Source organism: Litoreibacter roseus (assembly GCF_009811795.1).
GTDB classification, from domain to species: domain Bacteria; phylum Pseudomonadota; class Alphaproteobacteria; order Rhodobacterales; family Rhodobacteraceae; genus Litoreibacter; species Litoreibacter roseus.
Genome location: NZ_BLJE01000002.1, coordinates 1,023,415 through 1,137,016 on the forward strand (window position 1 = coordinate 1,023,415; position 113,602 = coordinate 1,137,016).

The 113,602-nt window shown below is 58.2% G+C and carries 111 protein-coding genes and 1 tRNA gene (2 of these 112 running past the window's edge); 58 read left to right on the forward strand and 54 right to left on the reverse strand.

Translation table 11 applies throughout. The annotated features are described in order from the left end of the window. Window positions 1-1,705 carry the 3' portion of an aminomethyl-transferring glycine dehydrogenase gene (gene gcvP, locus KIN_RS12060; RefSeq protein WP_159807208.1) on the forward strand. It extends 1,139 nt beyond the left edge of the window, so only the last 1,705 of its 2,844 coding nucleotides appear in the window; the start codon falls outside the window, past its left edge; the stop codon is at window positions 1,703-1,705. Between the two features lie 4 nt (window positions 1,706-1,709). Here the strand turns inward: gcvP and KIN_RS12065 are convergent, their stop codons facing one another. Beyond that, entirely contained in the window at window positions 1,710-2,474 is a 765-nt protein-coding gene (locus KIN_RS12065; RefSeq protein ID WP_243144908.1) for a COG3904 family protein, read from the reverse strand. Further along, on the reverse strand, window positions 2,471-3,793 hold the full coding sequence (locus KIN_RS12070; RefSeq protein ID WP_159807210.1) for a hypothetical protein: 1,323 nt from the start codon (window positions 3,791-3,793) through the stop codon (window positions 2,471-2,473). The genes KIN_RS12065 and KIN_RS12070 overlap by 4 nt, the downstream gene beginning before the upstream one ends. 241 nt (window positions 3,794-4,034) lie before the next feature. Between KIN_RS12070 and KIN_RS12075 the strand changes: the two genes are divergently transcribed. The 8 genes from KIN_RS12075 to KIN_RS12110 all read left to right on the forward strand — a co-directional run bounded on the left by KIN_RS12075 (window position 4,035) and on the right by KIN_RS12110 (window position 15,050). Beyond that, window positions 4,035-4,778 carry a leishmanolysin-related zinc metalloendopeptidase gene (locus KIN_RS12075; RefSeq protein WP_159807212.1) on the forward strand — a complete coding sequence of 248 codons (744 nt, stop codon included), beginning with the start codon at window positions 4,035-4,037 and terminating at the stop codon, window positions 4,776-4,778. A gap of 194 nt (window positions 4,779-4,972) precedes the next feature. Next, complete coding sequence (locus tag KIN_RS12080) at window positions 4,973-6,667, forward strand: ribosomal eL19 family protein (protein WP_159807214.1); 1,695 nt, start codon at window positions 4,973-4,975, stop codon at window positions 6,665-6,667. A 119-nt stretch (window positions 6,668-6,786) separates the two neighbouring features. After that, entirely contained in the window at window positions 6,787-7,089 is a 303-nt protein-coding gene (locus KIN_RS12085) for a hypothetical protein (protein ID WP_159807216.1), read from the forward strand. A 4-nt stretch (window positions 7,090-7,093) separates the two neighbouring features. Continuing rightward, window positions 7,094-8,167: a glycosyltransferase family protein gene (locus KIN_RS12090; protein ID WP_159807218.1), complete on the forward strand. Its 1,074-nt coding sequence runs from the start codon at window positions 7,094-7,096 to the stop codon at window positions 8,165-8,167. Further along, a complete protein-coding gene (locus KIN_RS12095) occupies window positions 8,164-10,224 on the forward strand; it encodes a glycosyltransferase (RefSeq protein ID WP_159807220.1) in 2,061 nt (686 codons plus the stop codon). The genes KIN_RS12090 and KIN_RS12095 overlap by 4 nt, the downstream gene beginning before the upstream one ends. Then, on the forward strand, window positions 10,221-10,655 hold the full coding sequence (locus tag KIN_RS12100) for a hypothetical protein (protein ID WP_159807222.1): 435 nt from the start codon (window positions 10,221-10,223) through the stop codon (window positions 10,653-10,655). Before KIN_RS12095 ends, KIN_RS12100 begins: the two co-directional genes overlap by 4 nt. Before the next feature lie 121 nt (window positions 10,656-10,776). Next, on the forward strand, window positions 10,777-11,889 hold the full coding sequence (locus KIN_RS12105) for an efflux RND transporter periplasmic adaptor subunit (RefSeq protein ID WP_243144909.1): 1,113 nt from the start codon (window positions 10,777-10,779) through the stop codon (window positions 11,887-11,889). Beyond that, window positions 11,889-15,050, forward strand: coding sequence for an efflux RND transporter permease subunit (locus tag KIN_RS12110; protein ID WP_159807224.1), 3,162 nt, complete (start codon window positions 11,889-11,891; stop codon window positions 15,048-15,050). Before KIN_RS12105 ends, KIN_RS12110 begins: the two co-directional genes overlap by 1 nt. A 16-nt stretch (window positions 15,051-15,066) precedes the next feature. On the opposite strand, the gene KIN_RS12115 is transcribed toward KIN_RS12110, so the two are convergent. Genes KIN_RS12115 through KIN_RS12125 form a run of 3 tightly spaced genes read right to left on the reverse strand, consistent with a single transcriptional unit; the run spans window position 15,067 to window position 20,562 of the window. Continuing rightward, complete coding sequence (locus KIN_RS12115) at window positions 15,067-18,402, reverse strand: error-prone DNA polymerase (protein ID WP_159807226.1); 3,336 nt, start codon at window positions 18,400-18,402, stop codon at window positions 15,067-15,069. Beyond that, window positions 18,402-19,946 carry a Y-family DNA polymerase gene (locus tag KIN_RS12120; protein WP_243144910.1) on the reverse strand — a complete coding sequence of 515 codons (1,545 nt, stop codon included), beginning with the start codon at window positions 19,944-19,946 and terminating at the stop codon, window positions 18,402-18,404. The genes KIN_RS12115 and KIN_RS12120 overlap by 1 nt, the downstream gene beginning before the upstream one ends. Beyond that, entirely contained in the window at window positions 19,840-20,562 is a 723-nt protein-coding gene (locus tag KIN_RS12125; protein ID WP_243144911.1) for an ImuA family protein, read from the reverse strand. The genes KIN_RS12120 and KIN_RS12125 overlap by 107 nt, the downstream gene beginning before the upstream one ends. A gap of 206 nt (window positions 20,563-20,768) precedes the next feature. Here KIN_RS12125 and KIN_RS12130 point away from each other — a divergent pair, with 206 nt between their 5' ends. Both KIN_RS12130 and KIN_RS12135 read left to right on the forward strand, forming a co-directional pair. Then, the gene (locus KIN_RS12130; protein ID WP_159807230.1) at window positions 20,769-21,641 is read left to right on the forward strand and encodes a 50S ribosomal protein L11 methyltransferase; all 873 of its coding nucleotides are present in this window, start codon (window positions 20,769-20,771) and stop codon (window positions 21,639-21,641) included. A gap of 50 nt (window positions 21,642-21,691) precedes the next feature. Then, on the forward strand, window positions 21,692-22,057 hold the full coding sequence (locus tag KIN_RS12135; RefSeq protein ID WP_159807232.1) for a hypothetical protein: 366 nt from the start codon (window positions 21,692-21,694) through the stop codon (window positions 22,055-22,057). A 58-nt stretch (window positions 22,058-22,115) separates the two neighbouring features. On the opposite strand, the gene KIN_RS12140 is transcribed toward KIN_RS12135, so the two are convergent. Further along, entirely contained in the window at window positions 22,116-22,313 is a 198-nt protein-coding gene (locus tag KIN_RS12140; RefSeq protein ID WP_159807234.1) for a DUF1127 domain-containing protein, read from the reverse strand. A 330-nt stretch (window positions 22,314-22,643) separates the two neighbouring features. Between KIN_RS12140 and ruvC the strand changes: the two genes are divergently transcribed. From ruvC to KIN_RS12160, 4 genes are read left to right on the forward strand one after another with little or no spacing between them, the layout of a single operon-like run. After that, the gene (gene ruvC / locus KIN_RS12145; RefSeq protein WP_159807236.1) at window positions 22,644-23,150 is read left to right on the forward strand and encodes a crossover junction endodeoxyribonuclease RuvC; all 507 of its coding nucleotides are present in this window, start codon (window positions 22,644-22,646) and stop codon (window positions 23,148-23,150) included. Next, window positions 23,147-23,809 carry a Holliday junction branch migration protein RuvA gene (ruvA, locus tag KIN_RS12150; protein ID WP_159807238.1) on the forward strand — a complete coding sequence of 221 codons (663 nt, stop codon included), beginning with the start codon at window positions 23,147-23,149 and terminating at the stop codon, window positions 23,807-23,809. Before ruvC ends, ruvA begins: the two co-directional genes overlap by 4 nt. 57 nt (window positions 23,810-23,866) lie before the next feature. Then, window positions 23,867-24,889, forward strand: coding sequence for a Holliday junction branch migration DNA helicase RuvB (ruvB, locus tag KIN_RS12155; RefSeq protein WP_159807240.1), 1,023 nt, complete (start codon window positions 23,867-23,869; stop codon window positions 24,887-24,889). 13 nt (window positions 24,890-24,902) lie between these two features. After that, entirely contained in the window at window positions 24,903-25,544 is a 642-nt protein-coding gene (locus KIN_RS12160; protein ID WP_159807242.1) for a hypothetical protein, read from the forward strand. 6 nt (window positions 25,545-25,550) lie between these two features. On the opposite strand, the gene KIN_RS12165 is transcribed toward KIN_RS12160, so the two are convergent. Next, on the reverse strand, window positions 25,551-26,129 hold the full coding sequence (locus tag KIN_RS12165; RefSeq protein ID WP_159807244.1) for an exopolysaccharide biosynthesis protein: 579 nt from the start codon (window positions 26,127-26,129) through the stop codon (window positions 25,551-25,553). Window positions 26,130-26,255: 126 nt separating this feature from the next. Between KIN_RS12165 and ybgC the strand changes: the two genes are divergently transcribed. The 13 genes from ybgC to KIN_RS12230 all read left to right on the forward strand — a co-directional run bounded on the left by ybgC (window position 26,256) and on the right by KIN_RS12230 (window position 39,578). Beyond that, entirely contained in the window at window positions 26,256-26,648 is a 393-nt protein-coding gene (gene ybgC, locus KIN_RS12170) for a tol-pal system-associated acyl-CoA thioesterase (protein ID WP_159807246.1), read from the forward strand. A 111-nt stretch (window positions 26,649-26,759) separates the two neighbouring features. Then, complete coding sequence (tolQ, locus tag KIN_RS12175; RefSeq protein WP_159807248.1) at window positions 26,760-27,455, forward strand: protein TolQ; 696 nt, start codon at window positions 26,760-26,762, stop codon at window positions 27,453-27,455. Between the two features lie 3 nt (window positions 27,456-27,458). Beyond that, the gene (gene tolR, locus KIN_RS12180) at window positions 27,459-27,947 is read left to right on the forward strand and encodes a protein TolR (protein ID WP_159807250.1); all 489 of its coding nucleotides are present in this window, start codon (window positions 27,459-27,461) and stop codon (window positions 27,945-27,947) included. A gap of 3 nt (window positions 27,948-27,950) precedes the next feature. Then, window positions 27,951-29,117 (forward strand): cell envelope integrity protein TolA, encoded by a 1,167-nt coding sequence (gene tolA / locus KIN_RS22560; protein WP_279285247.1) that lies wholly within the window; start codon window positions 27,951-27,953, stop codon window positions 29,115-29,117. A 65-nt stretch (window positions 29,118-29,182) separates the two neighbouring features. Continuing rightward, window positions 29,183-30,490, forward strand: coding sequence for a Tol-Pal system beta propeller repeat protein TolB (tolB, locus tag KIN_RS12190; RefSeq protein WP_159807252.1), 1,308 nt, complete (start codon window positions 29,183-29,185; stop codon window positions 30,488-30,490). Window positions 30,491-30,571: 81 nt separating this feature from the next. Further along, window positions 30,572-31,087 (forward strand): peptidoglycan-associated lipoprotein Pal, encoded by a 516-nt coding sequence (gene pal / locus KIN_RS12195; protein ID WP_159807254.1) that lies wholly within the window; start codon window positions 30,572-30,574, stop codon window positions 31,085-31,087. Between the two features lie 4 nt (window positions 31,088-31,091). Then, window positions 31,092-31,907 carry a tol-pal system protein YbgF gene (gene ybgF, locus KIN_RS12200; RefSeq protein WP_159807256.1) on the forward strand — a complete coding sequence of 272 codons (816 nt, stop codon included), beginning with the start codon at window positions 31,092-31,094 and terminating at the stop codon, window positions 31,905-31,907. Further along, window positions 31,904-33,136, forward strand: coding sequence for a tRNA lysidine(34) synthetase TilS (gene tilS / locus KIN_RS12205; protein WP_159807258.1), 1,233 nt, complete (start codon window positions 31,904-31,906; stop codon window positions 33,134-33,136). The genes ybgF and tilS overlap by 4 nt, the downstream gene beginning before the upstream one ends. Window positions 33,137-33,213: 77 nt before the next feature. Then, complete coding sequence (gene ftsH / locus KIN_RS12210; RefSeq protein ID WP_159807260.1) at window positions 33,214-35,130, forward strand: ATP-dependent zinc metalloprotease FtsH; 1,917 nt, start codon at window positions 33,214-33,216, stop codon at window positions 35,128-35,130. 135 nt (window positions 35,131-35,265) lie between these two features. Next, entirely contained in the window at window positions 35,266-35,850 is a 585-nt protein-coding gene (locus tag KIN_RS12215; RefSeq protein ID WP_159807262.1) for an MOSC domain-containing protein, read from the forward strand. Window positions 35,851-35,998: 148 nt separating this feature from the next. After that, window positions 35,999-37,675: a formate--tetrahydrofolate ligase gene (locus KIN_RS12220; RefSeq protein ID WP_159807264.1), complete on the forward strand. Its 1,677-nt coding sequence runs from the start codon at window positions 35,999-36,001 to the stop codon at window positions 37,673-37,675. A gap of 34 nt (window positions 37,676-37,709) precedes the next feature. Then, complete coding sequence (gene folD, locus KIN_RS12225; protein ID WP_159807266.1) at window positions 37,710-38,603, forward strand: bifunctional methylenetetrahydrofolate dehydrogenase/methenyltetrahydrofolate cyclohydrolase FolD; 894 nt, start codon at window positions 37,710-37,712, stop codon at window positions 38,601-38,603. Window positions 38,604-38,795: 192 nt separating this feature from the next. Next, the gene (locus tag KIN_RS12230; RefSeq protein WP_159807268.1) at window positions 38,796-39,578 is read left to right on the forward strand and encodes a LytTR family DNA-binding domain-containing protein; all 783 of its coding nucleotides are present in this window, start codon (window positions 38,796-38,798) and stop codon (window positions 39,576-39,578) included. A 3-nt stretch (window positions 39,579-39,581) separates the two neighbouring features. On the opposite strand, the gene pdeM is transcribed toward KIN_RS12230, so the two are convergent. The 17 genes from pdeM to KIN_RS12315 all read right to left on the reverse strand — a co-directional run bounded on the left by pdeM (window position 39,582) and on the right by KIN_RS12315 (window position 56,231). After that, window positions 39,582-40,244: a ligase-associated DNA damage response endonuclease PdeM gene (pdeM, locus tag KIN_RS12235; RefSeq protein WP_159807270.1), complete on the reverse strand. Its 663-nt coding sequence runs from the start codon at window positions 40,242-40,244 to the stop codon at window positions 39,582-39,584. Between the two features lie 49 nt (window positions 40,245-40,293). Continuing rightward, window positions 40,294-42,735 carry a ligase-associated DNA damage response DEXH box helicase gene (locus KIN_RS12240; RefSeq protein WP_159807272.1) on the reverse strand — a complete coding sequence of 814 codons (2,442 nt, stop codon included), beginning with the start codon at window positions 42,733-42,735 and terminating at the stop codon, window positions 40,294-40,296. 55 nt (window positions 42,736-42,790) lie between these two features. Next, complete coding sequence (locus KIN_RS12245; protein ID WP_159807274.1) at window positions 42,791-43,639, reverse strand: NAD(P)-dependent oxidoreductase; 849 nt, start codon at window positions 43,637-43,639, stop codon at window positions 42,791-42,793. After that, on the reverse strand, window positions 43,597-44,910 hold the full coding sequence (locus tag KIN_RS12250) for an ATP-binding protein (RefSeq protein WP_159807276.1): 1,314 nt from the start codon (window positions 44,908-44,910) through the stop codon (window positions 43,597-43,599). The genes KIN_RS12245 and KIN_RS12250 overlap by 43 nt, the downstream gene beginning before the upstream one ends. Window positions 44,911-45,086: 176 nt before the next feature. Continuing rightward, window positions 45,087-45,578, reverse strand: a complete 492-nt coding sequence (locus KIN_RS12255; protein WP_159807278.1) for an A24 family peptidase — start codon at window positions 45,576-45,578, stop codon at window positions 45,087-45,089. A gap of 2 nt (window positions 45,579-45,580) precedes the next feature. Next, complete coding sequence (locus tag KIN_RS12260; RefSeq protein WP_159807280.1) at window positions 45,581-46,426, reverse strand: tetratricopeptide repeat protein; 846 nt, start codon at window positions 46,424-46,426, stop codon at window positions 45,581-45,583. Between the two features lie 35 nt (window positions 46,427-46,461). Beyond that, window positions 46,462-46,992, reverse strand: a complete 531-nt coding sequence (locus tag KIN_RS12265; RefSeq protein WP_159808045.1) for a tetratricopeptide repeat protein — start codon at window positions 46,990-46,992, stop codon at window positions 46,462-46,464. A gap of 25 nt (window positions 46,993-47,017) precedes the next feature. Further along, on the reverse strand, window positions 47,018-48,004 hold the full coding sequence (locus KIN_RS12270; RefSeq protein ID WP_159807300.1) for a type II secretion system F family protein: 987 nt from the start codon (window positions 48,002-48,004) through the stop codon (window positions 47,018-47,020). Window positions 48,005-48,007: 3 nt separating this feature from the next. Then, a complete protein-coding gene (locus tag KIN_RS12275; protein WP_159807302.1) occupies window positions 48,008-48,976 on the reverse strand; it encodes a type II secretion system F family protein in 969 nt (322 codons plus the stop codon). Between the two features lie 5 nt (window positions 48,977-48,981). Beyond that, window positions 48,982-50,412: a TadA family conjugal transfer-associated ATPase gene (locus tag KIN_RS12280; RefSeq protein WP_159807304.1), complete on the reverse strand. Its 1,431-nt coding sequence runs from the start codon at window positions 50,410-50,412 to the stop codon at window positions 48,982-48,984. Window positions 50,413-50,423: 11 nt separating this feature from the next. After that, window positions 50,424-51,659: a CpaE/TadZ family protein gene (locus tag KIN_RS12285; RefSeq protein ID WP_159808047.1), complete on the reverse strand. Its 1,236-nt coding sequence runs from the start codon at window positions 51,657-51,659 to the stop codon at window positions 50,424-50,426. Between the two features lie 199 nt (window positions 51,660-51,858). Continuing rightward, entirely contained in the window at window positions 51,859-52,506 is a 648-nt protein-coding gene (locus KIN_RS12290) for an OmpA family protein (protein ID WP_159807306.1), read from the reverse strand. Window positions 52,507-52,511: 5 nt separating this feature from the next. Further along, the gene (locus KIN_RS12295) at window positions 52,512-53,933 is read right to left on the reverse strand and encodes a type II and III secretion system protein family protein (protein ID WP_159807308.1); all 1,422 of its coding nucleotides are present in this window, start codon (window positions 53,931-53,933) and stop codon (window positions 52,512-52,514) included. A 237-nt stretch (window positions 53,934-54,170) separates the two neighbouring features. After that, a complete protein-coding gene (gene cpaB / locus KIN_RS12300; RefSeq protein ID WP_159807310.1) occupies window positions 54,171-55,004 on the reverse strand; it encodes a Flp pilus assembly protein CpaB in 834 nt (277 codons plus the stop codon). A gap of 134 nt (window positions 55,005-55,138) precedes the next feature. Further along, window positions 55,139-55,363 carry a hypothetical protein gene (locus tag KIN_RS12305; RefSeq protein WP_159807312.1) on the reverse strand — a complete coding sequence of 75 codons (225 nt, stop codon included), beginning with the start codon at window positions 55,361-55,363 and terminating at the stop codon, window positions 55,139-55,141. A gap of 249 nt (window positions 55,364-55,612) precedes the next feature. Then, entirely contained in the window at window positions 55,613-55,804 is a 192-nt protein-coding gene (locus KIN_RS12310; protein WP_159807314.1) for a hypothetical protein, read from the reverse strand. Between the two features lie 232 nt (window positions 55,805-56,036). Next, a complete protein-coding gene (locus KIN_RS12315) occupies window positions 56,037-56,231 on the reverse strand; it encodes a Flp family type IVb pilin (RefSeq protein ID WP_159807316.1) in 195 nt (64 codons plus the stop codon). Window positions 56,232-56,604: 373 nt separating this feature from the next. On the opposite strand from KIN_RS12315, the gene KIN_RS12320 reads away from it, so the two are divergent. Beyond that, window positions 56,605-57,528, forward strand: coding sequence for a lytic transglycosylase domain-containing protein (locus KIN_RS12320; protein WP_159807318.1), 924 nt, complete (start codon window positions 56,605-56,607; stop codon window positions 57,526-57,528). Here KIN_RS12320 and KIN_RS12325 read toward each other — a convergent pair. Continuing rightward, entirely contained in the window at window positions 57,525-58,217 is a 693-nt protein-coding gene (locus tag KIN_RS12325; protein WP_159807320.1) for an NUDIX hydrolase, read from the reverse strand. The genes KIN_RS12320 and KIN_RS12325 overlap by 4 nt on opposite strands. A 48-nt stretch (window positions 58,218-58,265) precedes the next feature. Next, window positions 58,266-58,661 (reverse strand): DUF983 domain-containing protein, encoded by a 396-nt coding sequence (locus KIN_RS12330; RefSeq protein WP_159807322.1) that lies wholly within the window; start codon window positions 58,659-58,661, stop codon window positions 58,266-58,268. 183 nt (window positions 58,662-58,844) lie between these two features. Here KIN_RS12330 and KIN_RS12335 point away from each other — a divergent pair, with 183 nt between their 5' ends. From KIN_RS12335 to KIN_RS12350, 4 genes are read left to right on the forward strand one after another with little or no spacing between them, the layout of a single operon-like run. After that, window positions 58,845-59,294, forward strand: coding sequence for an EF-hand domain-containing protein (locus KIN_RS12335; RefSeq protein WP_159808049.1), 450 nt, complete (start codon window positions 58,845-58,847; stop codon window positions 59,292-59,294). Window positions 59,295-59,342: 48 nt separating this feature from the next. Then, window positions 59,343-59,927, forward strand: a complete 585-nt coding sequence (locus KIN_RS12340; RefSeq protein WP_159807324.1) for an RNA polymerase sigma factor — start codon at window positions 59,343-59,345, stop codon at window positions 59,925-59,927. Continuing rightward, window positions 59,920-60,276: a hypothetical protein gene (locus KIN_RS12345; RefSeq protein ID WP_159807326.1), complete on the forward strand. Its 357-nt coding sequence runs from the start codon at window positions 59,920-59,922 to the stop codon at window positions 60,274-60,276. Before KIN_RS12340 ends, KIN_RS12345 begins: the two co-directional genes overlap by 8 nt. Continuing rightward, window positions 60,273-60,761: a periplasmic heavy metal sensor gene (locus tag KIN_RS12350; RefSeq protein WP_159807328.1), complete on the forward strand. Its 489-nt coding sequence runs from the start codon at window positions 60,273-60,275 to the stop codon at window positions 60,759-60,761. Before KIN_RS12345 ends, KIN_RS12350 begins: the two co-directional genes overlap by 4 nt. On the opposite strand, the gene KIN_RS12355 is transcribed toward KIN_RS12350, so the two are convergent. After that, window positions 60,758-62,149, reverse strand: a complete 1,392-nt coding sequence (locus tag KIN_RS12355) for a diguanylate cyclase domain-containing protein (RefSeq protein ID WP_159807331.1) — start codon at window positions 62,147-62,149, stop codon at window positions 60,758-60,760. The genes KIN_RS12350 and KIN_RS12355 overlap by 4 nt on opposite strands. A gap of 137 nt (window positions 62,150-62,286) precedes the next feature. Here KIN_RS12355 and KIN_RS12360 point away from each other — a divergent pair, with 137 nt between their 5' ends. After that, complete coding sequence (locus KIN_RS12360) at window positions 62,287-62,565, forward strand: DUF3572 domain-containing protein (protein ID WP_159807333.1); 279 nt, start codon at window positions 62,287-62,289, stop codon at window positions 62,563-62,565. Between the two features lie 9 nt (window positions 62,566-62,574). Here the strand turns inward: KIN_RS12360 and KIN_RS12365 are convergent, their stop codons facing one another. Next, a complete protein-coding gene (locus tag KIN_RS12365; protein ID WP_159807335.1) occupies window positions 62,575-63,033 on the reverse strand; it encodes a MarR family winged helix-turn-helix transcriptional regulator in 459 nt (152 codons plus the stop codon). 52 nt (window positions 63,034-63,085) lie between these two features. Here KIN_RS12365 and KIN_RS12370 point away from each other — a divergent pair, with 52 nt between their 5' ends. The 3 genes from KIN_RS12370 (at window position 63,086) to KIN_RS12380 (ending at window position 66,084) form a co-directional block, all read left to right on the forward strand. Continuing rightward, complete coding sequence (locus KIN_RS12370) at window positions 63,086-63,778, forward strand: HAD family hydrolase (protein WP_159807337.1); 693 nt, start codon at window positions 63,086-63,088, stop codon at window positions 63,776-63,778. A 109-nt stretch (window positions 63,779-63,887) separates the two neighbouring features. Continuing rightward, a complete protein-coding gene (locus KIN_RS12375; RefSeq protein ID WP_159807339.1) occupies window positions 63,888-64,424 on the forward strand; it encodes a peptide-methionine (R)-S-oxide reductase in 537 nt (178 codons plus the stop codon). A gap of 103 nt (window positions 64,425-64,527) precedes the next feature. Beyond that, window positions 64,528-66,084 carry a trimethylamine methyltransferase family protein gene (locus tag KIN_RS12380; RefSeq protein WP_159807341.1) on the forward strand — a complete coding sequence of 519 codons (1,557 nt, stop codon included), beginning with the start codon at window positions 64,528-64,530 and terminating at the stop codon, window positions 66,082-66,084. Here KIN_RS12380 and KIN_RS12385 read toward each other — a convergent pair. Then, on the reverse strand, window positions 66,081-66,932 hold the full coding sequence (locus KIN_RS12385) for a trypsin-like serine peptidase (protein ID WP_159807343.1): 852 nt from the start codon (window positions 66,930-66,932) through the stop codon (window positions 66,081-66,083). The two genes, KIN_RS12380 and KIN_RS12385, sit on opposite strands and share 4 nt — an antisense overlap. A gap of 126 nt (window positions 66,933-67,058) precedes the next feature. On the opposite strand from KIN_RS12385, the gene KIN_RS12390 reads away from it, so the two are divergent. Next, window positions 67,059-67,733 carry a heme NO-binding domain-containing protein gene (locus KIN_RS12390; RefSeq protein WP_159807345.1) on the forward strand — a complete coding sequence of 225 codons (675 nt, stop codon included), beginning with the start codon at window positions 67,059-67,061 and terminating at the stop codon, window positions 67,731-67,733. Further along, window positions 67,730-68,779 carry a GGDEF domain-containing protein gene (locus tag KIN_RS12395; protein WP_159807355.1) on the forward strand — a complete coding sequence of 350 codons (1,050 nt, stop codon included), beginning with the start codon at window positions 67,730-67,732 and terminating at the stop codon, window positions 68,777-68,779. The genes KIN_RS12390 and KIN_RS12395 overlap by 4 nt, the downstream gene beginning before the upstream one ends. A gap of 46 nt (window positions 68,780-68,825) precedes the next feature. Here KIN_RS12395 and KIN_RS12400 read toward each other — a convergent pair. From KIN_RS12400 to KIN_RS12420, 5 genes are all read right to left on the reverse strand, one after another. Continuing rightward, a tRNA-Glu gene (locus KIN_RS12400) sits at window positions 68,826-68,900 on the reverse strand. Window positions 68,901-69,010: 110 nt separating this feature from the next. After that, window positions 69,011-70,765 (reverse strand): single-stranded-DNA-specific exonuclease RecJ, encoded by a 1,755-nt coding sequence (gene recJ, locus KIN_RS12405; protein WP_159807357.1) that lies wholly within the window; start codon window positions 70,763-70,765, stop codon window positions 69,011-69,013. Beyond that, the gene (glpX, locus tag KIN_RS12410) at window positions 70,765-71,733 is read right to left on the reverse strand and encodes a class II fructose-bisphosphatase (RefSeq protein ID WP_159807359.1); all 969 of its coding nucleotides are present in this window, start codon (window positions 71,731-71,733) and stop codon (window positions 70,765-70,767) included. The genes recJ and glpX overlap by 1 nt, the downstream gene beginning before the upstream one ends. 25 nt (window positions 71,734-71,758) lie before the next feature. Continuing rightward, window positions 71,759-73,042, reverse strand: coding sequence for a homoserine dehydrogenase (locus KIN_RS12415; RefSeq protein WP_159807361.1), 1,284 nt, complete (start codon window positions 73,040-73,042; stop codon window positions 71,759-71,761). Between the two features lie 78 nt (window positions 73,043-73,120). Further along, window positions 73,121-73,420, reverse strand: a complete 300-nt coding sequence (locus KIN_RS12420) for a hypothetical protein (RefSeq protein ID WP_159807363.1) — start codon at window positions 73,418-73,420, stop codon at window positions 73,121-73,123. 88 nt (window positions 73,421-73,508) lie between these two features. On the opposite strand from KIN_RS12420, the gene KIN_RS12425 reads away from it, so the two are divergent. Beyond that, window positions 73,509-74,135, forward strand: a complete 627-nt coding sequence (locus KIN_RS12425) for a TetR/AcrR family transcriptional regulator (RefSeq protein WP_159807365.1) — start codon at window positions 73,509-73,511, stop codon at window positions 74,133-74,135. A gap of 261 nt (window positions 74,136-74,396) precedes the next feature. Here the strand turns inward: KIN_RS12425 and glyA are convergent, their stop codons facing one another. Next, a complete protein-coding gene (gene glyA, locus KIN_RS12430) occupies window positions 74,397-75,704 on the reverse strand; it encodes a serine hydroxymethyltransferase (RefSeq protein ID WP_159807367.1) in 1,308 nt (435 codons plus the stop codon). A 171-nt stretch (window positions 75,705-75,875) separates the two neighbouring features. Between glyA and KIN_RS12435 the strand changes: the two genes are divergently transcribed. The 9 genes from KIN_RS12435 (at window position 75,876) to upp (ending at window position 85,856) form a co-directional block, all read left to right on the forward strand. Next, window positions 75,876-76,643, forward strand: coding sequence for an NAD kinase (locus KIN_RS12435; RefSeq protein ID WP_159807369.1), 768 nt, complete (start codon window positions 75,876-75,878; stop codon window positions 76,641-76,643). Between the two features lie 66 nt (window positions 76,644-76,709). Then, window positions 76,710-76,916: a hypothetical protein gene (locus tag KIN_RS12440; RefSeq protein WP_159807371.1), complete on the forward strand. Its 207-nt coding sequence runs from the start codon at window positions 76,710-76,712 to the stop codon at window positions 76,914-76,916. Window positions 76,917-77,011: 95 nt separating this feature from the next. Next, the gene (locus KIN_RS12445; RefSeq protein ID WP_159807373.1) at window positions 77,012-79,291 is read left to right on the forward strand and encodes an NADP-dependent malic enzyme; all 2,280 of its coding nucleotides are present in this window, start codon (window positions 77,012-77,014) and stop codon (window positions 79,289-79,291) included. Window positions 79,292-79,365: 74 nt separating this feature from the next. Next, window positions 79,366-81,258 carry a propionyl-CoA synthetase gene (locus KIN_RS12450; RefSeq protein WP_159807375.1) on the forward strand — a complete coding sequence of 631 codons (1,893 nt, stop codon included), beginning with the start codon at window positions 79,366-79,368 and terminating at the stop codon, window positions 81,256-81,258. Window positions 81,259-81,351: 93 nt separating this feature from the next. Continuing rightward, window positions 81,352-81,741, forward strand: a complete 390-nt coding sequence (locus KIN_RS12455; protein WP_159807377.1) for a cytidine deaminase — start codon at window positions 81,352-81,354, stop codon at window positions 81,739-81,741. After that, window positions 81,741-83,051 carry a thymidine phosphorylase gene (locus KIN_RS12460; protein WP_159807379.1) on the forward strand — a complete coding sequence of 437 codons (1,311 nt, stop codon included), beginning with the start codon at window positions 81,741-81,743 and terminating at the stop codon, window positions 83,049-83,051. The genes KIN_RS12455 and KIN_RS12460 overlap by 1 nt, the downstream gene beginning before the upstream one ends. Beyond that, entirely contained in the window at window positions 83,048-84,244 is a 1,197-nt protein-coding gene (locus tag KIN_RS12465) for a phosphopentomutase (RefSeq protein ID WP_159807381.1), read from the forward strand. The genes KIN_RS12460 and KIN_RS12465 overlap by 4 nt, the downstream gene beginning before the upstream one ends. Further along, window positions 84,241-85,227: an adenosine deaminase gene (locus KIN_RS12470; RefSeq protein ID WP_159807383.1), complete on the forward strand. Its 987-nt coding sequence runs from the start codon at window positions 84,241-84,243 to the stop codon at window positions 85,225-85,227. The genes KIN_RS12465 and KIN_RS12470 overlap by 4 nt, the downstream gene beginning before the upstream one ends. Next, window positions 85,224-85,856: a uracil phosphoribosyltransferase gene (gene upp / locus KIN_RS12475; protein ID WP_159807385.1), complete on the forward strand. Its 633-nt coding sequence runs from the start codon at window positions 85,224-85,226 to the stop codon at window positions 85,854-85,856. The genes KIN_RS12470 and upp overlap by 4 nt, the downstream gene beginning before the upstream one ends. Here the strand turns inward: upp and KIN_RS12480 are convergent, their stop codons facing one another. Together KIN_RS12480 and KIN_RS12485 are read right to left on the reverse strand one after the other, a co-directional pair. Beyond that, the gene (locus KIN_RS12480; RefSeq protein ID WP_159807387.1) at window positions 85,857-86,900 is read right to left on the reverse strand and encodes a hypothetical protein; all 1,044 of its coding nucleotides are present in this window, start codon (window positions 86,898-86,900) and stop codon (window positions 85,857-85,859) included. It lies immediately after the preceding gene. A gap of 91 nt (window positions 86,901-86,991) precedes the next feature. Continuing rightward, entirely contained in the window at window positions 86,992-88,617 is a 1,626-nt protein-coding gene (locus KIN_RS12485; protein ID WP_159807389.1) for an AMP-binding protein, read from the reverse strand. A gap of 135 nt (window positions 88,618-88,752) precedes the next feature. Here KIN_RS12485 and KIN_RS12490 point away from each other — a divergent pair, with 135 nt between their 5' ends. Then, the gene (locus KIN_RS12490) at window positions 88,753-89,397 is read left to right on the forward strand and encodes a sulfotransferase family 2 domain-containing protein (protein WP_159807391.1); all 645 of its coding nucleotides are present in this window, start codon (window positions 88,753-88,755) and stop codon (window positions 89,395-89,397) included. Between the two features lie 134 nt (window positions 89,398-89,531). Then, window positions 89,532-90,149: a Hint domain-containing protein gene (locus KIN_RS12495; protein WP_159807393.1), complete on the forward strand. Its 618-nt coding sequence runs from the start codon at window positions 89,532-89,534 to the stop codon at window positions 90,147-90,149. A gap of 67 nt (window positions 90,150-90,216) precedes the next feature. Here KIN_RS12495 and KIN_RS12500 read toward each other — a convergent pair whose 3' ends face one another. The 8 genes from KIN_RS12500 to KIN_RS12535 all read right to left on the reverse strand — a co-directional run bounded on the left by KIN_RS12500 (window position 90,217) and on the right by KIN_RS12535 (window position 98,048). Beyond that, window positions 90,217-92,403, reverse strand: coding sequence for a 3-hydroxyacyl-CoA dehydrogenase NAD-binding domain-containing protein (locus KIN_RS12500; RefSeq protein ID WP_159807395.1), 2,187 nt, complete (start codon window positions 92,401-92,403; stop codon window positions 90,217-90,219). Window positions 92,404-92,414: 11 nt separating this feature from the next. Beyond that, entirely contained in the window at window positions 92,415-93,626 is a 1,212-nt protein-coding gene (locus KIN_RS12505; protein ID WP_159807397.1) for an acetyl-CoA C-acetyltransferase, read from the reverse strand. Continuing rightward, window positions 93,619-93,963 carry a hypothetical protein gene (locus KIN_RS12510; protein WP_159807399.1) on the reverse strand — a complete coding sequence of 115 codons (345 nt, stop codon included), beginning with the start codon at window positions 93,961-93,963 and terminating at the stop codon, window positions 93,619-93,621. Before KIN_RS12510 ends, KIN_RS12505 begins: the two co-directional genes overlap by 8 nt. Further along, a complete protein-coding gene (locus KIN_RS12515) occupies window positions 93,960-94,586 on the reverse strand; it encodes a glutathione S-transferase family protein (RefSeq protein ID WP_159807401.1) in 627 nt (208 codons plus the stop codon). The genes KIN_RS12510 and KIN_RS12515 overlap by 4 nt, the downstream gene beginning before the upstream one ends. A 297-nt stretch (window positions 94,587-94,883) precedes the next feature. Next, window positions 94,884-95,096, reverse strand: a complete 213-nt coding sequence (locus KIN_RS12520) for a hypothetical protein (RefSeq protein ID WP_159807403.1) — start codon at window positions 95,094-95,096, stop codon at window positions 94,884-94,886. A gap of 53 nt (window positions 95,097-95,149) precedes the next feature. Then, window positions 95,150-96,928 carry an acyl-CoA dehydrogenase C-terminal domain-containing protein gene (locus KIN_RS12525; RefSeq protein ID WP_159807405.1) on the reverse strand — a complete coding sequence of 593 codons (1,779 nt, stop codon included), beginning with the start codon at window positions 96,926-96,928 and terminating at the stop codon, window positions 95,150-95,152. Between the two features lie 26 nt (window positions 96,929-96,954). Beyond that, entirely contained in the window at window positions 96,955-97,356 is a 402-nt protein-coding gene (locus KIN_RS12530) for a MerR family transcriptional regulator (RefSeq protein ID WP_159807407.1), read from the reverse strand. Between the two features lie 323 nt (window positions 97,357-97,679). Continuing rightward, window positions 97,680-98,048, reverse strand: a complete 369-nt coding sequence (locus tag KIN_RS12535; RefSeq protein ID WP_159807409.1) for a MerR family transcriptional regulator — start codon at window positions 98,046-98,048, stop codon at window positions 97,680-97,682. Window positions 98,049-98,249: 201 nt separating this feature from the next. Between KIN_RS12535 and KIN_RS12540 the strand changes: the two genes are divergently transcribed. The 3 genes from KIN_RS12540 to KIN_RS12550 are packed head-to-tail and all read left to right on the forward strand — an operon-like array spanning window position 98,250 to window position 100,499. After that, window positions 98,250-98,684: a PaaI family thioesterase gene (locus tag KIN_RS12540; protein WP_159807411.1), complete on the forward strand. Its 435-nt coding sequence runs from the start codon at window positions 98,250-98,252 to the stop codon at window positions 98,682-98,684. Beyond that, window positions 98,684-99,178 carry a PaaI family thioesterase gene (locus KIN_RS12545; RefSeq protein ID WP_159807413.1) on the forward strand — a complete coding sequence of 165 codons (495 nt, stop codon included), beginning with the start codon at window positions 98,684-98,686 and terminating at the stop codon, window positions 99,176-99,178. Before KIN_RS12540 ends, KIN_RS12545 begins: the two co-directional genes overlap by 1 nt. Then, a complete protein-coding gene (locus tag KIN_RS12550) occupies window positions 99,171-100,499 on the forward strand; it encodes an MATE family efflux transporter (RefSeq protein WP_159807415.1) in 1,329 nt (442 codons plus the stop codon). Before KIN_RS12545 ends, KIN_RS12550 begins: the two co-directional genes overlap by 8 nt. Here the strand turns inward: KIN_RS12550 and KIN_RS12555 are convergent. Then, window positions 100,496-101,548 carry a quinone-dependent dihydroorotate dehydrogenase gene (locus tag KIN_RS12555; RefSeq protein ID WP_159807417.1) on the reverse strand — a complete coding sequence of 351 codons (1,053 nt, stop codon included), beginning with the start codon at window positions 101,546-101,548 and terminating at the stop codon, window positions 100,496-100,498. The two genes, KIN_RS12550 and KIN_RS12555, sit on opposite strands and share 4 nt — an antisense overlap. Next, window positions 101,545-101,883 carry a DUF952 domain-containing protein gene (locus tag KIN_RS12560; RefSeq protein ID WP_159807419.1) on the reverse strand — a complete coding sequence of 113 codons (339 nt, stop codon included), beginning with the start codon at window positions 101,881-101,883 and terminating at the stop codon, window positions 101,545-101,547. The genes KIN_RS12555 and KIN_RS12560 overlap by 4 nt, the downstream gene beginning before the upstream one ends. 107 nt (window positions 101,884-101,990) lie before the next feature. On the opposite strand from KIN_RS12560, the gene KIN_RS12565 reads away from it, so the two are divergent. Beyond that, window positions 101,991-103,571: a bifunctional metallophosphatase/5'-nucleotidase gene (locus KIN_RS12565; RefSeq protein ID WP_159807421.1), complete on the forward strand. Its 1,581-nt coding sequence runs from the start codon at window positions 101,991-101,993 to the stop codon at window positions 103,569-103,571. A 72-nt stretch (window positions 103,572-103,643) separates the two neighbouring features. On the opposite strand, the gene KIN_RS12570 is transcribed toward KIN_RS12565, so the two are convergent. From KIN_RS12570 to KIN_RS12595, 6 genes are all read right to left on the reverse strand, one after another. After that, window positions 103,644-104,216, reverse strand: coding sequence for a LysM peptidoglycan-binding domain-containing protein (locus KIN_RS12570; RefSeq protein WP_159807423.1), 573 nt, complete (start codon window positions 104,214-104,216; stop codon window positions 103,644-103,646). Window positions 104,217-104,270: 54 nt separating this feature from the next. Beyond that, on the reverse strand, window positions 104,271-105,377 hold the full coding sequence (locus tag KIN_RS12575) for a mandelate racemase/muconate lactonizing enzyme family protein (protein ID WP_159807425.1): 1,107 nt from the start codon (window positions 105,375-105,377) through the stop codon (window positions 104,271-104,273). A gap of 3 nt (window positions 105,378-105,380) precedes the next feature. Next, the gene (locus KIN_RS12580) at window positions 105,381-106,331 is read right to left on the reverse strand and encodes a 2-hydroxyacid dehydrogenase (protein WP_159807426.1); all 951 of its coding nucleotides are present in this window, start codon (window positions 106,329-106,331) and stop codon (window positions 105,381-105,383) included. Then, complete coding sequence (locus KIN_RS12585; protein ID WP_159807428.1) at window positions 106,324-107,172, reverse strand: fumarylacetoacetate hydrolase family protein; 849 nt, start codon at window positions 107,170-107,172, stop codon at window positions 106,324-106,326. The genes KIN_RS12580 and KIN_RS12585 overlap by 8 nt, the downstream gene beginning before the upstream one ends. A gap of 12 nt (window positions 107,173-107,184) precedes the next feature. Beyond that, window positions 107,185-108,975 carry an IlvD/Edd family dehydratase gene (locus KIN_RS12590; RefSeq protein WP_159807430.1) on the reverse strand — a complete coding sequence of 597 codons (1,791 nt, stop codon included), beginning with the start codon at window positions 108,973-108,975 and terminating at the stop codon, window positions 107,185-107,187. Window positions 108,976-109,074: 99 nt separating this feature from the next. Then, complete coding sequence (locus KIN_RS12595) at window positions 109,075-109,818, reverse strand: SDR family oxidoreductase (RefSeq protein WP_159807432.1); 744 nt, start codon at window positions 109,816-109,818, stop codon at window positions 109,075-109,077. A 175-nt stretch (window positions 109,819-109,993) separates the two neighbouring features. Here KIN_RS12595 and KIN_RS12600 point away from each other — a divergent pair, with 175 nt between their 5' ends. Together KIN_RS12600 and denD are read left to right on the forward strand one after the other, a co-directional pair. Then, window positions 109,994-110,878: an NAD(P)-dependent oxidoreductase gene (locus KIN_RS12600; RefSeq protein WP_243144914.1), complete on the forward strand. Its 885-nt coding sequence runs from the start codon at window positions 109,994-109,996 to the stop codon at window positions 110,876-110,878. Then, window positions 110,872-111,846 (forward strand): D-erythronate dehydrogenase, encoded by a 975-nt coding sequence (gene denD / locus KIN_RS12605; RefSeq protein WP_207710137.1) that lies wholly within the window; start codon window positions 110,872-110,874, stop codon window positions 111,844-111,846. The genes KIN_RS12600 and denD overlap by 7 nt, the downstream gene beginning before the upstream one ends. On the opposite strand, the gene KIN_RS12610 is transcribed toward denD, so the two are convergent. Beyond that, complete coding sequence (locus tag KIN_RS12610) at window positions 111,843-112,628, reverse strand: GntR family transcriptional regulator (RefSeq protein ID WP_159807436.1); 786 nt, start codon at window positions 112,626-112,628, stop codon at window positions 111,843-111,845. The two genes, denD and KIN_RS12610, sit on opposite strands and share 4 nt — an antisense overlap. 59 nt (window positions 112,629-112,687) lie before the next feature. On the opposite strand from KIN_RS12610, the gene KIN_RS12615 reads away from it, so the two are divergent. After that, window positions 112,688-113,602, forward strand: the 5' portion of a protein-coding gene (locus KIN_RS12615; RefSeq protein WP_159807438.1) for a TRAP transporter substrate-binding protein. 117 nt of this gene lie beyond the right edge of the window; the window shows 915 of its 1,032 coding nt (coding positions 1-915); its start codon is at window positions 112,688-112,690; its stop codon lies off the right edge, out of view.

Here is a 113,602-nt window from a genome sequence, read left to right on the forward strand (position 1 = left end):
CGAGCCAAAAACCTTCTTTGACACGATCACTGTGGACGTTGGGCCGTTACAATCGGCGGTCATGAAGTCTGCTGTCGATGAAGGGATCAACCTTAGAAAAGTCGGACAAACGCAGGTTGGCATCACCCTGGACGAACGGACGCGTCCGGATACCATCATGAAGGTCTGGCGCGCCTTTGGGATCATGGACCGCGATCCGGGCCTGACGGTCGAGTACCGTCTGCCTGAAAAACTGGTTCGGACGTCCGAATATATGACCCACCCTGTGTTCCACATGAACCGGGCCGAAACGGAGATGATGCGCTACATGCGTCGTCTTGCGGATCGTGACCTCGCACTGGACCGCGCGATGATCCCGCTGGGATCTTGCACGATGAAGCTGAACTCGGCCGCTGAGATGATGCCTGTGAGTTGGCCCGAGTTCTCGCTGTTACATCCCTATTGCCCGCAAGATCAGGCCGCGGGGTATCTGGAGATGATCGACGATCTGTCTGACAAGCTCTGTGACGTGACGGGCTATGACGCGATTTCCATGCAGCCCAATTCCGGCGCACAAGGAGAGTATGCAGGGCTTCTGACGATCGCTGGCTATCATCGCGCGAATGGGGAGGGCCATCGCAACATATGTCTGATCCCCATGTCAGCCCACGGGACCAACCCTGCCTCGGCTCAGATGGTTGGCTGGAAGGTCGTCCCGGTGAAGTCCGCACCTAACGGCGACATCGACCTCGATGATTTCAAAGCAAAGGTTGAGCAACACAGCGAGACGCTCGCCGGTTGTATGATCACCTATCCGTCGACCCATGGCGTGTTCGAGGAAACCGTAACTGAAGTTTGCAAGCTGGTGCATGACCACGGCGGGCAAGTCTACATCGACGGCGCGAATATGAACGCCATGGTGGGCCTTTCGCGTCCGGGTGATCTGGGTGGAGATGTCAGCCACCTCAACCTGCACAAGACGTTCTGCATCCCTCATGGCGGTGGCGGCCCCGGGATGGGTCCGATTGGTGTCAAAGATCACCTGATCCCCCATTTGCCCGGCGATCCCAACACCGGCGAGGGTGCCGTTTCGGCGGCTGCTTTCGGCTCCCCGTCGCTTTTGCCGATCTCATGGGCGTACTGCCTCATGATGGGTGGTGAGGGTCTGACACAGGCCACCCGCGTTGCCATTCTGAATGCCAACTACATCGCCAAACGGCTCGAGGGCGCGTTCGACGTCCTTTACAAAGGTCCCACAGGTCGCATTGCGCACGAATGCATCATTGACACGCGGCCCTTTGCCGATAGCGCGCATGTGACCGTTGACGACATCGCCAAACGCCTTGTGGATTGCGGCTTCCATGCACCAACGATGAGTTGGCCCGTCGCGGGCACGTTGATGATTGAACCTACTGAGTCCGAGACCAAGGCAGAACTGGATCGCTTCTGTGATGCCATGCTTGCCATCCGCGCCGAGATTGCACAGATCGAAGCAGGTGATATTGATGCTGAAAACAACCCGCTGAAACACGCGCCTCACACGATGGAAGATTTGGTGAAGGACTGGGATCGGCCTTACACACGCGAAGTGGGATGCTTCCCCCCCGGCGCGTTCCGGGTCGATAAATACTGGCCGCCGGTCAACAGGGTGGACAACGTTTGGGGGGATCGCAATCTACTTTGCACCTGCCCCCCTATGGATGTCTATTCCGAGGCGGCAGAGTAGCGCTTCAGTTGTCGATGATTTCAGTTGCAAGCTCATATTCAAGCAACTGATCGGTGAGCAGGATATAAATCTCGTCGGGCGGCGTTGCGAGCGCGTGGCGCATTAAAAGCGGTCCGACACCCATCTCGTCCAGATAGGTCATGACCTCGCCCTGACCGCGCTGGATGTCTTCGACGGCCAAAAAGGCCGGCAGAACCGTGTTAGTTCCAAAGGAATGCTGATGGACCCCGACCTGCGCGTCTGCATGAACGCGACGCGCTATTCCGCTTGCCAGCACGTAGGGGCAAGCCGACAGGCAGATATCCGTCGCACCTGCAACGACGTCGAATTCCGCGTCACGGATCGCGCGTCCTATGTCCAATGCATCTCGCACAGACCCACCGGGACTATTGAGCCGGATCTGAGTTACGCCGCTCATCCCCTCAAGGGTTTCCGTGAACCGTTCCGCGTCACCTGGACTGATCGCACCGGTTAATGTGAGAACATCGCTTTCCTGCTCAAAGGCGAGCCGTTGGGGCATGTCGCTCGTATTGGTGTAGGGCCGGGCCGGAGCGTCGGGCCGTGTTGGCCCCAGCGGTGTATCCCGCGGCCGGTACCGACGTGTCTGATCACCGGGCAGCACCGGTGTTTGCAGACTGGGTTGCGTCGACGGCCACGCCATATAAGGCAGAGCCGCAGTAAAGTCGCGCGCCATCAAAATCCCCGCCAGCAAGAGTTGAAGGGCAAAGGTGCCCCACAACATACGCCGGACGGTCAGGCCGGACCTCACCCCGCTTTACCCTTCGGGGTAATCGGCTGAACCTCTGCCGTTTTGGGCCTGTCCGTCGCAGCAGGGTCTGGCGATCCATGGGCGATCAGGCGTGCATCATCCATCTCCCGTATCGCCATCAAGGCTGCGCGCAGCTCTGACAAGGTCAGGGTCTCACCGACGCCTGCACGCTCTTTGCCAGAGCGGATCGCGCTTTGTGTTACCGCGAGGATTAGCACCAGAACAGCGGGCAGCAGATCAATCGCAATTGCTCCGGCCCAAGACGGCGCGAAGTTTTCAGCATATTTGATCACGGCATCAGCGGTAGAAATCGGTGTGTACGTGGTGTCATTTGGCGGTGGCATCGCAATCACGGCTTCGGCTGCTGTCCTCAGCGTGTCGGCGCGTTGACCTAGAACCACCAAGACGGATGAGATTGTGCTTTGCTGTTCGCCACGCGCTTCACCGGTTCGCCCATCAAGTTCTGGTAGAACGACAGAGGCGGACAAGTCTTGCGCCGCACGCGCCACAAGCGGGGCCACGGAGAGTTGTCGCAATTGTGTAATGATGCCCGCCAGACGGACAGCTTCTTCGGAAAACTCGATGGACCGGGCTTCGACCGGCCCCGGCTCCACCGTCAGGGCCCGCATCCGCGACAGAATGGCATTACCTTCGGAAAATGCGGCGGTCACAAGCGGTTGTTGCGATGCAATCTGGGCCTCAAGACTGCGAAGCTCATCCGATTTCTGGTTCAGCACGCGGAAAACCGCGCCACGCCCTGCCAGGCCAGACAAATCGCCATTGGCCTCCTGTTCGCCGAGATCTTCAAAAGACTGTCTGACCCGCGCGACATCACGCTCCAGCCCCTGTGCGGACACTGCGATCAGATTGGCCTCCTCCAACGACGACTGATAGCTCTGAACCGTACGAGCAAGATGCTGTTCAACTGCCGCGGCGCCTGCCAAGGCCGCCGCATTCAGCCAAGATGACATCGCAACGATTGCGGCTGATCCGATGGCCATCGAGATCATCAGACCAATCCGCGATCCCATTGTCCGAACCGCGGGCAAAAGCCGCATAAGGTAAGACCAGAAAACGAAAATGCCGACCGACACAGCGACGGAATATGACACCGCCGCGAAAAAGCTCAGCGCACCGTTGTCATCCAGAAGAGAAGATACGCCGAGATAGGTGTAGATACCGGATGCAACGGCCAGAACACCAAGTGCTGCACCGGTAATACTATCGAGCCATTTGACGTGTCCCTCAAGCTCCGTCGCATAGCGCACCCCTTGTGCCTCAGCCTGCGAGAGTGCGGCGTGATCATTACCTGTCTCCAACGCGGATCCTCCGTTTCATTTGGCTTTATATGGATGTCCTGAGGGTTTTGCCAAAGGATTGCGAGGCGCCCCCGCCGTTTAGGTCAGCCATCTGGTAGCCGCATCCAATGGCTTAAACTTGCCGGAACCCTCAGTTCTGGGCGCATTTTTCAGCCAATTCTAGGTTGTACTTGGCGGACTTGGATACAAAGCCACTCCGCCCACGCTATATTTGGAAATGACAGAGATATCAGAGGTTTCCATGATCACAGTAAATTTCACCGGCACGTTCTCGGACCAGCGACGCGAGGTTTTCCTGCGGGCCGCGACGCGGTGGGATACCATCATCGACACATCGTTCGACACGGTTGAAGTTGAAGGCCAGCGGATCAACGGCGTCGCAATTGATGCGTCCATCAATGAGATTGACGGACCCCAAGGCGTATTGGGTCAAGCCGGTCCGACCGTTTTGCTGCCAGATACTGAGTTGCCGGCGAAGGGCATCATGCAATTTGACGACGCGGATTTGACGCGGCTTGAGCAGGAAAACAGTTTTGAAGACGTCATTCTTCACGAAATGGGTCATGTGCTTGGGTTTGGTACGCTTTGGCAACGCAAGGATCTGATCATCGGCAGCAACACGAACAATCCGCAATTCACAGGCCAAGCGGCAGTTCGGGAATATGCCGAACTCGTCGGTGGCTCGGGCACTGGCCCTGTCCCGGTTGCAAACAGCGGTGGCGCGGGAACGCGGGAAGGGCACTGGCGGGAGCTTGTATTCGGGGATGAACTGCTGACCGGGTTCCTGTCGGGGTCGAGCCGACCGATTTCGCGCATGTCGATCGCAGCTTTTGAGGATATCGGCTATACCGTTGATTATAGCGCGGCAGATCCGTTTTTCCTCCCGTCGTTCAGGCAACTTGCTGAGAAAGGCATCACTGAGGCCGTCCGGATCTGCGATCTGTGCAATCTGGATCGTCCGGAGCCGGTGGTGTTGGAGCAATAGTCAGTCCGGTGAAGGTCCGGCAAGAAACCGCGAGCGATGCAAATCTACACCAACGTGTGCCATCAAGCCGATTACATAGCGAGGTTTGCCCGCATCCAACTTTTCAAGTCCGCCCTTCGCATCTAGTATTGAAGACAATTGTCGTAAGATTCGATTTTATAGTTTGTGGGTAAACAGTCTGGGGGCTGTTGTACGTGTCAGAATTGGCAAAGAAAAATAGGGCAGACACGTCATCGAAGCCGGGGAGCAGTGCCCCGGCACCGGATGACAGAAACCCGTTTCCAGCGAATTGGGAAGACAGGCTTGCGGAAGCGCGGGCCGAGCGCGAGAAAGTATTGGCAGCGCGGGCGAAATCAGGTGCCAAACCCGCGCGAAAAAAGCCGACATTTATAGAAGATTCAAGCGTTTTTGACACGCCGGATTTCAAGCCGATAGAGGTGGAAAGCGCACCTAAATCGCAGAAATCGACGCCGCCACCCTCGGCTAAGGCCCCGTCCGAAACCCCGCTTGCACCCTCAAAGCCCCGTTTCGAGCCAATTGCCAAAGTGCCGGAGACACAGACCATCCCAGTCGCCCCGGTCCAATCCAGAACGTCGGTTTCACGGCTGGCAATTGTGGCGTTTGCCTGTTTCTTTGGCTTCGGTCTGGGGGCCGTGCTGAGTTTTGGAATCGTTTTCGGGTCCGGCTGGGTGTCTTTGGCGGACCTCACAGGACCGCGAGGCGGCAGCATATCGCAATCTCAGGAGACCGCGCCCAATGTGGCCGCACATGTCGGCGTTAATCAGTTCTCTGCCGGTCCTGCGGAGCAGGGGCTGAGCTTGCCGGCAAGCACCCCTGTAGACAATGTTTCAATCGAAGTGCCTGCGAAGCCTGCCGTCGTAAGCCCGAAGAAGGCGGCACCAGATTCTGTTTTGCCACTCGCGCCACGGATCGCAGCAACCTCTCCAACGCTGGTCATACCGGTCGAACGCGCCCGTGCTTCTGTCGCGGCGGATGTTTCAGAGTACCGGAGCCCATCAAGCGAGAGCCCAGTCTTGGTCCGGCAAACAAGGATCGCCGGCGATGACTTGCCGGTTCTGCCCGCCGTCAGCAATATCAGGCCTCAAACGCTGGTTTCAGAACTGAGACCACCATCCACCGAGAACCAATCAATCGGCGTTTCGCAAATACCCGTGTCGGCCACCCCTGAGATAGCAACGCCAGATCTATTTGAGACGACGCCCACGGACTTTGCCTTGAAAATCGAGGGCGATGCGTTGGTGCCGATCGTGTTCTCAGATGGTGTCGAGAAGTGGCCAGATCACGATGCACCCAATCGAGACGCGGTGGCCAATTTCCCGGTCATAGACTTGCCCTTGATCAGATCGTTCGGTGGCAGTGGTCTGATTTCGCCCGATACCTTGGACAAACTGCCAACTGTCGGTCCGCCGCCAGAAGGGCCGCGTTCGCTCGCAGCAAAACTTGGTTTCGTTGGCGACGATACGGCGAATGTCAGCCTCGTGACTTACGCGCCTAGGAATGTGACGTCTGAGGTTTTGGGCCAGTACGATACAATTTTGAAAGAGACTGGCTTCCCGACGACTGCGACCAATCGTGTGGACTTCAAAGTGTCCCAAACACATGTGCGCTTTTACAACACCCGTGATGCGCGGGTCGCTCAGGCAATTGCCGGCGAAGTCGGCGGCGACGCGCGCGATTTCAGCAAGGGCAAGAGCGACGGGGCATCCGGGCGTATCGAGGTCTGGCTTGAAGGAAATTCACCGGTCAGGGCTGTAGCCAAGAAGCCGAAGCGCGTGAACAGAACCGCGCAACGAGCTGCCAATGCGAAAGCGCAGTTGCGCAACAGATTGGCCAACACGCTTCGGCGTGGCGAGCATCTTGGGCGGTAATGCCGTCGCCGCATTTGATCTCTGATCCAGCTTCATGGTAAATTTTCCTCCGTGCCGTTGGCGGCGCGGAACGAATCGTGGTGGAAACGTCACGGTTAAGTGGTGGGTCGGATCTTACTGTGCCGAATGATAAACTGTTAGCAATTGTCACCGCGCTGGTGCTCATAGGATCGCCGGGTGCTGCCCAGCAGGATGTGTCGATCCAAGAACTGCGCAACATCGAAGCTTTGATCAATCAGAAAGACTGGACGGCGCTCTACTCCTACGTTGTGTCCAATCCCAAGTTGACGACGGGGCGTGATCCGCTGTCATCGGAGCTGCGTTCTTTCGTCAACGACGTGCAGCGCGGTCGGGTCGATCAATTCAACGCGGCACGCAATGCTTCTGGCGCCCGCGCAGCCGTAGATCCTGACATCTACTGAGCCCATGTTGCAATCTGAGGCGGCAGGGAAACGGCCGCAGATCGCATATGTTCTGGATCCGAGATTTCCCGGCGGCACATCGTCCGCCGTAGCGGCTGAATTGGAGGTGGTGCGCGATTTTGCGGACATCCGCGTTTTTGCCCTGTCCACAGCAATGTTTGAAGATCAGGGTGTCGCCCCCCAGCTTGATGAGGCGCTCAATCGGTTGAAATTGCCGATTGTCTGGGATGCAACTGAAATTGCCGCCGACATTGTCGTGCTGCACAATCCGTCCTGCCTGAAGCACCAAGATGATCTGGGCGTGCGGCTGATTGCCCGTCATTTGATCGTCGTCACGCATGAGAACTTCTTACGTCCGGGCGGAGCAGAGGGTTTTGACGTCGCGAAATGCCTGACCCAGATCCAACGTGACTCCCTTGTTTTGGAACGTCATCTCGCCCCGGTTTCTGCGTGGAATAGGTCAACGGTCACGGGCTGGATCGCGTCCCATCAACTGAGCCAAACTTGGACCGTGCTGCCGATTGATTGGTTCAACATTTGTGAATTTGACTTGGTCCCACCAACCGTGTGCCCTGCAGATCGTCGTGGACGACATTCCCGCTCTGGGTTCGAGAAATTTCCCTCATCCAAGGTGATGGAGTTGTGCTTTTCGCCGAGCGCGGATCGCAACGTGATCCTTGGGGCAGATGCATTTCTGTTAGATGATGATCGCCCGTCCCACTGGACACTTTACCCGTTCCGCGGTCTGACTGTGTCGCAATACTTTGAGATGATTGATTTCATGATCTATTTCACCGCCCCCACATGGCGCGAGAGTTTTGGAAGGGTGATCGCGGAAGCTACCGCCGCAGGCAAGCTTGTGATCACGGATCCAGATGTTGCGCGCACGTTTGACGGTACGGTCGTTGCGGCCGAGCCCGAGAATGTTGATAAGATCGTGCAAGGCTACATTGATGAGCCAGATCGCTATGTTTCGGATGTTCGGTCTGCACAGCGGCAGCTGAAAAAATTCTCGCCGGCAACGTTTAGATCCAACATCGGTGAAATGCTGACCAAGCTAGCAGGAGGGTCAGCATGATCCTTCTGATCAGCGGTCAAAAATCGGCGCGGGCATTCGACGGCCTTTTGTTGTTTGCGACGCAGTTGGACAGACGGGGTCACTCTGTCACGATTGACGCGCGATGTATGCCGGACGAGGTAACCAAACAGCAAAAGTTCGAGGCGGCTCCGTTTCTTGTCGATCACCAAGAGGTCTCACCTGACATCGTTCTCGTCGTCGGAGCGGATGCCATTTCGGACGAAGTGCAGGTCTTCCTGCGCGCTCTTCAACTTGATGCAGATGTCCCAATCTGGACGCTTGGCTACTTTGCGGATCGCCAAGATGAGATCACGGCTCAAAATAAAATTGCCTACACGATAGGGCGCGAACCGAAGCTGCTGAATCTGGCTGGGCCCCAACGACCCGCCTTGCTTGAAGGTTGCAGCGCGCCCCTGACGTTCCAAATCGCGGAAACGCCTGATCAACAGGCCGGAGACCCGGCCCGGCTGATCGTCTACGTGCCCTTCGAGGATCTGGAAGAGCCCGGCGTCCTTCAGGATCTTGCGCGGATCGGCTACAGCGCAAAGATCAAGCTACATGTTCTAACGAACGGAAAAGGCAAGGAGCTCATCCGCCAGTCTCGCTACGGGGTGCTCTCGGTGTTTGGTTACAGCGAACTGCCGCCCGCCGACATCATGAACTATGCGGACATTGTCGCATTTTTCGGCGGCGGCATCGCCGGGGAGCGTATGATGGCCTTGGCTCTTGGGGCGATGGGGGCTGGTAAAGTCGTCATTGATTGTACCGGTCCGGCCGTTCTGACAACAGACGGTGCTCCCGCTCTCAAAGGACCGGAACATGTGCATAGTCTTTCTGCGTATCTTGAAGATGTCGTGTTGGACAACCGCCTTGAGATCGGACGTCGGATCCAGAAAAGCGATTGGCTTCGTCAATTTGATCTGAAGAAGATTGAGCAAGATCTTCGAGTTACGCAGCCTGAGGCACGGCCAGCGGAAACCTCGCGAACGGTCTATTTTCCGACGAACGGAAACGGTCTGGGCCACGCGCAACGCTGCGCGTTGATCGGCGAGGCGATGTCCATGGACAGCAACCTAAGTTTCGCCGCGTTCCCAAGTTGCATCGACATGCTGCAAAGTCGCGGGTTCGCCTGCACGCCGATGGTGTCCCGCAGCGTTGAGCATGACGACCCCTATGCGGCCGATCTGGTAAACCACCTTCGTCTACGAGACCTGTTGTCTCAATCCGATCAGTTGGTTTTTGACGGTGGATATGTGTTCGACTCCGTCTACCGGGTGATCTCGGCGCTTCAGATCCCCGCCATTTGGATCAGACGCGGACTTTGGCAGGCAGGCCAGATACATCCAACAGCCCTTGAGCGAGAGCGCGTGTTTTCCAGAGTCATTGTACCGCAGGAAGCATTTGATGAGTTGAATACGGACTACTCCACCGGCGGTTCAGTCCATCATGTTGGCCCGATCGTGCGGTTGAACGCGTCTAGCGACGCAGATCCGGCGGAACTGCGCGCGCGGCTCAGCGCCCATTTCGGCAAGCCCATAGAGACGTTGGTTGTAACGATGCTTGGGGGCGGCGTTGCATCTGACCGAACCGCACAGACCCAGCTGCTTTGCAGCCTGTTGGAACAGCGAAAGGACTGTCTGCACCTTGTTATAGCCTGGCCAAATGCTGTCATTGCCGACGGACTTCACGGTTGGAACAACACACAGGTCGTTCGGACCTCTCACACACAAGACTTGTGTCGGGCAGCTGACCTCACTGTTTCAGCCGTGGGATACAATTCGTTTCATGAGATTTTGTACGCAAACGTCCCATCCATCCTGATCCCTCAATCTGCACCCTATCTTGACGATCAGGAACGCCGCGCCCGCGCGGCGGCGGATCGCGGTTTGGCAACCCTTGTGCTCGAGAGCGAGTTGCTCACCCTTGAACGTGAAGTCTCGGCTTTTCTGGATGATGGCAAGGCGGATGATATCCGCGCAGCTTTGGCACAAACTGCTCTGCCGGACCCGGGAAACCTTGCGGCGGCGACTTTGATCGAAGAAGGCTTAGGCGCATGAGTTTGGACCAAAGTTATCTCTCCGTTCTCGCCAATCTTTCGGCGGCCCAGCCATTGGATCTTGATGCGTTGGTCTTTGACCCTCCTGCGGATCAGCCCGCCAGCACTTTTCCTGTTGCAACGGTCCCCCCTGCGCCAGCGCTTTGGGGCGATCCATCGGGGCGCCCGTCCCGCATCGGGGTGCGCGTCACCGCAATGCTTGACCGTCCCGACAGGCTTGCCGCGCACTTGGCAGCGGTCTCGATTGAACGAAGCGTGTTTCCTATCGTGCTCAGCCATGTTGGATCAAGCGGGATGGAGCGGTTTGGCTTTCGTGTCGAGCATATTGCGGGCACAAGCGACGCGGACCGTTTTGCCTGTGAAGATCAGCTGAAGCGGTTCTGGAATCTTGCCATCATCATTGACGCGCAAGACGTTGGACGTCTGGGCTAACCGCAAAAACTTCGACCATAGATCCAGCTTTGGCAGATCCACTGACGTAGAAGTGTGAGAGTAGCGTTGTTGAATGGGCTGTTTTCGCGCTATCTGCCCTTACAACAATCGGAGCGCTGTAATGTCCATGTTTCGCCGTCTCGCATATCTCTTTACCGTGTTTTTGCTCTGTATCCCTGCGATGGCCAGCGCACAGGGGCGGGCAACTGCTGTTGGCGTTCAAACCGTCGAACAGCGCAGGCTGGCTGAGACGGTTCCGGTCTTTGCAGAAGTTGTAACCGCGCGCGACGGTGCAGTGGCCAGCCGCGTTGCAGGCAATGTCGAGATGGTTCACGTGCTCGAAGGCACCCGCGTCGAGCGGGGGGATCTTCTGGTTGAATTGAACGAAGAATTGCTTGCCATTCAGGTCGCGCAGGCTGAGGCGCAGTTGAACGAAGCGACCGCCGGTATCGCGACTGCGCGGGCCCGAGTGGGCCGGACGACCACCGCGTTTTCGCGAATTGAAGGCCTGCTCGAGTCAAGCTCCTTCAGCCAAGGACGGTTCGATGAAGCCGAAGCGGATTTGCTGGAAGCGCGATCTCAGCTTGTTGAAGCGCAGGCGCGCGAGAAAAGCAGCGAGGCTCAGTTGGCCGAGGCGCGATACCAGTTGGATCGCAGCAAAATCATCGCACCGTTTACTGGGGTGGTTGTCGAGGTGAACACTATCCCGGGTGCTTTTATTCAGGCAGGCACGCCAGTCGTGCGGCTTTTGGATACGGAAGCGTTCGAGGTCGAGGCCAGTGTGCCATCGCGCTACGTGATGTTTATGGAGCAGGGTCAGACGCTGCAGGCCAGCCTTGAGAATGGCGCGGAGCTTGAGGTTGTCGTGCGCGCCATCGTACCGTTGGAAGACCCGGGAACGCGCACACGGGCCGTTCGCTTTGCCTCGTCTGATCTTGCCAATACGGGCAATGTGGCAGTGGGACAGTCGCTGACTGTTCAGGTTCCCGTAGGGGGGGCGCGGGATGTTCTGTCCGTTCCAAAAGATGCGTTGGTTCAGGCGCGGGGCGGCTGGACGGTATTCCTTGTCGCCGACGGTACGGCTCAACCGCGACCTGTCACCTTGGGTGTCCCACTTGGGGATCGCTACGAAGTTCTGACAGGCCTGAATGACGGCGATCAGGTCGTGGTTCGTGGAAATGAGCGTCTTCGCCCCGGCCAGGAAGTCACCGCAAATCCTGTGGAGACAAACTGATGGATTTTATCCGTTTCGCCATTGATCGCCCCATCGCGGTTATGGCGGCCGTCCTTATGGCCGTTCTTTTTGGCGGCATCGCCTTGTCGCGCATCCCGATCCAGCTTGCGCCGGACGTGCGCAAACCCATTGTCGTGATCGAGACAAACTGGCCTGGTGCGGCCCCGTCCGAGATTGAGCGGGAAATCGTCAACCCGCAGGAAGAGGTTTTGCGCGGCCTTGAAGGCCTCGAGATCATGACGTCAAGATCTCGCACGGGCGAAGCTGAGGTCACGCTTGAATTCGCGATCGGCACGGATATGAGCCAATCGCTGCTGCTTGTATCGAACCGGTTGGACCGCGTCAGCGGTTATCCCGATGAGGCCGATGAGCCCTCTCTGAATACGTCCGGATCAGATGACAGCCCCATTGCGTGGATTTTGTTGACCGCCCAAGAGGGCAACACCCGGGAAATGCCGACTTACGGTGATTTTGTTGAGGATATCATCAAGGACCGTGTCGAGCGGATCGAAGGCGTATCGGCCGTGAATGTATTTGGCGGCGTTACGCGAGAATTGCAGGTGGTGGTCGATCCCCGCAGGCTGTCTCGCTACGGGCTCACGGTGCCGGAGGTCGTGCGCATCCTCAGGGCTGAGAACATCTCGATCTCGGCGGGTGACGTCGATGAAGGCAAGCGCCGCTACGTGGTGCGGACCGAAGGAAATCTGAACACTGAAGAAGCCATCAGAAACGTCGTGCTGCGCTCAGGCCCAGCAACCGGTGGGGTCGGTCGCGTACGTGTGGGCGACATTGCGGATGTGGGTTTTGCGTTTAAGGAACCGACCAGTCGTCTGCGGTTCAAGGGCGAGCCTGGTTTGGCGTTCAACGTCGTGCGGGAGTCCGGGGCCAATGTAATCAGTGTGATGGAAGAACTTAGACTCGTTTTGTCAGAGCTTTCGGCCGGACCCGTTGCGGCGGCCGGGCTGAACCTTGAGCAGGTTTACGACGAAACGATTTATATCGACGGCGCGATTTCTCTGGTGACGCAAAATATCTGGATCGGCGGGGCCTTGGCGGCAATTATCCTGATGCTGTTCCTACGCAGTCCCCGGGCCACACTGGTGGTGTCCCTGTCCATCCCTGTTTCGATCGTTGCGACCTTTGTGGTGATGGCGATCACGGGCCGGACTCTGAACGTCATTTCACTGGCGGGCATCGCCTTTGCTGTTGGCATGATCGTGGATGCCGCAATTGTGGTGCTGGAGAATATCTTCAGATTGCGCGAAGCGGGATACAGCCGCCGCGAGGCTGCCCATAAAGGAGCTCAGCAGGTCTGGGGCGCGATCCTCGTGTCTGCGTTGACCACGGTTCTGGTGTTCGTGCCGATCTTGATCATGCAGCTTGAGGCCGGGCAATTGTTTCGGGATATCGCGGTTGCGATCTCGGTGTCTGTCTTGCTGTCATTGGTTGTGGCCGTGACCGTGATCCCGGCGCTGGCCAGCAGGTTGCTACGCGCGGGCGACCAGAAACCGACGCGGATATGGGGTCTGGATCATTTGGCAGCGGGCTTTCGAAATTTGGTCATGGCCTATGTCCGGATGACTGTACGCTTCAGGTTGATGGGTATTGTCATGGTCGGGATCATCGCGGGAGGGGCTGCCGTCGCCAGCTACACTTTCCTGCCTCGGCTGGAATATCTTCCCGAGGGCAATCGCAATCTGGTTTTCGGCCTGATCATACCGCCACCGGGCTATAACCTCGACACCACGGAAACCATTGCCCAACGGATCGAACAGGTGGCTGAACCGCTTTGGGCAGCCGCGCCGGAAACCGAGACTGAAGATGGAATTCCCACGATTGAGAATTTCTTCTTTGTGGCGACCCCAGGGAACTCGTTCGTTGGCGCAGCCGCGGTGGATGGGCAGCGGGCCGCAGAACTGATCCCCGTGTTGAGCCAACCGATCTTTGCGGAACCTGGCACGTTTGGGTTCATGACTCAGCCCTCACTGTTCGGGCGCGGCGTTGGCGGTGGGCGTGCAATCGAATTGAACGTCTCGGGTCAGGATCTTGATCAGATCTTGAATGTCGCGGGGCAGGCCGCTGGCATTGTGTCCGGGCTGCTCCCCCGATCCGAGGGACATCAGTTCCGGCCTATCCCCGGACTGGAACTTGGTGCGCCAGAGGTACGCCTGATGCCGGATCGATTACGTTTGGCCGATGCGGGTCTCGACAGTTCTGGTCTTGCGGCCACGGTTGATGCGTTCAACGATGGACTTCGGATTGCCGAGATCACCGTCGGCGCAGAGCGGGTCGATCTTGTTTTGAAGGGCGACCCGTCCGTCAGTGATGCTGCGCGTACGCAAGATGTGGGGCACTATCCTGTCGTGACCCCCGGCGGTCAGATCGTACCGGTCTCTGCTTTGGCGGATGTATTGCTGACCGCAGGTCCCACAGAGATCCGTCACCGTGACAGATTGCGAACCGTCACGCTGGAGGTCCGCCCTTCGGACGATCTGCCGCTTGAGCAGGCTGTAGAACTGTTGGAGCGAGAGGTCGTCGCCGTTCTGGAAGAGCAGGGTATCCCCGAAGATATTCGCCTGTCCGTTTCGGGGACGGCAGATCAGCTCAGCCAGACATGGTCTGCAATCCAGATCAATTTGATCGTGGCCTTAATCATCGTTTTCCTCGTCATGGCTATTCTGTTCGAGAGCTTTGTCCTACCGCTTGTCATTCTGATTTCGGTGCCTGTGGCCGCCGCCGGTGGGGTCGGGGGATTGGCTTTGCTGAACACCTATCAGACCCAGCCTTTGGATATGCTGACTCTGCTCGGGTTTATCATTCTGGTGGGCATCGTGGTGAACAACGCGATCCTGATCGTGCACCAGACGCTCTACCATCTCCGCGAAGAAGGGATGGAGCCTGTCGCCGCAATTGAGGAAGCGACGCGCAACCGTATTCGCCCTATCTTCATGTCCACGTTGACCAGCGTGATGGGGATGCTGCCACTAATCATCTTCCCCGGCGCCGGGTCCGAGCTGTATCGCGGTCTTGGTGCGGTCGTTGTGGGTGGTCTGTCGATGTCGGCCTTCCTGACCCTTCTGACGGTGCCGCCACTTCTGCGCCTTTGTGTGCGGAAGCCCGAAGCGACGGAACCTTCAGCCGCGCAAGCACAACAGGCATAGGTCCGGGCGGGCCCTGTCAGTGAAAATCCCGCGATTTGGGTATCACGCGCACATTGCGGGGGTGCCCTCTGATGCCGACCTGCCCAGGGATCGGGTGGGTCGGGTGATCCCCTCTGGTCGTTATTTCAGGCAGGCGCTCGGCAGATAGCCCGTCAAGACGGTCACTGCGGTCCACCAGTTGCTCAGAGACGACATGGATCACCCGGCCGTCTGTCTGGACAATGCCGTGGACCACCAAAAGACGCGCTGACATTATGATAGAGCGATATTTTGCAAAGAGCTTGGGCCAGATCACCAGATTGGCGACACCGGCCTCATCCTCAAGAGTTATGAAACAAACGCCCTTTGCGCTGCCGGGCTTTTGACGAACAAGTACCAGCCCAGCGAGCGATACCCGCTGTCCGTGCCGCATTCGGGGCAAATCGGAGGTCGCCGAAAATCCTTTTTGGCGCAGGCTGCTGCGGTAGAAACTCATCGGGTGCGCCTTAAGCGACAAGCGCAGCGTTTGATAATCTGCCACCACATGTTCTGCCTTGGGCATTGCGGGCAAAGCCACTATAGGCTCTGGGCCAGCGGCATCCGCCTGCACATGATCGAAGATTGGAAGGGCCGGGGCGTCTTTCAGAGCCTGCCCCTGCCACAGGGCCTGCCGCCGGTCGATGCCCATGCTGCGCATCGCATCCGCAGCGGCCAGTTTGCGTAGTGTCCCCGCATCCAGCCGCGTCCGTTTCTTCAGATCCGCAACATTCTCAAAGGCGATTTCACGAGCGGCCATGATACGCTCTGCTGCGTCTTGCCCGACGCCATCGACCTGCCGCATGCCAAGACGCAAGGCAAAACCCGTGCTGCATGGCTCCAATGTTGAGTTCCAGTCAGAGTAATTGACATCCACGGCGCGCACCTCAACGCCATGATCGCGCGCGTCACGCACAATCTGCGCAGGCGCATAGAAGCCCATAGGCTGTGAATTGAGAAGCGCGCAGGCAAAGGCCGTCGGGTAGTGGCATTTCATCCAAGATGAAATGTAGACGAGTTTGGCAAAACTCGCCGCGTGGCTTTCGGGAAATCCGTATTCCCCAAAACCCTTGATCTGATCGAAGCAGCGCTGTGCGAATACCGGATCATATCCACGATCTGTCATCCGGCCGACCATCTTTTCCTGTAGCGTTTCGATGGTACCGCGTGACCGAAACGTGGCCATTGCCCGGCGCAGCTCATTGCTTTCCTCGGGCGTGAAACATGCGGCATCCATCGCGATCTTCATCGCCTGCTCCTGAAAAATCGGAACGCCTTTCGTCCGTCTCAATATCTTTTTCAGCTCATCCTGAGGGTGCTCCGGCCCCGGTCGTGGATACTCCACAGCTTCGACCCCTCTTCGACGGCGCAGATACGGGTGGACCATATCGCCCTGAATGGGCCCCGGCCGCACTATCGCGACCTGAATGACAAGATCATAGAATTTGCGGGGCCGTAGTTTCGGCAGCATGGCCATCTGGGCGCGGCTTTCCACCTGGAACACCCCAAGGCTGTCACCGTTGCACAGCATGTCATATGTCGGGCGATTGCCTGGCTCGTCTGTTAACCGATCCTCGACCGGCACAGTTGCAAGCTCGAGAGGGCGATCATAATGCGCCTTTAACAGATCAAAACACTTGGCGATGCAGGTCAGCATGCCAAGGGCCAGCACATCGACCTTAAATATTTGCAGCGCATCGATGTCGTCCTTGTCCCATTCAATGAAGCTGCGTTCGGGCATGGCCCCGTTGCCAATTGGCACGATCTCTGTCAGTGGGCGTTCGGTCAGGATAAAGCCACCCACATGCTGACTGAGATGGCGCGGCATCCCAATCATCTCTCGGGACAGTTTCAGGACCATGCGCAAATAGGGATCAGACAGGTCAAGACCAGCCTCCCGCGCGCGGTCATCATCCATCTGGCCTTCGAAACTGCCCCACACGGTGCCGGCCAGTTTCGAGGTTACATCCTCGGACAGTCCCATCGCCTTGCCGACCTCTCGGATGGCACTGCGGGGGCGATAGTGAATGACGGTCGCACACAAGCCTGCACGGTCGCGACCGTATTTGTTATACATGTACTGGATGACCTCTTCGCGCCGCTCATGCTCGAAATCGACGTCAATGTCGGGTGGTTCGTCCCGCTCTTCGCTCAGGAAGCGCTCGAACAGAACGTCATGCTCTGCCGGATCGACCGAGGTGATGCCCAGACAGAAGCAGACTGCGGAATTGGCGGCGGACCCGCGCCCCTGACACAGGATCGGCGGCTTGGCGTCTTCGCGGGCGAAGCGGACAATGTCGCGAATGGTCAGAAAATAGCGCGCGATTTTCTTGGAGGTGATCAGCGCGAACTCTTTCTTTATCGTGAGCCGGACCTTTTCAGGCACGCCGTCCGGATAACGCTCTGCCGCGCCCTGCCACGTGAGCCGCTCAAGCTCGTCCTGCGCATCGCGACCTTCCGGCACGATTTCATGGGGGTACTCGTATTGCAGATCCGTCAAGGCAAACTGGATTGCATCGGCCACCTGACGTGTTGCCGCAATCGCATGGGGCCAGTCCGCAAAAAGACGGCACATCTCGTCCGGCGATTTCAGATGACGTTCAGCGTTGGCGTTCAGTAGAAACCCTGCCTTGGGGACCGTCGTGCTTTCCCGGATGCAGATCATCACATCCTGAAGCGGGCGCCGTTCGGGGCTGTGATAGAGTACATCATTGGTGGCCAGAATGGACAGGCCGTTGCGTCGGGCAATGGCATCCAGACGGTTGATCCGTGCCCGATCATTCCCCCGGTAGAGATAGCTGACCGCGATATAGCGCAGTCCGGCCAAGGCGCGCGCAAGCCGCGGCACCCCTGCTTCAAACAGGTCGAGGTTTTCCTGTGGCATCAGGATCAAATGCAAACCCCTTGCATGCGCGGCCAGCATCTCGAGCGTCAGATGCGTTTCCCCCTTTTCCTGCCATGCGCCTGCCGCCGTCTGCATCTTGCCTTTAGACAGAAGCGTAGACAGGCGCGCATAGGCGGCGCGGTCTTTCGGATAGGCAAGCAGTTCGGTACCGCACATCAAAACAAGCCGTGCGCCAATCAGGGGCCGGACACAGGCGGTTTTTGCCTCCGTATGCATACGGACCACCCCGGCAAGTGTGTTTCGGTCCGCGATGCCGACGCAATCGTATCCCAAGAGGTTTGCCGTCGCGCACAGGTCCACCGCATCGGACGCCGCATGGAGGAAGGAAAAGCAACTGGCCAGACCCAGCTCCACATAAGGTGCAGGGGGATGCCACTGAAACACGGTCTGCTCATCAAGGGTGCGCCGTTTATGCCCTTCCTGCAGGGGCATTAGGCAAAAAACCCATGAAGAAACCAGCGCGGGTCCCCACCGCGCCCATCATGTACCACACCATCCCGGTAGAGCCAGAAGCGGCGGCCGTCTTCGATCTCGACCTTGTAGTAATCCCGTAATCTCGTGCCGGGGCGATCTTTCCACCATTCGGGTGCGATCCGTTCAGGGCCGGTGTAGCGGGTCATCCGATATACCACGCGACGCCAGCGAAACTGAGACGGCGGTCCCTCCGGCACGGCATAGAGCACTTGCACTTCTTCTGCAGGCTGCAGCAATCTTATGGGGCGTTCCACCGTCAAAGTCAGAGGCGCGGAGGGCTCTGTCTGCAGGGCCGGGCGCAGTGTCTCCACGTCTTCGGGCTTATGGCTCTCCGACCATGTGGACCATGTAACCTTTTGGGCGCCCAACCGAGCGGTCAGCCGATCCAGCAAAGCGGCCACATCCGCATTGGCATCCCGTGTCCCATCAAGCCGGTCTTGGTGCAGGCACAAAGGCTCCACCCGGCCTGCTTCCAAGGTCAAAAGGTCAAACCCGAAGCCTGGGTCCATGCTGTCGAGCTTGCCGTCAAACAGCTTGACCAGATGGGCTGGATCTCGGCTGGCGCGGGCGGTGGCAGCGTCAACGGTTCGCCATTCCCCGTCGATTCTGTAAATGGTCAACCTGAGGTGCCGTGCGCCCTGTTCCGCCTGTGCCAGATCTCGACACAGACGTTGGGCCAAACCATCCAGATACGGGACGGGATCAATCACAGGTTCGGCCAAGCGTGTACGTGCCATGAAATAGGCCGCGTCCGGTGGTGCGTTAACGGGATCCGCGGCGCGGCCCAGTGTTCGGTCCAGAAGGATCAGGGGGTTGCGATCCGCGGACAGGCCTGAGAACCGACGCATCAACGTGCTGCGGGGAACCGCATTAAGGGCGCCAATGGTTTTCAGGCCCAAGCGATCAAGCAACCGGGCGGTCTCCGCCTCCAGTTGCAGCGCATTGACCGGAAGTGGGTCAAGCTGCGGCGCCATATCAGTGTCATCGCACAGGGTGGACGCGGCTCCATAACGGGCCAGCGCCTGCGCTGCGCCGCGGGTGGGGGCCATGGCCACGCGTGCCGTCAGGCCCTGTATGGCAAATCTCTGGATCATGTCGCGCAGCAGGGCCGTTTCCCCCCCAAACAGATGGGCAGAGCCGGTCGTGTCGAGGATCAGGCCGTTGTCCGCGTCGCTGACCGTCCAAGGACACCATCGTCGCGCCCAATGGGTCAGACGTTCCAGAAAAGCCTGGTCACCCGGAGGATCGGCCTGTTCCACATGCAGGTCGGGATGGATCGCCTGTACGTCCACAACGCGGGCCAATGGTCGAATGCCACGCTCCAGTGCTGTTCCATTGAGTGCGTGGATGATCGGGCCGTGGGGGCCGTCCCGCGTCAGGGCAATGGGTGCGGCCTCATCGGGCGCTGTCCGATATCTGCTGATCATCTGACGCCACCGCTCCATCGCGAGATCTGGAAACCAGACGGAGACGATCCGTTGCGTTCGAGGCGAGCGGGTCATGATGGCCCACCCAGCGTCCGGGCGCCCGACCACGCGCTCGAAACAAGCTTACATCCCATCGCGCGGCACCGGGCGCCTGCGGATCGTGTGGATGTGCCTCCGAGGCCAGCGCCCCGATGCGCCATCGTTCGCGGGCCGCGCTCAAGGTGCCGGGATCGCCGCTTCTGATCAGCCAGACCGGCACGTCCGCAGCTTCGGCCCGCAAAGCCAGCCGCTTGGTTGCCGTAAAGCTCAGCACCGCTGGGGCGCCATGAATTTCGCCGACCACCGCCGAGAGGCCCGCGCAGGCGGCGCCTTCTTCCATCGCCCACAAGACATCGCGGGGATGGCTGACCGTCACGTGCAAGACTGGCTGGGTCAGCCCCATGGCATGCAGACCGGGTGTGTAGAGATGCCCGTTCTCCTGCCGTGAATTTCGATCCTGTACCCAAAGCACCGGGCGCTCTGACGGGGTTAGCCGCGCCAGCACAAACCCCGTCCCAGATGGGTCGAAAGGTGCGCGCGGCAGCACATCGGTCAGGGTCGCATTCCCGCTGTTGGGAACGTTCAGTCGCGCATAGGATTTCTTGCGCTTCGGAAGGTAGATGACCTGCCCGGATGTCGAATCGGATTTCATGCACCAAACCATAAGTTCATGTTTTGTTCTAAATTGGAATATCGGTTTGTACGTGGTTTTGGCAAGTGTTTGTGATGATGCGCCATCTGCGACAGCATGCCTCAAACCTTGCAATAGGTAGGGCAGCAAACCGGGGAGTACGTGATTTGCGTTGACCTGATATGCCCGCACGCCTACCGGGATGTGATCTGATGACGGAGTGTGCAATGACCACCTACACAGCTTTGACAACTCTTCCGGGCGAGCCCGCCGCGCAGGCCTTGGGGGAAGCTTTGGAGGCGCTCGAGCCTGCACCGACAGGCGTCGGTGTCTTCGAGGTAGAGGACGGGTCGGGCCTTTGGGAGGTCGGTGGGTATTTCACCGAAGCGCCCGACGAGATTGCTCTGGATCTTCTGGCAGCAGTTCATGATGCCAAACCCTTTGTCGTCAGCGAGGTGCCGGACAAGGACTGGGTCGCCCATGTGAAACGCGAACTTGCTCCGGTCGAGGCGGGTCGGTTCTTCGTCTATGGCAGCCATGACGCAGACAAGGTGCCCGACGGGCGGACCGCCTTATTGATAGAGGCCGCTATGGCCTTTGGAACAGGCCATCACGGCACGACACAAGGTTGCCTGTTGTCCTTAGAAGATATGCTTGAAGCCGGTGAACAAGCTAAAAACGTGGCCGACATTGGCTGTGGCACGGCGGTTCTGGCAATGGCTGCCGCTGCGGTGTGGGACCGTCCGGTTCTGGCCAGCGACATTGATCCGGTCGCGGTTGAGGTCGCGGAAGCAAATGCCAAGGCCAATAATCTGGAAGCACATATAAAATGCGTTGAGGCTGCCGGGTTCGATCATCCTGTCCTTCAGGATGCTACCCCGTTTGATCTTGTCTTTGCGAACATTCTCAAGGCTCCGCTGATCGCACTTGCCCCTGATATGAAACGTTTTATCGCACCCGGGGGGACAGCCATATTGTCTGGCCTTTTGGTAGAGCAGGCTGACGAGGTGACAGAAACTTATACCAATCTTGGCTTCAAACTGTCGCAAAGACGCGACATTGGTGAATGGAGTGCACTTCGTCTCAAACTTTCCCCGTAAAGTTGTGCGAAAAATGTGGCATTTGTGCTAGATATCCACAGGGGAATGGATTGAGGACTGATTTGCCGGACGTCAACCAACAGCGCTTTAACGAGCGGGTCAAAAAGATTGCGCACAAGGCTGACCCGAACGTGCGTGTTGAGCGTCGCGTGTCCAAAGATGGACTCGTGGTTGAAGTCGCGCGCCGCAAACGCAAGACGCGGCTCATTCCCTATAAAAGCATCCTGATCGCAGCTACACTCTTTGTGACCGTGAAAGGCTTTATTCTGGCTGAGTTGGGTGAGGCGGTTTACGTCAATCGCATTGAGACGATGCGGAGCGGAAGTGCCGGTGAAATCGCTGCGGCGTTTCTTCTGGATATGGATCCGGCCACCAAGGCGATTGCGCAGCTTCTGGATCGGTTCGTCTTTGAATAGCCTTGCCTTAAGGCGATAAGAAACTGCCGCGCGACCGGTGCCGCACGGCAGTCTGATCTTACATGTTTTCGACGTCCGCGACGGTCAGTCCGATGTCATCAAGCTCGGCAGCGGTCAGGCCGGACAAGGCTTTGCGTGTTGCGCGACGTGCATTCCACACGGCAACTGTTTCGCGAAGTGCCGCAAAGCGTGCAGCCACTGCGCTGGAGAGAGAGACGCGGCCATTCAGCGCGCGGGAGGTATCGATGACAGCCATGGCAGTCGCCCTTTTCTTTTCTGCGTAAGTTTTGTGCAATTTGTTTTCTAAAGGGGCATCTAGGGGGGAAGAGGCTGGCCCGCAATTCAAATTTCAGCATGTCCCCCATGCGTTTTTTGCATTGCTCGGAAAGGGTCGCAAACGCTTGGAATTAAGTCGAAAACGGCGACTTTTCTGAGTCTTGATCCGGTCCGCTCAATAACATGGAAACAAATGGTTAAAGCCGTTGCGAAATTGCAGACAATTTGAGCGGGTCTCGAACCGGCATTGGCAAATGTTCATGGTTCGTGCTAATCCATAGAAAAAGCAGACTACAACAGGCAGGCAGCTATGCGCGTTATCGGAATTGATCCCGGCTTGCGAAAGATGGGGTGGGGGATTGTCCAGACCGATGGTGTCCGGCTGCGTCACATCGCCAACGGCACGCTGACCTCAAAAGGTGACACACTGGCGATACGCCTTCTGACGCTTTTTGATGGCCTTCGGGAGATATTCGCAGAGCACACACCTGATGCGGCGGCGGTTGAACAGACCTTCGTCAACAAGGATGGGGCAGGCACACTGAAACTTGGACAAGCCCGCGGAATTGCGATGCTGGTGCCCGCACAGGCGGGTCTTTTGGTGGGCGAATACGCCCCAAATACAGTCAAGAAAACTGTTGTTGGCGTGGGCCATGCGGATAAGCGGCAAGTCGAACATATGGTTCAAATGCAACTGCCCGGCGCGCAGATCAACGGCCCTGACGCTGCGGACGCGCTTGGTATTGCGCTGTGTCATGCCTTCCATCTGAGGTCAGCGCGTACGCTGGATATGGCGCTCAAGCAGGCCTCCGCATGATCGGAAAGCTGACCGGGCGCCTCGATTACCGTGGGGCTGACCATGTTCTGATCGATGTAGGTGGCGTTGGATATGTCGTCTATTGCTCGGACCGGACGCTTGCCGCCCTTCCGGGGCCCGGCGAGGCCATCGCCCTTTATACCGATCTTCTTGTGCGTGAGGACTTGCTGCAGCTTTTCGGCTTCACATCCCTTTTGGAAAAGGAATGGCACCGCCTTTTGATGAGCGTTCAAGGGATCGGCGCGAAAGCGTCGATGGCGATTCTGGGCGCGCTTGGGGCGGATGGCGTCAGCCGGGCGATTGCGTTGGGGGATTGGAACGCGGTGAAAGCGGCCAAGGGTGTTGGGCCGAAAACGGCGCAACGCGTAGTGATTGAGTTGAAAGACAAGGCACCTGCGGTGATGGCTTTGGGTGGCACGCTTCAGCAAACTCTTGGCGATGCGGCCCCGCAAGATACCGACGCTGCCAGCGCTCAGGTGATCGAACCTGTTTCCGCGCCCGCTGGCCAAGCGCAGGCCGAGGCGCTGTCGGCGCTGGTGAACCTTGGCTACGCGCAGGGTGATGCGGCCTCCGCAATTGCCCAAGTCAGCGAGGACGGTGCAATGGCAACGCCCGACTTGATCCGCGCGGCGCTCAAAGCGCTGGCTCCGAAAGAGTAATGAGATCCGCGCTGCCCGAACTGGCACATGGCATCACACTGAGCCATAAGGTGCTCCATGACTGAACCCGATCCAACATTGCGTGCCGAGAAGCAGCCCGAAGACACGGACCGTGCGCTTCGACCGCAAGGATTGTCAGAGTTCATTGGTCAGGCGGAAGCACGTGCCAACCTGCGCGTATTCATCGAAAGCGCCCGGCAGCGAGGCGAAGCGATGGACCATACGCTGTTTCATGGTCCGCCGGGCTTGGGCAAGACAACATTGGCTCAGATCATGGCGCGTGAGCTTGGCGTGAACTTCCGCATGACGTCCGGTCCTGTGCTGGCAAAGGCCGGTGATCTGGCTGCTATCCTGACCAATCTGGAGGCGCGCGACGTTCTCTTCATCGACGAAATTCACCGGCTCAATCCGGTTGTCGAAGAGGTGCTGTATCCCGCGCTTGAGGATTTCGAGCTGGACCTTGTGATTGGCGAAGGTCCAGCAGCGCGCACGGTGCGGATCGAGTTACAGCCCTTCACGCTGGTCGGCGCGACCACCCGTCTGGGGCTTTTGACCACGCCTTTGCGGGATCGGTTCGGTATCCCGACGCGCCTGCAATTTTATACAACAGATGAGCTGTTCGAGATCGTGACCCGGGGTGCCCGCCTGCTTGGCATCCCGACCGAGCCCGAAGGTGCCCGAGAAATTGCGCGCCGCGCCCGAGGCACCCCCCGCATTGCAGGTCGGCTCTTGCGCCGTGTGGTCGATTTCGCATTGGTGGACGGCGACGGAACGATCACCCGCGCGCTTGCCGACAGTGCCTTGACCCGGCTTGGGGTCGATCATCTGGGACTGGACGGCGCCGACCGGCGCTATCTGACATTAATCGCTGAAAACTACGGCGGCGGCCCCGTGGGGATTGAGACCATGGCGGCGGCCCTGTCGGAAAGCCGCGACGCGCTGGAAGAGGTGATCGAACCTTATCTGTTGCAGCAAGGCCTGATCCAGCGGACCCCCCGCGGTCGCATGCTTGCGCAAAAGGCTTGGACCCATCTGGGCCTGCCGATGCCAAAGCCGCAAAGCGATCTCTTTGGCCAATAGGGAGGGGCGGGATTTGTTGTCACCTGAAGTTGTCACCAACTACTTCACGCGCGCCGACGGGACCTATCTGTTCGCTCGGTGGGGGCGACCGATTGCGCCAGTGGCCTTTGGCGTCGAGGATCAGACACTCAGTGTTCTGAAGGGCGCGATTGAGGCGATCGTCACACTGGCAGATCACCAGATGGCGGAGACGGATCCTGAACTGGGCTCCAACCTCATGGTGTTTTTTCTTCGCAACTGGCAGGATCTTCTGGATACGCCCAATCTGGACCGGATGATCCCGGACCTTGAGAAACTGGTCGGGCGCCTGCGCGACGCGGATGCAAACCAGTATCGCATATTCCGGTTCGATCCCGATGGCGGCATCAAGGCCTGTTTCGTCTTTCTCAAAATGGACCAAGTCCTGTCAGATATTCCTGCGGATACCTTGTGTCTGGGGCAGGCTGTGCAATCGATCCTGCTGTGGTCGGATACCGCGTTTCTGGGGACATCCCCTCTTGCGCTAACCGGCAATGACCACGCGATCCTCAAACCCGATGTCGGCGCAATTATACAGGCCGCCTATGATCCGGTACTGCCCGTTTCGGCCGCGGACGCGTCTCACGGGCTGCGATTGGCAGCGCGTGTTCAGGTGTCGATGTCGTTGAAAAACTGAGGGTTGTTAGGTCGCAAACAACGCGACACAGGCTGCGATGCTCAGAAAACATCCGGCCACGACCAAGTAAGCGCCATCCCGAACTATGAGGCCAATGGCGGTCAACGCTGCAATGCCCGCAGGTAGGGCTCGCGGCAGGCTCAGAATCTCGAAGACCGGCATCATGGCACCGGATAGAATAATCAGCAGAACCGGCAGCAGCACAAAAGGCGGCACCATCATCCATGCGCGCCGTGTCGGCTGGGTGTCGGTCAGCCATGCGCCGTATCGGTTGAGAAGACCAAGAAGTCTGCGGCCGACCGTATTGGTCTGAAACCATGTCGCGACCTTTTGTGGCGGATTCAGAGGTCGCTCGCTCACGATCTGCCACGCCAATGCACATAGAATAATGCCACAGACGGAGGGGAACGCAGGGATCAGCCCAATAGGCGACAGTACCAATAAAGACAGGATGCAGATGAGTAGCCCATACACCTTATCGCCAATGAGCCAGAGCGCATCGTCAAGAGAAACCGGAGAGAATTGTACCTCTGGCGCGGCCGTGGCCGTCGTCTCTTGCTCCGTGTTGATGCTCTCGGTAACCATAAAAAAGAGGGTGGCACGTGTTTAAGGGGCATCAAGTGAGAAAACCCAGCTTTGATCCTGTATCGGCGGAAATTCGCCGTAGGCAGCATTTGCGCAGAGTAGGCGTCTGTCGTCGGGGGTATCCTTGTGAGCCATGAATTTACGTGCCGTGTCTATTACGAAGACACGGATCTGGCGGGCATCGTCTACTACGCAAACTACTTTAAGTTCATTGAGCGGGCGCGGTCAGAATGGGTGCGTGCGGCGGGTATAGATCAAAAGCAACTAAAGGATGAAAGTGGGATCGTATTTGCTGTTCGGCAGGTGCATGCGGATTACCTGAAACCTGCCGCATTCGACGATATTTTGCGCGTGGAAACCGCACTCAACACACTCACGCCCGCGCGGATTGTTCTGTCTCAGGCGATCTGGCGAGAGGAAATGCAGCTTTTCGACAGCACTGTCACGCTGGTGTGCCTTGACGAAACGGGGCGTCCCAAGCGGCTTCCGGCGGATATTTGCCGCCGTCTTCAGGCGTAACATGAATATTATCGCCTGACAGAAACGTCTTTCGTAGCCAATCGCTTCAAATCGCGATATGTTGCCCCAAAGAAAGCCGCGCAAAGCGGCACAATGAGGCGAGCGGTAAATATGGAAGCTGAGGTTATTGGCCTCGCAAACGAGGTCGATTTTTCGATTACGGCCTTGTTTTGGCGGGCAACGATTACAGTAAAACTGGTCATGCTGATGCTGATCGCGGCATCAATCTGGGGATGGGCCATCATCATCCAGAAATTTATCAATTACAGGATTGCACGGCGGGAAGCAGCGGAGTTTGACCGCGCCTTCTGGTCCGGTGAACCTCTTGATGAGTTGTACGAGACCATTGGGTCTGATCCGAAAGGCTCTGCCAGACGGATTTTCGCGGCAGGTATGTCGGAATGGCGCAGATCCCACAAGGAAGACGGTCAGCTGATCGCGGGCGCGACCGCGCGTATCGACCGATCCATGGATGTGGCAATCGCCAAGGAAGACGGCAAACTAACCTACGGTCTCGGGTTTTTGGCAACCGTCGGCGCGACGGCTCCGTTTATCGGTCTTTTTGGGACCGTCTGGGGCATCAAGCATGCGTTCGAGGAAATCGCCATTGCGCAGAACACCAACCTTGCGGTCGTTGCGCCCGGTATCGCCGAGGCGCTTGTCGCAACGGCGCTGGGCCTTCTGGCTGCGATTCCGGCGGTGATTTTCTACAACAAGCTTAGCGCGGATGCGGACCGGATCACCAGCGGGTACGAGGCGTTCGCTGACGAGTTTTCCACCATTCTATCGCGCCAACTGGACGCTTGAGCCATGGGGGGAGGAACTCTTCAAGGCGCAGCGAGCGGATCGCGGCGAGGGCGGCGGCGTAAGGCACGCTCCAAGCCAATGTCCGAGATTAACGTCACACCCTTCGTGGATGTGATGCTTGTCTTGCTCATTATCTTCATGGTGGCCGCGCCGCTTTTAACAGTTGGTGTGCCGGTGGAGTTGCCGAAGACCGCGGCCAATGCCCTTCCGACCGAACAGGAAGAGCCGTTAACGATCACCATCGCGGCTGACGGCCAGCTTTCAATCATGAACACAGAGATCGCACCCGACGCGCTCGTCCCACGCTTGCGGGCCATCGCGGCGGAACGGGCAGATGACAAGGTATTCCTCCGTGCCGATGGAGCCATTGCCTATGAAACGGTTGTTCAGGTCATGGGTGCGCTTAATCAAGGGGGCTTCACCAACATTGGTCTGGTGACGGACACAGGCGGCCCGACCTTTGATGGCGCGTCGCCCGCGACGGACGGTTAAGCCGTGGCGCAGCTGGACTCCCATACTGGGTTTGGCACTGGAATGTACGTGTCCGGGATCGGGCACGGATTGCTTTTGCTGTGGATCTTGATAGGCGGTTTTTTCGTCGCACGTGATGATTTCAGTGATCTGGCGGTCAGCGACGTTTCAATTGTTTCGGCAGAAGAATTTGCGGCACTTCAACCCGCCGCGCCCAGCACGCCCGATGCACCGGACGCACCACCGGCCCCTGTTGTACCCGATGCAGCACCCGCGGCCCCAAGTGAGGACACCGCCCGCCCAACGCCCACGCCACCAGAACCGGTAACACCCGCGGTACCCGACGAGGCGCCGGCCCCCGTGTTGTCGCCCGCCCCGGCAGAGATCACGGACACTGCGCCTGTCACGCCAGATGAACCGTCGCTGATCGACGGGGACAATGGCGGATTGACAATTGAGCCGGATGCCACGCCAACCCCGCAACAGGCGCCCCGCGTGGCACAGGAAGCTGCCCCTGCGCCCGATCCCGATGTTCAGATAGTTGACACCGTGCAGGCCCCGACGGCCCCTGATCCAGATGCAACCCCGATTGATGAAGCGCAGGAGGCCACCGCGCCGGAAGAGACCACAACCCAGATCGTAACCGAGGCAGATGAACCCGCAGGCGGCATCACTCGGTCGACCAGACCGGGCCAACGCCCGGCGCCGCCCCCGCAACCGGTTGTTGCCGAGGCTGAGGAGCCCACCCAAGACCCCACGCCCGCGCCGCAGGAGGATGCCAATCCGCTGGGCGACGCGATCAACAGCGCCGTGGCGGAGGCCGCGCAACAAGACAATGCAGCCCCCACATTGTCAGGGGCCAGCGGTCCACCTTTGACATCCGGGGAACGCGATGGGTTTCGCCTTGGCATTCAAAGGTGCTGGAATGTGGGCGCGCTTGGCACCGATGCGTTGCAGGTTGTCGTTGTCGTGGCCTTCGACATGGAACCGGACGGCAAGCCGAATATCGGCTCAATCAATCTGCTGTCCTCCACAGGTGGCTCGGGCGCTGCAGTCAACCGCGCCTACGAGGCCGCGCGGCGTGCCATTATTCGATGTGGCGCGCAGGGCTACGATCTACCATCGGATAAATACGACCAATGGCGTGAGGTCGAAGTGACATTTAATGCTGCAAGAGGTCAGATAAGATGAGTTATGCAAAACGCCGGTCGGCGGCCTCCAAAGACACACCCGATCGCCGTGAAAGGACGCTTGATATGATCCGACTGATCGCGACAGTTTTTGCCATTTGCTTAGGGATGTCCTCGGCCTCGGCCCAGCCCCTGCAACTGGAGCTGGATAACCCGAACATTGAACCGCTGCCCTTTGCAGCACCGTCCTTTATTCCTGAGACAGCTGGCGCCGATCAATATGCGCGTGATTTGGCAGATGTGGTCGCCGCGGATCTATCGGGATCTGGTCTCTTTCGTGAAATTGATGATGCGGCCTATATCAGTCAGATCACCAGCTTCGACAGCCCGGTTCAATACGCCGACTGGAAAGCGATCAATGCGCAGGCGCTTATAACCGGCGCCGTCAGCACAACTGGCGATGGTCAGATTGTTGTAAAGTTCCGGCTTTTTGACATCTTCTCTGAGGATCAGATGGGCGATGGTCTGCAATTCGTCGGCCCGATCGAGGGATGGCGCCGCATGGCTCACAAAGTGTCCGACGCAGTGTACGCCCGGATCACCGGTGAAGGCGGGTATTTCGACAGTCGTGTGGTCTACGTTTCCGAAAGTGGCCCCAAAAATGCGCGGACCAAGCGCGTTGGCATCATGGATTACGACGGTGCGAACCAACAATTTCTGACGGATGGAAGCTCGATTGTGCTTGCACCGCGGTTTTCTCCTGCGGGCGACCGGGTGATCTATACCTCTTACGAAACGGGCTTTCCGCGCATTTACATGCTGGATCTTGCATCCGTACAGCGGCGGGTTTTGCAGGATCAGCCCGGAACGATGAGCTTCGCCCCGCGCTTTGCCCCGAACGGGCAGGAGGCTGTTTTCTCTCTCAACACAGGCTCGAACACGGATATCTACAAGCTAAACCTCGCAACAGGGGCTCGCACGCAATTGACCAACGCGCCGTCCATTGAAACGGCGCCCAGCTATTCGCCGGATGGCCGCCAAATTGTGTTTGAATCCGACCGCTCCGGCACGCAGCAGCTGTACATCATGCCTGCCAGTGGTGGTGAGGCGACGCGTATCTCCTTTGGTCAAGGTCGCTACGGCACCCCTGTCTGGTCCCCGCGCGGAGATCTCATCGCGTTCACCAAACAGAACCGCGGCCGGTTCCATATTGGCGTGATGCGCACAGATGGATCGGGCGAGCGTCTCCTGACGGCCTCGTTCCTCGATGAAGGTCCGACATGGGCACCAAATGGACGGGTGATCATGTTCATGCGGGAAAGTGCAGGGACGGAGGGCGGGTCGAGCCTGTACTCCGTCGACATTTCAGGCCGTAATCTGAAGCAGGTGCTGACAGGTGCATCCGATCCCTCTTGGTCACCGCTGCTGGAGTAAGAAACGTGATGTCACCGGACGCCATTTGCTGATAGGCTCTCAGAAAATCGAGCAAAAGACCTCAAAAGAAGGATCAAACATATGACTTATTTCTCCAAGGCAGCGGTATTCGCAGCTGTTCTGGGCCTCAGTGCTTGCGGCGGCGGGTTCTCTGGCAGCGGCACGGGCGCAGATGGTGCAGGGGCCGGTGGTGCGAATGGTGGTATCCAGACCAGCAATCTTGACCCAAACAGCCCGGCCTATTTCAGCCAAACGATCGGCGATCGCGTATTGTTCGCAGTGGATCAAAGCACGTTGAGCGATGAAGCGCGGACGACCTTGACCCAACAGGCGCAGTGGCTTTTGTCAAACACCACTTATTCGGCGATTGTGGAAGGCCACGCAGACGAACAGGGCACGCGGGAATACAACCTTGCCTTGGGCGCACGTCGCGCGGCTGCGTCCCGTGATTTTCTTGTGAGCCAAGGGGTTGCAGACAATCGCCTGCGCACGGTGACTTACGGTAAGGAACGCCCGATCGAGCTTTGTTCTGACGAGGCTTGCTACGCCCAGAACCGCCGGGCTGTGACGGTGATCTCTGCTGGTGTGGGCAGCTAAACCGATGCGAGGGCTCTTCGTTCTTCTTGCGGTTTCTGTCTTGGGCGGCACAGCTTTCGCCCAGGACAACACGCAGACACTGGCCGATATCCGGCAGGAGCTTGTCATTCTCAATACCGAGATCGCTAAGCTGCGGCGTGAGATGTCCACCACCGGTTCGCCCAATGTGAACATTTCAGGCGATATGCTTCAGCGGCTTGATGCCATCGAGGCGCAGATGGCAGATCTGACAGCGATGACCGAGGGGCTGAAAAACCGCGTTGATCGGGTCGTGGCAGACGGAACGAACCGGATTGGCGATCTTGAGTTTCGACTGGTCGAACTGGAAGGCGGCGATCTCGGGTCTATCGGGGAAACCCCCGTTTTGGGCGGCGAAGCGGGTGCGCCGCTTCCACCCATAGCGGCGCCCGACTCGCCGACAGATGGCGTAGAGCTTGCTGTGGCTGAAAGAGAAGACTTCGAGCGTGCTGAGGCGGCGCTTGAGGCGGGCGATTACCGGGGGGCTGCAGATCAGTTTGCCAGCTTCACGCAAAATTATCCTGGGGGCCCTCTGAGCCCTGACGCACATTTCTTCCGGGGCCAGGCGCATGAGAACCTTGGCGACTGGAATGCAGCCGCGCGCGCGTATCTCGAAAGTTTCTCCGGTGCGCCCAATGCGCCACGGGCACCCGAGGCGCTGTTCAAGCTGGGTGTATCCTTGAACGAGTTGGGGCAGACGGAAGAGGCCTGCCTCATGCTTCAGGAAATCGGGTCGCGCTATCCAAGTTCCGACCAAATTGCTCCGGCGCAGACCGCGCAGCAGAACATGGGCTGTTCATGACATCAAACGAAGGGCCCAGTGCCCTTCGGTGCAAGCTCGCGGCTCTGGAGAACCAGAGCCGCCCCATAGGGGTGGCTGTGTCGGGCGGTTCTGATTCGACGGCTCTTTTGCTTCAGCTTCACGACATTGGTATCAAACCATCCCCACGGGTCGCGACGGTTGATCATGGACTGCGCCCCGAGGCGGCGGCAGAAGCCGACCACGTTGCAAAGCTCTGCAAAAATCTTGGGATACAACACGATACACTGACATGGGACGGCTGGGACAACCAAGGCAACCTGCAGGATCAGGCCCGCAGGGCGCGCTATCGGTTGCTCGCGGGCTGGGCGAAAGAGAACGGCATTGCGGACGTCATGCTTGGCCACACACGGGACGACAATGCCGAGACGTTCCTGATGGGCCTGACGCGCGGCGCTGGGTTGGATGGCTTGTCAGGCATGCGCCTAAAATTCACCCGCGATGGCGTTGTCTTTCACCGCCCGCTTCTGGACCAGACGCGGGCATCCCTTCGCGCATTTCTCGTCGCACGAAATATCCGTTGGATTGACGATCCCAGCAATGACAATGAGCAGTTCGACCGCATCAAAATGCGCCAAGCAAGGGATGTGTTAAGCGAGCTTGGGATCACGCCAGAAAACCTTGCAAAAACAATCACAAACTTGTCTTCGACCCGCCGAGATCTCTCCAAGGAGGTCGCGCGCTGGGCTCATGATCATGTCAGCCTTTCTGGCGGCGATGTCTCTTGCCCAGCCGCGGCGTTTGACGGGCTGACCGACGAATACAAGCGACGGATCCTGAACACGGCCCTGCGCTGGGTCACCGGTGCGGATTACCCTGCGCGGGCGGAAAGCGTCATGCGCGTGATCCAATCAGGGCGCGATTGCACGCTACATGGATGCAACATTATATTTGGCGATACGTTACGCCTCACGCGGGAGTCGGCGCGCGCGGAACGAGCCACCTCAACCTATCAAAACTGGGACAACCGTTGGCGCTTAACCGGCCCCAAAAGCGATGATTTGCATGTCGCAGCTCTGGGCGAAAAGGGGGTCGTGTTGTGCCCGGACTGGCGTGCATCAGCCCTGCCTCGAACGTCGCTTTTGGCCAGTCCTGCGATCTGGTCCGGTGACGCATTAATTGCTGCGCCGCTTGCAAATTTTTCAAATGGTTGGACTGCGACACTGGTGCGCGGTGAAGAACAGTTCTATTCCTCTATCTTATCTCATTGAACCCCAGTCGGTTATCCCTATCTTAAGGAGACGCCGGCGAAATAATCCGGGGCCAAGCTGCAATTAGGAGATTTCTCTTGGGCAACGCGCGCAATATTGCTTTCTGGGTCGTGCTTTTTCTGCTGATCCTGGCGCTCTTTAATCTTTTCAACGGTGGTCAGACGACGATGGCGTCGCGCACGATCCCGTACTCCGATTTCATTGACAGGGTGGAAGGCGGCGATGTGTCCGAGGTGACCTTGGACGGTGAGCGGATCATCATCCGCTCCGGCAATGAACAATACGCAACCGTTAAGCCGGAAGGTGTCGACGTGACACCCGTGCTGTTGGAAAACGACGTTGCCATCAAAGCGGAGCCGCAGGAACAGAACGGTATCTGGTCCTATGTCGGGACGCTGCTGCCCTTCCTGATCATCATTGGTATCTGGATTTTCTTCATGAACCGGATGCAAGGCGGTGGCAAAGGTGGTGCGATGGGCTTTGGCAAGTCGCGCGCCAAGTTGCTGACTGAAAAGCACGGTCGCGTGACGTTTGACGATGTAGCTGGCATTGATGAGGCCAAGGAAGAGCTTGAAGAGATTGTCGAGTTCTTGCGCAACCCCCAGAAGTTCTCTCGCCTTGGTGGCAAGATCCCAAAGGGCGCGCTTCTTGTCGGTCCTCCGGGCACAGGTAAGACCCTTTTGGCGCGCGCAATTGCGGGCGAAGCAGGCGTTCCCTTCTTCACGATCTCGGGCTCCGACTTTGTTGAAATGTTCGTGGGAGTCGGTGCATCCCGCGTTCGGGACATGTTCGAGCAGGCTAAGAAGAACGCGCCCTGCATCGTGTTTATCGACGAGATTGACGCAGTCGGACGTCACCGTGGTGCAGGCTACGGCGGCGGCAATGACGAGCGTGAACAGACGCTCAACCAGCTTCTTGTCGAAATGGATGGCTTTGAAGCCAATGAGGGCGTCATCATCCTTGCGGCGACCAACCGCCGCGACGTGCTTGATCCCGCCCTCTTGCGCCCGGGCCGGTTTGACCGGCAGGTCACCGTTCCAAACCCTGATATCAAGGGGCGTGAAAAGATCCTGCGTGTTCATGCCCGCAAGGTTCCGCTTGGTCCGGATGTTGATCTGCGCATCACGGCACGCGGAACGCCTGGGTTTTCTGGCGCGGACCTCGCAAACCTTGTGAATGAAGCCGCACTTATGGCGGCTCGGGTCGGACGACGGTTTGTCACGATGGAAGATTTCGAAAGCGCGAAGGACAAGGTGATGATGGGCGCTGAACGAAGGTCCATGGTCCTGACCGCCGAGCAAAAAGAAAAGACGGCCTATCATGAGGCGGGACATGCCGTTGTCGGGATGAGCCTTCCGAAATGCGATCCGGTCTATAAAGCAACGATCATTCCACGTGGTGGTGCTCTTGGTATGGTGGTTTCCCTGCCTGAGATAGACCGGCTGAACTGGCACAAATCGGAATGCGAACAGAAACTCGCCATGACCATGGCTGGCAAGGCTGCCGAAATCATCAAATACGGTGAAGAGGAAGTCTCAAACGGTCCTGCAGGGGATATTCAACAGGCCTCTAGTCTGGCCCGTGCGATGGTTCTGCGGTGGGGCATGTCGGATAAGGTCGGTAACATCGACTATCAGCAAGCTCATGAAGGATACATGGGCAACGGGCCCGGCGGCTTCTCGATCTCTTCGGAAACGAAGGAATTGATCGAACAAGAGGTCAAACGGATGATCGACGAAGCTTATGAAACGGCCCGCGGAGTCTTGCTTGATAAGTCGGAAGAGTTCGAACGTCTGGCCCAAGGTCTGCTGGAGTACGAAACGCTGACCGGCGATGATATCAAGAAAGTCATCAAGGGTGATCCTCTTGGGAAAGACGATGACGACGAGGATGAGCAGGACCAAGGCAGCGCGCCATCGGTCACGGCTATCCCGAAAACCAAGCCGAAGGCACCCAAGAACGACGGAAACCTTGAGCCTGAGCCATCAGTTTAAGCGATCTCCAAACAATTCAAGAAGCCCCGGCCAGTGCCGGGGCTTTTTGTTTCAACCGCGTGAGGACCGGACGATTGTGGATGATGGGCCAAGACGTTAGTCATCGGACACATTCTTGACCCGCGAGACGTCTCTATGCCTGCACTTCTCAAAACAGAATACACCGCTGAAATCATCTGGCTCGGTGTCCTGCCTGATAGAGATGAAACGCTTGCCACGAAATCTCAAGACGTTCTGAAATTGAGCTTTGCAGGGGTTGTTGGTGACGACCACGGGGGTGAAACACGACCGTCCTGTGCCCGCGTTGTCAGTCAATATCCACGTGGCACTAAGATCCGGAACACCCGTCAGGTGTGTATCGTTTCTGCAGAAGAGATGGCCGAGGTCGCCGCAGAGATTGGTGTGGAGCAATTTGACCCGCGCTGGTGCGGTGCAAACGTCGTGCTCAAAGGTCTTCCAGATCTGACTCATATCCCGCCATCTTCCCGTTTGCAGTCGCCCGACGGCACGACATTGACTGTCGATATGGAAAACCGGCCATGCCATCTGCCAGCGCCGGTGATCGAAGCGGAGGCACCCGGTCACGGAAGGGCCTTTAAAGCCGCTGCCAAGGGTCGCCGTGGGGTTACGGCATGGGTCGAACGGGAAGGCACGTTGAACTTGGGTGAGACCGTTACGCTGCACATTCCGGATCAACCCGCTTGGCGACCGGAAGGATGACAGGCGTTTCCCATCTGAAACCATAAGCGCAAATCAGGGCGGTTCCGACGTCACAAATGTCGCAATCTGCGCGACAGCCCACTGGACGACGCAGATAGTGAGCGCTGTATATCAACAACGCACAGCCGTAACAGGGACACCGCCGCTCATGAGTTTCAAGACCGATATCGAGATCGCCCGCGAGGCCTCAAAACGCCCTATTCAGGACATCGGCGCTACGTTGGGCATCCCGTCGGAGCACCTTTTGCCCTTCGGTCATGACAAGGCAAAGATCTCTGCTGAATTCATTGCGGCGCAGAAGGACAAGCCATCGGGCAAACTGATCCTCGTCACGGCGATCAACCCGACCCCGGCGGGTGAGGGCAAAACCACAACCACCGTAGGTCTGGGCGATGGTCTCAACGCAATCGGCAAGAAAGCTGCGATTTGTATCCGGGAGGCGTCCTTGGGTCCGTGCTTCGGAATGAAGGGGGGTGCAGCTGGCGGAGGATATGCGCAGGTTGTGCCTATGGAGGAAATGAACCTCCACTTCACCGGCGACTTTCACGCGATCACGAGCGCCCACAACCTTCTGAGCGCGATGATTGACAATCATATCTACTGGGGCAATGAGCTTGAGATTGATGAGCGGCGCGTCACGTGGAAACGGGTCCTCGACATGAATGACCGTGCATTGCGGGATACGGTGACATCCTTGGGTGGGGTGGCGAACGGCTTTCCACGCCAGACTGGCTTTGACATTACCGTGGCGTCCGAGGTCATGGCGATCCTCTGTCTTTCGACGGACCTGGATGATCTTAAAAAGCGTCTTGGCAACATTATCGTCGCGTACCGGCGGGATCGCTCGCCGATCTACGCCCGTGACATCAAGGCCGATGGCGCGATGACGGTTCTGCTTCAACAGGCAATGCAGCCAAACCTCGTTCAGACACTCGAAAACAATCCCGCCTTCGTTCACGGCGGTCCGTTCGCCAATATCGCCCACGGATGCAACTCGGTTATTGCCACGACAACAGCGTTGAAGCTGGCCGACTATGTGGTGACCGAAGCTGGGTTCGGTGCAGACCTTGGGGCCGAGAAGTTCATGAACATCAAATGCCGCAAGGCCGGGCTGGCGCCAGACTGCGTGGTACTGGTCGCGACCGTGCGGGCGATGAAGATGAATGGCGGCATTGCGAAAGCCGATCTTGGTGATGAGAACGTTGAGGCCGTTGAGGCCGGATGCGCGAACTTGGGCCGTCATATTGAGAACGTAAAAAGCTTTGGCGTTCCGGTCATTGTTGCGATCAACCACTTCGCCGGGGATACTGACGCCGAGGTCAACGCGGTCAGCGAGTATGTCGCCACTCAAGGCTCCGAAGCGATATTGTGTAAGCATTGGGCACACGGGTCCGAAGGCACCAAGGAGCTTGCAACACGTGTCGCCGAAATCGCGGAAAGCGGCGCGTCGCAATTCGCGCCGCTCTATGATGACAGCCTGAGCCTGATGGAAAAGATCGAGACGATTGCAAAGCGGATCTACCGTGCTGACGAAGTACTCGCCGATAAGAAAATCCGCGATCAATTGCGTCAATGGGAGGCGGCAGGATATGGTGATCTTCCCGTCTGCATGGCAAAGACGCAGTACAGCTTCTCGACTGACCCAAATCTGCGCGGTGCGCCCGTTGGGCACTCTCTGCCGATCCGCGAAGTTCGCTTGAGTGCGGGGGCCGGGTTCGTGGTTGTTGTTTGCGGTGAGATCATGACCATGCCAGGCCTGCCACGCGTGCCATCCGCCGAGGCAATTATGTTAAACGACGCAGGTCAGATTGAGGGGCTGTTCTAGCTCCTGAGACGCCCCACAAGCCGAAAGAGAGTCCATGACTGCACAGATTATCGACGGAAAGGCCTTCGCGGCCACCGTGCGCGCTAAGGTTGCCACCCATGTGGCCCGTCTCAAGGAAGAGAACAACCTCACACCGGGGCTGGCCGTCGTTCTCGTCGGTGAAGATCCTGCGTCGCAGGTCTATGTGCGGTCAAAAGGAAAACAGACGATTGAGGCCGGCATGAAGTCTGTCGAGCATCGGCTTGATCCCGACACCACAGAGGACGCGCTGCTCACGTTGATTAAGCAGCTCAACGACGACGCCACTATCCACGGTATCCTGGTTCAGCTGCCGCTGCCCGCGCATCTTGATGAAGATCTGGTGATCAATGCCATTGACCCCGCCAAGGATGTAGATGGTTTCCACATTTCGAATGTGGGCCTTCTGGGAACGGGGCAGAAATCGATGGTGCCGTGCACGCCTCTGGGATGCCTCATGATGCTGCGCGACCATCACGGCAGCCTCAGTGGGCTTGATGCCGTTGTCATCGGACGCTCCAATATTGTGGGCAAACCCATGGCGCAATTGCTGCTGGGGGACAGTTGCACGGTCACGATAGCACATAGCAGAACGAAGGATTTACCGGATGTTGTGCGTCGGGCCGATATCGTTGTTGCGGCTGTCGGGCGGCCCCAGATGGTTCCAGGCGATTGGATCAAGCCCGGTGCGACCGTGATCGATGTGGGCATCAATCGGATCGACGCGGAGGGGGGTAAAACCCGCTTGGTGGGCGATGTGGACTACGAAAGCTGCGCAGCGGTTGCAGGTGCGATCACGCCGGTTCCCGGTGGTGTGGGGCCAATGACAATCGCCTGTCTTTTGGCAAATACAGTCACAGCATGTTGCCGGGCCAACGGACTGGCGGAGCCTAAAGACCTGACGGTTTGACCGCCTATTTTAGGAAAAATCAGTAGCCGGGCGACACGGGCACTCAATAAGTCTCCCGCCTCAAAATGTGTCATCCCTTGTAAGCGACGCGGGTTGCCGCTGGGGAAAGATGTGCGGCGATTTGCACGGCGCCACAATTTGGTTTACGTGAACGTCACGTTCTATTCGTGAATTACACGCTGTTTATTTGTTATGCCGATTGCCAAAGAGTTCTTGAGATCCATCCGTCCCGCACCGGTGGTTGCCTCCTGGATTGTTGTGTCCTCCATTCTCGGCATCGTCGGTCCGTTTGGGATGTATGAGACGACAGGGCTCATCGCCCGTCTCCTTTACTGGTTCACAATCGTCGGGTTTTCGATTCCGATCGCTTTCGGATTGCAGGTCGCCCGGCGGGTCTACGTGCCTGAACGGTTCCTGCCTTTGGGCTTTCTTGCAGCAGCGCTGGTGTTTGGCGCTGTGATGACCCCCTTCATTTTTGGACTGAATGCGTTGTTCCTGCCGCACAGACTGGCCGATTTGCTGGCGCCCTTACCAATGTTTGGATTTACAGCGGCGACGTTTCTGGGCGTTAGCGGCATTGTGACCTCTGTCAGATCCAAGCCCGCCGCCGCAAACGACACTGCTGTTGTTGATTCTGACACGGCCTCAGCAATCGGTACGGTTGAGATCGCATTTCTCAAGCGGCTGAACCCCGAAAACAGAACCGGTTTGATGCGACTTGCAATGCAGGATCACTACGTCGAGGCTCATTGCGACGGGGGGCGCCAGATGATTTTGCTAAGGATGTCAGACGCGATCCAAGAATTGCAGGGCTTCAATGGCTTGCAAGTTCATAGGTCACACTGGGTCGCAACCGACGCTGTCGCAGGACATGAGCGGGTGGATGGCAGACTTTATCTGGTGATGCGGGACGGCGCACGGGTACCCGTCAGTCGAACCTACCGCGATGCAATCCGGTCCTCCGGCCTGATCTGATCGTCAGCGTGGCATTGGAACGACGCAGGGGGACGGGCCCGTCAAGATGGCTTTGGCCTGAACGCTCATGAGCCCCGACAGCTCAGGACTGCTGCTGCGCAAGCCGCCTGTATAGGTGCCGAATGCGGGAAGGATCAGCTTGCGCTCGTCGAAGAGAAAGCAGGGCCGCGACAAAAGACGCCCACGCAGCGGAATTTCCGCCTTTGGATGATAGTGGCCGGAAATTTCCGGCTCCGAGCTTTCACTGGCAATATGTCGAAACACAATCTGATCCTGCGTAAAGCTCGCCAGATGCGTCCCGCCAAACTCAAGCGGTCCTGGATCATGATTGCCTTCGATCCATATCCATCGCCGCCCAGCCATCAAACGTGTCACCCACGCTACGTGAGTTTCACTGAGCGTACGTCCAGCCTCCAGATCATCAAAGCTGTCGCCCAGACAAATGACGGTAGTTGGATCCGTCGCATTGATGGCGTCCTCAAGTCTCCCAAGCGTATCGGTCGTCTCATAGGGTGGAAGCATCTGACCGCTGCGTCGCGCGATACGCTCGGACTTTCCCAGATGCAAATCCGACACCACCAAGATACGATGTGTCTGCCAGAACAGCGCTCCGGTTGGCAGCGCACTCAAGGGAACGCCGCAGAAGATAAAGGGCAGGATGTTCATATTGTGTTCTTAGCCGGAAGGCCCATCAGACTCCAGAGGTGATAGCTCCTCAGAACGGCACGGCCCACCGCTTCGGCGCAGGTTCGATCTGATCAAGGCCCGCGGTTTCCATCAGGTTTTGTGCCGCTTCTTCCAGTAGACGTTCTTCGGCGCGGCCTTTGACCGGCACGCGGCCAGCCTCAAGAAACAGGGGTGCAGCCAGTGGGCTTACCCGGTCTAGCGTGTAGAGATCAATCGACCCACCACGCCGCCGCGCCATATCTTCGATGCGGCTAAAATCCACCAGACCCTTCATCGCTTCTTCGCGTGTGATGTCGAGCATCAGGTGATCGGGGTCATATTTGCGCAGCGTGTCATAGAGGATATCGCTCGAGAACGTAGCCTGCCTGCCGGACTTCCGCTTTCCAACCGTCATCCTGTCGATCAGACCGCCGATGATTGCGGAGTTTCGAAATGTCCGCTTCATGACCGCGTTGCCCGCCAACCAAGTTTCCAACCCTTCGCGTAGGTTTTGCGGATCAAACAACGGTTCGGGATCTGTAAGTGGGCTGAGGCCCCAGATAAGCGTCGCGTAGTCCGTTGCCACAAACCCCAACGGGTCAAGACCCTGTTGCTCCATCCGTTGGGTCAGGAGCAGCCCCAGCGTCTGTTGCGCGTTGCGCCCGGCAAATCCGTAGACGCATGTATGCGCCCGTCCGTCATGGGGAAACGCTTCGATCAAAAGGCGGTCGGGTTCCGGCAGTTTGGAGCGGTCCCGTTGCAAGGCCAACCAACTCGCAGTGTGTTCTGGCAAGTTGGGCCAGCTGGGTTGTTGGAAAATCTCCATGATGCGATCGGACAATTGCGTGGATGTCGCGAATTTGGTGCCCATAAAGGTTGCAATTTTGGGTGTGTCCGACGGATTCCGGGTCACCTCCACCGTCATTTCCTTCAAGCCTTCATAGCGGACGATCTGACCCCCGATGAGAAACGTATCGCCAGGGGTCAGAGTCGCCGCAAATCCTTCTTCAATTTCACCTAACGGTGTCCCGCCGCCCCTGTTCTTCAGACGTACCTTCAAGGTTTCAGTGTCAATGATCGTGCCAAGGTTCATCCGAATTTGCGCCGCGGCGCGTGGATCCCTGAGCGTCCATTGCTCGTCTCGGAAGACCAATCGTTGATAGCGGTCATAGGCGCGCAGGGCATACCCACCGGTTGCGCAGAAATTCAGGCATTTCTCGAACGCCTCCGGCGACAGATCTGCGTAAGGCCCGGCGGTTGTGACTTCACCGTAAAGGGTTTCGGCATCAAACGGTCCGGCGGCTGCACACGCCAGAATGTGCTGGCAAAGCACATCCCGCGGTCCGGGTGGCCGGGGGTCGCCGTCGAGATCATGGGCGTAGACGGCATCGAGCGCCGCCTTGCATTCCACGATTTCAAACCGGTTTGCGGGCACCAAAAGCGCCTTCGACGGCGCGTTATACTGGTGATTGGCCCGCCCGATCCTTTGCACCAGCCGCTTTACATTCTTTGGTGCGCCGACTTGGATCACCAGATCGACGTCGCCCCAGTCGATGCCCAAATCCAGGCTGCCGGTGCAGACAATCGCCTTGAGACTACCATCCACCATGGCCTGCTCCACCCGCAAGCGCTGCTCTCGCGCGAGGCTTCCATGATGAATGCCGATCGGCAGTTGGTCCTCATTGGCAAGCCAAAGATGATGGAAGAAAATCTCGGCCTGCGCGCGCGTGTTGTGAAAAATGAGCGTGGTGTTGTGCCTGCGCACCTGATCCAGAACAGCCGGGATCGCATACTTCCCGCCTCCGCCCGACCAAGGGGGCGGGATGTCAGTCTCCAGCATTGCGATATCGGGATCAGGGCCGGGGTCTGCATGAATAATCGTCGTCTCTTGCGGGTGGCACGCCATGAAACGTGCGATCCCATCAGGATCCTCGACTGTTGCGCTTAGCCCGACACGTCTGAGATCAGGTGCGATGGACTGCAATCGGCTGAGCGCCAGCATGAGTTGATCGCCGCGCTTCGATTCCGCCAACGCGTGAATTTCGTCGATAATCACCCGCTGCAGGCCATCGAACATCCGCGGCGCATCTTCATAGCTGAGCAGCAGGGCAAGGCTTTCCGGCGTCGTAAGCAAGATATGGGGCGGGTCCGCACGTTGGCGACGGCGTTGCGTGTAGCTGGTGTCGCCGGTCCGGTCTTCGATGCGAACATCCATCCCGATCTCATCCACAGGTGTGCGCAGGTTGCGCTTGATGTCGGTCGCCAACGCTTTGAGTGGCGAGATGTAAAGCGTATGAAGTCTTGCGCGCGGGATCTCATGCAAATCGGCGAGTGTCGGCAGGAACCCGGCCATAGTCTTACCACCACCGGTTGGCGCGATCAGCAAAAGCGAGGCCTGATCGCTCTGATCCAGCATCGCCTGTTGATGCGGATGCACAGTCCAGTTTTTAGAACTAAACCAATCGCTTATCGGAGAGGGCAGAGTTTGCATTCCTCTGACATAGCGCATTTGAAACCGGATTTAACACTGGGTCTCGGCGGTCTGCTTATTTTTGTCTGGGTTTCAAATGTTCGAGTGCCGTGATCAATGCGTGAGGCAAGCTCAGGTCAGCGGTTTTTGGCGCTGCATCCAACGCGCTTTTCACGTCCTTGACCAGAATTCCGATGGAATTGTCGTCGGCCAACCCATCCCGCGCGAATTCAATCTCGTCAAACCCGGAGGCTAACCAATTCTGCCCCGAGGACGCATTGATCAGGTCTAACAAGTCTCGTTCCGCGAGGCCCGCATCGTCCGCCCAGTTCAAGACAAGGCGGGTCATGGCAGTGTGGGATGCCGCCAAAAGATTATTCAGAACCTTCGCTTGCATTCCGGCGCCCGTCGCGCCCATTCGGAAGAATGTCGCGCCCATGGCATCAAACAGGGGTTGGATCTTATCCAAAACCTCGGCGCTGCCGCCCAGCATGAACGTCAGGCTGCGGTTTTCAGCCGCGACCTGCGCTCCGGACATTGGCGCGTCAATGAGTGCGATGTTAGGGGGAAGGCGCTCTTGCGCGCTTCTTATGAACCGTGGCGATAGGGTTGAGCTGACAATCACGGTGTCCAGCTCTTGGGCTTTCCCGACGACATTCTGGGCGCCCCACAGGACATCTTCGGTCTGCGGAACGTCACGAACGACAGAAATGAGTGTCGTCAACCGATCAGAAAATGCACCCGCATCATTTGTGATTAGGTCGGCAAGGTCACCAAACTCCGCAGGTGCGCGAACATCGAGACCGCGCGCGTCAAAGCCAGCATCGCGGAGGGCGCGCAACATTGGCGCGCCCATTCGTCCGCATCCCGCGACACCGATCTTCAATGCTTGATGACTTCGTCTTTCACGTACATGTTCGCCCATGCGCGATCAATCAGATCGGGCGTCATCTGATTTGGCGAGCCTTCGTACTCACAGACCGAAATCATCTGATCAATCAGAAAGTTCGCGTGGTAGTTGGCGTAGATGTTGTCGATTGTCGGATACTTTACCTTCAGCAGGTGGATCAGCGTTTCCTCATCGAGCGGCATGTTTTTTTTCTTTGCGACCATGGCAAAGACTTTAAGGAACTCTTCCTGCGTCGGGCCGTCGATTTTGATCTTGTAGAAAATCCGGCGCAACGCCGCGCCGTCAAACATCTCGTTCGGGTGGAAGTTTGTTGAGAAGATCACGAGGGTATCGAACGGCACCTCGAATTTCTCACCCGATTGCAACGCAAGAATATCGTAACCTGCTTCCATCGGAACAATCCAACGGTTGATCAGCGCCTGTGGCGGTTCTTCTTGGCGGCCAAGGTCGTCCACGATGAAGACGCCACCGGTGGATTTCAACTGCAACGACGCCTGATAGGTGCGGGAAACAGCATTGTAATTCAGGTCAAGCATGCTCAACGAAAGCTCGCCACCGGTCATAACCGTTGGCCGTTCACACAGAAGGTATCGCTTGTCGTATCTGTTATCGGTCCGACGCAGGCTACTGACCGCAGCTTCTTCTTCGTCCACAAGTGTATGAACGATCGGGTCGTAAAGCGTCACAACCTGACCAGCATATTCGATACATTGGGGAATATAGATCCGGTCACCCAAGGCGTCGCGGATACCGTTGGAAATTGCCGATTTGCCGTTTCCGGGGGGGCCGTACATCAGAATGGACCGTCCTGAGCTGACGGCAGGGCCGAGGTGATTGAGCAGGTGTTGGGGCAAGATCAGATGGCCCATGGAACCGAGCAACCGATCTTCCGTGATCTGAATGTTGCGCACCGATTGGCGTTCGGTTTGTTCTTTGTACATCTCAAGCGGGACGGGGAGCGCACCGTAGTATTCAGACTGACTCAACGCATCAAGCGCGCGCGCCTTGCCAGCATCGCTTAACTGAAACGTCATCTCCGAGCCGGAACCCGCATGCAGCGTACCTTGCGCTTCCACCAGTTTCTGGTCGCGCGCGATTTCTACAAGTTGCTGCGTCAAGGGAACAGTCAGGCAAATGGCCTTCGACATTTCTTCCACAGTCTCGAGGTTCTTACGGAAGATCGTTTTCAAAAGAATATCGCGCATCATGACAATGCTCAGACCGGTGTCTTGCAATGTCTTGGGCGGCGCCGGAGCCAAAACGCCCGGAGTGGTCTGCATGTTCATTTGCGTGGCCTCATCTGTGCGCGCTGCATTGTTTCCCCACTTCGACCAAAACTGATCAACTCCCATTGGGTCCCTTCAGACTAAGCGCGTCTCTGTTTGCAAACTGTAAAACTCAGGCACACTGGACCTGCAAAATGAGGCAGTTTTACGGTGAAATTCTCAAAATTTGTTGCAACTCAGTCGAAGAATGCAAACAGAAGATAGATGATAAGCGAGAACCCCAAGGGATAACCCATTGGAAATGTTTCTTTTTCACCCCAGCTCTTCCAGTTCGGTGCAAGCCTGCGGATTGGACCGATGCTGCGGGCCAAACGATGTGACAAAAATCCGACAATCGCGCAGACAGAGAAGATCAGCATCATGTTGAAAATGTCTTCGCGCGCGACGAACGGCGCGATCGCAGCCGCAAATTTTGCATCGCCCGCGCCGATCAGCCCGATCAATGTCAACAGAAACGTAACAATCAGCACGATCACCAGATGAAGCAACTGTTGTCCGAAGACGGGGAGGGGGAGTGTCAGAAAGCCTATGACCACAAACACCGCGAGTAGCGCCAGAACCGCTTCATTCTTGATAAGCATACTGGAGAGGTCGGTCCACGCAGCCCATAAGCAGATAGGCAACGCGAACAATAAGAACCATCCGGCAACAGCCGGGTCGAGCGCCATTTTTAGCTTTCCAATGTCTCTAGAGAGCGGACTGCCGCTTCAAAATACTGAGGATGCGTATCAATGGCGTCCTGAAGCAGACCTTTACCAGTCGAAACGTCGCCTTGTTTTACGGCCGCCAGCGCCATGGTGTGCAAGAGCTGCGCACGTTCGGCTTGGGATACGCGGATCAGCGGTAAGGTGTATTTGCGCTGTGCACCCCGCGCGAGGACGAGGTTGTTTTTTGCAGTAAAGAGGGAAGGATCGTAGGTGACTGCCTCCGTGAACAACCGCTCCGCTTCGCTGTATTCGCCGCGGCTGAGCTTGGAATAGCCCCAGTTGTTCATGACGGAAGCTGGCTGTGTCGTCATGCCTGTGGCAATCTCGTAGAAGCTGTCGGCCTTTTTCCATTCCTTATTCGTATCGGCGATTATGGCCTCTAGACGATAGCGCTCAAAAGTCTCAAGCGTCGGCGGCACGCTATCCAGCATATCCTCCGCTTTCTTCCACTCACCCGTACGGATCAGGGCGTCTGCATACTGGATTTTATCCGCATCCTTGGACTCTTTATGTTCAAGAACCTTTGACCAGACCACAGCACCTTCAGTTGCCCGACCTGCGCGCACAAGCGACAGGCCCAAGCCCCGCTGCAATGATATTTTTTCCGGATTGCTGGTCGCAGCGCGCCGAAAATAGGCGACAGCTTCGTTTGGATCCGCGGCATTCAACATGACATCGTTGAGATTTGACTCATCGATGACGTTCAAATCCTTCAGCGTGCGGCTGACATCAGCCTCTTCACTTTTTTCGCATGCCGTGAGGGCGGTTGTGCCAATAAGACACAGAACTGCTACAGTCATCTTGCGCATTGAAGGTCCCTTTACTGCTCAATTTGCCTTCTGTTTCATGGTGTCTGCAAAAGCAGATAGCGTCCTGTTCCACGCCTCACCAAGTCGAAAGCTTCGTCTTGTTTTGGGGTATCATAGTTCGGATTGTCGATTTGCGCGAGGGCACGGCGCAGGTTTTCACGGATTTCGTCAGAATTGCCACTATCGAGCGCGAAAGCCGTTTGAAAAACGCGACTGGCTTCCCCGACGCGGCCCGTTTCCATCAAAACGACGCCCAGATTGTTCCAGGCGGGAACAAACCTCTGGTCTGTTTCAATCGCTTCGCGCAGCATGCGCTCGGACTGACCAAGGCGACCCAACCGCAGATTGGCCGAGCCTATCGCGCTTAGAACATCTGCGTTAAGGCCGGTCTCTCCGGCGGCGCGATAGTAGGCTTTCAAAGCCAGTTCGAATTGCCCCGCCTCCATCAGCCGATGGCCGACAATCAGACCGTCGACGCTGTCGCCGCGGACAGCACCCGTCGGCGCAAAAGGATCGGCTCCGTCGCCAAGAAGCGGTTCAGGTTCGGCGCATGCGGTTAGAAGCATGGCCCCCAAAATCACGGGAAAAACCTTAAAGAGCGCCAGCGTTGAGATTGGTGTAGATGTCATAGACCGAAGGACCAATCAGAATAATCATCAGTGGGGGCACCGTAAACATCATGGTTCCCAATGTCAGCTTTGTTGGCAGCACGTTTGCTTTTTCTTCTGCGCGCATCACCCGTTTGTCACGCATTTCGCTCGCATAAACCCGAAGCGCGTCGGCAATCGAGGTACCAAAGCTCGCAGATTGAACCAAAACGGTGACGAAAGATCCGACATCCGCGACGCCTGCGCGCTCTGACATATCCTTGAGAACCTGAATTCTGTCCTTACCCGCCTTCATTTCGTTGGCGACGGCCTCAAATTCGTCCGCAAGCGCAGGATATCCGGCCCGAATTTCCGTGGCGACGCGTAGGATGGCCTGGTCCAGGGATTGACCCGCCTCGACACAGACCAGCATCAAATCAAGCGCGTCCGGGAACCCGCTTTCGATCTGGTCTTGGCGCTCGCCTTGTCTGCGGGTGACCCAGTACTTTGGCAAGTAATAGCCGCAAAAGCCGGGCAAAAGGATCGACACAATAAGGTTTGTCGACGACATGTCGTCGCTGCCCAAAACAAGAACATAAAGAAGACCCAGGATCAGGAATGAGATCCCGAGCGCGAACTGCAGGAAGTAGTAGGTACGAACCGCGGACTTGCCTTTATAGCCCGCCTGCAGAAGCTTCAGTTTAACGCCATCAAGTTCTTCTTTGGTCTGCGGTTCAAGAAAGTTGGCGTACTTGTCCAGCTTGTCAGTGCCCGACTTGTGGCGCAGCTCCGGCGCATTTGGAGAGGCTTCGCGACGCCCACCCCGTGCAGCTTCTGCCCGGATCCGATCGAGCGGATCCTTCTCTTTCCGCAACATGATCGGAAGGGTCAGAAGGACCATGATCAGGCCAAGAAAACCGACCGCAAATAGGGGGCCGAGTGGCCCAAGCAATTCGACCAGATAGTCGTTAAGGGAATTCAGAATTTCCATAGCTCAGACCTTAATATTGACCATGATGCGCATGAAGATGACGTTAATTGTGAGGAATACGCCCACCACAATCGCCGCTGGGATAAACATCGGCGTGTCTTTCACGTCTGCGTAATAATCGGGCTCAAGCACATTGATGCCGACAAGCGCCAGAATTGGGAAGACAGACAGGAACATCCCGGACCACTTTGCCTCGGCCGTGATCGCCTTGACCCGGCGAAACAGTTTGAAGCGCGCGCGAATGACCTGAGACAGTCCGTGCAAAATTTCCGCTAGATTACCGCCCGATGTCTGCTGGATGGTTACCGCAACCGCGAGGAAGCGCAAATCCTGCATGTCCATGCGCTCAGCGAGATGCTTGAGACTTTCACTTACATCGCGACCGTAGGCGCTTTCATCCGCAATAACGCCAAACTCGGTGCCAAGCGGATCAGCAACCTCCTTTGCCACGATGTTGATCGCGGAAGAGAAGGGATGTCCAACTCGCAAGGACCGAACCATCAGTTCAATTGCGTCCGGCAGCTGTTCTTCCAGCATCGCGAGACGTTTTTTGGCTTTGTTGTTGACCCAGACATAGACGCCGCCGACGCCCATGGCGACTGAGATCGCCCCGCGGATCGCGACGTTGGCTTCGGTCATGCGTGTCAGGATCACGAAGACAAACACGGAAACAACGCCCATGATCACCATCAAAGTGGTTGGTGTGAACGCGATATTCGCGCGCAGCGCCTTGTCTGCCAGCATGGAATAAAGCGGAAGGCCGCCCGAGTTCATATGCTGGTTCATCTCCTTGCGGAGCTGTTCGAGGACCTTCTCGCGAGAACCGCCCTTCTGAATCATGTCCAGACGACGATTTACCTTGTTGTTCAGGCTGATCGACTTGCCGAAAGCAACGAGATAGATGCCTTCGACCATCGCAAGAACGGCAATGAAGATAAGGCCGTAGAGAAGCGGCTCAAAACTGATTTGCATTGCGCTTACTCCGCCGCAACGGGTTCGTAGATGGAGGCTGGCAAATCATAGCCCCATTGCTTGAACCGCTCTGAATAGTGGGATCTCACGCCAAGCGGCGTGAACTGACCGATAATCTTGCCATCGGGTTGAAGGCCAAGTCGCTGATACCGAAACACTTCCTGCATGGAGATCACGTCACCTTCCATACCTGTAATCTCGGTAATCGAAACCATCCGGCGAGAGCCATCCTGCAGTCGAGATGCTTGCACGATCAGGTTCACAGCGCTGGAGATCTGCGCGCGAACAGCCTTGATAGGCATCTCAATTCCGGCCATCGCGATCATATTTTCAAGACGTGACACACCATCCCGGGCAGAGTTTGCGTGAATCGTTGTCATAGAGCCATCGTGGCCTGTGTTCATCGCCTGCAGCATGTCGATCACTTCTTCGCCACGGGTCTCACCCACGATGATACGGTCCGGCCGCATCCGAAGTGCGTTTCTCAGGCAATCGCGCTGCGAAACCGCACCTTTGCCTTCCACATTTGCGGGGCGGCTTTCCATCCGGCCAACATGAACCTGTTGAAGCTGAAGTTCCGCTGTATCCTCGATCGTCAAAATCCGTTCGGAGTTGTCGATAAAGCTGGAAAGCGCGTTCAGCGTGGTCGTTTTACCGGAACCCGTACCGCCCGACACGATCACATTCAGGCGACAGGCTACTGCGGCTTGCAGGTAGGCGGCCATTTCCTCTGAAAATGCGCCAAACCGGACCAGATCATCAATGCCCAGCTTTTCTTTCTTGAACTTACGAATGGAGACGAGAGAACCGTCCACCGCGATGGGCGGAACCATAGCGTTGAAACGCGAGCCATCCTTGAGGCGGGCGTCAACATAGGGGTTGGATTCGTCAACGCGGCGCCCAACGGCAGACACGATCTTATCGATGATCCGCAGCAGGTGGCGTTCGTCTTTGAAGCGCGTATTGGTGAGGCTGAGTTTACCATCGACCTCGATGAAAACCCGATTTGGACCGTTGACGAGAATATCGTTGACGCTTTCGTCTTTCAGGAGCGGCTCAAGAGGGCCAAGACCAGTAACCTCGTCGTAGAGCTCCGCATGCAGGGTCTGCCGTTCCTCCTTGTTGAGAACGATCGACATCTCCTCCAGACCTTCGGCACAAATCGAGATGATTTCGGCCTTCAGATCAGATTCCTGCGCGCTTTCCAGCGCGCTGAGGTTCAGGTTGTCCAAGAGGCGATGGTGCAACTCCGAGCGGACTTCCTCAAGTTTTTGCCTGCGTTTCAGCTCTTTGTCCTGAGCGACTACTTCCGCTGGGGCCACTTTCCTTGGTTCAGGTTTGCGAATGGTTGACGCTGATTTTGGAGCAGCAGACTGAGCGGCGGGGGCGCTGGCCGGTGCCGCATCGCTATCGGATTTTTTGTAGCGTGAGAACATGACGTCGGTCCTTATTCCGCAGCAATCGCTGACTGGTTCACTTCGTGTAGCGATTTAGCGAGTTTGACGATTTCTTTGCGCAGTGGGTTCTTCGCGGCCCCTTCGGCAAGCGGTATGCCGTGGTCACAGCTCTGAGATACGGCAACGCCGCCGTCCGGCATCAAGAGTTCGATGTCTATGTCAAGACTTTCGGCCATCCGCTTGACCCGGCTTTTGCCGGACAGATCCGTAAACTTGGGCGCTCGGTTCAGGACATATCTGATCTTTTCATAAGGCAGATCCTCGGACTTCAGCGCGCGGACCATGCGCAACGCGTTTTGTGCCGAGCGCAGATCCATTTCCATCGTTCCGAAATAGACATGCGACATACCGAGTATTGTTTCAGTCCATTGCACGAGGGTGCTGGGCATATCGATAAGGACATAGTCGAAGTTGCGCTGCGCGATCTTCACGATCTTCTCAATGTCTTCTGCGCTCATGATGTCGAGCGGTAACATCTCTGATGGTGCGGTCAGAACATCGATTTTATCATTAAAGCTCAGTAGGGTAGCTCTAAACGCTTCGTCATCCAGCGTCTCCACGTCGGACAGCATTTCATAGACGGCTTCGCGTCGAGGCAGATCCAGATACGTGGCGATCGATCCGAACTGGAAGTCGAAGTCCAAAATGCAGACCTTGACGGTCGACTTTTTCTCGAGATTTGCCAGCTCCCACGCAAGGTTCACGACAAACGTCGATGATCCAGTGCCGCCTGCCAGACCGTGAACCGGCAGGATGACGCCATCGTGGTTCCCAACGGCACCACCTTGACCAGTGCTTTCTTGCGCCATGACCGGCTTGGGACGGTCCAGGCGCGTGATAGCCTCATGCAAGGCACCATCGGGCAGGGGGTAGGGAACAAAGTCATCTGCACCAAACTTCAGCAATTGATGCAAGGCGATAGGTGAGACGTCTTCTGCAATCAGAATGACCTGAACACCCAGTTTCTTGGCCTGACTTATGATGTTGCCAACGCCTGCCAGATTATCCTCATCCTCGCCATTTACAGCGATCGCGATGAATTTCAGTTCTCGGGCATCGGGTTGGGAAAGGTAGGAAGCGGCGTCGGCGAAGTTGAGATCACCCCAAGCTTCGCCAAGCTCTGTTTCCATGTCTTCGATCAGGAGATCGAAATTTTGGACATCCCGCGCCACCGTACAGGCTGCAATTGGCGCGGGATCCGTTTCGTTCGCTTCACTACTCGTCATGCTCATTCCCAAGCGATCCGGAGGATCATTCCCTGCTACCTCGAACGCGTTTCTGAAGCGTTAGCGCCGAGGTAACTGTTTTTCGTCAAAAGCCATTCGCGCTGATTAGAGCTTATTGTGGCGTGTTTCTTGACAAGGAATGGTTAGGAAAAGGGGCGAAAGTGCGGCCAAATTAGCGAAAATTGAAGGAATAGGCGGTTTAGCCTGCACCCGCGGCGTCGATAGCAATGGTCTTATCGCTCACAGCGGAGTTCAGGTATTCACGGAACACCACCTCAGCATATTTGCCGTTGAGACCTGCACCGGCACCGTCTGTAAATCCAGAGACCTCTGTCACAGTACGACGGTTACGCCGTTCTGCACTTTGGGTCTTTACGACTGGGCGCGTTTCGCCGAACGAGGCCAAAGCTTCCAGACGAGACCGGCTGACGCCTTGGCTCGACAGATAGGCGACGACGGCTTGTGCACGACGCAGGCCCAACTGCTTGTTATAGGCGTTGCTACCAACCAAATCCGTGTGACCGTACACGCGGAACTTCACTTCGGGGAACTGACGGATCCAACCGGCCTGCTGGCGCAGAGTTGCTTTCGCACTTTCATCCAACGTAGCGGAATTGAATGCGAAGTTGACCATGTCATCGACTTCGCCCGCGAACCGGCGGCCCAGCGACTCTGTCGCTGAAATTTCGCCCATGCTGACCAGCATGTTGTTCATCGTTGGGTTCCCGAAGCCGCCTTCATCGATTTCAGCGCCTGCTTCCGTGTAAAACTTACCTGTGTCGGTGCAGGCCGCAAGGCCCATCGAAAGGACGCAGATCAGGGTGATTTGACTTGTTGTCTTACGCATCTGTCTTACTCCAATACGTAGCCATAGGAGCCAGAAAAGTCCTGGCGAGCAACTTCACCTGTTCCGCCAGGGCGCGTAGTGCTAGCGACCTTGCCGTTCAGGAACAGTTCACGTTCGGTGGGTGGGCGTATGCGATCTGTTGGAAGTATAAACGCCTCGCCACGAGCCGGTGTGACCAAATGCGCGGAGACAATGATAACCAGCTCAGATTGGCGACGTTCGTAGTTGGAACTCCGGAACAATGCGCCAAGAACAGGGATGTCACCCAACCATGGAACCTGACCAGCCAGATCGCGGAAGTCATCTTCCAACAGACCTGCAATTGCAAAACTTTCGCCGTCACGCATCTGGACCGTTGTGGTTGAGCCGCGCTTGGTAAAAGCATTTACCGCAAACCCACCGTTTTGAACGGTGATAGTCGGATCGATCGCGCTTACGAACGTACCAAGTTCGAGATTAATGAGGTCACCGTCGATTACAGTCGGTGTAAACTCAAGCTCGACGCCGAAAGGCCGATACTCGATACCGACACTGTCATCTTCGACGACCGGGACTGGGTATTCACCACCGGCAAGAAACTCGGCTGTTTGGCCGGAAAGCGCAGTCAGGTTGGGCTCGGACAGCGTCCGCACCAGGCCTTTGCTTTCCAGCGCTTCGATAACAAGTTGAGCACCGAAGCTGTTGCTGCCGAAGCCGAAGGTGAAGACGCCGTTGCGTTCACGTCCCGATGTAAAGCTGCCTCTGCTGCCATCTCCCGGGAAAAGCGTCGTAGGGTTGGCGCCGCTTTGTAGAGTGTTGGTGAAACCACTGGTGCCGAAGTTGCCATCAGCGCCGGAAAAGCCAAGGCTTGCGGACAGGTCTTTGCTGACCGAACGTGCCATCTCGGCAAACCGTACTTTCAACATGACTTGCTGCTTGCCACCAACCGTAAGCAGGTTCGAAACCGCACCAGGTGCATAACGCTCAGCCAGGCTCAACGCGCGGTCCAGTTTTTCGATGCCGGAGACAGAGCCGCTGAGGACGATGCCATCATTCGCCGTCCGGACTTCGATCTTCTCGCCAGGAAGAACTTGCTCTAGGCGTTCTTTAAATTCGGCGACGTCTGGTGTGACACGAACTTCAACGTTCGTGATCAGGCGACCTTCTGGCCCCAGAAGGGTCAGGGTGGTGCGACCTGGCGTCCGGCCTAGCACGTACAAGGTGCGATCAGACAATGTTGCAATATCCGCGATGCCGGGGTTTGCCACCGACAGTTCTGCGAAAGGAACGTCGCTTTCTACGACGACTGCCCGGTTGATCGACACGTTCAGGCTTCGTGATGCCTGTTGATCGGTCACCCGAAGATCCTGTGCGAAAGTCGCCGCCGGAACCACCGCAACTGCGGCGAGTCCGATCAGACCTGCGCTTACTACTTTCTTTATATGCATGTGACCTGCCTCTCTGATCACTGGGGTTAAAGGGTCTTGAGCCCAATTTGCCGTCACCATGAGCCAGTTCGTTTTTTATTTCAATAAACAGGTATTTAGAGGGTGACGCTTATGTGGATAAGCCGCAACACTTTCCCAAATCTAGTCGTGCGGCATAGGGCGAAACCGCAAGATGATGTGCATCTCGCGATTCCGGCTTATCTAGTAAAAGGTAAGATTTGCTGAAGGTTATCTGCTTCAGTTCGTGCAAGGGATCGGAATTTCGACCACTTCTGCACCACGGCGTGTCTTAACCGTGCAAACTTTCTCTTTCTCGATGACGACCCGCTCTTTTTCCTGAATTCCAAGAAGACTGTTTTGGTCGACCTCGATCGAAGAGACCTCGGTGTCGTCGCCCGCGCCAACCAATGACAGCTGCAGACGTCCGGTCGATTGGGCTTGGGCAAAGGCCGCGACCTGATTTGGCGTTGCCGCCACAGTCACAGTGCGAGCGACCGTAGGTGCGGATCGATCGCCATCCGCGATCTGATCAACCGCCAACAATTTGACGCTGGTGTCGATCAGCTGTGTGACCTCGCGGCCTTCGCTGTCCCCGGTCCAGTACACGTCGACAAAGTCGCCAGGACGTAGAAATCCAGACACACCGGAAGAGACATCAACGCGCAAGGCGAACGCACGCATGCCTTTTGCCAACCGTGAGGAAACGCCAGCATCTTCACCAGGCCGGGTCACTTTAACTTCAAGGACGGCTTCGTCTTCTTCCATCACGCGCAGCACTGTACGAAGATCACCGTTTTCGGGAAATAAGACCACGGGATCTAGGAACGCGCCTTTCGGAATCGCGTTTTCGGGCCAATTAACCCGTTTCACGTCATCTTTTGTAAGCCGTTCGCCATATGCAATACGCCGCTTCACAACAAAGATTGGTGTCAGTGGTACGTTGCTTTGGATTTGCCGCTGCTGTTCTGCAACGGTTCGTTGATATTCGTCAAACCGGCCCTTCGCCAGATAAACTGCGAAACCGGCAAGCCCAATCCCCATGATCAGTACAAGTCCGAAAACTATACGCATTATGTGCCCCTTTTCAGAAATCGCACCCGTCACAAATCAGCGACAGGCCCTACTTATTTCCGCGTATTGTTTCCGGAGAATGAGGCATAAGCATGGTGACGAGGAGGTCAAGCGATGACAAAATTGTCGTTGCTCTAAAGGCCTGGAGACGACGTTGTTCCCGCGCCATCATCGCCGCTGGCCCTGACTTCAATGTCGATAAGCCCCTCGTTCAGGGTTTGACTAACATCCTGCGTCCCATTCAACACAATAGCTGCGGACGCGACGGCCAAACTCACAACGCCAGTTGTCAGGATAATCCAGTCAACTGTCACCGCGCCATCTTCGCAAGCTAGAAAACTTGTTATAAATCGCTTCATTCTGGTCTCCACAAAGAAACCGCAGGATCGGGCCCCCACGGTCCTTAACTATTCTTAAAGCGATTGATTTTGTCGAAAATGTGTTCAGCTTTTGGGCGTCGGCAGTTTTCCGCCATTTTTTCTCATGACGGAAGGTCAGGCGCTCAAATGGGCAAGTTTAGTCTTCACCCAGCGATTTTTTGCAACTGAGGCCCCCTTGATGTGTCTTATCAACAAATCAACGAAGGCGCTCAGCGTGCTATATCTTTGTTATTTGAAGCTTTTTTCGATTTTGATTGCGGTGACATCATTATCGATCGTGCTTCCGATATGCGCGGCGCCATCCCATACGGATGCCGCAGCGACAAAGCCCATAAAGGCCATACCTGCAGTCAGCACGACCCAATCAACCGTCACCGCGCCGTTTTCACTGAACGCGAAGTCTCTCAGGATATGTTTCATTTTTTGTTCTCCAAGAAAGTAGCCTGTGCTTATCTTAACTACTATTCTATTGCTCGAAGGGTTCAGCAGTGGGGCGGAATTGTGAAATAATCCGGCAATTTAGTTTAACGCGAGCCTGTGTTACGGATCATTTCAGACGTCTCAGATTCGAAAGAGGCCACACCGATGGCGTGGCCTCCTGCATTCGCTCTCACGTGAGCGAAAATCCCGGTGTAGTATCTACACCCAAGCCTTAGAAGGTGCTTGTGATCTGTGTGCTTTCCAGCTCGGATTTGATTTTGGTGGAAACCGATTCCAGGCCGTCCGAAACGGAAGCCATAACTGCGATGCCCAGGCCAACGATGGCTGCGGTCAGAACAACCCAGTCAACAGTAACAGCACCGGATTCGTCAGCGAAGAATGTTTTTACAGTTGCGAGCAGTGTCATAGTATATCCCTCCATAGGATGTATTCAGTTCAGTTTAATATCCACCTTGGCGTTGTCGTGATCCCGGTGAGCCTCTGTTCAACACCGCGTCACCGCCTTGGTATGCAGCTATAAAGACCCTCAAATCGGGCAAGAGTTTGTCGGGATTCGTGCAATTTAGGTGCATCATCCAGAAACCATGATAAATCGCTTATCCATATGTTAAATAAAGGAAATATATTTTGACGTCAGGTGTTTCCCCGTGTTGTTTTGGACTCAGAGCGTCGCAATAAGAGGCATCTGGTGAACATTGAGAGGGGTTTTTCTGGTGTTGTTTCCGGAATTCTGTAAACGCTCTCTTAAAGAAAATGAGAAATCAGAGGGTTTTGAGCACATGGTAAATTCCGGACGTCTTCTTGGAAGCCTGAGTCTCATTCTCACCCTGTCTCTCTCGACGTCTAACGCGACTGCAGAAGACATCGCGGACGACCCGAAAAAAGAAGATGCAGCGGTAGCCGCTGAAAAGGCTCCTAAGAAAGAAGAGCCAAAGAAACTTAAACCTGCGTTTGGCGGCAATTTCACATTTAACAGAGTGAAGCCCCCCTCCGCAGGGGCTAAAAAGCGGATCACTGTGCAGATCGATCCGGAAGCGCAGAAGCGCGATCTTCTTGGCGCCGTACCTGAAACTATAGTTAAGACACCCAAGCCGCCGTTGAAGAGTGCCAGCAAGGATGTCGCTTGGTTTTGGAACGAGGTCTCGCCGAGTATTACGGCCAGCGGACCGGGGCGGTTCACAGCGGCGATGGATCATCTCGATGTCGCGCCGGAAGCAAGTGCGCTTTTAAGTCCCCGTCTTGAAACGCTGCAGAAGATTGCCAAAGCCCATGGGCGTCAGATTCTGATCGAAACTCTGGGCAAGGATGTCTCGCCTGCGTTTGTTCTAGCCCTCATCGCAGTCGAATCGGGCGGTCGGGAAGCTGTCAAGAGCAGCGCAGGCGCCGTCGGCCTGATGCAGTTGATTCCCGCGACCGCAAGCCGGTTCGGCGTTAAGGACTCGACGGATCCGGCGCAGAACATCAAAGGCGGCGTCGCATACCTGCATTGGTTGCTCAAGGAGTTCAAAGGCGATCCCATTCTTGCGCTTGCGGGATACAATGCCGGTGAGAACGCGGTGAAGAAGCACCAGGGCGTACCGCCTTACGCCGAAACCCGTGCCTATGTGCCAAAGGTGCTGGCTGCTTGGAAGCTGGCGCGCGCCCTTTGCCTGACGCCTCCCGATCTCTATTCAGACGCCTGTGTCTTCAGAACCATGAGCTAGAGGCTCTCGCCCAGCCGCAAGAACTGCGATGTGGTTGTGTCATTCTTGAAGAATGGGACGCCTGGCGCTTGCATCTCACCTCTGGCACGCGCGGCAATTTCGGCAAGAACGACCTCCGTCACAAACGGAAGATTAAGGGCAGGGGCGTCGGACAGTGCCACCCAATGGAGATGACTGAGCTCATCACAGGCATGGGTGAAGTCGTCGGGGTCGCCTGCAATCTCGGTCGCATCAATCAAGAAGAAACGCGCATCAAACCGGCGGGGCCTGCCGGGCGGGGTAATAGCGCGAAACACGAACTGCAAGGCACCGGCAGCGGGAACCAAACCGGTCCCATAGAATGTAGTCCAGTCCGGGTGCTGATCAGAGGGGGGCGTCCCCGGCGTTCCCAATCTTAATCCCGTTTCTTCCCAAAGCTCACGGATGGCCGCCGCAGCCAGTGCATCGGGCGCTCGCTCTGACATGAGCGAAAGCGCAGCCGTGGCGGTGTGGCTCAACCCGGGTTCAAGCGGGATCGCCCTGTCGCTGTCATCTACCGCGCCGCCGGGGAAAACATACTTGTTGGGCATGAACGCTGCGGTTTTGCCGCGCTGACCCATCAAGACACGCGCGTCTGAACCTCGCCCCCGCAAAACAATGACGCTTGCGGCGTCTCTTATGGGAATGTCGGGTGATTTCGTCTCGCTCATCCCTTGACATTCAACGTCGCGGGGAAGTCTTGCAACCGGGAAGTCGGATCAGTCCTTGCTTTCCCCGAAGCCATGCATGCGCTTCGCCCACTGAATGCCCACAATCACGCCTTTCAACCGGGGCAACAGATACAGGGACAGGGCCACGCACCCTACGGAAAACAACGACGCAATGATAAGTGGATCCGGTTCGTATTCCACGAAGGCCCAAAGAAGAAGCGGGGCCATCAGGTGCCCCACAATCAAAATCGTGAGGTACGCCGGACCGTCATCTGCCCTGTGATGGCTAAGATCTTCGTTGCAGACAGGGCACTCGCCCCGAACCGCCAAATACCCTTTGAACATCGGGCCCGTTCCGCAGGATGGGCAGCGACGACGCCAGCCACGCAGCATAGCGGGCTTCATATCCCTGAGATGTTCTTCTGCCGTCGTGTCGCGTGGCATCGTTGTGACCCTCTTTATTGACTTTGGCATATACGCCGATTTTTCCGGATGTGCACTGTGGCAGCCTGTCTTGCGGCGCCATGTCGCGAAAAATTGCAACGTCAAACGACGGAAGTGGTCCGCAGGCCCGTTCTATAGGCAGGATTGTGAAAATGATCTCAACGAAACCTTCTGGAGACAAAAATGAAACACAAAACAAGAGCTGTTCTGTTCCTCACAGCATTTGCCATGGCCACGCCCGCGGTCGTTCAAGCCCAAGGGGCCGCAGGCAAACGTGCGTCCTTTGAAGCAATGGATGCAGATGGCAACGGCGAACTCACCCGGCTGGAACTGCAGGCCGCGCAAACACGGCGGATCACGGCGGCTGATGCCAACGGGGATGATGTGCTGACCCGCGACGAGGTCCTTGCACATATGCAGCAATCTCAAAGCGACCGCGCGGATCGCCTGTTCGAGCGTCGCGACGCTGACAATGACGGACGTCTGACCTTGGCTGAGCTTGAACCCGACCAGAATCGGAGCGACCGCATGTTTGGTCGGATTGATACAAATGACGATGGTGTCTTGTCCCGAGCCGAGTTTGAAGCCGCTCAGGACGCGCGGGGCCGCAAACGCGAGCGCCGTCAGAACTGAGGTGTGTGAATTTGCATGCAGGTTTGACCCACGCTAGGTGCAAGCGCCATGACATGGCCCTTCACCCGGCGTGCGCGCGAGACGTGGACCGACGCGGAACTTTTGGCCGCATTCGCGGCGGGCGATGCCCGCGCGGCGTCTCTTCTGACAGAGCGTCTCGCGCCGCCGCTTTTGCGGTTCGCGACCCGGCTTCTGTCCGATCCGGTCGAGGCGGAGGATGTCGTGCAGGACGCTATGATAAAACTTTGGCATATCGCGCCCGACTGGCAAGATGGCGGAGCCAAGGTCAGCACATGGCTATACCAAGTTGCGCGCAACTTATGTATCGACCGGCTGCGCAAGCGGCGGGGGACCGATCTTGAGGACGCGGATCAGGTGTTGGACGAGCGACCATCGGTTCAGGAGCATCTGATAGAGAAAGACAGATATGACGCGCTGCAGATGGCCCTCAACGATCTTCCGGCGCGCCAGCGGCAGGCCGTCATACTTCGCCATATAGAAGGTCTGTCTAACCCCGAGATCGCGATCATTCTTGAGATTGGCGTAGAGGCGGTGGAAAGTCTGACCGCCCGGGGCAAACGAAATCTGGCCAGCGCCTTGGCCAGCCGTAAGGGGGAGTTGGGATATGAGTGACCTCAAAAAAGAGAGCCAGGCCGAGATCGGTCCGCGGAATGACCTGCTGGATCAACATCTGGCGGACGCGCGCATTGCGCCGCCGCTTCCTGAAGACCTGCAAGCCCGTATTCTGGCCGACGCCGCGCGCCTTCAAACAAACCGGCACCGAAAACCTGCGGCCCGGGATCTGTTCGCCAACTGGCCGTCAGTGGCCGGGCTGGCCGGTGGTGCGCTGGCCGGTATCGTGCTTGGGTTCTTCAACCCGACACTTGTCGATGTCACGACCAGCTACGACGACACCGCCGACGAGATCAGCTTGCTCGAGGACTATTTTGCACCGGCAAATCCGTTTGAGGATCCGTTATGAGTGACACCAGAGGGCGGAGTGTTCCGCTTTGGCTCAAGCTATTGCTGATTGCGTCACTCAGCGCCAATCTTCTGGTGGTTGGGCTTTTTGCTGGCGCGCGGTTGGGCGGCCCGGACAGGGGCAGCGAGCGGTCGCTTCGTGGCGCGGGCAGTTTCGCGCCATTCGTTCGTGCGCTGGACGGCGAGGACCGCCGCGCCATCGTCCGTAAGCTGCGTGAGGGCAATTCAGACATGCGCGCGACCCGCCAGACTCAGCGGCGTCTAACGCCTAGAATTCTCACAGCATTGAGGGCAGAGCCCTTTGATCCCATTGCCTTTTCAAACCTGCTGGACCAGCAACGATCCGTTGGCGATCAGATGCGTGCCACTGGGCAGGATATTCTGGTGGATCATCTGTCCTCCATGACGCCACAGGCACGTGCGGCGTTTGCGGAGCGCCTTGAAGGGGCCATTCGCCAGCGTCGAAACCGGGTGTCGACCGACTAGGCCGCCACGGCGCTTTCCGTCACCCGGTCCCGCCCGGCAGATTTCGCGTGATAGAGCGCGGTATCCGCCCGGGCCATAAGCTCCCCGGTTTCACAACTCTCGCCGCTCATGCTCAGTCCGATGGACAGCGTCACGGGTTGGGCCATGTGGGGCACTGCAGCGCGGTAGTTCAGCGCCTTCGTGATCGCCAGAAGCCGATCCGCCGTATGCCGTGCCTCGTTGGCAGATGTCTTCGGCAGCGCAATCAGGAATTCTTCGCCGCCGATCCGGGCCAGCAGATCCGTGTCACGCAGGTTTCGCTTCAGGGCCCGTGCCAGCATCCGCAAGACGCTGTCGCCCGCCGAGTGACCGTGCCGGTCGTTGATCGTTTTGAAGTGATCAATATCAAGCATCAGAACGGCAAACTCACTGCCTTGGGCCGAGGCTTGGTGTCTAATCTGTCCCAGTCGCGTCATTGCATAACGCCGATTGTGCAGGCCGGTCAGCGGGTCAATGCAGGCGTCGCGCAAGCTGGTCTGGATGCGGGCCCGCAATTGATCTTCCCGCAGCTTGCCGGCCAAGCGCGCATTGATCCGCGCGACTGTTTCGATAACGCTGAATTCTGGCGTCAGAAAATCGCTGGCACCTAGGCCCATCGCCTCGACAGCAAGGGCGGACAATGGCGCATGGGGGACGCCCATCCCGTCATCGTCATGAACCATCATAATGACAGCCGCATCACGGGACGGACTTCGTGTGCGCAAATCGCTGAGCAACATAAGCTGGCTGCGAACCTCACGCAGCCTGCAGGCAATGACGATGACATCGTACCCGGAACTGCCGTCACAGGGCATCATGAGATCGCTCGCGTTCAACTGCCGAAGTGGCGTTTCGAGCAAAAGAGACAATCCATGCTGGTGGTGCTGGGCCAGCGCAACCTCTGTCGCCAAAAGCGCGACGCGCCCTTGGGGTAGATCATCAAGGGGGGCCTCTTCCTCAACCGGATCAAGGTGATCGATCAGATGGCGCAATCGTTCCCGCGCCCCGATCAGATTGCGCAGTCGGGCCAGAAACACCTGATCATCAAACGGGCGTGGCAGGTAATCATCTGCCCCGTTAGAAAACGCTTCAGCGGCCGAAATTTCCGTGCCCTGCAGCGGCGAGGTCAGAATGACTGGCAAATCCCGCAGCGCGGGATCCCGTTTGATCGCAGCACACAGCGCCAATCCGGCACCGCCATCGTAGCTTTGATCGACGATCAGCGCTTCGGCTGATCGGGCAAGGCTCAGCACGCTTTCCGGGTCGGCATGTTCCAGACTGAGAACATCATAATGCGCCCGCCCCAGCATAGCTTTCAAAACGATGCGGTTCGTCGCAATCGCATCCAGATGAATAACCGTGCCTGTCATGGAATCTATACCCCTTGCAGCAAAGACTTTGTTGATGTTTTGGAGACAAGCCTTAAGAAATCTTTACCGTGTTTTCCGATTGCGCCACCTTTCAGCGGGTTGCCGCCCACTCTTTTGATCTGAGGCAGATATTTCATATGAATAAGGACCAAGCCGAGGCCATCGCGATATCTGCGTTGGGCTGGATTGCCGCGTCGGACGAAATGACCGGCATCTTTCTGGGTGCGACGGGTGCGTCCTTGGGCGATATCCGCGCGCAGATCAAGGATCCCGCGTTTCAGGGATCGGTTTTGGACTTTCTGATGATGGATGACGCCTGGGTGCGTGAGTTCTGTGACAGCTCGGGTTTTGACTACATGGACCCGCAACGCGCGCGACAAATGCTGCCCGGAGGCGATTTGCCGAACTGGACGTGAGAGTTGATCCTAGAAGTTCGTAAGGTTCTCCGTCTCACCGCTGCGCATCTTGGCCAAAAGCCGCACCAGCAAGAGATGTTCATCTGAGCTCAGCTTCGTGGTGAAATGGGTATTGTTTTCCCGTCCGATGGGAATCGCATCGGACAGGCAGCGCTCCCCCTCACCGGTCAGGGCGACATCCGTTCGCCTGCGGTCATTGGTCGAAGGCGCGCGCGTGATCAGGCCGTCGCGTTCCAACTGCCGCAACGCTCGGCTTGTCGCGGTTCGGTCGATGCCGATGAACCCCGCGATGTCAGACGGGTTGGTCAAGGCTTCTTCCCCCACGGCCAGCAGGATGCACCAGTTCAGCCGGGTCAATCCGACTCGTCTGAGGCCATCTTCCAGCCGCCGCTCGAACACACGCGCTGCAAGCGTCGCATGATATCCGATAGAGCTGTGCAGCGCGTATCTTTTGGCTTGATCTGTCATGGGCTGCACTGTCAATCAGCACTCGGGCAGGGTCAAGCAATGGGCGGCAGGTATGATTGACGGTCTTCTCTTTGATAAGGACGGAACGCTGTTTGACTTCGAAAAGACATGGGGCGCTTGGGCGCATGGTTTTCTCAGCGATCTGGCGAAAGGCGATCCGGATCAGACGCGGATTCTGGGCGCAGCCATTGGGTATAACACAGATAACCGGAGCTTTCTGCCCAACAGTCCTGTCATAGCGGGCACCCCGGAAGAGCAGATCGACCTGCTGTTGCCACATCTGCCGGGCTGGGACTTTGAGCGCCTGCTCGACTACGGCAATGACAGCGCCGCCAACGCACCCTTGACCGAGGTCGTACGACTCAGTCCGTTTTTGCAGGGCCTGAAAAACCGAGGTCTGAAACTCGGCATTGCGACAAACGACGCCGAAAGCTCTGCACGCGCTCATTTGGCTATGGTCGGAGCACATGAAGTGTTCGATCTGATCCTTGGCTTCGACAGCGGTTATGGGGGTAAACCGGCGCCTGGCATGTGCCTTGGTTTTTCCGATCAGATGCGGATTGCGCCCGAAAAAATCGCCATGATCGGCGACAGCACCCATGATCTTCACGCAGGGCGCACAGCAGGCATGGTCTGTGTCGGGGTTCTGACCGGCCCTGCGGTCCGCTCGGATCTGGAGCCCCATGCGGACGTCGTTTTAAACAGCATCGCGGATTTGCCAGACTGGCTCGACCATAACGGGTGAAACATTTTCACACGCTGGTTCACGTAGGCGCTCGAAATTTTGAGAGGTCTCCCGAGGCTTAACGTGCTAGGTTCACCTTAGGTAATTCACGAGAGCGAAGGAGTGTCCCATGGCACAGTCTCATAAAACCGTCGGACGTAGGTCCTTTTTGGCGGGGTCTGCCGGCCTCGCACTGGCCGCGGGCGCGACTACGACCGCTGCACGTGCCAGCCAGTCCTCAAACCCTGAGACCGGCTTTAAATTCGCTGTCGAGAAAACGCCGGAAGAGTGGAAAGCCCAGTTGGGTGACGATGCGTTCCACATTCTGCGCGAAGGCGGGACGGAGTTTCCCACGTCATCTGACTACTGGGCCGAAAGCAAACCCGGTATCTATCATTGCAAAGGCTGCGATCAGGCGCTTTACACATCTGAAGACTATTCCCTTCAGGAAATCGGGTTTGTCTTCTTCCGTCATTCGCTGCCATTCTCGATTGTGCTGAACAAGCACACCACGGACTACAACGGCGCGTTCCCCGAGCCCCGCGATTACATTGAAAGCGTGTGCAGCCGTTGTGGCGGTCACCTGGGCCATGTTCTTCTTGTGAACAAAGAAGTTCTGCACTGCATCAACGGCACCGTTCTGGATCTGAAACCAGCCGAAGCCTAACGCCGTCAGTCTCAGAAAAACGACCGAAAAGGTCGGTAACTGAAAAACCACGGCCCCCCGCCCTTGCAACTGTGTCCATGTGCACACGTCAAGGGAGCGGGCCGTGGACCAAACAGCAACACGCAGAAAACGGGGTGGGGGCCGGGCTGGTAATGCAAGGCGAACCACCTCTTTGCTTCCCGATCAGATGCCGTGGCGACAGCCGGTTAATACGGACAGGCCAACGGAACCTTTGAACCCCGATGGCGTCGCGGCCATCCACAAAGGGGCGATGCGGATTCTCAGCGAGATCGGGATCGAGTTTCTGAATCCCGACGCGGTCGAAATTCTCCGGGGTGCGGGCTGCAAGATCTCCAACACCAACGTCAAGATGGACGAAGACTTCGTGATGGAGATGTTGGCCCATGCGCCCGCGCAATTCACTGTCACACCACGTAATCCCCAGAAATCATTGGTGATCGGTGGTCCTTATATGGCGTTTGGCAACGTCTCGTCCCCGCCGAACGCGTGGGATCTGGAACGCGGCAAGAGACCCGGTGATTTCGAAACCTACCGGGAGTTCATAAAGCTCACCCAGTTCTTCAATTGCATCCATTTCGCGGGCGGCTATCCGGTTGAGGCGATCGACCTTCACGCGGGTATCCGCCATCTGGACTGCCTTTATGAAAAGCTGACGCTGACCGACAAGGTCGTGCACGCGTACTCACTTGGTCGCGAGCGTGTTGAAGACGTGATGGAAATGGTGCGCATCGCGGGCAATCTTACCCCCGAAGAGTTCGAGAGCCGCCCGCATATGTACACCAACATCAACTCGGTCTCACCGCTTAAGCATGATTTTCCAATGCTGGAAGGGGCGATGATCCACGCCAAACGCGGACAGGCCGTGATCGTGACCCCATTCACGCTCGCGGGGGCCATGGCACCCGTCACGATGTCCGGGGCCGTTGCGCTTAGTCTGGCTGAGGGACTCGCAGCAATCGCGCTGTTGCAATACATCAATCCGGGCTGCCCCGTGGCCATCGGAACCTTCACATCGAATGTTGACATGAAGACAGGTGCACCAGCGTTCGGGACACCCGAATACATGCGCGCCACACAAATGACCGGCCAGATGGCGCGGTTCTACAAACTGCCCATGCGCGCCAGCGGAGTCTGTGCGGCCAACGTCCCGGATGGACAAGCCATGTGGGAGACATCGAACAGTCTTTGGTCTGCTGTCCAGTCGGGCACGAACGTCGTCTACCACGCGGCGGGCTGGCTCGAGGGCGGTTTGATCGCAAGCCCCGAGAAATTCATTATGGATTGCGAGGTTATTCAGATGATCCAGCGGTATTTCGATCCTATGATCTACGCGACGGGATCCGACGATATCGCTGTCGACGCGATAGCACAGGTCGGTCCGGACGGGCATTACTTTGGCTGTCAGCATACCCAAGAGCGATACGAGACTGCGTTCTATGATCCGCTGATCTCTGACTGGTCAAACTTCGAGGCGTGGCAGTTGAATGGAAGCACCTGGACCGCTGAACGTGCTCATAAAATGTACAAGGGAATTATCGCCGAGTTTGAAGCACCGCCCATTGAGGACAGTGTGCGCGATGAACTGAAGGATTTTGCTGCCCGCCGCAAAGCCGAAGGCGGCGTACCGACTGACTTTTAACGCTTGATCTGCGGCAGCCGACTGCCTTTCTTTTCCGCTTTCAGCTGGTCGCTGATGCTGACCCGTTTGGCCGTGCTTCCGGATGCTTCTCCGACCGAGATCAGCTTCGCTTCGGGATTGGAAGACGCCAATTTATTTAGAAGGCGATCCACAGATTTGTCGAGCGGCGCGCCAAGCGAGACGTCTTTGCCCTTGTAGGTCGTACCGCCCGAAATGATGGACGCGATTTTGGGTCCCGCGTCTGTCATGACGAAAATCGGGGCGCCTGAGGATCCGAAATCCGTATCACAGTCGTAGATCAGCGCGCCTGCATAGGCATCGAGCATTTGACATCCGTCTTCCAGCGCGGGGGCGTTCTGTCGACCGCGTGCATAGGAGACAACCATCACTTTTTCGTTCACGACCGGCTTGCGGTGCCGCTGAAACGGGACGACACCCGCTTCGCCGATGGGTTGATCCAACTCGATAAGGGCGACGTCGGTGGCAACGCGGTTCAGATAGTTCTTACTCGCGTACTGATAGTCATTGTGCACGACGATGCGGCGCCCTTTACGCTTGGCCGCTGACCGACCATGGCGATATCCGGCTTTGAACACGATCGTATCAGCCTTGCGCTGTTCATTCGTGTCATCGTCATAGACACAGTGCGCGGCCGTCAGGACAAGGCGCGGCGCGATCAAGGCACCTGTGCATGTCCCTTCACGACCCATTTCAAGTCGCCCGACGGCCAGCCAACCCCGGGCCAGATCTTTCGTATCCAAGGCCTGATGCGGACCCTCGTCGGTGTCTTTGGCAACGACGGGACCTGCCGCAAGGGCAACGAGGCAAATGAGCAGCGTTCTCAACATGGCCCCCTGCTCTCATTTCACTGTGGCAGGGATTGGGCGCAATTGGGCCGGTTTTGGCGCAGCGGTTTTTGGGCTTTGTTAAGGGATTAGGCTCAATATGAGGCAAAGCAAGTAAGGATTCGCCACATGTACGGGCTGATTAACCGGTCAATACAGTGTTTTCTCGAAGACACCTATGGCGCAGAACTGTGGGATCAGGTCGTCCATGACGCCCAACTCGATTTTCGCGATTTCGAGGGGATGCTGACCTACGAGGATCATGTCACCGATACGGTTTTGAAGTCCGCCTGCGAATTTCTGGACCGGGATCAGTCTTCCTTGTTGGAGGATATTGGCACCTATCTGGTTACGCACCCCAATATGGAACGGGTCAGGCGGCTGATGCGCTTTGGCGGTCACAGTTTCGAAGAGTTCCTGTTTTCCCTAGATGACCTTCACGACCGCGTCAGGCTGGCGATTCCTGATCTGGAACTGCCCCGCCTCGATCTGCGGGATTTTGCAGGTCAGAGCTACGGATTGGTCTGCACATGGCGCAAGCCCGGCTTCGGGGCCGTGCTGCAGGGGGTTCTACGTGCCATGGCAGATGACTACGGCGCGCTCGTGCTTCTTGATCTGGAGGCGGGTGATGACGGGCAGGAAATGGTGCGTATTGATCTGTTGGAAACGGACTTCGCGTCAGGACGGACCTTCAGTCTGGCTCCCGCCGAGCAGGACGACCTGTCCTCGGTGCGCAACCGGCGCCAGGGCGATGAAGGGTCGACCCATTTGGCCGCGGCGGGCGAGCTTGGGCAGATGTCATGACATCCGATCTTATTGACATAAGCACCGAAGCGCTGGATCTGCTGATGCCGCTTCATCTGCGGGTCTCTGAAACCGGCGTTATCGCAGGCGCTGGGCCGACGTTTCTCAAATTATGCACAGGTCTGGACATCGCCGGTCTGACTGGCGCAACAGACGGGTCGAGAGAGGCGCTTTTGGCGGCATTGCAAAACCTGCGCTTCCTTGATCTCTTCGAGGTGAAGCGTCCCCGCAATATCAGGACGTTTGCCAAGCTGCATGCGCAGGGTGCGTGCCGGATACGTCTCCTGTTTCGAAGCGGTCCAGGATACACGATGAAAGGGTTATTTACCCCACTGTCTGACGGGGCAGGTGGTTTGATCAACTTGTCTCTGGGCATCTCAGTTGGCGATGCGGTCGCGCGGTTTCAACTCAGCAGCGCTGATTTTGCGCCGTCTGATCCGACCGTTGACATGCTTTATCTGATTGAGGCCAACGCTGCGGCGATGACGGAATCCAAACGTCTCAACCAGCGGCTGCATGGCGCGAAAGCGGAAGCCGAGGAAAAAGCCCATTCCGATACGCTTACCGGACTGAAAAACCGTCGCGCGATGGACGGTCTTTTGACCCGATTGGCCCGCATGCACACGCCTTTCGGTCTGATGCATATGGATCTGGATTACTTCAAACAGGTCAACGATACCTTGGGTCACGCAGCCGGTGACTTTGTGTTGCAAGAGGTCGCAAGCGTTTTGAGTTCCGAAATTCGCGCAGATGACATGGTTGCCCGGGTCGGCGGCGACGAGTTCGTCATGATCTTCAACAACTGCGTGGATCTGGACGTGCTGGGCCGCATCGCGTCCCGGATCATCGAACGTCTCGAAGAGCCGATGGAGTTTGAAGGCGAGACATGCCGAATTTCCGCCAGCATCGGCACCACTCTGTCGAGCTTCTACGATGTGCCGAAAATAGATCAGATGCTCTCAGACGCGGACCGCGCGCTATACCATTCCAAGAATCGTGGCAGGGCGCAGCATACGGTGTATCAGCCAGATATGATGGCAAGCTGATCTGAAGCCCTGACCAACCCAAAGCTACGGATATGATGAGGAAAAATGGTACTCCCTAGGGGAATCGAACCCCTCTTTCCAGGTTGAAAACCTGGCGTCCTAACCGATAGACGAAGGGAGCACCGGGAACGTGCAGCGGTATTTAGGGGAGGGCGCTGGGCGTGGCAAGAGGATTTTCCGAATAAGTTTCAGAAATAACCGCGATGCTGGAACGCGGCGTCTTTCTCACGATCACACCGCCGGGGCTGCATCCTCCAGCCGCAACTGCACGGTTTGGCGACCACCCCATGTGTTGATGTCCAACCGCCCCGCCAGATGAAAAAGCGCGCCGTCGTGATTTTGAAGCGCAGGTCCCAGATCCCCTTGGAACGCGCCAAAGGCAATCGCTTCGACACGCGCGCCCTGGTCGTCTCCGAAGGTGAGTTTCAGGTGGCTGTCCCCGACCAGTTTGGTGAAGAAAATCCGCTGGGAGGGAAAGACGAAGCGCGGCGCAGGCGCCCCGGCACCGAACGGCCCGACCTGCTCCAGTTGTTCTGCCAGTTCTATCTGGGCCGCACCCGGCATCATGAGGCCGTCCAACCTGAGATCCGAGGGCCCTAATTCACCCGCGCCCTGTCGTGCCATCAATTCGGTCAGGCGGGCCATTGCAGCGTCAAGCTGATCCCGCGCCACAGTCAGGCCAGCGGCCATCTTGTGTCCGCCACCCTTGATCAACAGGCCCTCCGCCGCCAGCCTTTGGATCTGTGCGCCCAGATCGATGCCTGATACAGAACGTGCGGAGCCTTTGCCTTCGTCGCCGTCTAATCCGATTACGACCGCCGGGCGGTTCGTTGCTTCCTTCAGTCGCGCGGCCACAATACCGACGACGCCCGGATGCCAACCTTCGCCCGCCGCCCAGACCAGTGGCGCGTCGAGCCCGCGCCCCTCCGCTTGAGCCATGGCCGCCTCCCGCACAGCGGCTTCAATGTCGCGCCGTTCGGTGTTCAGCGCGTCCAATCGTTCGGACAGCGCCTGCGCTTCGGCCTCGTCGGTGGTTGCCAAAAGCCGCGCGCCTAGGTCAGCCGCCCCAATGCGTCCGCCGGCATTGATCCGTGGACCCAGCAGGAAGCCCAGATGATAGGGCGTGGGCGCCGTGTCCATGCGGGCCACATCAGACAACACGCGCAACCCGACCCGACGGCGCTGCCCCATGATCTTCAGACCTTGGCGCACCAACGCACGGTTCAGCCCGACCAGTGGGGCCACATCGGCCACCGTCGCCAAGGAAACCAGATCAAGAAGCGCCATCAGATCAGGACCCGTCTTGCCTGCCGCGCGCAGGTTGCGATTGACGGCAACCAGAAGCAGAAACACCACGCCCGCCGCGCAGAGATGTGCGAGACTGCCGTCTTCGTCCTGACGGTTCGGGTTCACGACAGCACAGGCCGGGGGCAAGGTCTCGCCACCAAGATGGTGATCAAGAACGATCACATCCGCCGCACTGGCCGCGCCAAGCGCGTCGTGGCTAAGCGTACCGCAATCCACGCAGATGATCAGATCATGGGCCGCCGCCAAATCCGTCATCGCGGGAACGTTGGGGCCATAGCCCTCATCGATACGGTCCGGAATATAGAGGGTCGCATGCAGGCCCATATCCCGAAGCCAGCTGAGAAGGATCGCGGCGGATGCTCCACCGTCCACGTCGTAATCTGCGAATACTGCGATCCGCTCTTGGTTGTCCACCGCCGTTACGACGCGGTCTGCCGCCACATGCATATCGCGCAACGACGACGGATCTGGCATCAGATCGCGCAGGGCAGGTGTCAGGTAACCAATGCAGTCCTTTGTGGGCACGCCCAGACGCGCCAGTGTCTGGCACACGGCACGGGGCAGGTCCGTCTGCTGGGCAATGGCCTCGGCCTGACGGTCCTGTTCGTCCGCAAGACCAATCCAGCGCCGCCCGGTCAGGGAGCTTTCAACCCCAAGAAAAGCCGGGCGGTCTGCCATCACCGTGTCGGGTTGCGGTAAGTCATTCGGCGCACCGAGCCGGTTTTGGAGCGCATCAGGACCGTTTCTGCGGTCAGATACCCTACTTCCCGTCGGATGCCCGGCAGGATGGAGCCATCGGTGACACCCGTGGCCGCGAAAATCACGTCCTGCGTGACCATTTCATCGCGGTTGTAGATCTTGTCCAGATCCGTGATCCCGGCCTTTGCCGCACGACCTCGTTCGTCATCATTGCGGAACAGGAGGCGCCCATACATTTGCCCGCCCATGCATTTCAGCGCGGCAGCGCCCAGAACGCCTTCGGGTGCCCCGCCGGACCCCATATAGATGTCGATACCGGTGACATCCGCCTCCGCGCAGTGCATGACACCTGCCACATCGCCGTCAGTGATCAGGCGAATGGCGGCGCCTGTCTCGCGGATTTCTGCGATCATGTCTTCATGGCGCGGGCGTTCCAGGACACAGACCGTGATATCTTCCTGATCGCAGCTCTTTGCCTTGGCCAGCGCGGCAATCCGCTCCGAGGGGCTCATATCCAGCGTAACCACGTCTTTTTCGTAGCCCGGGCCGATTGCGAGCTTGTCCATGTAGACATCTGGCGCGTGCAGCATCGAGCCGCGCGGCCCCATCGCAATCACGGCCAGCGCGTTGGGCATGTCCTTGGCGGTCAGCGTTGTGCCTTCCAGCGGGTCAAGCGCGATGTCCACGCCTGGTCCATCGCCTGTGCCGACCTCTTCGCCGATATATAGCATGGGTGCTTCGTCCCGCTCCCCTTCGCCGATCACGACCACACCTTTGATGTTGAGCATATTAAGCTGGGTACGCATCGCATCAACGGCCGCTTGGTCCGCCGCTTTTTCGTCACCACGCCCGATCAGCTTGGCCGAGGCGAGGGCAGCCGCCTCCGAGACACGGGCGAGCCCGAGCGACAGCATGCGATCCTGAAAAATTTCGGTAGAGCCATTCATGGAAAAGTTCCTGCTTTGGGGTGGGTTAGACTTCTTCGATACGTAAGGCGACCGGATCGCCTGTGACAACGCCCGTGCCGGGCAAACCGGCAAGTGCGACATCTAGCGCCTCCCGGGTTGTCGTGTGGGTGACAATCAGAACGGGCGCTGTTGTATCTTCATGGCCGTACTGGCGCATCCGATTGATCGACACGCCCGCATCGCCAAGGGCCGTCGCCACCTTGGCAAGCGCGCCGGGTTTGTCCAGAAGATCGAGCCGCAGATAGTAGGGCGCGGGCACGGTCGATTGCGCGGCCGGTACGGTTTTCAAACTGTCTGCGGGTTGGCCGAATGTGGGCAATCGCAGCCCCCGCGCAATGTCGATGATGTCTGATAGAACAGCGCTGGCAGTCGGGCCTTCGCCCGCACCGGCCCCGCGCAGGACGATCTGGCCCACATCCGCGCCCTCGAGCACGACCATGTTTGTCCCGCCTTCCAACTGTCCAAGGGGGGAGGTTTCGGGCACCAGACAGGGCGACATGGACTGTTCCAACCCTCGCGCCGTCATCTGGGCCACGCCCAATAGCTTGATGCGGTAGCCCATATCGGCGGCCTGCCGGATGTCTTCGATGCTGACCCGCTCGATCCCCTCCAATGCGACGCCGTCGAATTTCACCTGCGTTCCAAACGCGATAGAAGACAGCAGCGCCAGCTTATGCGCCGCATCTATTCCGCCCACGTCTAGCTGCGGATCGGCCTCCAGATATCCAAGACCGTCGGCCTCGGCGAAGACCTCTTCATAGGTCAGACCGGCGCTTTGCATTCGCGTCAGAATATAATTGCAGGAGCCGTTCATCACCCCCATCACACGGGTGATCTCGTTCCCGGCAAGGCCTTCCGTCAACGCCTTGATCACGGGGATGCCCCCGGCGACTGCAGCTTCGAACCGCAGGACCTGACCGCCATCTTCGGCAAGGTTTGCCAACGTGTGGCCATGTTCGGCGAGCATGGCCTTGTTGGCTGTGACAACGTCCTTGCCCGCCTTCAGCGCAGCCTCGGTTGCGGCTTTCGCCGGTCCATCCGCGCCCCCCATCAGTTCCACGAACACGTCCACGTCATCGCGTGTGGCAAGTTTGACCGGGTCGTCTTCCCAAGCGTAGTCGCTGAGCGAGACGCCTCGATCCTTCTGGGACCGGGCAGACACCGCCGTGATGACAAGGGGGCGTCCCGTGCGCGTTTTCAGAAGGTCTGCGTTCTTTCGCAGCATCCGGACAACACCCACACCCACAGTGCCAAGACCAGCAATTCCGAGGCGAAGTGGCTTTGTCATTCGGGGGGGATCTCCGGGAAATTAGCGAACTCGCTCGACCTGTTAGCGGGGAAGACCGTCGTGTGCAACGTGACAGCGCTAACGGTTATTGCGCAAAGCCGCGTTTTCCAGTTTCAGCCGTGTTGCCCCGTCCAAAATGCTGCGTCCGCGTAAATTTGAGGCACGGGTGCGCAGACCGTCGGCGCGCGATGACAGGGTTTCTTCCGTTTCCGCGATGTCATTGTCCTGGTTCGCAGCGGCCAAGAGCGGCGGGATGGGCTGCAATCTGGGATAGTCGGCCGCCAAAGCCTCGGCGCTGATCGTTTCGCGCTCATCCGGAAGGTCCGCCGCGCAGGCAGACAGGCAAAGCAAGAGGGCGGGGATCACAGCGCGTATCATGGCGGCACTCTATGCGGGGGACAGCGCGCTCACAAGCGGTGCTGAATTGCTCTCTTGAACTGAACGGGTGTTCAGATAGGGTTTTGCCATGGCGCGCAAACAAGGATCCCATTCCGACATCACAGGCCCCCGTGTACGGGCGGCGGCGCTGAAGCTGTTTGCCGCCCATGGGTTTGCGGCGGTGTCGATGCGCCAGATCGCGGCCGAGGTGGGGGTGCAGGCGGGCGCGCTTTACCTCTACACGCCCGATAAACAGACGCTTTTGTCCGATCTTCTGGAAACACACATGGGCGAAGTGCTCAGCGCGTGGCAGGCCGAGCTGCCCAGGATCGAGGCGCGGGGTGGCGGACCGGAAGCCGGGCTCGACGCGTTCGCGCGCTTCCACATCCGGTTTCATCTGGCACGCCCGCAGGCGGTCTTCATTTCTTATATGGAACTACGCAATTTGACGCCGGAAAACTTCGCCAAGCTGGAAGCCATGCGAAAGCAATACGAAGACGGGTTGGAGCAGATTTTGATCGAGGGCAAGGCCCGTGGCCTCTTTGACGTATCTGACACGAAATTGACCACGCTGGCGCTGATCTCGATGCTGAACGGAGTGCTGACGTGGTACAAACCCGAGGGCCGTCTGTCGCTGGATCGGGTTGAGTCGATTTATGCCGACATGGTCAGCAAATCCGTCCGCGCACAGGAACGGTCTGCCCAGATCGCCTGATCCGGAGAGCGGTTTGGGTCTCTGCCTTCAGGGGTCGTCGGTCAGAAAAGGCGGGCCCGCCAAATGCGGTTTATGCCGGACGGGATTTGATCCCCGCACCTGTCGGGGCGTTACCCCCGGAACTTACCGATAAGTCAGGTGACCCCCATATGCCCGGATTGCCAAGTCGGGCGGGAATCCTCAAACCGTTTTATGTGACGTCACGGGATGTGGTTCTAACCGGGACATCTTGCGCCCCGGTTAGCGATGCGTGCGCAGGTCTCAGAGATCCGGGTAGATCGGGAACTTGGCACAGAGGTCCATAGCCTTGGACTTGACCGCGGCTTCCACGTCTCCGTTGCCCTCTTCGCCATTGGCAGCAAGACCGTCAACGACCTCCACGATGAGATCGGCGATCAGGCGAAACTCGGGCTCAAGAAAACCGCGCGTCGTTCCAGCCGGTGAGCCCAGACGGACGCCGCTTGTAATCATGGGTTTTTCGGTATCGAACGGGATGCCGTTCTTGTTGCAGGTGATATGCGCGCGGCCCAACGCTTTTTCAGTCGCATTTCCTTTGACGCCCTTCGGGCGCAGGTCAACCAGCAAAACGTGGGTGTCGGTGCCACCGGTGACGATATCCAGACCGCCTTTGATCAACTGATCGCTCATTGCTTGCGCGTTCACGATGACCTGCTTCTGGTAGTCCTTGAATTCGGGGCGCAGCGCCTCGCCAAAGGCTACGGCCTTCGCGGCAATCACGTGCATCAGTGGCCCGCCCTGAATTCCGGGGAAGATGGCGGAGTTGAATTTCTTTGCCAGCGCTTCGTCGTCTGTCAAGATCATGCCACCCCGTGGACCGCGGAGCGTTTTGTGGGTTGTCGTGGTTGCCGCATGGGCGTGCGGGAAGGGCGAGGGATAGAGGCCTGCCGCGACCAACCCTGCAAAGTGCGCCATATCCACCAGCAAATAGGCGCCGACGCTGTCCGCGATCTCACGGAACTTCGCAAAGTCGATCACACGTGGAATGGCGGAGCCGCCGGCAATGATCATCTTTGGCTGATGTTCCTTGGCCAGATCCGCGACCTGGTCGTAATCGATGTCCAGCGTATCGGGCTTCACACCGTACTGGATCGCATTGAACCATTTGCCCGACTGGTTCGGCTTGGCCCCATGGGTCAGGTGACCGCCCGCATCAAGGCTCATCCCTAGAATGGTGTCGCCCGGCGTCAGAAGCGCGGTGAATACGCCTTGATTGGCCTGCGAGCCGGAGTTCGGTTGAACATTCGCAAAGCCGCAGTTGAACAACTGCCTGGCGCGATCAATCGCCATATTTTCCGCAATATCAACATACTGGCAGCCCCCGTAATAGCGCCGTCCCGGATAGCCTTCCGCATATTTGTTCGTCATGACGGAGCCCTGAGCCTCCATCACCGCGCGGCTCACGATATTCTCGGATGCGATCAGTTCGATTTCATCGCGCTGACGGCCCAGTTCCTGGCGGATTGCGCCGAACAGCTCCGCATCGCGGCTTTCCAGCGGTTCATCGAAAAAGCCGCTATCCCGGCCGATGTTGGAAGAGGGGGCATTCATGGCGCAAACTCCTGTCTGAACAGTGATAGGCGCGCTTTTAGGGGCAAATTGCGCATTCCGAAAGCCTCCAAAACAGCGCCTCAGTGCCGCAGCATGAAACGTGCGCCGCGTTTAAGAGACTTGTGTTTCCTGTCGGCGCAGGCAAAGACTTGCGAAAACCGGACGTAAGCCATGCCAAACGCTCAAAAAATTGCATTTCTTGCGTCTGAGACGGATGTCGCACGGGACGCCTTGCGGGCGCTATCGACCGAATATGGAAATGTCGATCCGATCGAGGCCGATGTCATCGTAGCCCTCGGCGGCGACGGATTCATGCTGCAAACGCTCCATGGCACGCAAGAGCTTCCCGCCCCGGTATACGGGATGAATTGCGGCACTGTTGGCTTTTTGATGAACGAATACCAAGAGCCCGGATTGAGGACGCGTCTGGCCGCGGCACAAGAAGAGATCATCAATCCGTTGCATATGAAGGCGATCAAGGAAAACGGTGAGGTGCACGAGGCGCTGGCCATCAACGAGGTGTCGCTGTTGCGCGCGGGACCTCAGGCGGCGCGGCTGAAGATCACCGTCGACGGGCGCGAGCGGATGGAAGAACTGGTTTGCGACGGGGCGCTGGTTTCCACGCCTGCGGGATCGACGGCCTACAACTATTCTGCCCACGGACCCATCTTGCCCATTGGCTCGGACGTGCTCGCCTTGACGGCCATGTCCGCTTTTCGGCCGCGGCGATGGCGCGGTGCTTTGTTGCCAAAATCGGCGCATGTGCGCATCGATGTCCTGCAGTCCCAGAAACGCCCTGTCATGGCCGATGCGGACAGCAGATCCGCGGGCAGCGTTGTATCCGTAGAGATCACGTCGGCAACTCATGTGAGCCACCGCATTCTCTTTGATCCGGGCCATGGGCTGGAAGAACGGCTGATCCGGGAACAGTTCGCCTAGCAGATCATCGGAACCCCGAGAGCCCTTCAACCGTTCGTCTGAGCAGTGGTTTTGAAGGAGAGATCGATGATACCCCCAACCAAAGCAGTGATCGGCGGTGATGACAGCGTCGTCCCGTCCACCCCCGAAGATGGCGACGGTCCCGCGCGCCCCGAGACGGAGGCGGAACTGCGTCAACTGGCGGATGCCTTGGGCGAACCGTACGATGGCGATCTGACCGAACGCCAGGCGCAAGACCGAATTTCGGCCCTGAAAGAGCAAAAGAACAGCTAAGCTTGGGCGCCGCACGGGTTGTCACATAGCCGAAAACCGCGTTAGCTAGAAAGTGGTTTAACGTTAAACCATTTTCGGCGAGGAGGGCCGGCACCATGTCAGATGACCGTCAGAAGGGCCTGCGGCAAGCAGCGCTCGACTATCACCGCTATCCAAAGCCGGGCAAACTGGAAATTCGCGCGACGAAGCCATTGGCCAACGGCCGCGATCTGGCTCGTGCCTATTCGCCCGGCGTGGCGGAAGCCTGCATCGAAATCAAAGACGACCCGCAAACTGCGCGCGACTACACCTCCCGCGGCAACCTTGTGGCGGTCGTTACAAATGGCTCGGCAGTGCTTGGACTTGGCAATATCGGCGGTCTTGCTTCCAAGCCCGTGATGGAAGGGAAAGCGGTTCTCTTCAAGAAATTCGCCAACATCGACTGTTTCGACATAGAATTGAACGAAAGCGATCCGGAGCGGCTTGCAGATATCGTCTGCGCGATGGAGCCGACCTTTGGCGCGGTAAACCTCGAAGATATCAAGGCGCCCGATTGCTTCATCGTCGAGAAGATTTGCCGTGAACGCATGAACATACCTGTGTTCCACGATGATCAGCACGGGACTGCCATCGTCGTTGGTGCCGCTGCGACCAACGCGCTTCGCGTGAACGGCAAGAAGTTCGAGGATATCAAAATCGTTTCTACGGGCGGGGGCGCGGCGGGCATTGCGTGCCTTAACATGTTGCTGAAGCTTGGGGTGAAACGGGAAAACGTCTGGCTCTGCGATATCGAAGGGCTGGTCTATGACGGTCGTACCAAGGATATGACCCCGCAGAAGGGGGAGTATGCCCAAGCCTCGGATCTGCGCACTTTGGATGAGGCAATTGAAGGGGCCGATCTGTTTCTGGGTCTCAGCGGCCCTGGTATTCTGACCAAAGAGATGGTCGCGAAGATGGCATCCCAGCCGATTATTTTCGCGCTGGCAAACCCGACCCCCGAGATTATGCCCGATCTTGTCCGCGAAGTCGCGCCCGACGCGATCATCGCGACGGGGCGCAGCGACTATCCCAATCAGGTCAACAATGTTCTGTGCTTCCCGTTCATCTTCCGCGGTGCGCTTGATGTGGGCGCGACGGATATCAACGACGCGATGAAGATCGGTTGCGTCGAAGGCATCGCGGCCTTGGCCCGCGCCACGACCAGCGCCGAGGCCGCCGCGGCCTATCAGGGGGAACAACTGACCTTCGGCGCCGACTATCTGATCCCGAAACCGTTTGACCCCCGGCTGATCGGCGTCGTTGCGACGGCGGTGGCCAAGGCGGCGATGGAAAGTGGCGTGGCAGAACGTCCGCTTGAGGATCTGGTTCAATACAAGAAGGCGCTCGACGGATCAGTCTTCAAATCCGCCCTTATCATGCGTCCAGTTTTTGACGCCGCTGCGACCCAGACCCGCCGGATCGTCTTTACCGAAGGTGAAAGCGAACGTGTTTTGCGCGCGGCCCATGCGATGATCGAAGAGACGACCGACAAGCCCATCCTGATCGGGCGCCCTGAAGTGGTGGAGGTGCGCGCCAAGCGGGCAGGTTTGTCGATCCGCCCCGACGAGGACTTTGAACTGGTGAACCCGGAAAGCGACAATCGTTACAGGGACTACTGGCAAACCTATCACACCATCATGGCCCGGCGCGGCGTGACACCTGATCTGGCCAAGGCGATTATGCGCACCAATACCACCGCGATTGGCGCGGTTATGGTCCAGCGGGGCGAAGCTGACAGCCTGATCTGCGGTACGTTTGGTCAATATCTCTGGCATCTGAAATATGTGACCGAGGTTCTGGGCTCTGACGATTGTCATCCGGTGGGCGCGCTCAGCCTGATGATCATGGAAGACGGCCCGTTGTTCGTGGCGGACACCCACGTCCATCCTGAACCCACGCCTGCACAAATCGCAGAAACCGTTCTGGGTGCTGCGCGCCATGTGCGCCGGTTCGGGATGGAACCCAAGATCGCACTGTGCTCGCACTCGCAATTCGGCAATCTGGATTGCGACACGGGTCAGCGGATGCGGGCGGCGCTGAACATGCTCGACGATATGAACCTCGATTTTGCCTATGAGGGTGAAATGCATGCGGACGCCGCACTGGATCAGGAATTGCGGGACAGGATTTTCCCTGAAAGCCGCTTTGAGGGACCGGCCAACGTGTTGATCTTTGCCAACACGGATGCAGCCTCTGGCGTACGCAACATCCTGAAGATGAAAGCGGGCGGGCTTGAGGTCGGGCCGATCCTGATGGGGATGGGAAATCGGGCGCATATCGTGACGTCATCGATCACCACGCGGGGGCTTCTGAACATGTCCGCCGTGGCGGGTACCCCTGTCGCCCATTACGGCTAGGCCATCATGGCGCTTGTCGCGCCGGACTTTGGGACGTAACAGTTTCCCCGCGATCAAAAAGCGGGAGGGACGCAATGCGCTACGCTGAGGTGTATGGGGCGTGGAAGGCCGATCCGGAGGCCTTCTGGATGCAAGCCGCTGAGGCGATTGATTGGGATGTCAAGCCGTCCAAAGCACTCTGGGAAGAGGCTGCGCCGCTTTACGAATGGTACAAGGACGCGCAGGTCAACACGTGCTGGAACGCCGTTGATCGCCATGTTGCGGCAGGTCGTGGCGAGCAGGTCGCGATTATCTATGACAGCCCGGTCACCGGGGTCAAAACGTCGATCACCTACGCTGATTTGCAGGATCGTGTGGCCCGTCTGGCGGGTGCTTTACGATCCAAAGGCCTCGAGATGGGTGACCGCGTTATCATCTATATGCCGATGGTGCCCGAAGCGCTGATCGCCATGCTGGCCTGCGCCCGGATCGGTGCGATCCATTCGGTTGTATTTGGGGGATTTGCGGCCAGCGAATTGGCTGTTCGAATTGATGACGCGACGCCCAAGGCCATCATCGCAGGGTCCTGCGGGATCGAACCGGGCCGGATTGTCGAATACAAACCCTTGCTGGATGAAGCTATCGAAATTGCGGCGCATGCCCCCGAGTTCTGCGTGATATTTCAACGAGATCAGGCCCAGGCTGATCTGAAGCCAGGCCGGGATTTCGACTGGGACGAACTGGTCAAGACGGCGGCACCCGCCGATTGCGTTCCCGTGCCGGGCGACCACCCGGCCTACATTCTCTATACGTCCGGTACCACGGGCCAGCCCAAGGGGGTCGTCCGGCCTACGGCGGGGCATCTGGTGGCGCTCAACTGGACGATGAAGAACATCTACAATGTCGATCCCGGTGAAGTCTTCTGGGCGGCCTCTGATGTGGGCTGGGTCGTGGGCCACAGTTATATTTGCTACGCACCGCTGATCCACGGCAACACCACTGTGGTCTTCGAAGGTAAGCCCGTCGGCACGCCCGATGCCGGCACGTTCTGGCGTGTCATCTCAGAGCATAACGTCAAGTCCTTCTTCACTGCGCCAACCGCGTTCCGGGCGGTCAAACGGGTCGATCCGAAGGGCGAGTTGATCAAGGATTACGATCTCTCCTGCCTGGAAACGGTCTATCTGGCCGGTGAGCGCGCCGATCCCGACACGATCGAATGGATGCAGGATAAGCTGGGTGTGCCGATCATTGATCACTGGTGGCAGACCGAGACCGGCTACACGATTGTGGGCAATCCCATGGGGATCGAGAAACTTCCGGTCAAAATCGGCTCCCCGACCTTGCCGATGCCGGGATATGACGTGCAAATCCTCGACGAGGCGGGCCATCCTATGCCGCCCGGCGAACTGGGTGCCATCGCGGTCAGGCTGCCGTTGCCCCCGGGCACGCTGCCGACGCTCTGGAATGCCGAGGATCGCTTTCGCAAAAGCTATCTGACGACATTCCCGGGCTATTACGAAACCGGCGATGCGGGCATGATCGACGAGGACGGGTACCTCTACATCATGGCGCGCACGGATGACGTCATCAACGTGGCAGGTCACCGTCTGTCCACCGGCGGGATGGAGGAGGTTCTGGCCGCCCATCCAGACGTAGCGGAATGTGCTGTGATCGGTGTCACGGATGAGCTGAAGGGTCAGTTGCCCATGGGCTTCGTATGTCTCAATGCCGGATCTGAGAAGACCGAGGATGAGGTGAAATCCGAGTGCATCCAACTGGTGCGCGAGCGAATCGGACCTGTCGCAGCGTTTAAGGTGGTCTGCGTGGTCGACAGGCTGCCCAAGACAAGATCGGGTAAAATTCTCCGTGCCACGATGGTCAAGATCGCCGATGGCGCCGTCTTCAAGATGCCCGCCACGATTGACGATCCGACCATTCTGGATGAGATCGCTGAGGCCCTGAAAAAGGTTGGCTATCCAGCTGACTGACGATTGTCTCGCTGCAAAAATCCCGTGCGGACCGGTAGACTTCTGTCGGTTGGCCCCGCACAGTTACCTCCACAACTGCCCGGAGGAAAAACCATGGATCTGCTGCCTCACGCCCGCGCGGTGCGCTTGAACGCGCATGCGCCCTATTCGAATTTCAAGGTCGGCGCTGCCCTTGCTACGCGGGACGGGCAGGTCTTTACGGGCTGCAACGTCGAAAACGTGGCTTATCCCGAAGGCACCTGCGCGGAGGCGGGCGCGATTGCCGCCATGTGCGCGGCGGGGGGGCGCGAGATTGCAGAGATCACCATCATCGCCGACAGCCCCATGCCGGTGCCGCCCTGTGGCGGGTGCCGTCAGAAGCTAACAGAATTTGCAGAGGGCGATATTCTCGTGACGATGGCCACCACCGCAGGCATGACCGAGACAGTTTACCTGCGCGACCTGTTGCCCGGAAAGTTTGACAGCAGCCACATGAACAAGTGATGGACGCGCGGACTATTATTGCAGGTCTGCGCGCCGGGCGTTCACCCACGGCGGACCAGATGCGCTGGTTTGGCAAGGCGCTCCACAGCGCGGCGATCACCGATGCGCAGGCGGGTGCATTTGCGATGGGTGTCTGCCTGCGGGGCCTCGAAGATGCCGCGCGTGTCGGTCTGACCGAAGGCATGCGCGACAGCGGCGATGTACTGCACTGGGATTTGGATGGTCCGGTGCTGGACAAGCACTCCACCGGTGGCGTGGGGGATCCGGTTTCTCTGCTGCTGGCACCGGTATTGGCCGAATGCGGCGCGTTCGTCCCGATGATCTCGGGGCGCGGTCTGGGTCACACAGGCGGGACGCTCGACAAGCTCGAAGCGATCCCGGGTTATATCAGTGATATCGGTCCGAAGCGTTTGGAACACGTGGTCAGGGAGGTCGGCTGCGCCATCATCGGTGCCACGGGCCGCGTCGCACCGTCGGACAAGCGGCTTTATGCGATCCGCGACGTGACCGGAACCGTTGCCTCCATCGATCTGATCACCGCCTCCATCCTGTCCAAGAAGCTTGCAGCCGGGCTGGACGGGCTGGTGCTGGACGTCAAGACAGGCTCCGGCGCATTCATGGAAACGCCGGAACAGGCCCGACAGCTGGCCGATGCGCTGGTCGCTGTGGCCAACGGCGCCGGGTGTCCGACCACGGCGTTGGTCACCGGCATGTGGCAACCCCTTGCGGACGCGGCGGGCAACGCGGTGGAAATCCGCGCGGTGATGGAGGTTTTGACTGGTGCGCGGTCGAACACGAACCTGCGCACCGTCACCAGTGGTTTGAGTGTGCAGATCATGGTCAGCAGTGGTCTGTCCAAGGACACAGCCGAAGCCGTGTCCAAGGTCGACGCAGCATTCGACAGTGGGGCTGCGGCAGACAGGTTCGCCCGCCTCGTTGCCGCAATGGGTGGTCCACTTGATTTTGCGGAAAGCTGGCGGAACTGCCTGCCGGAAGCGCCTGTCCTAAGGGAAGTCACGGCAGGCAGTGCTGGCACCGTTACGCAGATTGACACACGGGCGTTGGGGGAAACAGTTGTTCATCTGGGTGGCGGGCGTCTGCGGGACGGGGACCGGATCGATCCTGCGGTCGGGGTATCCGGATTCGCGCGGATTGGCGCAACCGTAACCCCGAGCACGCCGTTGGCCATGGTCCATGCCGCCACGGAAAACGCGGCAGATCGCGCCGCTGGCGAGATCAGGGCGGCTTACACCATCGGATCAGATCCGGTCACGGAGCCCCCTTTGATCTACGGCGAGCCCGCGTCATGAGCCGCGCCTTTCTGATTGTAATGGACTCCGTCGGATGTGGCGGCGCGCCGGATGCCGGGCAGTTCGGGGATGAGGGGGCAAACACGCTGGCCCATATCGCGGAGGCCTGCGCGGCGGGACGCGCCGATGAGGGGCGAAGCGGACCCTTGATGTTGCCAAACCTCGCGCGTCTCGGCTTGGGGTCTGCGATCGAGCTTGCATCAGGCCTGACGGCACCAGGTCTGACCGGCGAGACCCATGGGCTTTGGGGCGCTGCGACGGAACAATCGGCGGGCAAAGATACCCCCACCGGGCATTGGGAACTGGCCGGCGTTCCTGTCCCGTGGGCCTGGCATTTCTTCCCGCAAGACCAACCCGCGTTTCCGCCGGATCTGACACAGCGTGTGGCAGATTTGGCGGGAACGGAAGGGATCCTTGGCAATTGCCACGCGTCCGGCACCGAAATCATCGCTCGGTTCGGCGTGGATCACATGCGGACTGGCCAGCCTATCTGTTATACGTCCAGCGACAGCGTGTTCCAGATCGCGGCCCATGAAGACAGCTTTGGCCTCGACCGGCTTCTGGCGCTTTGTGAAGCGCTCGCGCCCGAGCTTCATGCCATGAAGGTGGGGCGGGTGATCGCCCGTCCTTTCATAGGGGACAGTCCGGATAGTTTTGAGCGTACCGCCAACCGCCGGGATTATGCCGTCGCCCCGCCCGAGCCGACGTTATGTGACTGGGTGCAGGGGGCCGGGCGCAAAGTCTATGGCATCGGAAAGATCGGAGACATCTTCTCAATGCAGGGCATTGACGAGACCCGCAAAGGCACCGACGCCGTGCTGATGGATCACCTGTCGGACTTGATGGATAAGGCAGAGGATGGTGCGCTGGTCTTTGCGAATTTCGTCGAGTTTGACAGCAAGTATGGCCATCGCCGCGACGTAGCAGGTTATGCACGCCATCTCGAATGGTTCGACGCTCAGATCGGTCCGCTGATCACGCGGTTGAAACCGGGTGATCTGATGCTCTTTACGGCAGATCATGGAAATGACCCCACGTGGACCGGCACCGATCACACGCGGGAGCGGGTTCCAGTCCTTGCCGCCGGTGTTCTGCCGGGCCAAATAGGGCACGTGACGTTCATGGATGTCGCGGCCAGCGTTGCCGATCATCTGGACGTTCAAAATAAGGGACCGGGAAAGAGCTTTCTATGACGGATGATGTGCCAAAGATCGAACTGCACCTCCATCTGGAGGGCGCGGCCCCGCCTGCGTTCATCAAGGGGTTGGCGCAGGAGAAATCGATCCGACTGGACGGCGTCTTCTCCGAGAATGGCAGCTATGCCTTTACCGGGTTCGAGCAGTTCTTGCGCACCTACGAGGCTGCGACCTCGGTCCTGAAAACGCCCGAGGACTACGCCCGGCTGACCCGCGCGGTTCTGGAACAGTCAGCCGAGCAGGGCGTGATCTACACCGAGGCGTTTTTGAGCCCAGATTTCTGCGGTGGTAGGGATGTGGGCGCGTGGCGCGAATATCTCGCGGCGATGCAGGAAGCGGCCGCTGGAATGCGCAACGAGGCCGGTATAGTTCTGCGCGGCGTCGTCACCTGTATCCGTCATTTCGGACCGGAAAAGGCCCGGGAAACGGCGCTGTGTGCGGCTGAGACGGCGGGCGATTTCATAACCGGTTTTGGTATTGCAGGCGACGAGATGGCGGGCAAGCCTGCCGACTTTGCCTATTCCTTCGATATGGCGCGCGAGGCTGGACTTGAACTGACCGCTCATGCGGGCGAATGGGGCGGCGCGTCCTCCGTGCGCGACGCCCTCCGCGATCTGAAGCCGACGCGGATCGGTCACGGGGTTCAGGTGATTGATGACCCCGTGCTTGTCGATCATCTCATCGAGACTGGCGTGACGCTTGAGGTCTGCCCGGGGTCCAACATCGCGCTTGGTGTATACCCGTCATGGGACAAGCACCCGATTGAGACCCTGCGATCCGCTGGCGTGCGGGTCACCGTTTCGACAGACGACCCGCCGTTTTTCCACACCACCTTACGCCGCGAATATGACCGTTTGGCGGATACGTTTGGCTGGGACGATGAGATAGTGCGTGAGGTCAACCGGACCGCGGCGCAGGCGGCGTTCTGCGATCCCGAAACACGCGCCGAATTGCTACTGAAACTGGAGAGCACCGCATGAGCGAGCATGTCACTATTGTCGATCACCCCCTGGTTCAACACAAACTGACCCTCATGCGTGAGCGGGACACCTCGACTGCCGTATTTCGTCAGTTGTTGCGGGAAATCTCTCAGTTTCTGGCCTACGAGGTGACGCGCAATCTGCCCATGGCAACCAAGACCATCGAGACCCCCATTCAGGAAATGGACGCACCGACTTTGGCGGGCCGAAAGCTGGCACTGATTTCGATCTTGCGCGCTGGTAACGGACTTTTGGACGGGATGCTGGAACTCATCCCCTCCGCACGGGTGGGTTTTGTGGGGCTCTATCGGGACGAGGAAACGCTGCAGCCCGTCCAATACTACTTCAAGGTGCCGGACATTCTGGAAGAACGAATGGTGATCGCCGTGGATCCGATGCTGGCTACGGGCAATTCTTCCGTTGCGGCGATAGATTTGTTGAAGAAGGCGGGCGCCAAGAACATTCGGTTCCTGTGCCTACTGGCTGCGCCGGAGGGGATTGCGCGGATGAAAGAAGCGCACCCGGATGTGCCCATCGTGACAGCCTCCATCGACAGCCACCTAAACGAAAACGGCTATATCGTTCCGGGGCTGGGCGATGCAGGCGATCGAATGTTCGGGACGAAGTAGCTATTCGCCACAGATGCTTTGCAGGCTGATCCAATCCCCGTCCGACAGAAGGCGGGGTGCCGGCTGGCCGCGCATGGGGTCGGCCTCAATCAATGTCAGCGTTGCCTCGCCGGTGATGTCCTTCGCGTAGGCGTAGGGGCTGGAGGCAATGCGCGCGGCCTCGAACCGGGCCAGCAGGCTTTCGGGATCCACATCCTGTGCCTCTTGCGTCAGAAGCACTTGCGCGTAATCCGACAGAACAGCCTGATCCAGATGACCCGTGGTGAGCAGGCCGAACGTCGCGCGAAGGCCAGCGTGATCCAGAAGGGTGCGCAAGGGATCAACGCGTGTGCTGGGGTCGGTGGCCGCAAGAATGAAACCGGCGGCGACGGCGGGCGTGTCGTAATCCTCGACCAGCGTTTGGTTCAGAACGATGATCTGACCGGGCAGCGACAGGGTCGGTTGCGGTCCACCGGGCACGACGAAAAGCCGTCTGGCCTGCGCCCCGCTGCCGGAACTTGCCAAACCATCACCCAACGTCCGGGCCTTTAGACGGGACAAGGCGGCAGGTCCTAATCCAGCGCGGCAGGTTTCCCCCGTCAGGCGGGTCAGATGATCCAGAAGCGTGTTGCCGATGGACAGACGCGTGCTGTCGGGCACCACCGAAACCGTATGCCGGATCAGTGCATCGGGCAACCAGAAGACCCCGAGGGCCGCAATGGCCGACAGGATCGACACCAGAATAGCCAGTCGGACCCTGCCATGGCGCGGCTTCTTGCGAGCAATGGTTTTACGCACCTTCTCGATCGCCGTGATCATAGTGTCGTCATCGAGCTCCAATGTTTCACCGGACTCAGCACCCGGTTCAAACATCGCAGGACGCTGGCCTGGATTGATGCGCTCGATGGCAGGCAGGGACCAATGGGTCAGTGCCGTATCAGTCCGGTCGCGGATGATCAGAGAGGCCTTGCCGAACGAGACGATGACGTCACGACGCTGCGCCTCCGGGCTTTCGCGCCAAAGGCCTGTGGTTTCCAGACGTTCAAACTGGGTAAGCGCCGTCATGGGTCAGGCTCGGATCATCAGGGGCAGACTGCTCTGGTTATTTGTTTTGAGGGACTGTACCTGCGCGTTGTCCTTCGCTCAACCGTCCCAGTTACAGCGCCTTCGCGGTCTCGCGAAGTTCGAACTTCTGGATTTTGCCGGTAGAGGTTTTGGGCAGATCCTGGAACACCACCTGCTTGGGGGTCTTGAACCCGGCCAGCCGGTCCCGGGCAAAGCGGATCAGGTCATCCGCGTCCGGAGTGCGCCCGGGTTTGAGTTCCACGAAGGCGCACGGCACTTCGCCCCATTTGTCATCTGGTTTCGCGACCACAGCGCACAACAGCACATCGGGATGTGCCATCAGGACACCCTCGACCTCGACCGAAGAGACGTTCTCGCCGCCCGAGATGATGATGTCCTTGGCCCGGTCCGCGATCTGGATATGACCATCGGGATGCTGCACAGCGATGTCTCCGGAATGGAAATGACCACCGTCAAACGCCTCTTTCGTGGCTTCGGGGTTTTTGTAGTAGCCCTTCATGACCGCATTGCCCCGCATCACGATCTCGCCCTGTGTGATTCCGTCCATATCGATCTGGGCGTTCTCATCGTCCACCACAGTGACGTCTTCCATCATCGGGAATGCCACGCCCTGTCGGGCCTTCAACGCGGATTTCTTGTCATCGGTATAGCCATCCCAATCGGGGTTCCACAGACATTCGGTGACGTGGCCGTACGTCTCGGTCAGGCCGTAGACTTGCGTGACGTTGAACCCCAAACCCTCCATCGCAGCCAGCGTCGCAGGGGCAGGGGGCGCACCTGCTGTAAAGACCTCGACGCGGTGCGAGAAGGATTTCCGGGTGTCATCGGATGCATTGACGAGCAGGTTCAGCACGATGGGCGCCCCGCCGAAATGGGTCACGCTGTCGTCGGCCACGGCGTCGTAAATCGCCTCCGCCGAGATGTCCCGGCAGCAATGCACCGCGCCGCCCAGGACAGGCATCATCCACGAGTGGTTCCAGCCGTTGCAATGAAACAGCGGTACGATCGCCAGAAACCGAGGGTAGAGCGTCATTTGCCAACTGATCACCGTGCCCATCGTCATCAGATAGGCACCACGATGGTGGTAGACGACGCCTTTCGGCCGTCCCGTGGTGCCCGAGGTGTAGTTCAGCGCGAGGCTTTCCCACTCGTCCTCCGGCATGATCCAGTTGAAATTCGGATCGCCTCCGTTCAGTACATCCTCGTATTCCGGGTAATGCCCGGACGCCGGATGTCCGCCATACTTATCACCCACTTCAATGATCACCGGACCTTCGCCCTCGCATTCGGCTTTGGCGTCTTGGGCCAGCTTGAGGAACTGACTGTCAACCAAAACGATCTTGGCCGCGCCATGCTCGAAGATGTAAGCAACCGTGCCCACATCGAGCCGGGTGTTGATCGTGTTCAGTACGGCACCGCAGGCCGGCACACCGAAATGTGCCTCGACCTGTGCCGGGATGTTCGGCAGAAGTGTGGCCACCACGTCGCCCGGCTGAATGCCCCGCTGATGCAGGGCAGAGGCAAGCTGGGACACCCGCTTGTGATACGCGTCATAGGTTCGGCGGATGGGACCATAAACGACTGCCTCGCGCGCGGGGAAAACCTTGGCCGCCCGCCTGAGATGGGACAGGGGTGTCAGCGGCACATAGTTCGCATTTGTCCGGTCCAGCCCGGTTTCGTCTTCCATCCATCCCATTGCGAAGGCCCTCCCGTGCCGTTCGGTCGTGTGGACAATCTAGCGCTGTCCCTGTTGGATACGAACGTGAAATGATTTTCAGTGAGGATGCAAGACACCTGAGCATCCGGTCGATCATCTGGCAGAGGGGGTAGCATGATCATCTCGCGCGGGCGCGGCTACATCTTTGTCCACATTCCCAAGACGGGCGGCACCTCGATGGCCGCCGCGCTTGAGAACCGCGCCATGGGCGACGACATTCTGATCGGCGACACCACAAAGGCCAAACGGCGCAGGCACCGGCTGGAGGGGCAGGCCGCCCGTGGCCGGATCTGGAAGCACATGACATTGGACGATTGCGTCGGGTTGATTTCGGCGGAAGAGGTCGCGGCGTTCAAGGTCTTCACGATGGTGCGCAACCCTTGGGATCGGATCGTCAGCTACTACCATTGGCTGACGGAACAGAGCTTTGATCATCCCGCCGTGCATTTGGCCAAGGCGCAGGACTTCAGCGGGTTCCTGAACGCACCGCATACGATCCAAAGCCTGAGCGCGAACCCCTATGGCAGCTATGTCAGCCTCAACGGGAGAGAGCAGTGCGATCTCTTCGTTCGGCTTGAACATCTGGAAGAGGATTTGCCTCGGCTTGAGAACCTTCTGGACCTCAGGATCGGGTCATTGCCACATCTGAACACATCGGCCCGGGCGGGCTCGTATCGGCCCTTTTACTCAGATGCAGATTGCGACTTGGTCGCCCGAATTGCAGCCCCTGATATCGCGCGGTTCGGTTATGCCTTCTGAGACAATGGCTGTTGCAAAATTGCTGATCGCTTAAATTTTGAAAAAATTTCTTATGTTATCATGAGATTGTCGCGTTAACTTAATGTTTGTCAAATGCGAACTCTTTTTTATTCTATCAGGGTTAAGTCATAGCCATGTTTTTCAAAGGTTCAAAAAAAGCGGCCCCGGCCGCGCTTCCGTTGCGGCTGGACCGCGCCCCTTCTCCGGGGTTTTTCGCCGGTCTGCGCATCGGCACACGTTACGCATGGACGGACGTGCTGGCCTTGTCCGAGGGCGACGCTGTCCTGACCGCTCAGGATGGCGAACAGGAAATAACGGACGTGCGGCAAGGCATTTTCAGCGTGTCCCACACGGCTGCGGCTGCTCGACATTGGCCGATTGAGATCCCGGCCGAAGCATTTGGCAACGAAGAGGTTGCGATGCTGGCCCCCAGCACACGGATCGTCGTATCGGGCGAGATCGCGATAATGCTTTTCGATACGCCACAGGTCAGCATTCGCGCGGACGATCTGGTGGGCTTTCGTGGCATCAAGCGGGCGCGGTGGGCCAACGGCCTGCGTCACGTCACCCTGTGTTTCCAAAAACCGCACACGCTGATTGCTGAGGGTGGTCTGTTCATCGATCTGCCGGGCCGTGGCGGCGTGTTTCAGGCAACTCCGCTGGACGGCAGGCAATCCCGCCTTCTGCTTCGGCATCTCAACGAAGCGCCGAAGGCCGTGCGGCCCGCAAAGCCTGAGATTTCTTGGATCTGACAAGTGCTGCCCAGTAAAAAACGCGGCCCCTCGGGACCGCGTTTTGTTTTTCTCAACTGGTCGTCGATCAAGCGGCTTTGGCTGGATCGAAGCGCCCGTAGAACTGCTGGTTCTTCGCGGCCATATCCTCAAGTAACGCTGGCGCCTTGAACCGCTCGCCATATTTCTCGGCCAGCGCGTTCGTGGTTTCAGCCGCCCAAGGTGTGCCCACCATGTCGAGCCAGCTGAGCGGACCACCGGACCAAGGCGCGAAACCCCAACCCAGAATGGCACCCACATCGCCCTCGCGGATATCCATCAGCACGTCTTCCTCAATGGCACGTACGGCCTCCAGCACCTGTGCAAACAGCAGACGGTTTTGAACTTCGGTCACGTCAGGCTGCTCGTCGCTGACGGGATACTTGTCCCCCAGACCTGTCCAAAGCTGAGTGCGCTTGCCCTTCTCGTCGTACTCGTAAAAGCCCGAGTTCGACTTCCGACCCAAGCGGCCCTCGTCGGCCATCCAGAACAGCACCTCGTCCACGGCCCCATCGGGATAGGCATCCCCCATCGCCGCTTTGGTCGCCTTGGCGATCTTCACGCCCAGGTCGATGGAGGTCTCGTCCACCAGTTGTAGCGGTCCCAAAGGCATGCCAACCAGCTTCGCCGCATTCTCGATCAGGGCAGGCGCCACACCTTCCTTCACCATGCGGATCCCTTCGTTGATGTACGGGATGATGCAGCGGTTGGCGTAGAAAAAGCGCGCGTCGTTGACCACGATGGGCGTCTTGCGGATCTCGCGCACGTAATCCAGCGCCTTCGCCACGGCCCGGTCGCCGGTGCCCTTGCCCTTGATGATCTCGACCAGCATCATCTTGTCCACCGGCGAGAAGAAGTGGATGCCGATGAATTGCTCTTCGTTGTTCGAGGCTTTCGCAAGCTCGGTGATCGGCAGGGTTGAGGTGTTGGTCGCAAAGATGCAGTCGGGGCCGACGACTGCCTGCACCTTCTCGGTGACCTCTGCCTTGACGCCCACATCCTCGAACACGGCCTCGACAATCAGGTCGCAGCCTTCCAGCGCGGCATAATCCGTCGTTGCTGTGATAAGACCCAGCACCTGATCCTTCTTTTCAGGCGTTGCTTTCTTCCGCGCGATGCCCTTGTCCATGTAGTCAGTGGTGTAGGATTTGCCCTTGTCTGCGGCCTCTTGGCTATTGTCTATGAGAACGACTTCAATGCCAGCAAGCGCAGAGACCAGTGCGATACCCGCGCCCATCATGCCCGCACCGATAACGCCGACTTTCTGGACCTTCTGATCCGGCACGTCTGGGCGCACCGCGCCTTTTTCCAGCGCTTCCTTGTTGATGAAAAGCGAGCGGATCATGTTGGAGGAGCTTGGATTCATCAGCACGTTGGTGAACCATCGCGCCTCGATCTTGATGGCCGTGTCGAAGGGCACCATGGCGCCTTCGTAGACCGCGCTCAGCAGCGCCTTGGCCGCCGGGTACACCCCTTGGGTCTTGCCGTTGACCATGGCAGAGGCGCCGACGAAAGTCATGAAGCCTGCAGGATGATAAGGCGCGCCACCGGGCATTTTGTAGCCCTTTTCGTCCCAGGGTTTGACGATGGAAGGGCTCGACAGAACCCATTCTTTCGCAGCCGCCAGCGGGTCGTCAACGACCTCGTCGATCACGCCTGCCATCTTTGCTTTCTTCGGATCGTTCAGCTTGCCTTCCAAGAGCAGGGGCGAGGCCGCCATCGCGCCCATCTTGCGCACCAGACGTGTGGTGCCGCCCGCGCCGGGAAAGATGCCAACAAGGATCTCCGGCAGGCCGATCTTAGCCTTCGGGTTGTCGGCGCAGAAGATACGATGACAGGCCAGCGGGATTTCCAGACCAATGCCAAGCGCTGTGCCGGGCAGGGCGGCTGCAATCGGTTTGCCGCCCTTGTTTTTGTCATCCATGCCCGCGCGCTCGATCCGGCGCAGAACACCGTGCATGTCCATCACGCCCTCGAAAAGCCCCTTCGCCGGGTTGTCACCAGCGCTGTCCTTCATCTTGGCGATGATGTTGAGGTCCATTCCGCCCGCAAACGAACCCTCCTTGCCCGACGTGATAACGATGCCTTTCACAGCATCGTCGTCCAGCGCTTCACCCACCAGACGGTCAAGATCCTCGAACCCTTGCTGGTTCATTACGTTCATCGACTTGCCTTGCGTGTCCCAAGTGATGACAGCAACGCCATCGGCGTCTGTTTTCGATGTGAAATCAGTCATTTTTCTATTCCTTACACGCGTTCGATGATCGTGGCGGCGCCCATGCCGGATGCGACGCACAACGTGGCAAGCCCGGTTTCCTTGTCCGAGCGTTCCATCTCGTCCAGAAGTGTGCCGATGATGATGGCGCCGGTGGCCCCCAAGGGGTGGCCCATTGCAATCGCACCACCATTTACGTTGACCTTGTCGTGGTCCACATCAAAAGCCTGCATGAAGCGCAGGACTACCGATGCAAACGCCTCATTCACTTCGAAGAGGTCAATATCGCCGACGCTCATTCCAGACTGTTTCATGATATGTTCGGTCACGGGAACCGGCCCGGTCAGCATGATCGTGGGATCGGTACCGATCTTGGCCGTGGCCCGAATGCGCGCACGCGGCTTCAAATTGTACTTTTCACCGAACTCTTTAGAGCCAATCAGAACCGCCGCAGACCCGTCAACGATGCCAGACGAGTTGCCGGCATGGTGGATGTGATTGATCCGCTCCAAATGAGGGTATTTCATCAGCGCGACCTTATCGAAACCGGGCATGACCTCGCCCATGTCCTTGAAGGACGCTTTCAGCCCGCCGAGAGACTGCATATCAGTGCCCGGGCGCATGTACTCGTCATGGCTCAGGATCTCCAGACCGTTCTGGTCCTTGATCGTGATCACCGATTTCTCAAAGCGATTGTCGTCCCACGCAGCCTTCGCGCGGTTCTGGCTTTCAACGGCCAGCGCGTCGGCGTCGTCACGAGAAAAGCCATACTCGGTGGCAATGATGTCGGCCGAGATGCCCTGAGGGACAAAGTAAGTATCCATGGCAATCGACGGGTCGACGGCAATCGCTGCCCCGTCGGAGCCCATGGCAACGCGGCCCATCATCTCGACCCCGCCTGCGATGTAGCCGTCACCTGCGCCACCTTTCACCTGATTGGCCGCCAGATTGACGGCTTCCATGCCCGAGGCGCAGAAGCGGTTAATCGACAAACCCGGGATGCGCTCATCAAGGTCGGAGGCTAAAACGGCGGTCCGGGCCAAGCATCCGCCCTGTTCCATCACCTGCGTGGCGTTGCCCCAGATGACATCTTCGACCGCATGACCTTCCAGGTTATTGCGGGATTTGACTGCGTTCAGCACATTGGCCGACAGACGCGCTGCCGTGACCTCATGCAACGCGCCGTCCTTGCGGCCTTTGCCGCGGGGCGATCTGACCGCGTCGTAGATATAGGCTTCAGCCATTTGGGATGTCCTCCATTAAGTTCAGAACCCCGATCCAGGTGACAACGCTGGCCAGCAGCGCGCCGATCCCAAGGGGCATTTTGTAAGGGCTGAGAGGGCGCAATACGCCCGCCAGCTGTGTCTTGCGCAGCACCAGCACGGCCGCGCCTGTCAGACCGGGCACCAAAAGGCCCAGCCCATATGTTCCAGCCATCAGCAGCATTCCAAACGCACACCATGCCGCAAACATCGCGACTGCGCTGCCGAACTTGTCATCCGCCGCCCCCTCTTCCAGTTGGAGCAGCGACAGGGTGATCCCGCAGGCCACCATACCTGCCAGAAACGCCCATAAAATCACGCGCCGAGGGCCCGTTGCATCAGGTCGTAGGGATGCTTCCACCCCGGTGTTTCACTGATGCGGGCGAGCCATGCATCGATATGCGGCCAGTCCTTGCGATCAAACCCGAACGGTTCATCGTAAAAGAGATAGGAACAGCAACTGATATCGGCCACTGTGAGCGCATCTCCGACAATCCAGTCACGCCCATCCAGATGGTCGTTGAGTACAGCGTAGGCAGCCTTCAGGCGGCCCTGAAGAAATGCGATAGCCTCTTGAGGACGCTTTTCTTGCGGCAGGAAATTCAGCAGAAACCGCGCAACCCCCGCCTGGCTCGACATCTTGTGGTTGTCCCACAAAACCCAGCGAAGCACTTCGTATTTGTCGTCTTCCGTACCGCCAAGCCTGCCGGTCTTGTCTACAATGTATTGCTGAATGACACCGGATTGGGTCAGCTTCACGTCCCCGTCGATCAAAACAGGAACCTCCCCCATCGGGTTCAGCGTTTTAAAGGCGTCACTGCGGGCTGCGCCCTTGAAGAAGTCGACAAACACAGGTTGCCAATCGACGCCTGCAAGCTCAAGGGTCAAGGCTGCTTTGTAGGCATTGCCGCTTTCGCCAAAACAATAAAGTTGCATGGTCATATTAATGCCTCGCTTGGTGCACGCGTCGGGTTCGAGTATTTTCGCCAGAAAGAAGTTTACACCCTTGCTCGCAGTAACCGGCTGTTAAGTATATTTCGCCACCTTCAGCAGCGCGGTACAGGCTGGAGAGCCGATGGCCGTCCAGAGAGAAGTCGTCCTGCTGCTCCCCATGGGCCCGGGCCCGCGAGTGGCAGGGCGCGTCTTCACAATTTTCCGGACACCGCTCAGACAGATCGCCGGTTGGCACTTCTTTCTGGTTAAAATACTCATGGCACAACGGGCGGGTCAGGGACTGCGTCATCTTTTGCGCGCTTCCAGTTCTGAATTGAATAGACGCAATCTGTGGGTCAGGTTGTCCGTGTGTGTCACGGATCCGAAATTCTCGAACAGAAATGACAACGCCTCCCCTTCGTCCAGACCGGCTTCCGCACTGAAGCCCTTGAGTTTGCGCCACGCTTCCTCGCTGATCGCGAGATTGACGCGTCGTGTGAGCTTCAGCCGCTTGGCCATTCCCGCCCCCCCTGAAAGAAATCCCCGGAGGCTGAAGCCCCTGGGTCAATTCTTTAGAAGTTTGCGGCTTGCAATGCCATCACGGTATCCGCGCCGCTTTCGATGCGAGACAGGTGCATCGCTGTGGCTGGCAATTGGCGGGCCATGTAGTACTTGCCGGTCGCGATTTTCGTCTCATAGAACTCTGTGTCGGATGCGCCGCCGGCCAGTGCGTCCATCGCTGCCTTGCCCATTTTGGCCCACATCAGGCCAAGGCAGACATGACCGAACATATGCATGAAGTCATAGGATCCGGCCAACGCATTGTTCGGATTCTGCATGCCGTTCTGCATGAAGTACATGCCTGCCGCCTGCAGATCCTTGGAGGCGGCTTTCAGCGGTTCGAGGAACGCTTTTTCGTAGTCTTCGTCGCCGCCATTCTCCTTGATAAAGGTTTTCACCATCTCGAAGAATGCCATGACATGCTTGCCGCCGTCCTGCGCCAGTTTCCGGCCCACCAAATCCAGCGCCTGCACACCGTTGGCACCTTCGTATATCATGGCAATCCGCGCGTCGCGAGCGAACTGGGACATGCCCCATTCCTCGATATACCCGTGCCCGCCATAGACCTGTTGGGCGGCCGTGGCATATTCGAAACCTTTGTCGGTCAGGAAGCCCTTGATGACTGGCGTCAGCAGAGAAATCAGGCCATCAGCAGCCTCATCATCGGCCAGGTTGTGCCGGTCGATCAAGTGCGCGCCCCAGAATGTGAACGCGCGTGCGCCCTCGACGAAGCTTTTCTGATCCATCAGGTTGCGGCGAATATCAGGATGCACAATCAGCGGATCCGCGGGACCGTCCGGGTTCTTGACGCCGGTCACGTCGCGCCCTTGCAGACGGTCATTCGCATAATCGACAGCGTTCTCGTAGGCCACCGCAGCCTGAGCGTAACCCTGAAGACCCACACCCAGACGCGCTTCGTTCATCATCGTGAACATGGCGCGCATGCCTTTGTGCTCTTCCCCGATCAGGTATCCTGTGGCCTCGTCATAGTTCATGACGCAGGTGGAATTTCCGTGAATACCCATCTTTTCTTCGATCTTGCCCACGGACACACCGTTGCGCTGGCCCAGCGAGCCGTCATCGTTCACGAGGAACTTTGGTACGATGAAAAGGGACACGCCCTTGATGCCTTCGGGACCGTCTTTGATCTTGGCCAACACCAGATGGATGATGTTGTCGGCCATGTCATGCTCACCTGCGGAGATGAAGATCTTCTGGCCCGTAATCTTGTAGCTGCCATCCCCTTGGGGGTCGGCTTTCGTGCGCATCATGCCCAAGTCCGTGCCCGCATGGGGTTCGGTCAGGTTCATGGTGCCCGTCCATTCGCAGCTGACCATCTTCGGCAGATATTTCTGCTTCTGCTCTTCTGATCCGTGTGCGTGGATCGCCGAGTAAGCGCCATGGGTCAGACCCTGATACATATTGAATGCCATGTTGGCCGAGACAAACATCTCGCCCACGGCAGTTCCCATCAGATAGGGCATGCCCTGGCCGCCATACTCGGGATCGCAATCAAGGGCGGTCCAGCCGCCTTCCTTCATCTGCTCGAAGGCTTCCTTGAATCCGGTCGGCGTGCGAACGACGCCGTTTTCCAGCACACAGCCCTCGGTGTCGCCCACGACGTTGAGCGGCTGCAGCACCTCGCTCGAGATTTTCCCGGCCTCTTCAAGGATTGCGCCGGTAAAATCACGGTCGAGTTCGTCGTATCCAGGCACGTCTTGTTCGGTCACTTTCAGAACATCGTGCAATACGAACTGCATGTCTTTGGTTGGAGCTGTATAGCTTGGCATATCGTCCTCCCTCGGGGGTTTAGGTCTTAGCCTGCAGCCAGTTTCGGCTGTTGCAAAGAGGCGAGCATTTTCTCACCCCAACGCAATTGGTCCTGCAGGTCGTTGATGGCGTCCGTCAGCTCTTCGCGTTGACGGATCATGTCCGACAGGCGCTGCTGGGCGATTTCATACGTCTTGCTGAATTGGGTCATCTGCTGGTCGCCGACATTGTAGAGGTCGAGCAGCTGACGAATTTCTTCGAGAGAGAAGCCGAAGCGCTTGCCGCGCAAGATGAGCTTCAGCCGCGCCCGGTCCCGGCGGGTGAAAAGCCGTTTCTGCCCTTCCCGGATCGGGAACAAAAGCTCCTTGGCTTCATAGAAGCGAAGTGTGCGGGGGGTCACCCCAAAGGCATCACACATTTCGCGAATCGTCATTGTATCCTCAGACATCATAAGTCCTCCGCGCATAAAACGTTGCTGTGGTGCGGCTGACTTGGTTGGTACTGACCCCACCTTACAAGAAGTGTTGACGTTAACGTAAATGTAACGTCGCGTCAGAAAACAGTTGACGCAATGTCAGTCAACGTAAAGTAGCAAATTGGGAAATAATCTGTCGTCGGTCGAGTGACGATTTACGGGGAGAAGTCTGATTTCTTTCCCCTTTTTACCATATTTTTAAGGACGATTTCGAATCTGAAGTGTCGGTATATTGCGAGGTGACGAGGTTCAAACCGACCTGGCGACGTTATTCAAAGGACCCGCCACGACCTGTTTCAGAGGTTCTTTGCCACCTGATCACGTAAACCCTGTAACTCGTCGATGGCCTCTTCGATCTGGGTTTTGCGGGAGTTCAACTCGTCCAGTTGCAGGTCCGCATGCTTGACCCAAGTTTCCATTTGCACGCGGTTTTCCGGGTCCTTGTCATAGAGATCGAGCCACTGCCGGATGTCCTCAAGCGAGAAGCCGAACTTGCGCCCTCGCATAATCAGCTTCATCCGAGCCACTTCCCGCGGGGTGTAGAACCTGCTGCGGCCTTCGCGCTCTGGCGAGAGCAGTTCGATGTATTCGTAGTATCGCAGGGTGCGGGGTGTGACGTCGAATTCGCCGCACATTTCTTTAAAGGTCAGCCGGGTCTCTGCCATAGTCCATTGCCTTTCAGGGGGCCAACGAAGCGGTTTGATCCTCACCAGCGCGGGGTGCTGTCCCGGACTTTCGAGGGTTCCACCGTTAACCTTAGTTACAGACCGTCGTTTTTGCAAAAAACGGGACCACTCTGCAAGCGGATGGCTCAGATTAACCGCAGGATCTTGCCATGGTTCGAGCAGACTGTCAGACCATGTCTCATGGATACAGAAAGCCATCTTCATATCGCCCGGCGGTTCATCGAGGCCATTCCCCATTCCAAAGCGCTTGGCATGGAGGTGGAGGAGATTGCGAATGGCAAAGCGGTGATTTCAATGCCCTTTGACCCGCGTCTGATCGGTGATCCGGAAACGGGCGTGATCCATGGCGGTGCGGTTTCGGCGCTTATGGACACATGCTGTGGTGCGGCCGTTATGTCACATCCCGATGGCGCGATTGCGACCGCAACGATTGATCTGCGGATCGACTACATGCGACCCGCCACGCCGGGTCAGCGGATCCGGGCGAGGGCGGAATGCTACCACGTCACCCGCTCGGTCGCATTCGTGCGCGCCACGGCACTGGACGAGGATGACAGCAGACCCGTCGCCGCCGCAACCGGGGCATTCACCTTTCAGCGCCAAGGGGGGGCATAATGGCCAGTCCGGAACCAGTGCAGGTTGTCAAAACCCGTCGCGATGCGGCTCTGCGTGCGTTGGTTGAGGGTGTACCCTACATCCAGTTTCTTGGCATTACCTTTGATCGGCGCGGGGATGAGCTGACATCGGTTCTGGCCTACCGCGAGGATCTGATCGGCAATCCGGCAATCCCCGCTATTCATGGCGGTGTCACGGCGGCCTTTCTGGAGGTCACCGCGATTGTCGGGCTGACTTGGGCGTCCCAATGGGATGCCATTGAAGGCGGGCAAATGCCGATCGACGAGAATGCCCGCCCGCGAATGCCAAAGACGATTGATTTCACCGTGGACTACCTGCGCTCTGGCCTGCCGCGGGATGCCTACGCGCGGGCGCGGGTGACACGGTCCGGACGGCGCTACGCCTCTGTCCATGTGGAAGGGTGGCAGGACAACCGCGAACGGCTCTTTGCACAGGCCACCGGGCATTTCCTGATGCCCCCCTCTGATGGCTGAGGCCACCCCGCAGGGTCCGATCACCAATCGCCGTGTTCTGACCATCGCTCTGCCTATTGTCTTGTCGAATGCCACGATCCCTATTCTGGGTGCGGTGGACACGGGCGTTGTGGGGCAGATGGGCGAGGCGGTTCCCATCGGCGCAGTTGGCATTGGCGCCATTATCCTCAGCGGCATTTACTGGATCTTCGGCTTCCTGCGCATGGGCACCGTCGGTCTCACCTCTCAGGCTCACGGCGCCGGGCGGCAAGGCGAAGTGGCCGCCATGCTGAGCCGTGCTTTGATGATCGGCTTTGGCGCCGGGTTTTTGCTGATCGCGGTGCAGGTGCCGATGTTCTGGGGAGCATTCCAGATCTCCCCCGCCAGCGCAGAGGTCGAGACATTGGCCCGGGATTACATGCAGATCCGCATTTTCTCGGCACCTGCGGCCATCGCGCTTTATGGCATCACCGGTTGGCTCATCGCGTTGGAGCGCACGAAAGGTGTCTTTGTCATCCAGCTTTGGATGAACGGGCTCAACATCGTGCTGGATCTGCTGTTTGTCCTTGGGTTCGGATGGGGTGTGGAGGGCGTGGCCATCGCGACCTTCCTTGCCGAATGGTCCGGGCTGGCATTGGGTTTGTGGCTGTGCCGGGACGCCTTCAAAGCCTCCGCGTGGAAAGATCCCGCACGGGTGTTCGAGCGGACCATTCTGGTGCGCGTGGCGCTCATCAATACCGATATTCTGATCCGCTCTGTTCTGCTGGAGGCGGCGTTCATCTCGTTCCTGTTCTTCGGGGCGGATTTTGGCGATGTGACATTGGCGGCCAATCAGATCCTTCTCCAATTTCTGCACGTCACGGCTTTCGCACTGGACGGTTTTGCCTTCGGGGCAGAAACGCTTGTCGGCCAGGCCTTGGGTGCCCGGAACAGGCCGCGATTGCGACGGGCCGCCTGGGTCAGTTCGAAGTGGGGCGGTGTATGTGTCGTTGTGCTGGCGGGCTGCTTTGCGATGCTCGGCGGAGCCATCATCGACATCATGACCACGGCACCCGATGTGCGGGCGGAAGCGCGCACCTACCTGATCTACATGACGCTCGCCCCACTTTTGGGGGTGGCCGCGTGGATGTTTGATGGCATTTTCATCGGGGCGACGCGGACAGCCGACATGCGCAACATGATGATCCTGTCATCCATCGTCTATTGGGGGTCACTGCCGTTTCTGCTGCCTGCCTATGGCAATCACGGCTTGTGGATCGCGCTGCTTTTGATGTTCGTGGCACGGGGCATCACGTTGGGCTTGCGCTACCCGTCATTGGAAGCGGACGCGGACAAGGCCTAGAGCCAGTCATCGCGCCCGGTTCCCACCGCGCCGGCGACGGTGTCAAAGCCGTTTTCCGATAGCAACTGGTTCAGGCCGTGCGGGATGCTCTCGGCCAGCGCAAGGCCGCCATAGACCATTCCGGTGTAAAGCTGCACCGCGCTCGCCCCGGCGCGGATTTTCTGGAACGCTTGTTCGGCTGAAGCCACGCCGCCAACCCCGATGATCGGCAGGTCGGTTTGACTGGAGAGCTGCGCCAGCACCCGGGTCGACCGCTCAAACAGCGGTTGACCCGACAGTCCCCCGATTTCTGTCCGAAGGTCGGAGGTCAATTGATCGCGTGACAGGGTTGTGTTCGTCGCGATCAGCCCGTCGATTTTTGTATCAGTGGCGACCTCAGCAATCTGAGCAATTTCTTCGGTCTCCAGATCCGGCGCAATCTTCAGAAAGATCGGGATCGGTAGTGTCAGATCTTCCCGCACCTCGACAATATCACGGAGCAGACCACGCAGGGCGTCCGCCCCTTGCAGATCGCGCAGTTTTTCGGTGTTGGGGGAGGACACGTTGACCGTTGCGAAATCTACCACGTGCCCGGTGGTCCGCAAAACTGTTGCAAAGTCCTTTGCCTTATCGGTGCTGTCTTTGTTGGCGCCAAGATTAAGGCCAACCGGGATGGATCTTGTTCTCCGCGCCAGCCGGGACGCGATCTGATCCATACCGTCATTGTTGAACCCGAACCGGTTTATGGCGGCTTTGTCTTCGGCCAGCCGGAAGAGACGCGGTTTCGGGTTGCCCGGCTGGGCTCTGGGTGTCGCTGCCCCGACCTCAAGAAAGCCGAAGCCCGCGCGTGCCAAGGCATCGACGGCTTGGGCATTCTTGTCGAAGCCTGCGGCCAGTCCAACGGGGTTTGGCAGATCCAATCCGCAAACGGTCGTGGCAAGCCTTGGGGATTTGACCGGACCGGGCAGGGGCACCAGACCAGCATTTACAGCTTTCAACGCCAGGCCATGGGCGGTTTCGGGATCAAACCGGCGTAAGAGCGCGAGGCCCGCGCTTTGAATGAACGTCATGCGACGAAATCCGGCAGACTGTGATGTCCGCCCGTCAGAGGTGCGACCCCGTGCTGGACAACCTCTGCCAGATCAAGCGATCTGTAGAGATGGGGGAACAGGTCCCCACCGCGCGACGGCTCCCACTTCAGATCAGCGCCGACCGCGTCTGTGTCTACGGCGCAGATCACCAGACCGTCCTGACCCCCGAAATGCTTGGCCAAAGTCTCGGCTATCTGGCTTGCCGTCGAAAAATGAATGTAGCCGTCCGTCAGATCAATCGGTGCACCTTCAAACTTCAGATCGTGCTGAAATGTTGCCCATTGGTCGGCGGTCAGTATCTTGTAAATCTGCATTGCGCTGTGTGACCCTAAGTTAACTCACGGGTCAAGGGACAGTGTTTGACTCCGCCGCGCGGCTCGGCAAGTGTTGATCCACCAATTTTCACCAGGGGGTGCTCACCATGTCTATCAAATACCTTGCCGCCACCGCTGTTCTGGCTCTGATGCCGGGGCTTGCGCAGGCAGAATATTCACTCACGATTCTTCATACAAATGACTTTCACGCGCGGTTCGAGCCGATCAGCAAGTATGATTCAGGCTGCTCTGCCGAGGATAACGACGCCGGGGAATGCTTTGGCGGTTCCGCACGTCTTGTGACCGCCGTGACGGAGGCGCGCAGCCGGTCCAACAATTCCATCCTCGTGGATGGCGGAGATCAGTTCCAAGGCACGCTGTTCTACACCTATTACAAAGGTGCGATGACGGCCGAGATGATGAACAAGCTGGGCTATGACGGCATGACCGTCGGTAACCATGAGTTCGACGACGGCCCGGAAGTGCTGGCGGGCTTCATGGATGCAGTCGAGTTTCCGGTCTTGATGTCCAACGGCGACGTCACGCAGGAGCCCGCGCTGGCCGACAGGCTGATGAAATCCACAGTGATTGAACGGGGCGGCGAAAAGATTGGCCTGATCGGCTTGACCCCGGAGAACACAGACGAGCTGGCAAGCCCGGGCCCGAATGTCACCTTCTCCGATCCAGTAGCTGCGGCGCAGGGGGAAGTCGATAAGCTGACGGCTGAGGGTGTGAACAAGATCATCGTGCTCAGCCATTCCGGCTTTGAGGTGGACAAGCGGATCGCGGCGGAAACCACGGGCATCGACGTGATCGTAGGCGGTCACTCCAACACGCTTCTGTCCAACACGCAGGAGCGCGCGGTTGACGTCTATCCGGTCATGGTGGGCGAGACTGCCATCGTTCAGGCCTATGCCTACGGCAAGTTTCTGGGCGAATTGAACGTCACCTTCGACGATGCAGGTGTGCTGACCGAGGCGGTGGGAGAACCGCTGATCATTGACAGTCAGGTGGCTGAAGACAGCACAACGAAAGAGCGCATCGCCGAGATGTCCGCGCCGTTGGACGAGATCCGCAACAAGGTTGTTGCCTCGACTGCCGCCAGCATTGAAGGCAACCGGGACGTATGCCGGGTGCAGGAATGCGAGATGGGCAATCTGGTCGCCGACGCCATGCTGGACCGCGTGAAAGATCAAGGCGTGAGCATTGCAATTGCGAACTCGGGCGGGATCCGGGCGTCCATCGACGCAGGCGAAGTCACCATGGGTGAGGTGCTGACGGTGCTGCCGTTCCAGAATACCCTCTCCACCTTTGAGATCAGCGGCCAAGGCCTCATCGACGCTTTGGAAAACGGCGTGAGCGAAGTGGAAGAGGTCGGTGGCCGGTTCCCACAGGTGGCCGGTCTTAAGTTCATCTGGGATCCGTCCAAACCCGCAGGTGAAGGCCGCATCACGGAAGTGATGGTCGAAGGCGATGACGGGTTCGCGCCGCTCGACGTCGCTAAGGTCTACTCAGTTGTGACGAACAACTTCGTGCGCAATGGCGGCGACGGCTACAAGATGTTCTCTACCGATGGGCTGAACGCCTATGATTTCGGACCGGATCTGGCCGATGTCATGGCTGAATATCTGGCCGAGAAGAACGGCGCATACGAGCCCTACACCGACGGACGCATCGCGCAGCAATAATGCGCTGAACAAGACGACAAAGGCCGCGTTGTGACGCGGCCTTTTTTTATGTGCAACCCAGAGAATGCAGTGTCAGTTCAAACACCGCCGCAGGTTTGTCTGGAAGAGCGATCCGGACACCGTCATACCCGCGCCGCTGTTGGGTTGAACGTAATAGGATCGCTCGGTCGCGCCGCGCCCCTTGCACCTGACGTTGACCTGAGCGGCCACGTTGTTTTCCTCAATCTCCACGACCTTGCATTGGAGACCATTGTCGCGAAGGGTGGACCGGCTGAAGGACCATGTCGTACCCTCCTGACTGCAGCTTCCGCCAACCTCTCGCCAAAGACCTGCGATCTGCGTCTGAAAGAGCGTTCCGGCAGTGGGTGGTGGCGATGCCGGCAAGGTGCCGCTAGTCATGGAAACCTCGGTCAACTCCATCGGGTCACTCGGGCCAACCACAATAACGGATCCGGTGGGCATTGGCCCCGTATCACTCAGAAGCGGATTGGCCGAAAGCAACTGCGATACACCGATGCGGCATTCGGCGGCGACGCTGCGCAACGTATCGCCCGGTTCAACCGCATAATAGAGCCCGCAGGCCGCAGTGGCTGGTACAGGAAGCGTGGTTAATCCGACAGCGAACAAAAGAGAACGAACAGACATTTGAAAACCCCCACATGGTTACAGGGAGGTAAACACCCGACGCCGCCTAAGGTTTCATCCGGCCGCGGCAGTCTGATCGAGATACGGCATCAATTGGGGCCAGTCGAAAGTGACCCCAATGCCCGGCGTCTCGGGCGCGACCGCCAGCGTGCCATCGAGGCGTAGGGGCGCCTTGGTGTAGCGGTCGATAGGGAACGAATGCACCTCGATCCAGCCATTCGTGGGCTGACCGCCCACCAGCGAAACGTGCAATTCCTGCATCCCGTGGGAGCATACGGGAATATGGTTCGCCGCCCCAAGCGCTGCCACCTGCAACCAGCCGGTGATCCCGCCGCAGTTCGATGCATCGGGCTGGAGGAAGCCCAAGCCCGCCTGAGCGACAGCATATTCGAACTCATGGATCGTGTGCAGGTTCTCACCCATCGCAATCGGGATGTTCGTGCTGGCCGCGATCCGCCCGTAGCCCGCGTAGTCGTCCGGTATGGTCGGCTCCTCAAACCAGAGCAGGTCAAACGGGGCAAAGGCCTTGCAGGCCGCGATGGCCTGATCGACGCTCATCGAATAGTTGGCGTCCACCATGAAGGCGATGTCGGGTCCGATCAGATCGCGGACAGCGGCGATCCGATCCAGATCTTCCGCCAGTGTCGGCTGGCCGATCTTGATCTTCACCCCGTTGAAGCCCCGATCCAGATAGCCTTGGACGGACTCCAATAGTTTCGGCAGGTCAAAGCCCAGATCAATGCCACCGCAATAGGCTTTGGCCCGGTTCGACCTCCCGCCAGCCATTTTCCACAAAGGCAACCCGTTGGCCTTGCCCCGCAGATCCCAAAGCGCGATATCCACGGCCGAGATCGCAAAGCTGGCAATGCCGCCCCGCGCGACGTAATGCACGTGCCAGCCCATCGCGTCATAGAGCGCCTCGACATCTGTTGCATCCTGACCTTGCAAAAACGGCGCCAGGTCATCGCGGATCATCGCAAGAACGGCCGTTCCGCCCTTGCCACCGGTATAGGTGTAGCCTGTGCCCTGCGTGCCATCTTCCAGCGTCACGGTTGCGGTGATCAGTTGAAAATGGGTGTGGTCGCCGTGTTTTGCGTCCACCAGCACTTCATCCAGCGGCACGTTGAAAAGCTGCGCCTTGATGTCCGTGATCCGCGCCATGATCTACATATCCGCGCATTCCGGAACCGGTGTTTTCAACATTCCATCCGCCAGAAACTGCAGCAGGTTGTCGACCGTCAGCGCGCCCATGGCGGCCCGTGTTTCAACCGTTGCACTGCCCACATGGGGCAACAGCACCACGTTATCCATCGCCTTCAGTGCATCGGGGATATGGGGCTCTTTTTCGAAAACGTCTAACCCTGCAGAGCCCACGCGCCCGGCTCGCAATGCGTCGATCAACGCGGCTTCATCGACCACCGATCCACGGGACACGTTGATCAGCATCCCCTCAGGACCCAACGCATCCAACACCTCGGCATTCACCAATTTCTCGGTAGAGGGCCCGCCCGGTGTGATGCAGATCAGGACGTCTGACGCTTTCGCCATTTCGGTCAAGTCGGCCACATAGCGATAGGGCACGTCTTTCTTGGACCGCGTATGATAGAGGATCGTCGGTTTGAAAACCTGCAACCGCTCCGCAATTTCCTGCCCGATCCGCCCCATACCCAGAATGCCGATGGTTCGGTTGTCCGGCGAGCGGGACAGAGGCGCGTTCCCTTGCGCCTCCCACGCGCCGGAGCGCGCATGGGCCTCGTCATGGCGGAAGTTGCGAAAGCCCGCCAACAGCAGCAGCAGGGTAGTGTTCGCGACCTCTGCATTCAGCACATCGGGCGTGTGGGAGACCTTTATCCCGCGTGCCACGGCCGCATCCGTGTCAATAGCATCGTAGCCGACACCGTAGCATGAGATCACCTTCAGGTTCGGCAGCGCCGCCATGATATGGGGCTTCACCCCGTCATGGCCGTTGGTGGCCACGGCGGTGACCTTGTCCCCTTGATTTTTTGCCCAGGCGTCGAAATCATCGATCTCGGACAGCTTATGGATGGTGAATTTCGCCCCCATCCGGTCGAGCATCACTTCGGTCGCGCCGCCGATCAGCAGAAGATCAGGCATCTTGATCCACCGTCTGGCGCTGGCGGCCCAGCCCTTCGATCTCCAATTCCATCACGTCGCCCTTTTTCAGGTAAACCGGCTCGGGCTTCATGCCCATGCCGACGCCCGGAGGGGTACCCGTGGTGATCACGTCGCCTGGATGTAGGGTCATCAGCTGGGACAAATGGGAAATGATCTGCGCCACGGTGAAAATCATCGTGCTGGTATTGCCCGTTTGCATTCGCTTGCCGTTCACATCCAGCGACATGGCAAGGTTCTGCGGATCGCCCACTTCGTCCCGGGTGACAAGCCATGGTCCGGTCGGCCCGAACGTGTCGCAGCTTTTGCCTTTGGTCCACTGGCCCGTCAGCTTGGTTTGAAAGTGCCGCTCTGACACATCATTGACGACGCAATAGCCCGCCACATGGTTCAGCGCATCGGCCTCGCTGACATACTTGGCCTCGCTTCCGATCACGACACCCAACTCGACCTCCCAGTCCGTATGAGTCGAGCCGCGCGGCATCACCACATCGTCATACGCTCCCACAATCGCCGAATTTGCCTTGAAGAACAGAATCGGGTGCTCAGGGATATCCGCGCCGGTTTCCGCAGCGTGGTCCGAGTAATTCAGTCCGATACACAGGAACTTTCCAATGCTGCCGACGCAGGCCCCGAGGCGGGGATCACCGTCTACGGCGGGCAAGCTGGTCACGTTCAGATCCCGCAACTTGTCCAGTGCAGCATCCCCAAGAGTGCTGCCCTCCACATCCGCAATCACGCCGCTCAGGTCACGCAATGTGCCGTCTGGGTCTATCAATCCGGGCTTTTCCGATCCGGGTGCGCCGTAACGTACAAGTTTCATATCTCATCCCCTCTAGTGGTTGTCGCGCGGCATGTGTTTGCGGGCGATGTCTTGATATTTCGCGGCGCCCTCAAGGGTCATGCCCTCACTGAACGGCTGGACCTTCTCGCGGAAGATCTCCTGCCATGGGCTCTGGCTTTCGGGTGCGTCGATGGACCCGTTGGTCAGTTTGGCGCGGCGGGCGGCCAGTTCGTTCTCGGGGACATGCATATCAGCGGTGCAGGCCCCCAGATCAATGCGTATCGTGTCGCCGGTTTGTACCAGTGCCAGACCGCCACCATCCGCCGCCTCGGGCGACGCGTTCAGAATGGACGGCGATCCGGACGTGCCCGATTGTCGCCCATCACCGACGCAGGGCAGGGCGTGGATGCCCTGCTTCAACAGGTATGCCGGCGGGCGCATGTTCACGACCTCGGCCCCGCCGGGATACCCCTTGGGCCCGGCACCACGCATGATCAAAATGCAGTGCGCGTCGATGCCAAGGCTCTCGTCGTCGATACGGGCATGAAAATCCTCGGGTCCGTCAAAGACGATCGCGCGGCCCTCAAAGGCGTCGGGATCATCTGGGTTCGACAGGTAGCGGTCCCGGAATTCCTTGGAAATCACGCTGGTTTTCATGATCGCACTGTCAAAGAGGTTGCCCTTCAGGTTGATAAAGCCCGCGTCCTTCACCAGCGGCGCGTCGGCTGCGCGGATGACGTCTGGATTGCCCGTCCGCAAATCCTCGCAATTCTTGGCCATCGTCTTGCCATTCGCCGTGATCACATCCGGATGGGGCAAAAGTCCCGCGCCGATCAATTCACCGATCACGGCCGGCACGCCGCCGGCCCGGTGATAGTCCTCGCCCAGATATTCACCGGCAGGCTGCAGATTGACCAGAAGCGGCACCTTGTGGCCAAGCGACTGCCAGTCGTCATTGGTGAGGCTCAGCCCCAGATGTTTCGCGATCCCGTTCAGATGGATCGGCGCGTTGGTGGAGCCTCCGATGGCGGAGTTGATGACGATCGCGTTCTCGAACGCTTCGCGCGTCATGATCTGGGACGGGCGCAGGTCGTCGTTCACCATCTCCACGATCCGCTTGCCGGTCTGGTAACTGATCTGGCCTCGCTCGCGGTAGGGCGCCGGGATCGCGGCAGAGCCCGGCAATTGCATCCCCAACGCCTCGGCCAGCGAATTCATGGTGGTGGCCGTGCCCATCGTGTTGCAGTAGCCCACTGACGGAGTGGACGAGGCGACCAGATCCATGAACCCGTCATCGTCGATCTCGCCGGCCGCGTGCAATTCCCGTGCCTTCCAGATGATCGTGCCCGATCCCGTCCGCTGCCCTTTGAACCATCCGTTCAGCATTGGTCCCACAGACAGCGCAATTGCCGGGATATTCACCGTGGCAGCTGCCATCAAAAGCGCAGGCGTGGTCTTGTCGCAGCCGATGTTCAGAACGACGCCGTCGATGGGATAGCCATAAAGCGTTTCGACAAGGCTCAGATAGGCCAGATTGCGGTCCAGCATCGCCGTTGGGCGCTTACCGGTCTCCTGAATGGGATGCACCGGAATTTCGATCACAGTTCCGCCCGCTGCGATAACACCGTCCCGCACGCGCTTGGACAACTCGATATGGTGCCGATTGCACGGGCTCAGATCGCTTCCTGTCTGGGCGATCCCGATGATGGGCTTGCCGGATTGCAACTCCTCACGGGTCAGCCCGTAATTCAGGTACCGCTCCAGATAGAGCGCGGTCATCTCCTGATCATCTGGGTTGTTGAACCAGGCTTGGCTGCGCAGTTTGGGTGTCTTATCGCTCATCGCATGATCCTCAATCAGATGTCGACCGCAGGGGCCGGTATTTAAACGACACAGGTCGCTTCTTTCTGGCCAAAATACTCTCGCCGAAGGCGTCTTCCCTCAGCCGCTCCACCCGCCGTCGATCACGTGGGGCTGCCCGGTGGTAAAGCCGCTTTCGTCGCTCGCCAAATAGACAACCAGCGCTGCGATTTCCTCTGCCTTGGCCACCCGTCCCATGGGCTGGCGGGATACGAACTGCGCCATGGCGTCCTCGACGCTGCCTAGCTCTTCCCCCAACGCCTTGACGCGGTCGTGCCAGCTTGGGCTCTCGACCGTGCCGGGGCAGATGCAGTTACACCGGATGCCTTTGGTGATGTAGTCGACCGCTACGGATTTCGTCATGCCGATCACCGCAGCTTTCGTCGTTCCATAAATAAACCGGTTGGGCGCCCCGATGATCGACGAACAGGCCGATGACATGTTGATGATCGACCCGCCACCCCGCTCCAGCATACCGGGTAGGGCAGCGCGGATCGTTCGGAACATGGACCGGATATTGAGGTCGAACGCGAACTCCCACTCCTCATCGGTGGCGTCCAGAACGCTGCCGTGATGAACAAATCCGGCGCAGTTGAAGAGCACGTCCGGCGCGGCTTTTTCCACCCCTGCAGATACCGAGGCAGCATCCCGCGCATCTAGGACAAGTGTTTCGATGTTGGCATGATCAAGCTCGGCCAATGCATCCGCATTCACATCCGTCGCAAACACATGCGCGCCTTCGTTTGCCATCGCAAGCGCGCTTGCGCGACCAATCCCTTGACCGGCCGCCGTCACCAGGGCGCGCTTTCCTTCAAGTCTTTGCATTGAAACGAAAACCTCCCACAGTCTTACGCTGATTTCTAGGGCTTGACGGCGTCTTTAAACGCCGTCCCATGACCCTGATTTGCCCTGAGTCCTAGGACCAATTTCCGGCGTGGGCAATCCTTTTCACCACCGGCTCTTTCGCCTAGTGTTTGCGCAAACAGGGGAGGACCGTATCTTGTCGAAGTCACACATCGCGCTTTTGGGCACTGGCCTGATGGGCGCCCCGATGGCCCGTAATCTGCTGGCTGCGGGGCACCCGGTGACGGTCTGGAACCGGACCGCCGAAAAGGCGCAGGCGTTGGAAAAGGACGGGGCCAAAGTCGCGCCGGACGTGCCGGGCGCCGTTGCAGGGGCGGATGTCATCATTTCAATGCTGAGCGACGGGGTCGCGGTCAGCCAGCTTATAATGGATACCGCGGTCACCGACGCGCTGAAACCCGCCGCGATCTGGATCGACATGTCATCCGCCAAGCCCGAAGAGGCGCGCGCGCAGGCCGGTCATCTGACCCAACTGGGGTTTGATCATCTGGACGCGCCGGTTTCTGGCGGCACCAAGGGGGCAGAGGCTGGAACGCTCGCCATCATGGCGGGTGGTGCGACCGCGTGCTTTGCCCGTGCCGAGCCCGTGTTTTCCGTGATGGGTCGCCCGGTGCATGTGGGGCCTTCCGGTGCGGGGCAGCTGTCAAAACTAGCCAATCAGGCGATTGTCGCGGTCACCATCGGTGTGGTTGCGGAGGCGATGCTTCTGTTGCGTGAAGGCGGTGCAGACCCCGCAGCGGTGCGTGACGCGCTAAAGGGTGGCTTCGCGGACTCGACCATCCTGCAGCAGCATGGCGGGCGCATGACCGAGGGCAATTTTGAGCCGGGGGGGCTCTCGAAATTTCAGCTCAAGGATCTCGACAATTTGCTGCACGAAGCGCGGGGCATCGGGGTTACACTGCCGCTGGCGCAAGACGTGCGGGATCGGTTCGAGCGGTTTTGCAACGAATTGGGTGGCGCGAATAAAGATCACTCCGGGCTATTCCTGGAGCTTCTGGATCAGAACGGGATGGCATCATGAAGGTACTCATACTTGGCGGCGGCGGCATGGTCGGACAGAAACTCGCGCGCCATCTTGCGGCCAAAGGTCTGAACGGGACGTCGGTCGACCTCACCCTGCACGACATCGCCTTCCCGCCGGACGCGATCCCCGGCGCGGCGCAGAAGACGGGCAATCTGGCAGAGCCGGGTCAGATGGAGGCGTTGGCCAAGGACAGGTACGACGTGATTTTTCATCTTGCCTCCATCGTGTCGGGCGAGGCGGAAACCGATTTTGACAAGGGGTGGCAGGTCAACATGTTCCCCACCTGGCGATTGCTGGAGGCCTTGCGTTCCGAGCACGAGGCCACCGGTGGATCCTATGTGCCGCGGCTGGTCTTCACCTCATCGATTGCGGTTTTCGGCGGACCGTATCCCGATCAGATCATTGACACGTTCTTCTGCGCGCCGCAGACCTCTTACGGCGCGCAGAAGGCCATTTGTGAGACGATGATCTCGGACTTCTCGCGTAAAGGCTTCGTCGATGGTCTTTCGATCCGACTGCCTACAATCTGTGTCCGGCCCGGCAAGGCCAATCTGGCCGCATCGTCGTTTTTCTCCGGCATCATTCGGGAGCCGCTGAATGGCAAGGATGCCATCCTGCCGGTTCCTGACACCGTGCGCCACTGGCACGCCTCGCCCCGGTCTGCGGTCGGGTTTCTGGTTCACGCGGCGGGGCTGGATACCCGGCGGCTTGAAGGGCGGCGCGCTTTGAATTTGCCGGGCGTCAGTTGCACGGTGGCCGAACAGATCGAGGCGTTGCGCCGGGTGGCGGGCGAGGATGTCGTTGCCCGTATCAAGCCGCAACCGGACCCGGCCATTCAAAAGATCGTCGCGGGCTGGCCGCGTGATTTCGCGCCAGAGCGAGCGATTGCACTTGGCTTCACTGCAGAGCAGAGCTTTGAAGAGATCATTCGCGTCTACATCGAGGACGATCTGAAACCGGTCTAGAGATTGCGTTTTAGGTGGTCGTATATCGCCTCGCGGCAGGTCGGTTCGTCGCGCGCCAAAGCGGCGTCCAGAATCGCCTGATGTTCGCTGATGATGGCGCGGAAGTAGTTGGTGCCGAAGTCCCGTTCCTGCGTCACCATCTGCTGGCGGAATTGGTCGTAGACCCGATTGTAAGTCTCTCGCAGCAATGCCGAATCGCAGGCGGAGATGAGTGTCTTGTGGAAGTCGCGCTCCGCATCGCTCCACAATTGCATGTTGTCCTCAACGGCGCCTGATGTGGCCACGCGCGTTTCGATGTGACTGAGTTTGTGATGAGCCGCGGCCAGTTGCGCTTCCCATTCCAGACCGCCGTTTTGCATCGACGCAATCGCGCCTTCCTGTTCCAGCAAAATACGAAACTTGGTCACGTCATGGCGGCGTTCCGGGGTGGCCTCGCGGGTCCGAAACCCGCGCTGTTCCTCGAACGTTACAAGGCCCGCCGCAGTCAGGCGCAACAAAATCTCGCGAATTGTATTGGCCGAACAATTGTAGCGTTTGCGCAGATCTTCGGGCTTGAGTTTCTGCGCCGGTCCGAACTGCGCGGTGAGCAACATCCGGTGAAGTTCGTCGTGAATTTCGGTGGTATGCACCTTTGTCAGCATCTGGCCTAGCCCTTTATGTTGCCTTTTCTGAGTAGCTTTATAATTTCGAATATTCAACAAAATTTCGAAATTATAAAAAATATCAATTTTTTGTTGCGAGGTCGGAAAGCCGTTGCTACGGTCTGGCTCACGCGGTGCCAAAGACGGTCGGACGACAAGACCCCAGGTGCCCGGAGATTCAAACCGTCTGGGAGGACATCATGACATTCAAGAAGACCGTGGCGGCATCTGTTGCAGCCCTTGCGATGGCAGCCACCGGCGCCTTGGCCGATGGCCATGCCGAGAAGACAACACTGCGCATCCAAACCCACTACGCACCTGAAACCGTGTCCGGCAAGCTGGCGGCGCAGTATGTCGAGGACATTCAGACGATGTCCGGCGGCGCCATTGAAGTGGAGATGTTCTATTCCGCTTCCGTCGTGAAATCCGTTGAGACCTTTGATGCGGCGGCAACTGGCATTCTCGACTGCGATATGACGGGCGGCGGCTATCAGACGGGCAAGAACAGCGCGTTCCAGTTCGTGGGCGATATCATGGGCGGCTACTCCACGCCGTATCAGCAGCTGAGCTGGCTGTATTACGGTGGTGGTAAGGAAGCTGCTGCGCCGCTCTATAACAAGTATGGGATGGAGTTGATCGGTTGGTGGGTCTACGGGCAGGAAAGCTTTGCCTCGGGCAAGCCCATCGAGAAGGTGGCAGATTTCAAGGACTGGAAGTTCCGCTCGCCCCCCGGCATGGAAACCAAGATTTTCGAAAAGCTCGGTGCCAAGCCAATCGTGATGGACTTCACTGAAATCTTCACCGCGCTTGAAACCGGAATCATCGACGGGGCGGATGCGTCTGGTTTGGCAAACAACGTGGGCCTTGGTCTGTATGACATCGTCAAGTATGCCAACTTCCCGGGCTTCCACTCAATGCCATCCGATCACCTGGCATGTAACAAAGCCAAATGGGACGCGATGCCCGAAGCTCACCAGCGCATCATGAATGTTGCGATGGAAGCATTGGCTTTGCGCACAGCGCTGACCTTCGAAAAGAAGAACGCCGAGGCCGCTGCACAACTACGGGAGCAGGGCGTGACACTCAGCGCGTGGTCCGACGAGGAGCTGCAGAAG

Excerpts from the sequence above, each read along its gene's own strand:
- KIN_RS12280 (WP_159807304.1), bottom strand. The coding sequence starts at position 50,412 with ATGTTCTCACGCTACAAAAAATCCGATAGCGATGCGGCACCGGCCAGC.
- KIN_RS12465 (WP_159807381.1), top strand. The coding sequence starts at position 83,048 with ATGAGCCGCGCCTTTCTGATTGTAATGGACTCCGTCGGATGTGGCGGC.
- KIN_RS12230 (WP_159807268.1), top strand. The coding sequence starts at position 38,796 with ATGCCGATTGCCAAAGAGTTCTTGAGATCCATCCGTCCCGCACCGGTG.
- KIN_RS12105 (WP_243144909.1), top strand. The coding sequence starts at position 10,777 with ATGTCCATGTTTCGCCGTCTCGCATATCTCTTTACCGTGTTTTTGCTC.
- KIN_RS12455 (WP_159807377.1), top strand. The coding sequence starts at position 81,352 with ATGGATCTGCTGCCTCACGCCCGCGCGGTGCGCTTGAACGCGCATGCG.
- KIN_RS12560 (WP_159807419.1), bottom strand. The coding sequence starts at position 101,883 with ATGCAGATTTACAAGATACTGACCGCCGACCAATGGGCAACATTTCAG.
- KIN_RS12335 (WP_159808049.1), top strand. The coding sequence starts at position 58,845 with ATGAAACACAAAACAAGAGCTGTTCTGTTCCTCACAGCATTTGCCATG.
- KIN_RS12305 (WP_159807312.1), bottom strand. The coding sequence starts at position 55,363 with ATGAAGCGATTTATAACAAGTTTTCTAGCTTGCGAAGATGGCGCGGTG.
- KIN_RS12515 (WP_159807401.1), bottom strand. The coding sequence starts at position 94,586 with ATGACCATGCAACTTTATTGTTTTGGCGAAAGCGGCAATGCCTACAAA.
- KIN_RS12535 (WP_159807409.1), bottom strand. The coding sequence starts at position 98,048 with ATGGCAGAGACCCGGCTGACCTTTAAAGAAATGTGCGGCGAATTCGAC.
- KIN_RS12530 (WP_159807407.1), bottom strand. The coding sequence starts at position 97,356 with ATGTCTGAGGATACAATGACGATTCGCGAAATGTGTGATGCCTTTGGG.
- pal (WP_159807254.1), top strand. The coding sequence starts at position 30,572 with ATGACTTATTTCTCCAAGGCAGCGGTATTCGCAGCTGTTCTGGGCCTC.
- KIN_RS12330 (WP_159807322.1), bottom strand. The coding sequence starts at position 58,661 with ATGCCACGCGACACGACGGCAGAAGAACATCTCAGGGATATGAAGCCC.
- KIN_RS12375 (WP_159807339.1), top strand. The coding sequence starts at position 63,888 with ATGGCACAGTCTCATAAAACCGTCGGACGTAGGTCCTTTTTGGCGGGG.
- KIN_RS12265 (WP_159808045.1), bottom strand. The coding sequence starts at position 46,992 with ATGCTTCTAACCGCATGCGCCGAACCTGAACCGCTTCTTGGCGACGGA.
- pdeM (WP_159807270.1), bottom strand. The coding sequence starts at position 40,244 with ATGAACATCCTGCCCTTTATCTTCTGCGGCGTTCCCTTGAGTGCGCTG.
- KIN_RS12075 (WP_159807212.1), top strand. The coding sequence starts at position 4,035 with ATGATCACAGTAAATTTCACCGGCACGTTCTCGGACCAGCGACGCGAG.
- KIN_RS12555 (WP_159807417.1), bottom strand. The coding sequence starts at position 101,548 with ATGACGTTCATTCAAAGCGCGGGCCTCGCGCTCTTACGCCGGTTTGAT.
- KIN_RS12350 (WP_159807328.1), top strand. The coding sequence starts at position 60,273 with ATGAGTGACACCAGAGGGCGGAGTGTTCCGCTTTGGCTCAAGCTATTG.
- KIN_RS12395 (WP_159807355.1), top strand. The coding sequence starts at position 67,730 with ATGACATCCGATCTTATTGACATAAGCACCGAAGCGCTGGATCTGCTG.
- tolQ (WP_159807248.1), top strand. The coding sequence starts at position 26,760 with ATGGAAGCTGAGGTTATTGGCCTCGCAAACGAGGTCGATTTTTCGATT.
- KIN_RS12165 (WP_159807244.1), bottom strand. The coding sequence starts at position 26,129 with ATGGTTACCGAGAGCATCAACACGGAGCAAGAGACGACGGCCACGGCC.
- KIN_RS12595 (WP_159807432.1), bottom strand. The coding sequence starts at position 109,818 with ATGCAAAGACTTGAAGGAAAGCGCGCCCTGGTGACGGCGGCCGGTCAA.
- KIN_RS12285 (WP_159808047.1), bottom strand. The coding sequence starts at position 51,659 with ATGACGAGTAGTGAAGCGAACGAAACGGATCCCGCGCCAATTGCAGCC.
- KIN_RS12550 (WP_159807415.1), top strand. The coding sequence starts at position 99,171 with ATGGCTGAGGCCACCCCGCAGGGTCCGATCACCAATCGCCGTGTTCTG.
- KIN_RS12480 (WP_159807387.1), bottom strand. The coding sequence starts at position 86,900 with ATGACGGCGCTTACCCAGTTTGAACGTCTGGAAACCACAGGCCTTTGG.
- ruvA (WP_159807238.1), top strand. The coding sequence starts at position 23,147 with ATGATCGGAAAGCTGACCGGGCGCCTCGATTACCGTGGGGCTGACCAT.
- KIN_RS12385 (WP_159807343.1), bottom strand. The coding sequence starts at position 66,932 with ATGTTGAGAACGCTGCTCATTTGCCTCGTTGCCCTTGCGGCAGGTCCC.
- KIN_RS12250 (WP_159807276.1), bottom strand. The coding sequence starts at position 44,910 with ATGAACATGCAGACCACTCCGGGCGTTTTGGCTCCGGCGCCGCCCAAG.
- ybgF (WP_159807256.1), top strand. The coding sequence starts at position 31,092 with ATGCGAGGGCTCTTCGTTCTTCTTGCGGTTTCTGTCTTGGGCGGCACA.
- KIN_RS12120 (WP_243144910.1), bottom strand. The coding sequence starts at position 19,946 with ATGACCCGCTCGCCTCGAACGCAACGGATCGTCTCCGTCTGGTTTCCA.
- KIN_RS12500 (WP_159807395.1), bottom strand. The coding sequence starts at position 92,403 with ATGACTGATTTCACATCGAAAACAGACGCCGATGGCGTTGCTGTCATC.
- KIN_RS12420 (WP_159807363.1), bottom strand. The coding sequence starts at position 73,420 with ATGATACGCGCTGTGATCCCCGCCCTCTTGCTTTGCCTGTCTGCCTGC.
- glyA (WP_159807367.1), bottom strand. The coding sequence starts at position 75,704 with ATGAATGCCCCCTCTTCCAACATCGGCCGGGATAGCGGCTTTTTCGAT.
- KIN_RS12580 (WP_159807426.1), bottom strand. The coding sequence starts at position 106,331 with ATGCCTGATCTTCTGCTGATCGGCGGCGCGACCGAAGTGATGCTCGAC.
- KIN_RS12095 (WP_159807220.1), top strand. The coding sequence starts at position 8,164 with ATGATCCTTCTGATCAGCGGTCAAAAATCGGCGCGGGCATTCGACGGC.
- KIN_RS12240 (WP_159807272.1), bottom strand. The coding sequence starts at position 42,735 with ATGCAAACTCTGCCCTCTCCGATAAGCGATTGGTTTAGTTCTAAAAAC.
- KIN_RS12325 (WP_159807320.1), bottom strand. The coding sequence starts at position 58,217 with ATGAGCGAGACGAAATCACCCGACATTCCCATAAGAGACGCCGCAAGC.
- ruvB (WP_159807240.1), top strand. The coding sequence starts at position 23,867 with ATGACTGAACCCGATCCAACATTGCGTGCCGAGAAGCAGCCCGAAGAC.
- KIN_RS12445 (WP_159807373.1), top strand. The coding sequence starts at position 77,012 with ATGTCAGATGACCGTCAGAAGGGCCTGCGGCAAGCAGCGCTCGACTAT.
- KIN_RS12130 (WP_159807230.1), top strand. The coding sequence starts at position 20,769 with ATGACCACCTACACAGCTTTGACAACTCTTCCGGGCGAGCCCGCCGCG.
- KIN_RS12295 (WP_159807308.1), bottom strand. The coding sequence starts at position 53,933 with ATGCATATAAAGAAAGTAGTAAGCGCAGGTCTGATCGGACTCGCCGCA.
- KIN_RS12565 (WP_159807421.1), top strand. The coding sequence starts at position 101,991 with ATGTCTATCAAATACCTTGCCGCCACCGCTGTTCTGGCTCTGATGCCG.
- KIN_RS12340 (WP_159807324.1), top strand. The coding sequence starts at position 59,343 with ATGACATGGCCCTTCACCCGGCGTGCGCGCGAGACGTGGACCGACGCG.
- ruvC (WP_159807236.1), top strand. The coding sequence starts at position 22,644 with ATGCGCGTTATCGGAATTGATCCCGGCTTGCGAAAGATGGGGTGGGGG.
- KIN_RS12100 (WP_159807222.1), top strand. The coding sequence starts at position 10,221 with ATGAGTTTGGACCAAAGTTATCTCTCCGTTCTCGCCAATCTTTCGGCG.
- KIN_RS12425 (WP_159807365.1), top strand. The coding sequence starts at position 73,509 with ATGGCGCGCAAACAAGGATCCCATTCCGACATCACAGGCCCCCGTGTA.
- KIN_RS12450 (WP_159807375.1), top strand. The coding sequence starts at position 79,366 with ATGCGCTACGCTGAGGTGTATGGGGCGTGGAAGGCCGATCCGGAGGCC.
- KIN_RS12590 (WP_159807430.1), bottom strand. The coding sequence starts at position 108,975 with ATGAGCGATAAGACACCCAAACTGCGCAGCCAAGCCTGGTTCAACAAC.
- KIN_RS12440 (WP_159807371.1), top strand. The coding sequence starts at position 76,710 with ATGATACCCCCAACCAAAGCAGTGATCGGCGGTGATGACAGCGTCGTC.
- KIN_RS12585 (WP_159807428.1), bottom strand. The coding sequence starts at position 107,172 with ATGAAACTTGTACGTTACGGCGCACCCGGATCGGAAAAGCCCGGATTG.
- upp (WP_159807385.1), top strand. The coding sequence starts at position 85,224 with ATGAGCGAGCATGTCACTATTGTCGATCACCCCCTGGTTCAACACAAA.
- KIN_RS12245 (WP_159807274.1), bottom strand. The coding sequence starts at position 43,639 with ATGGGCGAACATGTACGTGAAAGACGAAGTCATCAAGCATTGAAGATC.
- KIN_RS12540 (WP_159807411.1), top strand. The coding sequence starts at position 98,250 with ATGGATACAGAAAGCCATCTTCATATCGCCCGGCGGTTCATCGAGGCC.
- KIN_RS12370 (WP_159807337.1), top strand. The coding sequence starts at position 63,086 with ATGATTGACGGTCTTCTCTTTGATAAGGACGGAACGCTGTTTGACTTC.
- KIN_RS12435 (WP_159807369.1), top strand. The coding sequence starts at position 75,876 with ATGCCAAACGCTCAAAAAATTGCATTTCTTGCGTCTGAGACGGATGTC.
- KIN_RS12495 (WP_159807393.1), top strand. The coding sequence starts at position 89,532 with ATGTTTTTCAAAGGTTCAAAAAAAGCGGCCCCGGCCGCGCTTCCGTTG.
- tolB (WP_159807252.1), top strand. The coding sequence starts at position 29,183 with ATGATCCGACTGATCGCGACAGTTTTTGCCATTTGCTTAGGGATGTCC.
- cpaB (WP_159807310.1), bottom strand. The coding sequence starts at position 55,004 with ATGCGTATAGTTTTCGGACTTGTACTGATCATGGGGATTGGGCTTGCC.
- KIN_RS12275 (WP_159807302.1), bottom strand. The coding sequence starts at position 48,976 with ATGCAAATCAGTTTTGAGCCGCTTCTCTACGGCCTTATCTTCATTGCC.
- KIN_RS12575 (WP_159807425.1), bottom strand. The coding sequence starts at position 105,377 with ATGGCGCGGATCACGGACATCAAGGCGCAGCTTTTCAACGTGCCGCTG.
- KIN_RS12360 (WP_159807333.1), top strand. The coding sequence starts at position 62,287 with ATGAATAAGGACCAAGCCGAGGCCATCGCGATATCTGCGTTGGGCTGG.
- KIN_RS12310 (WP_159807314.1), bottom strand. The coding sequence starts at position 55,804 with ATGAAACATATCCTGAGAGACTTCGCGTTCAGTGAAAACGGCGCGGTG.
- KIN_RS12260 (WP_159807280.1), bottom strand. The coding sequence starts at position 46,426 with ATGCGCAAGATGACTGTAGCAGTTCTGTGTCTTATTGGCACAACCGCC.
- KIN_RS12545 (WP_159807413.1), top strand. The coding sequence starts at position 98,684 with ATGGCCAGTCCGGAACCAGTGCAGGTTGTCAAAACCCGTCGCGATGCG.
- KIN_RS12365 (WP_159807335.1), bottom strand. The coding sequence starts at position 63,033 with ATGACAGATCAAGCCAAAAGATACGCGCTGCACAGCTCTATCGGATAT.
- KIN_RS12320 (WP_159807318.1), top strand. The coding sequence starts at position 56,605 with ATGGTAAATTCCGGACGTCTTCTTGGAAGCCTGAGTCTCATTCTCACC.
- tolR (WP_159807250.1), top strand. The coding sequence starts at position 27,459 with ATGGGGGGAGGAACTCTTCAAGGCGCAGCGAGCGGATCGCGGCGAGGG.
- KIN_RS12220 (WP_159807264.1), top strand. The coding sequence starts at position 35,999 with ATGAGTTTCAAGACCGATATCGAGATCGCCCGCGAGGCCTCAAAACGC.
- KIN_RS12090 (WP_159807218.1), top strand. The coding sequence starts at position 7,094 with ATGTTGCAATCTGAGGCGGCAGGGAAACGGCCGCAGATCGCATATGTT.
- KIN_RS12315 (WP_159807316.1), bottom strand. The coding sequence starts at position 56,231 with ATGACACTGCTCGCAACTGTAAAAACATTCTTCGCTGACGAATCCGGT.
- glpX (WP_159807359.1), bottom strand. The coding sequence starts at position 71,733 with ATGAATGGCTCTACCGAAATTTTTCAGGATCGCATGCTGTCGCTCGGG.
- KIN_RS12115 (WP_159807226.1), bottom strand. The coding sequence starts at position 18,402 with ATGCCCCTGCAGGAAGGGCATAAACGGCGCACCCTTGATGAGCAGACC.
- KIN_RS12270 (WP_159807300.1), bottom strand. The coding sequence starts at position 48,004 with ATGGAAATTCTGAATTCCCTTAACGACTATCTGGTCGAATTGCTTGGG.
- KIN_RS12490 (WP_159807391.1), top strand. The coding sequence starts at position 88,753 with ATGATCATCTCGCGCGGGCGCGGCTACATCTTTGTCCACATTCCCAAG.
- KIN_RS12345 (WP_159807326.1), top strand. The coding sequence starts at position 59,920 with ATGAGTGACCTCAAAAAAGAGAGCCAGGCCGAGATCGGTCCGCGGAAT.
- KIN_RS12505 (WP_159807397.1), bottom strand. The coding sequence starts at position 93,626 with ATGGCTGAAGCCTATATCTACGACGCGGTCAGATCGCCCCGCGGCAAA.
- tilS (WP_159807258.1), top strand. The coding sequence starts at position 31,904 with ATGACATCAAACGAAGGGCCCAGTGCCCTTCGGTGCAAGCTCGCGGCT.
- KIN_RS12125 (WP_243144911.1), bottom strand. The coding sequence starts at position 20,562 with ATGAAATCCGATTCGACATCCGGGCAGGTCATCTACCTTCCGAAGCGC.
- KIN_RS12390 (WP_159807345.1), top strand. The coding sequence starts at position 67,059 with ATGTACGGGCTGATTAACCGGTCAATACAGTGTTTTCTCGAAGACACC.
- KIN_RS12570 (WP_159807423.1), bottom strand. The coding sequence starts at position 104,216 with ATGTCTGTTCGTTCTCTTTTGTTCGCTGTCGGATTAACCACGCTTCCT.
- KIN_RS12415 (WP_159807361.1), bottom strand. The coding sequence starts at position 73,042 with ATGACAAAGCCACTTCGCCTCGGAATTGCTGGTCTTGGCACTGTGGGT.
- KIN_RS12525 (WP_159807405.1), bottom strand. The coding sequence starts at position 96,928 with ATGCCAAGCTATACAGCTCCAACCAAAGACATGCAGTTCGTATTGCAC.
- KIN_RS12470 (WP_159807383.1), top strand. The coding sequence starts at position 84,241 with ATGACGGATGATGTGCCAAAGATCGAACTGCACCTCCATCTGGAGGGC.
- folD (WP_159807266.1), top strand. The coding sequence starts at position 37,710 with ATGACTGCACAGATTATCGACGGAAAGGCCTTCGCGGCCACCGTGCGC.
- KIN_RS12485 (WP_159807389.1), bottom strand. The coding sequence starts at position 88,617 with ATGGGATGGATGGAAGACGAAACCGGGCTGGACCGGACAAATGCGAAC.
- KIN_RS12140 (WP_159807234.1), bottom strand. The coding sequence starts at position 22,313 with ATGGCTGTCATCGATACCTCCCGCGCGCTGAATGGCCGCGTCTCTCTC.
- KIN_RS12520 (WP_159807403.1), bottom strand. The coding sequence starts at position 95,096 with ATGGCCAAGCGGCTGAAGCTCACACGACGCGTCAATCTCGCGATCAGC.
- recJ (WP_159807357.1), bottom strand. The coding sequence starts at position 70,765 with ATGGCAGACCGCCCGGCTTTTCTTGGGGTTGAAAGCTCCCTGACCGGG.
- KIN_RS12460 (WP_159807379.1), top strand. The coding sequence starts at position 81,741 with ATGGACGCGCGGACTATTATTGCAGGTCTGCGCGCCGGGCGTTCACCC.
- KIN_RS12110 (WP_159807224.1), top strand. The coding sequence starts at position 11,889 with ATGGATTTTATCCGTTTCGCCATTGATCGCCCCATCGCGGTTATGGCG.
- KIN_RS12355 (WP_159807331.1), bottom strand. The coding sequence starts at position 62,149 with ATGACAGGCACGGTTATTCATCTGGATGCGATTGCGACGAACCGCATC.
- KIN_RS12255 (WP_159807278.1), bottom strand. The coding sequence starts at position 45,578 with ATGGCGCTCGACCCGGCTGTTGCCGGATGGTTCTTATTGTTCGCGTTG.
- KIN_RS12290 (WP_159807306.1), bottom strand. The coding sequence starts at position 52,506 with ATGCGTAAGACAACAAGTCAAATCACCCTGATCTGCGTCCTTTCGATG.
- KIN_RS12215 (WP_159807262.1), top strand. The coding sequence starts at position 35,266 with ATGCCTGCACTTCTCAAAACAGAATACACCGCTGAAATCATCTGGCTC.